This window comes from Streptosporangium sp. H16 (assembly GCF_051918855.1).
In the GTDB taxonomy this organism is placed as follows: Bacteria; Actinomycetota; Actinomycetes; order Streptosporangiales; family Streptosporangiaceae; genus Streptosporangium.
This window is the reverse complement of the sequence record NZ_JBPXMD010000019.1, coordinates 1-115343: the sequence shown is the minus strand read 5'-3', so window position 1 is coordinate 115343 and position 115343 is coordinate 1. Positions and strand designations below refer to the sequence as shown.

The window sequence follows — 115343 nt, the reverse complement described above, 5'->3', positions numbered from 1 at the left end:
GGCCAGCGCGGCCAGGCGCCGGGTCGGCTCCCCGACCGTGACGGCGACGGCGCTCTCCACGGCGGGGTGAGCACGCAGGGCGGTTTCGATCTCGCCGAGTTCGATGCGGTGCCCGCGGACCTTGACCTGGTGATCCACCCGGCCCAGGAACTCCAACGTGCCGTCAGGCCAGTACCGGCCCATGTCACCGGTGCGATACCAGCGCACCCCACCCACCTCGACGAACTTCGCCGCCGTCGTCTCGGCATCGCCCCGATACCCCTTCGCCACCCCCACGCCACCGATCCACAACTCCCCCGCCACCCAGTCCGGGCAGTCACGCCCCCGCCCGTCCACCACCCGGAAACACTGGTTCGCCAGCGGCCTCCCATAGGGCACCGACCGCCACGACGACGGCACCGACGCCGGCACCTCGAAGAAGTTCGACCAGATCGCCGCCTCCGTCGCACCCCCCAACGCCACCAGCCGGCACCCCGGCGCCGCCGCCCGCAACCGGCCCGGCAGATCCAGCCCCACCCAGTCACCCGACACCAACGCCAGCCGCAACCCACCCGGCAACCGCTCCGGCTCGGCCACCAGCAGCATGTCCAGCAACGCCGGAACCGTGTTCCACACCGTCACCCCGTGCGCCTCCATGAGCTTCAGCCAGTGGTGGGCCTCGCGCCGGGAGTCCTCCTCGACGAGGACCAGCGCGCCGCCCACACCGAGCAGGCCGAACAGGTCCCAGACCGACAGGTCGAAGTCCAGCGCCGACAACGCCAGCACCCGATCCGACTCCCCCACCCCGAACCGCCCGTTGACGTCCACCACCGTGTTCAACGCCGCCCGATGCGACACCTCCACACCCTTCGGCTCCCCCGTCGACCCCGACGTGAAGATCACATACGCCGACGAACCCGCCTCCACCACCACCGGCGCCTCCAACGGCACCCCACCCACCGCCACCCCCACACAAACCCGCTCGACACCACCCTCCGAACCGGCCTCCACACCGGCGGAAGAACCGGTGGACGAACCGCCATCCGAACCGAAAGACGAGTCGTCGCCGGTCAGCACCAGCCGCACCCCGGCCCGGCGACAGATCCGCTCCTTGCGGGTCTCCGGCTGGTCCACCCCCACCGGGACGTACACGCCCCCGGCGGCCAGCACGCCGAGCACGGCGACGGCCTGGTCCGGGCCCTTGGGCAGGGAGACGGCGACCGCGTCGCCCGGCGTGACGCCGTGCCCGCGCAACCACCCGGCCACCCCCAGCGCCCGCCCCGCCAGCTCCCCGTAGGAAAGCTCACCACCGTCCCACACCACCGCCGTACGACCCGGCTCCCGAGCCGCCCACCCGAAGAACCCCGAATGCAGCAACCCCTCCGGCACCGCACCCGCCGTCGCGTTCACCCCCGCACGCACCAGCGACTGGTCGGAGGGGGTGAGCGCGGGGAGCGGGCGGTCCCAGTCGCCCTCGGCGAGCCAGTCGAGCAGGCCGGCGAAGGCACCGGACATCGCGTCCAGCATCCCTGCGGGGAAGAGCTCGTCGACCGCGTCCCAGTTGAACAGCAGCCCTCCGTCCACCTCGACCACCTGGTGGTCCAGCCACACCTGCGGCGTCTGGGAGAGCATCCAGCCGAGCGCCCCGAGGCTCCGCTGGACGTCCTGGCCCACGAGGTCGCCCATCCCGGCGGCGCTGGTGAGCACCACCGGGGCCGTGACCTGCCCGCCGCGGCGGCCCCGGTTGAGGTCGCGCAGGACCTCGACGCCCGAGTAGGCCGAGTGGGCGACGTCGGCGATGAAGCGGCTCTGCAGGGCCGTGACCCGGTCCTGGAAGGTCTCCTCCCGCGTCAGGTCGACATCGAGGAGGATCAGGTTCGTGAAGTCGGCGACCATCAGGGGCACGTCGGGGTGGAGCGTCTGCCGGTCGAACAGCGGGAGGTTGAGCAGGAAGCGCGGCTGGGCGCTCCAGGCACCGATGACCTCGGCGAAGGCCGCCGCCAGCACCATGGGCAGGGTCACCCCGCGCGTGCGGGCGTGGTCGGCGAGCAGGTGGCGCCCCTCGGGCGGCAGCCAGTGGCCCCGGCGGACGACGCGAGGCCGCTCGACGCGCTCGGGCTCGACCGCGAGCGGGAGCTGGGGTCCCTCGGGCAGGTCGGCGAGCCGCTCCCGCCAGTAGATCCGGTCCTTCTCGCGCGCCTCGCGTCCGCGCAGCTCGTGCTCGGCGAGGTAGGTGGGGAAGCCGTACCGCAGGGGCGGCAGCGAATCGCCCCGCCCGGAGTAGAGCGCGGCCAGGTCCTCCAGGATGATCTGGATGCTGCGCACGTCGGCCACGAGCAGGTCGAAGTTGACGTGCAGCCGGTGGGCGCCCCCGGGCAACAGCGAGAGCCGGACGTCGAACACCTCACCGCGCTCGACCTCCAGGCGCCGGTGCGAGAAGGTCTCGCGCAGCTCGTCGAGACGTCCGCCGTCGTCCAGGCGCAGGTCGTGTACCACGAGGCCCGGCCAGGGGCTGCGGTCCAGGATCTGCTGGGTGCCGTCGTCGAGGAACCTGGCGCGCAGCAGCGCGTGCCGCTCGAACAGGGCGCGCACGGCGCCTTCGAGGGCCTCCGCGTCGACGCCCGCGCCGTCGAACTCGGCGTAGAAGTGGCAGCCGACGCCGCCGAGCACCTGCCGGTCCTGCCGGCCGATCCAGTAGGCGTGCTGGACGGGGGTGAGCGGGAAGGGCGCGCTCTCGTCCACCTCCGGCGCCCGAGGCCCGGCCGCCGTCGCGCCGGCCGTGTCCTGGCCCGCGGAGAGCAGCTCCCACCAGTCGTCGAGCGTGGGAGCCTCGAACAGGTCGGCGAACTTGACCTCCACACCGCCGCGCCGCCACTCGTTGGCCAGCTGCATGACCCGCATGGAGTCGAGGCCGTGGCGGATCAGGTCGTCCCCGCCGTTCAGCCGGGACGCGTCCAGGCCGAGCACGGTCGCGGTGGCCTGCCGGACCACCTCGTACGTCAGCGGCTCGGCGGGCTGCGCGCCTCTGCCGGCCGCGTCCACCGAGGAGTCCACCGAGGAGTCCACCGAGGATGAGAGTGAAGATGAGGCCGGGTCCGGCGACGGGGAGGCCGGACCCGGAGACAGGGAGTGGCTGTGGCGCACGTCGAGTTCGCCGCGGCGGTACCCCTTGAGGACCGCGAGCCGGTCGTCACCGAGCCGCCGGAGCTCGCCGGGGGCCACCAGCGCGACGACGTCGGCCACCAGCCCGTGCTCCCGGATCACGGCGGCGCGCATCCGCCGGACGAGCTCGGCCGGCCCGTTCTCCGGGAACTCCCCGGAGGTCTCGGCCAGCAGCAGCAAGCCGCCGTCGAAGGGCGTCTGGAACGCGCGGCACTCCTGCCCCGTGACCTCGGCCACGGTGCTCTCCAGCGGCTCGGGGCGGCGGATGCGACCGCGAATCGACATGTCCCACATAGCGATTCACGTTGTCACGGGCCATGAAATGCGGCAATTCACACAATCGCCTTCTGCCAGCGAAATGCTCGACGATGTAGCCGGACAGCGATTAAGTATGCCTTACCTAACTACCCATCGGGGCGGCCGTACTCCTGCGAAGACACGGCGCGGGCGCTTACCAATTGCCCGTCCGGACATTCAGGAAAATATTCAGGCACCTATTTCGAGGTGCCCGATCGGCTACTTGCCGCCCCCTGTGGCCCGACCTAGCGTCGGCAGGGTCCATGGGAGAGGAGACCGCAAGTGGCCAGCACACTGGAGGTTTCGCCGGACCGTGTGATAGCGGGGCCGGAGGAGGCCCGCGCGCTCGGAGACGAGTACGTCACGGCGGTGGGCAAAATCCTCAACAGCCACGTCCGCAACGAGGCCGTCGGGGCGGCCGTCTTCGACGAACCCTCCATCGCGCTCGCGCCCACTCCACGTGATAAGTGGCTGGCCTGCAGAATGGCGATGGAGGAATACGGCCACCATTTAAAATTCAACAAGCTCGCCGCCGAACTCGGCCTTGAGGACGCGAACGCCAGGGGCCCTCTCTCGATATTCGAGTACGAGGTGCGGAGCTGGACCGAATACGTGATGACCAAGGCGATCGTCGACCTCGCCGAGGTCGTGCTGATGGAGGACCTCTGCGACTGCTCCTACCTCCCCCTGCGTAAGCTCTGCCGGTCGTTGATGCCCGAGGAGCGCTTCCACGTGGGGTTCGGCGCGACGAGCGCGCGCCGGCTGGTGGCCGACCCCGCCCAGCGCGACGAGGTGCGGCGGGCCGGGCACGAGCTGCTCGCGATGACGATGCCGTTCTTCGGCCGCAGCGACTCGAAGAACAACGAGGTGTTTCGCCGCCTGGCCATCAAGCGGATGACCAACGACGAGTGCCGCGCGGAGTTCGTCCGGCGCACGCGGGAGCTCTTCGAGTCCGACCTCGGTCTCGACTACCCGGAAGTGGATGTGCGATGGTACGGCACTTCGAGCTGACCGAACCGCCCGAGGGGCTGGCCGCCGAGCTGGGGCCCGGCGGCGACCGGGTGGAGCGTCTCCTGCGCGGCATCTGCGCCGCCGGCCGGGCCCCAGCTCGGCGGCGCGCCCCGGGTTCCTCTCTCACCGTCGTGCGCGACCCGGCCGTCGCGGCCGCGGCGATGGACCGGGTCGACCCCGGCTGGCTGGAGGCGCTCGACCGGCGGCGCGGCGCGGCCCGCGAGCGGCTCGTGGCGGCCGGCCGCGAGAAGCAGCTGGACACGGCCGAGCATGTGGCCATGCTCGTCGCGACGCCCCGCCTCGACCCCGCCGACCAGACCGACCCCGACGCGCGCGCCGTGTCCGGCGCCCTGCTGTGGCTGATCGGCACGGTCGTCGCGGACGCGCTCGCGGACCCCGGCGGCGCCCCCGCCGCGAACGGCGACGGCCCCGGCCACGACGAAGACAAAGACGATCCGCTGTCCGGGCTCGCCGAGCTGCTGGCCTCCGGCTGGTGGCCCATCGGCCCCGTGAACGGCGCCTTCCTGATCTCCCCCTACGCGGCCGACGGAGGTGAACCGCATGCCCGATGACTCTTTCGGCACGCGCCAAGGAACCACCACGGCGCCTTCCGCGCCGGTGGCGCCCGGCGTCCCGGCTCAGAGAGCACGGATTCCCAGGACCGGCGGCGCCGGAGCGCTCCCGATCACCGGCGTGGGCCAGGCCCCCTCGCCCGGCATGGAGAACCCGGAGATCCCGGGGACGGGGAACGTCGCCGGCGAGCTCGCCCGCCTCGCCGGAGACCGCGGCTGGAACGCGGCGCCCGCCTTCTACGAGGGCGACCGCGTCTGGACCCACGGGGAGGTGCACGACCTGGCGGCGCGGGTCACGACGGTCCTGGTCGACCTGGGCGTGCGTCCGGGCGAGCGCATCATGATCGCGCTCGAGGACTGCGTCGCGTGGGTCGCGGCCTTCCTCGGCGCCGCCCGGCTCGGCGTCACGGCGGTGCCCGTCAACCCCGAGCTGACGGAGGCCGACCACGCCTTCGTCCTCACCGACTGCGACGCCAGGCTCGTGGTCGCCACCCGGGAGATCGCACCCCGCTTCGACGGCGTGCCGCACCTGACCGGCGAGCAGCTGCTCTGCCTGGCCGGCCGGGTCCCGCCGGGGCCCGTCGCCCAGGTCGGCGCCTCGGCCCCCCTCTACGCGCAGTACACCTCCGGCACGACCGGGCGGCCCAAGGGCGCGCTGCACCGCCACGGCGACCTCGCGCTCTACCATCGCGCGGCCGGCGAGGGTGTGGTCGGCATCCGCGGGGACGACGTGACCCTGTCGGTCTCGAAGATGTTCTTCGCCTACGGCCTGGGCAACACGCTGGTGTTCCCGCTGTTCTCCGGCTCGTCCGCCGTCCTGCTCGCGGACCGGCCGACCCCGGCGCTGATCGCCGAGGCGGTCGCCCGCCACGGCGTCACCGTGCTGTACGCGGTGCCCTCCGCCTACGCCAACCTCGTCGCCGAGTGCGAGCCGGCCGCCTTCTCCTCCGTGCGGGTCGCCGTGTCGGCGGGCGAGACGCTCAATGAGACCCTGGGCGCCCGCACCCGGGAACTGCTCGGGGCCCCCGTCCTCGACCAGCTGGGCTCGACCGAGGCCGGGCACGCCTTCTGCTCCAGCACCCTGGCCCGTGACGAGCCGGGCACGATCGGCCGTGCCCTGCCCGGCTACGAGCTGCGGGTGCGCGACGAGCGTGGGGAACCGGCCACCGAGGGAGAGCTCTGGGTGCGGGGCGAGTCGCTGCTCCTGGAGTACCTCAACCAGCCCGACCAGACGGCGCACGCCCTGGTGGACGGGTGGCTGCGCACCGGCGACCGCGTCGAGCGCCTGCCCGGCGGCGCCTACGTCCACCGCGGCCGCTGTGACGACCTGGAGATGGTCGGCGGCATCACGATGTCGCCGGTCGAGGTCGAGAAGGTCCTGTCGGAGCACCCGGCCGTGGCCGAGGTGGCCGTCGCCGTCATCGCCGACGAGCGCGGAGCGCGCAAGCTGCGGGCGTTCGTGGTGCCCGCCACCCCGGGCCAGGATCCGGCGCAGATCGAGAAGGAGCTGATCGAGCTGGCCCGCGGGCGGCTGGCACCGTTCAAGGTCCCGCGTAGCGTGAAGCTGTGCCAGGCCCTGCCGCGGACGCACACCGGCAAGCTGCGCCGCTTCGCCGTCCGCGACGGGGACTGGTGATCGCTGGTGCGCACGCTGCTCGTCGACAACTACGACTCCTACACCTACAACCTGTTCCAGCTGGTCGCGGAGACCTACGGCGTGGAACCGGTCGTGATGAGCAATGACGACGAGGCCTGGCACGACCTGCCCCTGCACCGGTTCGACGCGCTGATCATCTCCCCCGGTCCCGGCCGGCCCCAGGTGGAGCGGGACGTCGGCGTCTCCCTCGACCTCATCCGCGCCTCCGGCCTGCCCGTACTGGGCGTGTGCCTGGGACACCAGGCGCTGGGCTGGCTGTCCGGCGCCGACGTGGTGCCGGCGCCCGCGCCGATCCACGGGCACGTCGAGCGGATCCGGCACTGCGGGCGGGACCTCTTCCGTGGCCTGCCGCAGGACTTCCAGGCGGTCCGCTACCACTCGCTCTGCGTGGCCACCCCGCCACCCGACGAGCTGGAGATCACGGCGTGGACGGGCGACTCGGTCGTGATGGGCCTGCGGCACCGCACGATGCCGTGGTGGGGTGTGCAGTTCCATCCCGAGTCGATCTCCACCGAGCACGGCCCAGCGCTGCTGCGCAACTTCCGCGACCTCGCCCTGGCGGCGGGACCGGTGCCCGGTGCGGCGCCGCCCGTCGCGCACGTCCCCTCGTGGTCGCTGGAGACCGAGCGGATCGACGGCGCCGCCGACGCCGAGGCGGTGTTCACCGGCCTCTTCCGTTCCCAGCGGTACGCCTACTGGCTGGACAGCAGCCGCGCCGAGCCCGGCGGGGCGCGTTTCTCCTTCCTCGGCGACGCGGGCGGCCCGCACGGCGAGGTGCTCTCCTGCCGTCCCGGCGCGGGCAGCGTGCGGATCCAGGACGCCTCGGGTGCGGGCATGGCGATCCATGTCCCGATTTTCGACCTGCTCGGCGAGCGGGTGGCCGCCCGCGCGATGGAACCGGACCCGGCACTCCCGTTCGACCTGGACGGCGGCTACGTCGGCTACTTCGGCTACGAGCTCAAGCGCGACTGCGGGGCGCGGGCCGAGCACCTGTCGTCGATGCCCGACGCGGTCTGGATGTCGGCGACGCGGTTCGTCGCGATCGACCACGAGACGGGTCAGACGTGGGCGGTGGCGCTCACCGACGGCGGCTCCGACAGCCGCAAGCAGGCCAGGCGCTGGGTCGAGGAGACGGCCGCGGCGTGCCGGGGGATGGTCTTCGGGCGCGACGTCCCGGTGGCGGAGGTGGAGGGGGAGGAGTTCGATCCCGAGCCCTGGCTGGTACGGCCCCGCGAGCGCTACCTGGCCGACATCGAGGAGTGCCTGCGGCTGCTGCGCGCCGGGGAGAGTTACGAGATCTGCCTCACCAACACCGTCGAGATCCCCTTCCACGGGTCGGCCGAGGACCTCTACCTGCGCCAGCGGCGGCTGAACCCGGCGCCGTACGCGGCCTATCTGCGGCTGGAGGAGGATCACGTCCTGTGCTCCTCCCCCGAGCGCTTCCTCAAGGTCGGCAGGGACGGGGTCGCGGAGTCAAAGCCGATCAAGGGCACCGCGCCGCGCGATCCCGAGCCGCGCCACGACGACGAGCTGAGGAGGGAGCTCGCGTCGTCCGGCAAGACCCGCGCGGAGAACCTCATGATCGTCGATCTGCTCCGCAACGACCTCGGCCGGATCTGCGACGTCGGCACGATCGACGTGCCGCGCTTCATGGCCGTGGAGTCCTACGCCACCGTCCACCAGCTCGTCTCCACCGTCCGCGGGCACCTGCAGGACGGTGTGAGCGCCGTGCGGGCCGCGCGCAGCTGCTTTCCCGGCGGGTCGATGACCGGCGCGCCCAAGCTGCGCACGATGGAGATCATCGACAGGCTCGAAGGCCGCGCGCGCGGCGTCTACTCCGGCACGATCGGATTCTTCGGTCTCAGCGGCACCGCGGACCTCAACATCGTGATCCGGACCGCGGTCGCCAGGCCCGGCGGGCTGACGGTCGGCGCGGGCGGGGCGATCGTCCTCGGCTCCGACCCGGTCGAGGAGTACGAGGAGATGCTGCTCAAGGCCCGCGCCCCGCTGCGGGGCCTCGGCGGGCTGTCCGGCGCGCCCGCCCCCCGGCGTCTCGCCTGAGACGGCATCGAACCCGGCCGCCGGGCCGGGCCGGCGGCCCGGCCCGGTCCAACGGCGTCTAACGGCCGGGGTCGGGGAGCAGCCCCCGGTTGAGCGCCACCGCGGTGGCGAGCGTCCGGTTGGAGCAGTTGAGCTTGGCGAGGATGTTGGCGACGTGCCGCTTGGCCCCGTGCTCGGAGATGCCGAGGCGGCGGGCGATCTGCTTGTTGCTGAGCCCCTCCGCCATCAGGGCGAGGGCCTGCTGCTCGCGCGAACTCAGCGGCGAGTCGACGGGGTCGTTCTCCGGGCAGGGATCGTCGTCGGGGACGGGCGTCCCCTCGAGGTCCTCCTCGTCGCGGATGCGGGACAGGAGCCGCCGGGCCAGCGGGCCGGGCATCGGCATGAGGCCGCTGCCGAGGTCCGCCAGGGCACTCCTGAGCGAGGTGTGGGTCAGGTCCGTCTCCAGCAGCAGGCCGTCGACCGGCAGGGCCGCGGCCTCCGCGAGCGAGGCGTCGCACACGCCACGCAGGACCAGCAGGACGTGCGCGTCGTGCTCGGCCGCGACCGTGGCCAGCTTCTCGGTCGCGTGCGCCTTGCCGGACGGGGCGAGCAGCAGGACGTCCGGCCTCTCTGACTGCAGCAGCTCGAGGGCGCGGTCGAGGTCGCCCGCCTCGTACGTTCTCTCCACCGTGTCAACGGTCGCGAGCATGGTGCACAGCCCGCAGCGGAGCACCTCACTGCCCATGGCGACCAGAACGGCCCGGCCTAAAGGATCGAGTCGTTGTGAGCTCATGTTCATCCCGCCGTCGCGTCGGACAACCGCAGTTCCACTACTTCAAGAGGGCTCCAATACCCTGAAAAACGCGGCATCCACCTGTATTTCAAGAAAGTTCGTTATAAAGATCCACAGCCATCCTGACCAGAGGAATTTCCGGCCGGCCGCCGAGTGGATCCCTTCCCGGGCGCGGCGGGTCAGATGACTGGCGGTCGCCCGTGGTCAGCGTGCCCGCGCCTTCGGTGCCGCTCCCCGGAGGCCGTCTTCGTACCGGCTCCCCGCCGGCTCCTTGCGCCGGGTCGTTTGCCGCTTTCCTTCCGCCCGCAAATTACTCGGATCACCCGGATCACCCGGATCCCCTATTACCTGCCTACCCTGCTTTTCCCATATCTTCAACGTCGGAAATGTCCGGTTATATGCGTCTTCGCAGATCACGGGGCCATCTCGGCGCGTTATATTTCCAACTTAGGGTACCCTTGCCTAATCAGATTTCCTGGTCTACCGTCGGAACCGGACTCCGGAACCGCACAGCCCTGATGATCACCGTGACGCGAAGGCGGCGAACCACGTGAGGATCCTGACCCGGAGCGACCTGGCCAGAGTCGAAATCGTCCCCTCCGAGGTGGTCTCGGTCGTGGAGGAGTCGTATCGGGCCCTGGCCTCCGGGCTGTCGGTCAATCCGAGCAGGCTGACGGTCAAGCCACCCGACGGGCACTCGGTGGGCCACACCCTGGTGGGGCGCGACGGCACTCGCGAGGTCGTCGCCTTCGAGACCTCCTACCGGTTCTATCCGCGGCGCGAGCACCAGTACACGACCCTGTCGCTCTACGACGACGAGAGCGGGCTCCCCGTCGCGCTGATGGACTGCGCCAGGATCGGGACCATGCGGGCCCCGGCGGTGTCCGCGCTCATCGCCCGCGAGTGCGCCGCCCCCGGCAGCCGCAGCGCCCTGGTGATCGGTACGGGCGTCCAGGGGCGGCAGGCCCTGCCCTACCTGATGGCCACCATGCCCGGCCTGGAACGGCTCATGGTCTACGGCACCCACCCCGACGGGCTGCGCGCGGTGCGGGAGGCCGTGCCCGGCGAGGAGGTGGAGATCGTCGAGGACCTGCGGGCCGCGGCCGGCGAGGCCGACGTGGTGCTCGCCGCCGCCGGGCCCAAGACCCCCGCGGCGATCGAGGCCGGCTGGCTGCGGCCCGGGGCGCTGTGCGTGCTGGTCGGGTACGGGCTGGCCTCCTCGACCCTGCACCGGGCCGACCGGGTGCTCGCCACCAGCGCCGCCCGGATGGCGGTCACCGGCACCGACCTCGCCGACGCGCGCGGCAGGCTCCGCCCGGTGGACGTCGAGCTGCCCGAGGTGCTCGCCGGATCCGCCGGAGCACGGCTCGACGCCGGCGAGCGGATCTTCGCGTACAACAGCGGGCTCTCCGTCACCGACATCGCGCTCGGCCACCACCTCGCCCAGAAGGCCACGGCGCGCGAGCTGGGGCAGGTGATCGACCTGTGGCGTTGAGGACGCCGGCCTCTCGCGCACCCGAGATGTCGGCCGGCCGCGCACCCGTGTCACCCTGCCCCGGGCAGGGGTCCCCCGTGTCCGCCCCACGCCCTCCGGCCCGCCCCGCGCCGGGGTCACGCCATCTCGCGCTCCCTGCCGGTGACGACCTCGCTGGTGACCCGGCGGTCGACGACGTTCAGGGGGCCGAGGCCTGACAGGACCGTGAGGATCTCGTCCACCAGCCCGGGGGGAGCGGACCTCGCGCCGGTGAGGGCGACGGTGCCGGCCTCCCGCAGCAGGCTCGGGCAGAGGTCGGCGACGCCGGTGACGACCCGCGAAAGGACGCCGGAGTCACCGGCGAGCCCGATGACGTGACGGGCGTCGGGACAGCCGGGTCCCGCGGCGACCAGCAGGAGATCCCCGGCGGCGGCGACGGCGGCGACGGCGGCCGCCCGGTCGGAGGCGTGGTAGCAGAAGTCGTCGGGGTCGGGGCCGCGCAATCCGGGGAAGCGGGCGCGCAGGGCCGCGACGACGGGGCGGGCGTGCTCGACGGGGATGCCGGGCTGGATGAGGTAGGAGACCGCCATGGGGTCGGCGGGCCGCAGCCGCGCCACGTCGGCCACCGTCTCCACCAGAACGGTCGTCTGCGGGGCCTGGCCGAGGATGCCCGGGACGACGGCGTCGCCGGGCCTGCCGATCACGACGGTGAGGTCACCGCGCTCGGTGAACCGCGCCACCTCGGCGTGGGCGGCGGACACCAGGGGGCAGGTGGCGTCGACGACGGCCAGCCCCCTGGCCGCGGCCTCGGCCCGCAGGGCCCGCGGCACACCGTGGGCGGGGAGGACGACGACGGCGTGCTCGGGGAGCGTGTCGAGGCCGGTGACCGTACCGACGCCCGCGCGGGCCAGTTCCCCCGCGTGGTGGGGGACGTCGGCGACGGGACCGTAGGCGAACACGGGCCCGCCTCCGGCCCCGCCCCGGGTGACGCCCAGGGCGGCCTCCAGGGCGCCTCGGACTCCGGGGCAGAGCGGCCGGGTGCCGGCCAGCAGCGCGCGGCGGCTGCGCATGACGTCACTCCATCGCCGCACCTCCTGACAAGCCGCCTCCACCGCGGCGCGGTCATCGGGGTGGGCGGCTGCCGCGAGCCCGGTGACACGGCCGTGACGGTCGATACAGGAGACGGCGAACAGGTGGCCGTCGCCGGGGAAGGTGTCATCGGCCCGCCCGGTCGCCGGCGCGTACCGCGGGCCGTCCCGCCGGGTGCCCGAACGGGGCTCCGGGTCAGTGTCCGGAAGGATGTCCGGAAGGACGTCCGGAAGGACGTCCGGAAGGACGTCCCGCCGGGCGGCCGGGCGGGTCTCCGGACGGGCGGTCAGCGGCGCGTAGCGCACGCGCAGCCCCCTGCGGGTGAGTGCCGCCCCCAGGACCGGCGCGGCGGGACACTCGACGAATCCCCTGCCGGGGTGGTCGAAGACGGGAGCGACGACCACTTCCCCGCCGGCGACGCCCTGGCAGGCGAAACGCTCCCGGATCTTACTCCTGTTCATATTCTCGTCCCCGATCGTCAAGGAAACCGAGCCCACGGCGGCGGATTCGGAGCGGGTTTCCGAGACCCGCCAGATATCGTTTCCCTGCCCGCAAATGGATACACGACCCAGTGCGCGAAAATATCAAGGCAATCACCACCTGCGCCTTTTTTATGACAATACTTTATGGGTGATTAGGGCCGCCGATCCGGCGGATATCCCTTCGTCACCGCGGGCCGGGCCCGGCCCGCCAGACGGTTCCCTCAGATGGCCATGGCCCGCTGCAGCACCGCCCTGGCGAGGGCGTTGCGCTGGTAGGGGCGCAGCCTCGCCTTGAGCGTGGACAGGGCGGCGCGGGTCCGCCCGCTGCGAAGGTGGGGATAGTCGTCGAGGAAGGCGTGCCAGGTGAGCGCGGCCTGTTCCAGGTGCCCCTGGTCGAGGTGCAGCGCGGCCAGGGTCGCGGAGGTGAGCGCGCGGGCACGGCGCTCGGTGGCCGGCCGGTGCCGTATGGAGGCGGCCAGGGCGTCGGCGGCGGCGGGCCTGTCGTCCAGCGCGGTCAGCACCGCGGCGTGCTGGTGGGCGAGGGACGCCTGGTGGTAGGCGCCCACCGTGTCGGCGGGGGCGCCCGTCGTGGCGACGGCGCGGTCGAGGTGGTGCTCGGCCGCCCGCAGGTGGCGGAGGGCGGCGCGCCGGACGCCCTCCGCCGCCGCCGCGACGGCGGCCTGTCCGCGCAGGAAGGCGTGGGTGCCCGGCTCGATCGCCGCGGGGGCGCTGGTCAGGGCCGCCTCGGCCAGGTCGAGGGCCTGGCCGTGGTGCCCCAGGGTGTGGGCCTGCACCGACAGTGCCCGCAGGGTGACCGCGTACCCGGCCGCGTCGCCGTTCTCGGCGGCGAGTCTCAGCGCCGCCCGGTAGTAGCTCTGGGCGACCCCGTGGAGCTGCTCGTCGAAGCACATGAAGCCACACAGGTACGTCAGCTCGGTGGCGATCGACAGCATCCTGCGGCGCGTCCCGGCGCTCATCCGGGCCCGCAGCCACGGCACGACGTCCACCGCGAGGTATCCCGACAGCGCCCGCCGCGCCTGGCCACCGCCGAAGGCCGTGTCCGTCTGCGAGAACACCTGGGCCATCGCCTCCGCCGCCTCCACCTGCGGTGTTCCCACCTCCGGCGCCCGCCTGCGGCCCGAGCCCGCGGTGGCCGCCGCCGCGGCGGCGTCGGCCCAGCCGGGCACCGACAGCGCGGCCAGGCTGTAGACGCAGTCTTCCAGCATCCGCCGCCTGCCCAGGCACACCCCGGTGTGCAGCTCCACCAGCCGGGTCACGGGATCCTCGTCCCGCCAGTCCTCTCCCGCGGTCCTCGGGGCGTCGCGGGGGGGCCGGCCCGGGTCCGCCAGGCCGACCGCGGCGATCTCCAGCGGGCGTCCGAGACGGCGCGACAGCGCCTCGGCCACCAGATGCGGCACGGGCGGGCGCGGGCGCATGCCCGCCAGCCAGTGGGCGACCGCCGCCCGCCCGTAGCGCAGCGCCACTCCCGCCTCGGCGCCGAGCCCGTTGACCTCGTCGGCCAGCTGCTGCCCGGTCCACCGGGCCTCTGTCAGCAACGCCCGTAATCGGACGTTGGGTCGGTGTCCTGTGCCCATCCGTTTTCTCTCACCGGCCTCGTCGGCGATATTCCTCCCTCCCCTGATTTTTCAAATTTAAATTTCACCTACCAGCGATCCTCGCCGTTATCACGAAGGCGGCGATCGCGTCACGGACGTCGCCATGAAACACCTTCCGCAAATGAAACCGATCGCCCGGCGCCGAGGGGTTCCGGGATATCGCGGCGGCGGTCGTACTGGAAGTGGGGGAAGCGGACCGCTTTCTTCACGGCGCACGGCGGCACGCCCCCTTTCGCGGCCGCCCGGCACCAAGGAGAAACCAAGGAGAACCGGAAGAGAGGTGAAGTGCGGTGACGACAGCACCGGTGCTCGGCTCCCTCGCCGGCACCACGCGATCGGCGGGCCGGGTCCTGACCGCCGCACGGGAGCTGGTCGAGCCGGCCCACCGTGCCGCGGTGGACCGGCTGCCGCAGGAGATCCGCCACGTCGCCGGCTACCACGTGGGCTGGTGGGACGCCGACGGCCGCCCCTGCGACAGCGGCGGCAAGTCGGTCAGGCCCGCGCTGGTGCTCGCGTCGGCGTGGGCGGTCGGCGGCGAGAACCCGCGGGTCTCCGAAATGGCGATCCCCGCGGCGGTCGCGGTGGAGCTGGTCCACGACTTCTCGCTGCTGCACGACGACATCATGGACGGCGACCTCACCCGAAGGCACCGGCCGGCCGCGTGGACCGTCTTCGGGACCGGCGAGACCATCCTGGTCGGGGACGTACTGCTGGCCCTCTCCCTGGACCTGCTCGCCACCAGCCCCGGCCTGCGGGTGATGACCGGCTCGCTGCTGCGGCTGTGCTCGGGGCAGAGCGCCGACCTGGCTTTCGAGACGCGGACCGACGTCACCCTTTCCCAGTGCGTTCAGATGGCGATGGGCAAGACCGGGGCGCTGCTGGGCTGCGCCTGCGAGCTCGGCGCGCTGGCCGGCGGCGCGGATCACGCCCGCGCCCGGCTGTTCGGGCAGTTCGGGCGCCACCTCGGCCTGGCCTTCCAGCTGGCGGACGACCTCCTGGGGATCTGGGGAGATCCCGAGGTCACCGGCAAGCCCGTCTTCTCCGACCTGGCCAACCGCAAGAAGTCCCTGCCGGTGGTCGCCGCCCTCACCTCGGGCACCGCCGCGGGCGAGCGGCTGGCCTCGCTCTACCACCGCGACCGCGAACTGGACGAGCGCGACCTGGCCCGCGCCGCCGACCTGGTCGAGGCCGCCGGCGCCCGCGCCTGGGCCCGGCGGGAGGCCGAGGCCAACCTCGGTGCCGCGCTGGACCGCCTGCGCGAGGCCGCCCCCGCCCCCGGCCCGGCCGAGGACCTTCGCCTCCTGGCCCACATGATCACTCGGCGGGACCACTGACGCGCCCACCTCCCGGGCTCGGACCCGGGTTCTCCACGCTGGAGGTATTCGATGACGACACGGACCACAGGCGACCTGTCCGCGGGCCCGCCCTCACGGGCGGGCGAGCCCGGCGGCGAGGAGGCGCGAAAGGTGCTGCTGGCCTCCCCCCGGTCGCTGTGCGCGGGTGTCGAGCGGGCGATCGAGACCGTGGAACGTGTGCTGGCCGACCGCGGCGCCCCCGTCTACGTGCGCAAGCAGATCGTGCACAACGTCCACGTGGTCGACGACCTGCGGCGGCGCGGCGCGGTCTTCGTCGAGGAACTCGACGAGGTCCCGCCGGGGGCGACGGTGGTGTTCTCCGCCCACGGCGTCTCACCGGCCGTACGGGAGCAGGCCGCCGCCAGGGGGCTGCGGGTGATCGACGCGACCTGCCCGCTGGTCACCAAGGTGCACGCCGAGGCGCGCCGCTTCGCCGCCCGCGGCGACACCGTCGTGCTGATCGGGCACGCCGGGCACGAGGAGGTGGAGGGCACCATGGGCGAGGCGCCGGAGCGGACCGTGCTGGTCCAGACCCCCGCCGAGGCCGCCGCGCTGGAGGTCGAGGACCCCGGCCGGGTGTCCTACCTGACCCAGACCACCCTGGCCGTCGACGAGACCGACGAGGTGGTCGAGGCGCTACGCGCCCGCTTCCCCGCGCTGGCCGGACCGGGCAGCGACGACATCTGCTACGCCACGACGAACAGGCAGCGGGCGGTCTCCGAGGTCGCCGCCGGCGCCGACCTGGTACTCGTCATCGGCTCCGCCAACTCCTCGAACTCGGTGCGGCTGGTCGAGCTCGCCCGGCGCCGGGGCGTCGCGGCGCACCTGATCGACGACGTCGGCGACATCAGGCCCGAGTGGCTCCGCGACGCCCGTGCCGTCGGCGTGAGCGCGGGCGCCTCGGCCCCGCACCACCTGGTGGAGGAGGTCGTCGACTTCCTACGCGGGCTGGGGCCGATCCAGGTCGCCGAGCACCGCCACACCATCGAGACCGTCCGTTTCGCCGCTCCGAAGGAAGTGCGCACGTCATGAGCGCTGACACCGCCGCAACCGGCTTCCACGCCGCCACGGTCACCGTCCCCGACACCCCCGGGCCCCCGCGGGCCGGTGCCGCCCCCGGTGGCACGGCCGGTGGCGCGGCGGCCGTGGACGGTCTGCTGGAACGGATCGGGGATCCCGGTGACCTGCGGCGCCTGCCGTCCGCCAGGCTGCCCGCGCTGGCCGGTGAGATCCGCCGTTTCCTGGTGGACAAGGTCAGCGCGACGGGCGGCCACCTGGGCTCCAACCTGGGGGCGGTGGAGCTGAGCATCGCGCTGCACCGGGTCTTCGCCTCCCCCCAGGACACGATCGTGTTCGACACCGGCCACCAGGCCTACGTTCACAAGATCCTCACCGGCCGCCGGGACGACTTCGACGGGCTGCGCCAACCCGGGGGTCTGTCGGGGTACCCGAGCCGGGCCGAGTCGGTCCACGACGTCGTCGAGAACTCGCACGCCTCGACCGCCCTGTCCTACGCCGACGGGCTGGCGAAGTCCGTCCGGCTCAGCGGCCGCGCCGACCGGCACGTGGTGGCGGTGATCGGGGACGGCGCGCTGACCGGGGGGCTCGCGCTCGAGGCGGTCAACAACCTGGGCGCCGCGCCGGGACTGCCGGTCATCGTCGTGATCAACGACAACGGCCGCTCCTACGCCAGGACCGCCGGCGGGCTCGCCGCCCACCTCGCCGCCCTGCGCCGCTCCCGCCCCGGCCCCCCGGACCCGGAGTCGCGCGGCGACTGCGAGGAACCCCGCCGGACCCCCCGCGAGGCCGGGGAGACCCGGGAGACCGGGAACACCGCGGAGACCCGGGACGCCGGGGATGGCCAGGACGCCGCGGAGACCCGGGACGCCGGGGATGGCCAGGACGCCGGGGAGGGCCGGGACGCCCCGCGGCCGGCCGGGACCAACGTCTTCGAGGCCCTGGGACTCTCCTACCTCGGCCCCGTCGACGGCCACGACATCGACGCCCTGGAGGGAGCACTGCTGCGGGCCCGCGCCCTGGGCCGTCCCGTGGTGGTGCACGCGGTCACGGTCAAGGGGAAGGGGTACGGTCCCGCGGAGGACGACGAGGCCGACCGGATGCACGGCATCGGGGTGCTGGACCCGGCCACCGGCCGCCCGCCGGCCACGGCCGCCGCGACGCCGCCCTCGTGGACGTCGGTGTTCGCCAAGGAGATCACCGCGATAGGCGCCGAGCGACCGGCCGTGATCGCGATCACGGCGGCGATGCCCGGCCCGACCGGGCTGGCGGCGTTCGCGGCCAGGTTCCCCGACCGCTTCGTGGACGTCGGCATCGCCGAGCAGCACGCGGTCACCTGCGCCGCCGGGCTCGCCATGAACGGCATGCACCCCGTCGTGGCGATGTACGCGACCTTCTGCAACCGGGCCTTCGACCAGGCGCTGATGGACGTCGCCCTGCACCGGTTGCCCGTCACGCTGGTCCTGGACCGGGCGGGGATAACCGGCCCCGACGGGCCGAGCCACCACGGCATGTGGGACCTGGTGCTGCTCGGGATGATCCCGGGGCTGCGGATCGCCGCGCCCCGCGACGCGACCCGGTTGCGCGAGGCGCTCCACGAGGCCGTCGGCTTCGACGGCGGGCCGACCGCGATCCGCTATCCGAAGGCCAGTGTCGGCCCCGACATCGTGGCGCTGCGGCGGCTCGGCGGGGCGGGCGGGGTCGACGTGCTGGCGGAGAACGGCGACCGCGTGCTGCTCGTGGCCGTCGGCTCGCTGGCGGGCCCGTGCGTGGCGGCCGCCGCGCAGCTGCGCCACCACGGCGTCGGCGCCACGGTCGTGGACCCGCGGTGGGTGGACCCGGTCCATCCGGCGCTGGTGGAGCTGGCCGCCTCGCACGGCCTGGTGGTCACCGTCGAGGACGGCCTGCGCACCGGTGGCGTCGGCGCGGCGGTCGCCACCGCGTGCGCCGACGCCGACCTGGACACGCCGGTCCGCGCCCTCGGCCTGCCCAGGGAGTTCATCGGGCACGGCGACCGCGCCCACCTGCTGGCCGCCGCCGGCCTGGACCACGGCTCCATCACCGCCTCGGTGCTCCGCGCCGTCCACGCCCCCACCCGTCCCGCCACCGCCGGGCCGGGCGCGGTGGCCGGCGCGGCCTCCCGGCCGAAGTCACCGCCGAGGTCACAGGCCATGCCACAGGCCGTGCCACAGCCCACGTCACAGGCCACGTCGAAGCCGAAGTCCCAGCGGAGGTCACAGCCGATCGGAGGCCGCCGATGAGCGCTCCCGTACTCGTGGGCATGCCCGGCGTCGGCGCCCCCGCCGAGGCTCCGCCGGCGCCCGCCCCTGCGGAGCCCGCCGTCCTGGCGCCGCGCCGGGCCACCCGCCGCCTGCGGGTGGGCGACGTCGAGGTGGGCGGGGACGCCCCGGTGTCGGTGCAGTCGATGACCACCACCGTCACCGCCGACGTCGGCGCGACGCTCCAGCAGATCGCCGAGCTGACCGCCGCGGGCTGCCAGATCGTCCGCGTCGCCGTCCCCTCCCAGGACGACGCCGACGCGCTGCCGGCCATCGCCAGGCAGTCCACCATCCCGGTGGTCGCCGACATTCACTTCCAGCCCAGGTACGTCTTCAGCGCCATCGACGCGGGATGCGCCGCGGTGCGGGTCAACCCCGGAAACATCAGGGCGTTCGACGACAAGGTCCGTGAGATCGCCCGCGCCGCCTCCGGCGCGGGCATCCCGATCAGGATCGGGGTGAACGCCGGGTCGCTCGACGGGCGGCTGCTGGCCAAGTACGGCAGGGCCACCCCCGAGGCGCTCGTCGAGTCCGCCCTGTGGGAGTGCTCGCTGTTCGAGGAGCACGGTTTCGGCGACATCAAGATCTCCGTCAAGCACCACGACCCGCTCACGATGGTCGCCGCGTACCGGCTGCTGGCCGCTTCCTGCGACTACCCGCTGCACCTCGGCGTCACCGAGGCGGGTCCCGCGCTCCAGGGCACCGTCAAGTCCGCCGTCGCCTTCGGCGTCCTGCTCGCCGAGGGCATCGGGGACACCGTCCGCGTCTCCCTGTCGGCCCCTCCGGTGGAAGAGGTCAAGGCGGCGATCCAGATCCTGCAGTCCCTCGGCCTGCGGCCCCGGCGGCTGGAGATCGTCTCCTGCCCGTCCTGCGGCCGCGCCCAGGTCGACGTGTACCGGCTCACCGAACGGGTCGCCGCCGCCTTCGACGGCTTCCCCCTTCCCCTGCGGGTGGCCGTCATGGGCTGCGTGGTCAACGGCCCCGGCGAGGCCCGCGAGGCCGACCTCGGCGTGGCGAGCGGCAACGGCAAGGGCCAGATCTTCGTACGCGGCGCCGTCGTCGCCACCGTCCCCGAGTCGCAGATCGTGGAGGCGCTCCTGGAGGAGGCGACGCGCCTGGCCGAGGAGGCCGAACAGGACGAGACGGGCGACGGCCCTGAGCACACCACCCCCGGGAGGAACGGATGAGCACCACCGGCACGATGCCCACCGTCGACGCCGCCCCTCGCGCCCTGCTCGCCGAGACGGCCATGGATCCGATGGGCCAGGTCACCGCGTCGGTCTACGAGACCGCCCGGCTGGTGGCCTCGGCGCCGTGGCTGGCGGGCCACCGGCAGCGGATCGAGTTCCTCGTCCGGGGCCAGAACCCGGACGGAACCTGGGGAGGGCCCGGCGCGTACGTGCTGGTCCCCACCCTGAGCGCGGTGGAGGCCCTGCTCACCGTGATGGGCGCGGATCCGCCCGGCGAGCCGCCCGCCCGGCTCGACGGCGGCGTCGTGACCGCGACGCGGCGCGGCCTGGACGCGCTGTTCGCCCGGCTCGGCCCCGGGGCCGGGGAGAGCGCCCTGCCCGACACCATCGGCGCGGAGTTCCTCATTCCCTGGCTGGTCGGCGAGGTCAACCGGCATCTGGACGCGCTGGCGGAACATTCCCTCACCGGGCTGGACGCCTGGCGGGGATCGGGCCGCCTGGGCACGCCCGACGGGTGGAGCGCGGCGCCCCTCGACCTGCTGCGCCACGTCGCCGAGCGGGGCGAGGCGCTGCCCGCGAAGGTCTGGCACTCGCTGGAGGCGCTGGGACCGGCCGCCGTCCGCGCCCCGCAGGTGCGGGTCGTCGGCGGGGCCGTGGGGTGCTCACCGGCCGCCACCGCGGCCTGGCTGGGACCGAAGGACGACGGCGAGCCGGCCTCGGACCGGCGTTCCGCGATCCTCTACCTGCGCGCCGTGCAGGACAGGCACGGCGGCCCCGTCCCCGGCGTGACGCCGATCGACGTCTTCGAGCGGGCCTGGGTGCTCGCGGCGCTGGCCGAGGCCTTCCCCTCCCTGACGCCGCCGCCCGAGCTGGGCGACAGCCTGGAGGCCGTCCTCGGCGACCTCGGGGCGCCCGCGGGCGCGGGCCTGCCCCCCGACTCCGACGACACCGCCGGGGTGCTCCACGCCCTGAGGCTCATCGGCCGCCCGCGCTCCACCGAATGCCTGTGGACCTACGAGAGCGACACCTACTTCCGCTGCTTCGCGGGCGAGCGCACCCCCTCCACCAGCACCAACGCCCACATCCTGACGGCCTTCGGGGACCAGGCCGGCGACGGCGCCGCCCCACCGAAACAGGCCCGCCTCCGGCAGGCGATCACCAAGATCTCCCACTGGCTGTGCGGGGAGCAACGCCCCGACGGCAGCTGGCTCGACAAGTGGCACGCCTCCCCGTACTACGCCACCGTGTGCTGCGTCTCGGCGCTCGCGCGGCACGGCGACGCCATGTGCGCCCCGGCGCTGCGCGCGGCCGTGGGATGGGTGCTCGACACCCAGCGGCCCGACGGATCGTGGGGGCTGTGGTCCGGGACGTGCGAGGAGACGGCGTACGCCATGCAGACCCTGCTGAGGGCCTCGCGCCACGACGACGCGGTGAGCCGCGCGGTGCTGCGCGGCGACGCCTTCCTGGCCGGGCACGGCGACCACCGGGAGCACCCGCCCCTGTGGCACGACAAGGACCTCTACGCCCCCGTCGCGGTCGTGCGGGCAGAGGCACTGGCCGCGCGGGCCCTGGCCCGCACCCGCTTCCCCGGAGAGTGGCGATGAGCGCCGTGCCCGTTTCCCGGGAAGCCGTTTCCCGGGAAACGGCTTCCGGGAAAACGGCGGTGAGCCCCGCGGCGGCCCTTCGGGGAACGGCGGCGGGCCCCACCGGGATCGGCGGTCCCGGCGCCTCGCCGGCCGGTCCGGAGGTGGCACCGTGAGCCTGAACAAGTACCGTTTCGCCCTGCGCACCCGGTCGTTCCTGGACGCCCACGCCGCGGACCGCACCGGCATGGTCGAGCTCAGCCCGGCGCCGGACCGGCAGCTGCTGGTATGGAACCCGGAGGCGGTCGGGGAGATCTTCCGCTCCGAGCGGCGGATGGTCCTGGAGGGCAGCGACACGCTGGGACCGCTGGTCGGGAGGCACTCCATGCTGTTCGCCAACGGGCAGCGACACGCGGCGTACCGCAAGGTGGTCGGCACGGCGCTGCGCGGGCACCGGCTGGCCGCCTACCGCGGCGTCATCGCCGAGACGACCGACTCCGCCCTCGGCTCACTCGCCCCGGGCACGACGTTCTCCCTGCCCGAGTGGACCCGCGCGCTGACCCTCCGGATCATCGGCAGGATCGTCCTCGGCCACGCCGAGGACGAGACGCTCGGCCCGTTCACGAAGTGGGTGGAGTACACGCTCGGATCACGGGTCCGCACCCTGGCCTACCGGCACCTGCGCGGCCTCGGCCCCCTGCCCTCGCCGTGGCGGACCTTCCAGCGGGACAGGGCCGAGATCGTCGGCGACCTCCTGCGGGCCTCACGGTCCGGGGGATCCCGGCAGGGGCACGAGCCCTGCGGAAAGCCCGCGGAAAGGACCGGGGCAAGGACCGGCGAACCACCGGCGATCGCCGGCCTGCTGACCTCGGGGGAGGAACCCCTCGGCCCGATGGGCGACGAGGAACTCTCCGACCAGCTGATCTCCCTGCTGTTCGCGGGCCACGAGACGACCGCGTCCGCGATCGCCTGGACCCTGTTCTGGCTGCACCGCGACGAGCACGTCCGCCACGACGTGCTGGCGGAACTGGAGGCGACCACCAACGACGGCTCCACCACCGAGGCCGTACCCCTGCTGAACGCGGTGTGCCAGGAGGCGCTGCGGATCTCCCCTCCCGCCACGGTCGCCGGCAACCGGATGCTCACCTCGGACTGGCGGCTGCTCGACCGGTCCGAGCCCGCGGGCACCCGCCTCACGCCGTGCATCGCCCTCGCCCACCGCAGCCCCGAGATCTACCCGGATCCTGGGCGCTTCGACCCCGGGCGGTTCCTGGGCACCCCCCGGCACGCCCAGGAGTACCTTCCCTTCGGCGGCGGGACCCGCCGCTGCCTCGGCGCGAACCTGGCCATGCTGGAGATGCGGATGGTCGTCGCGGCGGTGCTGCGCCGGCACGACCTGCGCTGCCTCAATCCCGAAGCCGCCGTGCCGCACCTGCGCGGGCCCGCCATGGGACCGGGACCGCTCAGAATGGCGGTCGGCGGCTGCCCCATGCGGGCGGGACGGCCGCGCCCCGCCCCACCGGCCGGTGAGAGCGAGGTGCGGGCATGACCGGGACGACCACGCCGGTCCGGCCGATGACCCGGGGGCGGGCGGCGCTCCGCATCCACCGGCTCGAATATCCCTTCCCCGCCGTGTACGCCTGCCACGTGCTGTGGGGCGCCTGCTTCGCGATGACCTCCCCCGGGCAGCTGCTCGCCGTTCCTGTGCTGGTCACGCTGCTGGCCAACCTGCTCGGCATCATCTCGCAGAACCCGCTGAACGCGGCGCTGGACGTCCGCGCGGACACCAGCACACAGGGCAAGGGTGACATCGCCGACGCGACGCGACTGCTCGGCCCGCGCACCGCCTTCCGGTGGGCCGCCGCGGAGATGACCCTCGCGCTGGGGCTGTCGGCAGCGGTCTCGGTGTGGCTCGCCCGCCCCGCCGTGGTGATCGGCGTGGCGCTGGCGATCGTCCTGCACCTGCTCTACAACCTCGAACCCGTCCGGTTGAAGAGCAGGGGCTACGCCAACCCGGCCTACTTCGGCCTGACCTTCGCCCTGCTGCCCTGCGTGTCGACGTACTCGGCGATCCGCCCGGACATCCCTGTGCCGGTCTGGCTGGTGTTCGCCGGTCTGGCGGTATTGCTCTTCGGGCGCTCGCTGTGGTGGTCGATCCCCGACCGGACCGGGGACGCCGTCGCGGGCGACCGCCCGCCGGCCGTGCGGCACGGCGCCCGCGTCGCGCTGCTGGTGGCCTGCGCGGGTACGGCGACGGCGCTGGCACTGATCGGCTGGGGGCTGCTGTGGCTCTACGGACCCGCCTGGGCGCTGCTGGGCGTCGCCGCCTGCGGCGCCTTCCTCGTCGACAAGCTGGGCCTGCTGCGCGGCATCTCCGACGAGAACCTCCCCGACGAGACGTCGATGCGAAGGCGCAGCCTGTCGCTGGTCCTCGCGGCCGACCTGCTGCTGGTGGTGATCCCCGTCATCCTCGTCATCGCCCGGTGAGCACCTCCCTCACCCCTTGACCGCGCCCACGAGCCCGTTGACGAAGTAGCGCTGCAGAAGGAGGAAGAGCGCGATGACCGGGATGACGATGATCAGCGACGCGGCCATGACCTCGTTGTAGTGCGGCACGTCGCCCGACAGCAGGGTCTCCAGGCCGAGCGGCAGCGTGTAGAGGGAGGGGTCGTTGAGAGACACCCGCGTGAGGACGTACTCGTTCCAGGTCGGCACCGCGGTCAGCACGGCGACCGTGATGAGGGTGGGCCGGGCGAGCGGCAGGTAGACCGACCAGAAGATCCGGAACTCCCGCGCACCGTCCGCGCGGGCGGCCTCGCGCAGCTCCCGGGGGATCCCGCTGAAACCATTGGTGAGCAGCAGCACCGTCAGCGGGGCGGTGCCGTTGACGAACGGCAGGACCAGGCCCAGGTGCGAGCCCAGGATGCCGAGGTTCTTCTCCAGGATCACCACGGGGAGCAGCACCGTGATGCCCGGCACGAACAGCAGCGAGACGAAGAACCAGAAGAGCGCCTTCCTGCCGGGGAAGTCCAGCACCGCGAAGGCGTACGAGGCGAGGCTGTAGACCACCAGCACCCCGGCGACGGTCATCGCGGTGACCTGGAGGCTGTTGAGGAAGTAGTCGAAGAAGTGCAGGCGGCTCCACGTGGCCACCAGCGTGTCCAGGGTGGGGTCGGCCGGGATGAGGTTGCCGCCCCGCAGGATCTCCTCCCTGGTCTTGAACGCTCCCGACAGCATCCACAGGAACGGGTACAGGCTGATGAGCGCGTACGCCACCAGGGCGGTGCGGGCGACGGTCCGCACGATGCGCGATCCGATCATCGAATCCTCCTGAGCAGCCGCGCGTTGACCAGGGTCAGCAACAGGGCACCGGCGAAGAGCAGCCAGCCCAGCGCGCTGGCCATCCCCAGGGTCTGGGCGAGGCCCTTCATGAACGAGAGCCGGTAGACCTGCAGGCCGAGCACGTCGGTGTGCCCGCCGGGCCCGCCGTTCGTGACGATCAGGAAGATCTGGAAGCCGTGCAGCGCGTCCCGCACGCCGAGCAGCACGATGGCCGCGGTGAGGGGCGTCAGCAGCGGCCAGACGATCCGGCGCATCACCTGGCGAGGCGCGGCCCCGTCGATCTGGGCCGCCTCGATCACGTTGGGGTCGATGGCCTGCAGCCCGCTGAGGTAGAGCAGGGTGGCGACGGGAACGCTCGACCAGACCAGCACCAGGATCAGCGTGGGGAGCGCGGTGTCCGGGTTGCCGAGGAAGCCCTGCGGCTGCGACAGGCCGCCCAGACCGAGGGACCGCAGCAGGACGTTGACCGCCCCGTCGGGCTCCAGCACGTAGCGCCAGGCGTAGTAGACCGCGATGCCGGTGGTGACGTAGGGCAGGAAGTACACCGAGCGGAGCACCCCGCGCAGCCGCCGGACGGAGTTCAGCGCGACCGCGAGCGGGAGCGAGACGGCCACCGTGAGCGCCGGGACGGCCACCATGACCTGGAAGGTGTTCCAGGCCGCCCGGCGCAGCTCGGGGGCGAGCGCCGGGTCGGCGTACAGCAGGTCGAGGTAGTTCTGGAGGCCGACCCACTTCCACTCGGGGGTGAACCCGTTCCACTTGGCGAAGCTCAGCGCGAAGCCGGTGCCGATGGTGTAGACGCCCATCAGCAGGAACAGCGCCACCGCGGGCAGGACGAAGGCCCACCCGGTCAGCCACCGCCCCCAGCGGCTCCGGCCGCGGCTTCGGTCACGACGGGGCGACTCCGCGGGGAGCCGCCCGGCGCGATCCTCGGTGGTGAGGGTGCTCACTTGGTGGACTTCCACATGGAGCCCATGATCTTGTCCATCTCCGGCCCGGCCTGCTGCGGGGTGACCTCCTTGAGCGGCGTCAGCCTGACCATCAGGTTCCCGGGCTTGACCTGGTCGTAGTCGGAGGGGAAGAAGGTGGTGTCACCGGCCTCGTAGGTGGCCTCCGGGGCGCCGGTGAAGTACTTCTGCAGCGACGCGAGGTCGGGCCCGAGCAGGGTCTCCGCCTCTGTGCCGAGGTCGGTCGCCGGCAGGTCGAGCGAGGTCTTGGCGACGATGCCCGCGCCCTTGGGCGAGGTCACGAAGTCCAGCCACTTGACCGCCGCCTCCCGGTTCTTGCTGGTGGCGGTGACGCCGAGGGAGGTGAGCGCCAGCGGCGCCATCACGATCTCCTTGTTGAGCCCTTCCGAGGACGGCGGGATCGGGAAGGCGAGCACCTTGTCGGGGGTCATCCCGTTCTGCGCGAGGAACGCCAGGGTGAAGGTGCCGCCGATGTTGAAGGCGGACTTGCCCTGCGCGAAGGCGACGTCCGCCTCGTCGATGCCGAGCGACGTCGTCCCGGGCATCCAGTACGGGGTGAGCTCGCTGTACAGCTCGAGCGTCTTGATCCCGTCGGGCGAGCCGAAGCCCTGCGTGGTGTCCTTGGCGAACAGCGCGTGGAACCTCTCCTTGCCCAGGTAGGAGTGGGCCAGCGGCTGGTAGGCCCAGTTGAAGCCGGTCTGGGTGACCTTCAGGCCGAGGGAGAGGCCGCCCTGCTTGGGGTCCTCGTCCGTGGTCGCCTTGAGCGCGGCGAGGAAGTCCTCCCACGTCTTCGGCGGCGTGTCCGGGTCGAGCCCGGCGGCCTTCAGCTTCTCCTTGTTCGCGTAGACGATGCCGAACGCGCCGGCCGTGAACGGCACGCTGAACAGGGTGCCCGCCTTGATCTGCTTGAACGGCGAGTCGTTGGCCGCGAGGTCGATCCGCTTCTGCGTCATCAGCCCGGCCTCGCGGGTGGTCGGCAGCAGCCGCTGCCTCCAGGCGTCGGAGACGTCGGCGGCCAGGTCGACCAGGAGGCCCGAGGAGCCGACCTCCAGGTCCTCGCCGCCCGCGTGCAGCTCCAGCACGTCCGGCAGGTCGCCGGTCTGCGCGGAGCTCTGCACCTTGCTGACGAACACGTCGTCGGGAGTGATCGCCTCGATGGTGACGGCGATGCCCGTCTCGGTCTTGAACTGCTCGGCGGCCTTGGCCAGGGCGTCGGCGTGGGTCCGCTTGAACGTCCACATCTTCAGCGTCTGGCCGGCGGCCGCCTGCCCGCCGCCCTGGTCACCGCTTTGGCCACCGCTCTGCCCTCCGCCCGCGCAGGCGGCCGCGGTGAGACCCACCGCGAGCGCCAGACCGGCGGCGAGAACCCGCTTGCCTGCCTTCATGTCGCTTCCTTCCCCACTGCTGCGGTGCGTGCGGCACGGTCCGCACATGACGGTCCGGTGCTCCCGCGTCTGGCGGGCTCCGGCACCCGGCGGGCGCGGTCAGGTGATCGGTGTGGGCCGGTTGGCATCGGCATCGTCACTTCCTCGGGGGGTCGCGGAGGATGAGTCCGGGCTCTCGCCCGTGCCCCGGGGGGATCCGGATCACGGGGCGACATCCGCGCAAATCGTTAAGATTGGTTCCGAAACTTACACGCAACACAGCGCGTGTCAAGGGTCACGCCGGGGCGGAGGAGGGACGGCGGCACACGCGGCGGAGCGTTCAGGCCGACCGGCGGCGGACCAGCCTGGCCGGGATGACCGTCTCGGCGGAGGGCTGCGCGGTCCCGCCCCGCAGCCGTTCCAGCAGGCGACGGGCGCACGCCTGACCGATCTCCCTGGCCGGGTTGGCCATGGTGGTCAGTCCCGGCGAGACGAGGCTCGCCGCCTCGATGTCGTCGAACCCCATGACGGCCAGGTCCGCGGGAACGCGCAGCCCCCGCTCCTCGGCCGTGTCGAGCGCGCCGATGGCCATGATGTCGTTGGCGCACAGCACGGCGTCCGGAGGTTCGGGCAGGTCGAGCAGGCGGGCGGTGCCCGAGGACCCGCCCGCCCGGCTGAAGTGCGTGTGCGCCACGAGCCGGGGATCGGCGTCCGCGCCGGCGGCCAGCAGCGCGGAACGGTAGCCCGCGACGCGCTCGGCCGCGGGCCCCTCCGCGTGCGGGCCGCAGACGAAGCCGATCCTGCGGTAGCCGCGTTCCAGCAGGTAGCGGGTGGCCTCGGCGGCCCCGCCCTCGTCGTCGCTGTGCACGACGTCGACACCGGCCTGGACCAGGCGGCCCCCGAGCCGCACGACGGGGATGCCCGCCCCGATGACGGGCAGCAGGTCCTCGGCGTGCGTGTGGAAGACCGCGAAGGCGAGGCCGTCCACCTGCCGGGCGATCATCTGCTCGATGGCGGCGCGCTCCAGCTCCCGGTCGCCGTCGGTGTTGCTGATGATCTCGTCGTAGCCCGCCGGTCCCAGCACGTCCTGGAGCCCGCGCGCCAGCGCCGGGTAGAAGGGGTTGGTGATGTCCGGGATGATCAGCCCGATCGTCTGGCTCCTGCTCGTGCGTAGCCCGCGGGCGAGGACGTTGGGCCGGTACCCTAGCTGGTCGATCGCGGCCAGCACGCGCCGCCGCGTCTCGTCGGCCACCGGGCGGCGCCCGTTCAGCGCGTGCGACACCGTGGTCGCACTCACCCCCGCGAGCTGCGCCACCCTGGTGATGCTGGGACGGTCACCGCGGACCGGCCCGCGAACGTCCAGGCCCGCGGCGCCGGCCTCCCCGCCTCCGGCCCCAGCGCGCCCCTCCGCCCCCTGACCTTCCCGTGCTTCCCGTGCTTCCCGCGCCTGCCGTGCCTGCCGCGCTCCCTGCGCGGGCTCATCCGCCGGGGGCCGCGCCGCCCCGGCGGGCGGGACCTTCCGCGGGCCGCCACGCGCGAGGTCCCGCGGCTCCTGGCCTGGCAGGTCACGGTCGAGCGGATCACGGTCCGGCAGGTCACGGAGCGGGTCACGGCCGGACGGATCGCGGGAGAGGAGGTCGAGTGCCGCGTCCAGCTCGCGGCGCCCGAGGTCCGCGGCGTCCTCGAAGGCGGCACCGGCGGCGATCCTGAGCAGGGTGGACTCCCAGACCTCGCGGACGGCGGCCAGGACGAGCGCGGCCACGACCCCGGCCCCGAGGCCTCCTCCCGCGCCGGGGCCTCCCGCGCCGAGGCCGTCCGCTCCCGCGCCGGACTCGATCGCCTCGCGCAGCGCGTGCTCCTGTCCCGCGAACATCTCCCGGGAGTACGACCGCAGCGCCGGGCTGTCCCGGTAGATCCGCGCGTGGACGGCGACCGTCCCGGCATCGGCCGCGTCGGCCGCGTCGCCTGCGTCGCCTGTGCCCCTCCCCGCGTCGGGCGAGGTCCGGGCCATGACGCGGCGGATCGCGTCGACGGGCCGCTCCCCCGCCGCGCGCTCCCGCAGCGCCAGCTCGGGAGCGGGCCACCCGAGCGGATCCGCCTCGAAGAAGATCTGCTCCTTGACCGGGAAGTGGTTGAAGACCGTCTTGGTCGAGACGTCGGCCATCGCCGCTATCTCGGCCACCGTCACGGCCTCGAAGCCGCGCTCGGCGAACAGGCGGCGTGCCGTGCCCGCGATGGCACGCCGCGTCTCCCCTTTCCTCCGCTCACGCCGCGTGGGGGGTCGCTCCTCGGAGGGTGCCGGGACCATGGGCAGATCTTACATCGACACACTCCTTACACCCACTATAAGTTTCTCAGGGCGGCTCGATGCCGCCGTCGGGCCGGCGCACCCGGGCCGACCAGCGCTCGTGGAGGTGCTCCAGCGGCGGGTACTTCGCCGCCAGCGCCTCGTCCAGGTCGATCCCCCAGCCGGGCGCGTCGTTCGGGTAGAGGTATCCGTCGACGGGACCGATCGTGCCGGGGAAGACCTCGTGGACGGCCTCGGGATACAGGTGCCCCTCCTGGATCTGGAAGGCGGGGGTGGTCACGTCGAGCGCCACGTTGGCGGCGGCGCCCACCGGCGAGACGTCCGCGGGCGAGTGCCAGGCGGTGCCCACGCCGGTCAGCTCGCAGAGCGCGACCAGCTTGCGCGCGGGGGTGAGCCCGCCCACCGACGAGACGTGCAGCCGCAGCAGGTCGACGCCGCCCTCGCGGACGATCCTGGCCGCGTCGGCGACGGAGCTGAGCTGCTCGCCCGCCGCGATGGGCATCGGGGCGGCCTCGCGGACCTCGGGCAGGCGGTCGTAGAACTCCGGCGCTATCGGATCCTCCAGGAAGAAGAGCCGGTACGGTTCGAGCGCCCGCGCGAGAGCGATCGCCTGCTTGGGAGTGAGCCGGGAGTGCACGTCGTGCATCAGGCCCGGCTCCTCCCCCAGCTCCCGGCGGGCGCGCTCGAACAGCTTCGGGGTGTCGCGCAGGTAGCGCTGCACGTCCCACCCGTCGGGGTACGGGGAGCCGGGGTAGCCGCCCGGCGAGCCCGGCGAGCCGTAGTGGCCGAGCCCGGGCGCGCCCGTCTGGAGCCGCACGTGGCGGTACCCGGACGCCAGGATCGCCTGGGCCTCCTCGATCGTCTCCTCCACGGTGGCCGCGCCCGCGTGCAGGTAGGTGTCGGCCGCGGCGCGCACCCGGCCGCCGAGGAGCTCGTACACAGGCATGCCCGCGCGCTTGCCCGCGATGTCCCAGAGCGCCTGGTCCACCCCCGACAGGGCGCTGTTCAGGACCGGGCCGCCCCTCCAGTAGGAGGAGAAGTGCACCATCCTGGTGATGTCCTCGATGTCGGCGGGGTGGCGGCCGATCAGAAGGGGGCCGACGTGGTGCTCCACCGCGGCGGCCACGGCGTGGAAGCGCTGGGTGAAGGTCGCGCAGCCCAGGCCGTACAGGCCGGGGTCGCTGGTGTCGACCCGGACCACCACGAGGGGCATGCCCTCGGGGGCGGTGACGATCGGCCGGACCCCCGTGACGCGGAGGGCGTCCCTGGCGGGCCAGGGTGCCTGGGTCTCTGGCATGGGAAGGGATGTCACGCGGCCTCCGCGGCGTCCGGTACGGGAAGGGTGGTCACGCGGTCTCCGCCGCGTCCGGCACCGGGAAGGGGTACCGGACGGTGAGGCCGAGCAGGCGCCTGGCCTCCCCCAGGTCGACGGGGACGGCCCTGCCCGGCAGCGGGACCCGCCGCTCGACTCCGGGGTGGAAGCGGTCGAGCAGTTCCTCGGTGGGCTGCGGGGCCAGCGTGTCCTCGGCCGTCACGAAGATCGCGCGGTAGCCCTCGATCGGCCGAGTGAGCGCCTGCCAGGTGGCGAGGGCGGCGTCCCTGCCGTCGAGGTAGGTCCACAGCTCGGCGGCGCCGGAGCCGGGGTCCTCCGCGTACTCCCGCGCACGCTTGTCGAGCTTGTCGCCCGGCCCGCCGAGCAGGGGGAAGCGCAGCGCGACGACCGTCATGCCGTAGCGGCGCGCCATCATCGCCGCGGTCGCCTCGTCGGCCTGCTTCGACAGCCCGTACGGGTCCTCGACCTGCAGGGGCAGCGCCTCGTCGATCGGGAGGTAGGCCGGGTGCAGCGGGCGCGAGGCCCAGGGGAAGCCGAGCACGGAGTAACTGCTCGCGATGGCGGCCCGCCGCACCCCCGCCTGGCCCGCCTCCTCCAGGACCACGAAGGTCGCCCGGGTGTTGCCGCAGAAGACCTCCTCGGGCGTGCCGAGGACCGGGGCCGGGATCGCGGCGAAGTGCGCGACGGCGTCCACGCCGTCGAGCGCGTCGCGCACCGTCGCCGGGTCTCCCACGTCCCCGACGACCACCCGTCCCGCCACCGGCCCGCCCGGTTCGCGGAGGTCGAGGGCGGTGACGGCCACGCCCCGGCGCGCGAGCAGGTCGAGCATGAGCCGCCCCAGCCTGCCCGCGGCCCCTGTCACCAGGACCCGCCCGGGAACCTCACTCATGCGTCACCACCTGCGGTCGGGAAGGACGCACTGGTGTCGCAAATCGATTTGTACATATGGAGTCAGCTTGCTACCCCGCCATTGCCGTGTCAATAGCGGTGCGCCCCGGGCGCGTCCGAAGCACGCCCGGGGCGACGTCACCCGCTCCTGGTGTCCGCCGGTCACGACGTCCACCCGGTGCAACAGCCGGGCTCCAACCTGCCCGCCGTCGCCCGGCAAGCTGAAAACCGGATCGACCAACGGACCGTCCCGAGAGATCGAGGCTGACCCGCGGCGCGTTCTGCGAACGGACGCCGCCCGGCGCATGCCGGAACCGTCCACGCGAGGCTTATGGGCAGGGAGGACTGTAGGGCACGCCGGGAACATACGTCCGCCATTCCTCCGGGGTGATCCAGCTTCCGCTGGTCGCGCAGATCCTGGAGGCGATCCTGTCCTTGTTCGTGTCCCAGAGCCGCACGGTGTTGTCCTCCGCCGCGGTCGCGATGGAGTCGTCAGCTGGGTTGAAGGCGACACTTCGGATGGCCGCGGTGTGTCCCTGGAGGGTGGCGAGAAGCACGGGGTTGCGCGGATCCGTCGTCCGGTACAGCCGGACCAGCCGGTCATCACCGACAGTGGCCAGCGTGGTACCGGTACGGTCGAAGGCCAGACGAGAGACATTCCCGTTGGCGTCGTTCAGCGAGGACGACAGCGTGAGCCGGACACCACCGGAGACGTCCCAGAGCCGGACCGTCCCGTTGAAGGACGCGGTGGCGAGCACCTCGCCGCCGCGAGCGAAGGCGATGCTGTTTATCTGTGTCTTTCCCGTCCTGACGTACGCGACGTCCCGAGGGTGCGCCGGGTCCCGCACGTCCCATACGCGGATCGCCCCATCATCGGTCCCCGCGACCAGGGTTCGCCCTGCGGGGTCGAACGCCAGGCAGAGCGGCGTCGAACGCTCGTCGCCGCGCGCCAGCGACCAAGCGGACATCACGGCCTGCCGGCGCCCTTGGCCGTCAAGCGACCACAGTTCGATCCGGGGATCATCGACGACCGCCTCTCCGGTGTTGCGCTGCGGCCCTATGGTCACCGCGAGCAGGCGCGCGTCGCCGCGAAGCGCCATCCCCGAGGTGGACTCTCCCACCCAGCCGCGGCTTCCCTTGACGAGGGGAACCTCGGCGGGCACGAGACGCCGGTCGAGGCGGTAGGGCGTTCCGTCCTGCATCTGGTCGGAGGTGAACAGCGTTCTTCCGTCCGGGCCGAAGGTGAGCGTCGCCCAGGGGTTGGTCGACTGCCCCTCACCCTCTGATGCTTTCCGCAACGCGGTTCCTCCGGGGACGTTCCATACCCGCACGGCGTCTATGCCCGAGGACGCCAGAAGTTTCCCGTCCGGGGAGAAGGAGACGGCGTTCACCATGTTCGTGTGGACTCCGATGGACCACGCGTCGAGTGGCCAGATCCTGACGATCCCATCGTTCCCCCCGGTGGCGATCGAGTTCCCCACGGGGGCGAAGTCAACGGCCAGGACATTGCCGACATGGGACAGGGAGAAGACGACCCGCTTCGTGGCCACGTCCCAGATTCTGACCATGTTGTCGGACAGATTGGCGGCTCCGAGAAGGGATCCGTCCGCGTTGAAGGAGAGGCTCACGGCGAGGTTGGTGTCCTGGGCGAGTTCCAGATTCGCGATCTTCTGCGCCCTCTCGGTGTTCTTGATGTCGAAGACGCTGAGCTGCTGGGGAAAGCCCGAGATCGCCAGCCGGCGGCTGTCTCTAGAGAAGGCCGCGGCGTGAGCGGCGTAGGAGTCCGGGACTATGACTGTCAACTCCGGCTTCCGAGGGTCGGCCACGTCCCACAGTCCCGCGTACGAGATGATCGGCGCCTCCAGCAGGGTCCGCCCATTGGGTGCGAAAGCGAGCAGATCGGCGGCACCTCCCAGATTCCCTTTCAGGACGGCCACCGGGCGCCCCTTGAAGATGTCGGTCCACAAGATGGTGGGGCCTTCGGTGCCGGAGGTCGCGAGCACCCTTCCGTCGGGTCTGACGGCGGCCGTCCATGCCCGCGCCGTCAGCGTCAGCGGGCCGATCAGGCGGGGATCGCCGGGATTCTTGACGTCCCAGAGCTGCCAGGGGGCCTCTCCCATGGATCCCACGAGCATCATCGCCCCGTCGGGCGACCAGAGGACCTGGCCGGGCCCCCCCTTCGGGAGCCGCGCCCCCGGCAGCACGGCGACCTGCCGTCGCAAAGACACGTCCCACAGGCGGACGGTGTCATCGGCCCCGACGCTTGCGAGAATCTGGGCATCCGGCCGGAAGGCCACGTTCCTCACCGGTCCGTCGTGACCGAGCAGTCGTGTCGCGGCCGGAGTTCCGGAAACGGACAGCAGGCTGTTGCCCGCCTCCTCGGTGGGAGAGATGCGGTAAGCGACGAGACTGAGTCCCATGGCCAGGGACGGGTCGAGGCTGCGCAGCGCGTCCGCACGGGCGGCGACCTGCCGGGAGAGGGCGAAGACGCGGTCCCTGTCCGCGTCCGAGCGTGCCTTGACGGCGACCCCCCCGCCGGTCACCGCCAAGACCAGCAGGGCCACGAGCGAGACGATCGCCTGACGGCGGAGCTTGGCGCGGCGCCTTTCCGCCTCCTTCTCAAGCGAATGGGCGCGAACACCGGCCCGCAGGAACTCCGACGCGAGCGGGCCCAATTCCTCCGTGCGGGTCTCTGCCCACGCCATGGCCTCGTTCAGGCGCGGGCCGCGGTCAAGGAAGCTCGTGTGTCTTCCGTTCGCGTCCCATGTCAAGGCGGCGTCCTCGATGCGCTGGCGCACCAGGACACCGCTCCGGTCCTCGTCGATCCAGGACCGTAACCTCGGCCAGTGCCGGATCAGCGCCTCATGGGTGAGCTCGGCGAAGCCCCCGTCGACGGAAACGAGCCGGGCGTCGACGAACTTGCCGAGGAGGTCGCCCGCCTCGGCCCGCTGTTCCTGTTCCAGGTGCGCTTGCAGGTCGGTGAGCGGTACGCGGCGCCTGGTGTCCTCCAGGCCGTCCTCCAGACGCACCATGCGAACGAACATGCGCCGGGCGAGCGGCTCGGCCGTCGAGGGGAAGCCGTCGAGGGTGACATCAGCAGTCTGGGACAGGGATTTCGCAATGCCTCCCGTGGCGCGGTATCCCGCCAGGGTGAGGACACCGTTCTGCCTGCGCTGCCAGGTCTGCAGAAGGGCGTGCGACAAGAGGGGGAGAACACCTCCAGGTCCCCTGGCCGCTATCTCGCTGTCACTGCCGCACTCCTCCAGCAGCAGATTGGCCAGGCCCGTCTCCAAGGTCAGCCCGGCCAGTTCAGCCGGTTTCTCGATGACATCTCGGAGCTCCGCCGCGGTCATGGGAGGAACCACATCGGCGTGCCGGAGAGCAGGCAGCAGTTCCGGGTGATCGGCGCAGTGACCGAAGAAGTCGGATCGCAGACCCATCACCACCGTCACAGTCCGGGACTCGCACACGCTTCCCAGCGCCCTGATGAAGAGGAGCCGCTGGGCGATGTCATCGCACTCGGTGAATATTTGCTCGAACTGGTCGACCACCAGCACCACGCGAGATGGTGCGGCCCCTGGATCCGCCGCTCCCTCTCCGGGCCGATCCAGGTCTTCACGGAGCGAGGCCGCGTGCTCCAGCCGGGCGCGCAAGACATCGCCGGCGATTCCCATGGCGGCGGACATCTTCCGTACGAGCTGCTCGAAGGGGTCGTTTCCAGGAGTCATGTAAACGCACGACCAACGCTCTCCGTCCGACGGCCCCGGCTTTGAGGACAGAGCCGGGATCAACCCGGCGCGCAGGAGGGATGATTTACCCGACCCGGAAGGCCCGGTCACCAGCCATGGCCGACCAGGGAACGTATGTTCCCTTATCCGTTGGGCCAGTGAGAATGTCAGCTGCTCGCGCCCGAAGAAGTACGCCGTGTCATCAGGCCCGAAGGAGGACAAGCCCTGGTACGGGCTGTGCTGGCCGTCGTCGATCGCAGGAGGGGCTTCAGGGGGCGGCGGAAAGGCGTAGGAGGCGTTGTCCACGAGTGGTTCCCGGTCCAGCTCGTCGGCCGCCTGGCGACGAGCCGGAGGGAGCCTCCGCTGTTTCAGGACCCGGTTGAGAACACGATAGACATCGTCCAGGGTGAGCAGGCGGGGTGCGAGGGGGTCGCCCTCCGTCATGATCCGGATGAGTTCCCCGGAGAAAGCGGTGTGCCGTTCATCCCGCGGCGCCCAGGCGAGCTCGTCCCGGCTCGTGGAGGTCAGCAGGTACGAGCCTATCCACCTGGTGTTGTCGAACGCGTCGTCGGCCGCGCTCCCGGATATCCCCTGCGCGCGGCCGGCGAAACAGCAGTCGAGAACGACCACGACGGTCCGGGCATGGCTCCGGGTGAGAACCTCGCGGACCACGGAGTAGGGAAGGGCCTGATAGCCCGCGACTCTGTCCGTCAGGTCCACGGTGGCGGCCGTCGCCAGGTGCAGCTCGCCGTCGATGCTCACCAGTCCGTGACCGACGTAGTAGAAGACGAGGGCTTTGGACGCCTCCCGCGCGCTTCGCTCGAGAGCTTCGGCGATCTGCTGTGGCGCGTCGGCGTCCACCATTGTTTCCAGGTTCGCGGGATCGAGTCCCGCGCGCTCCACCAGGCACGCCCCCAGATCGGTCACCGTTCTTCCGACCGAGGGAATCGGGCTGAGTCGTGATTCCCTCCTGTAGGCCCCGGAGCCCACGATCAATACTTTGACCCCTTCACCGGAGAGCAGCCGCCTAGCGCCTGGAGCCGCCACGAGGGGGCTCTCCTTCCAGGCTCTCGGCGAGTTGCCTCGTCAGTTCACTGACTCCTTCGGCGGTCAGTGCCTTCACACCCTTACTTGTTACTTCAAGCTGATTTTTTCCTTTCGTGATTTTGACGGAAATCTCGCCAGGACGTGACCGCAGCCAGGCGATCACCACACCGGACAACGCGGCCACCGCTCCACCCGAACCGAGAGCCAACTGAAGGCCCTCCGCCATCGGACCGAGACCTCCCGGTGGTGGGGGCCGCTCGATCACACGCATTCGCCCACGGATCTCCACCTCCTCGGCGAGCCATGCGTAGAGCTCACGAAGCCGATCGGCACCGGCGTCCGTGGTCACGACGATATCCATGGGCCCTCACCTGGTAATCGGGGTATCGCTTTCATGACGAAGTAAGCATTGCAAAGGAGGGCAGCCATAAGGTCTCAATTTCACAACCCTGACGTCCGATATAAGCCATATGAGAACTATTTCCGATTAATCATGGTTTAGCGGACAGCAGCAACCGTTACCTAAACGCGGTGAATCGACAACGTCGGTCGGCTTGCATCAGGAACGAGGGAGGCCGGGGACGACGGATCGCGGCGTCGCCAGCACACCGACAGGGAGCGGCAATGTGTCCGGGACCCGCTCGAGGCCCGGATCACGAGGCCGCGGATTCGCCCGCACCGCGAGTAGATCCTGGACATGGAGCTTGTTCTCGTCTCGTTTACGCTGGTAGAAGGATTGCGAGAGGCCGTCGGCGCGGATGCCGGACAGCGCTGCCATGGCGAAGACCTGGCGCAGCGGCCGTTTGAAGCGCTTGGGGCGACGGTTGTTGCCAGTGACCCGGCCCGAATCGCGCGGCACGGACGCCAGTCCGGCGTAGGAGGCCGGCCGGCCCACGTGGGCGAAGGCGGCCCGTACGTCGCCGCCGGTGGCGACGACGAACTGGGCGCCGAGCAGCGAGCCCATTCCGGGCAGACTCTCGATGATGTGCGCCTGCGGATGGGTGTGGAATCGGCTGGTGATCAGCTTGTCGGTGTTCTTGATCTCCCGATCCAGTTCCAACAGCTGGCGGGCCAGCTTCTTGACCAGGAGCGCGCTGGTGGCCTCGCCGGGCAGTGCGACGCTCTGCTGCGCGGTGGTGGCCATGGCATCGATGCCCTTGCGCCACGCGCCCTGCCGGTGGAGGAAGCCGGTCTCGACCACCAGCTCGTCGGTGGCCGTCAGCTCGGCCAGGTCGCCGCGCATGCGCGCGGTGTCGGCGATGATCCGAGCGTCCTTTGCGTCGGTCTTGCCCTCGCCGCGGAAGATCCCGGCCATGCCGTTGACCACCCGGCCCGGCACGTAGACCATGTGCCGGCTGTTGGCCAGCAAGATGGCCAGCGGCAACGCGGCGGTCGGGCTGACCAGGTCCACCGCCCACCCCACCTGACCGCCGGTCTTGGCCACGCTCGCCGCAGCACGCTCGATCAGCTCTTCGATCTGCCGCTGGCCGTCGCCCACCTTCACCGACCGCAGCTTCTTTCCCAAGGCCTCGATCGCCGCCACGTGACGGCTGGTCTTGCCCGCGTCGATACCGATCCACACGCTCGTCGCCGTCACCCGGCCCGCTTTCCCGTTCTCGCAGCTCAACCCCGTGGACGCCCCTGCCTGCAGGTCCCTGAACAGCGACAATTCGCATCAGATCTCAATCAGCGTCCAGGGCGACGAGGCGGCCATTCCTTTCAAGCCACAACCGCGGCAACACACCATCAGCCGCGCCCCGCCGCCCCGGGCATCCAGAGCGACTCACTCCAGACAAATCGACCTTAGGGAGAACACCATAAGAGTCTCCGATAAGACCTTTAAATGTTAGGAAACTTTCCTAAAGATATTGACGGACCGTTGTCGCGATGTGTTGGATGGGCGGTCATCGAGGCCACCGGCCGAGACCTCTCGCCACCCCCTTGGCCTGTCAGGCCAGCGAGGAGCTCCACATGCTCAGACGCATCCGAACGACGGCAGCCGCGATCCTGGGTGCTACGGCTCTCGCCGTCGCCACTCTCTCCGCCCCCGCGGCCGGCGCCGCACCGCCGCCGAACCTCCCGGCCGCGCGGGCGCAGGCCGCCCCGGCGACCTTCACCCACCCCGGAGTCCTCGTCAGCAAGCCACAGCTCGACTTCATCCGGGCGAAGGTCAACGCCGGCGCCCAGCCGTGGAAGGGTGCCTTCGACCAGATGATGGGGCATTCCCTGGCGTCGCTGTCGCGGACCCCCAAGCCGCGCGCGATCGTGGAGTGCGGCTCCTACTCCAACCCCAACAACGGCTGCACCGACGAGCGCCAGGACGCGCTCGCCGCGTACACCATGGCGCTGGCCTGGTACATCACGCAGGACAGCAGGTACGCCCAGAAGGCCATCCAGATCATGGACGCCTGGTCCGCGGTGATCAGGGACCACACCAACAGCAACGCCCCGCTGCAGACCGGATGGGCCGGATCCTCGTGGCCCAGGGCCGCCGAGATCATCCGCTACACCTACACCGGCTGGTCCGCCGCCTCCGTCAGCCGCTTCTCCACCATGCTGCGCACCGTCTACCTGCCGAAGATCATCAACGGTTCCAACAGCAACGGCAACTGGGAACTGAGCATGATGGAGGCCGCGCTCGGCATCTCCGTCTTCCTCGAGGACCGGGTGAGCTACGACAAGGCCGTGGCCAAGTTCCGCGGGCGGGTGCCGGCCTTCATCTACATCTCGTCCGACGGCGCGCTCCCCAAAGCGCCTCCGGGGAGCGGCATCGACACCCGCGCCGAGATCATCAACTACTGGCAGGGCCAGTCCACCTTCATGGACGGCCTCACCCAGGAGACCTGCCGCGACTTCACCCACACCGGGTACGGGCTGTCGGCCATCTCGCACTTCGCCGAGACCACCAGGATCCAGGGGCAGGACCTCTACCCGGAGATCAGCGAGCGGCTGCGCCACGCGCTGGGCATGCAGGCGAAGTACCAGCTCGGCGCCGCCGTGCCGTCCTCGCTGTGCGGAGGCACCCTCCACCTCGGGCTGGGCCCGATCACCGAGGTCGGCTTCAACGCCCTGAACACCCGGATGGGCATCGCGATGACGAACACCCAGCGTCTCACCGAGCAGCAGCGCCCGGCCGGGACGAACGTCCTCTTCGTCGCCTGGGAGACCCTGACCCACGCCGCCAACCCCAGCTGACACCGATCCCCCGAGGAGCCGGCCCGGTTTCGACCGGGCCGGCCCCTCCCGCGCGTGAGAGCTCGCGTCAGGCGTACCCCCCGCCCCCCGGGAAGATGCTCCCGGGGGGCCGGGGAACCGGCCGCTCCGGTCAGTCCGTGAGCCGCACCCGGATGCCGTGGGCGTCGGCCCGCTGGACACCGCCGGCGTCCACGTTGGAGATCCGGATCAGGCCCTCGACCGTGCCCTTCTTGCCGTTGCCGGTCAGCCTGAGGATCAGCATTCCCGGGTCGCTCCCGTGGGAGGAGTGCGGGTCGCCGGAGAGCGGGTTCGGCCCTCGCGTCGAGGCGAAGGCCCACTTGTGGTCGGGAGAGACCGCGAAGAGGTCGACCGTCGGGTCCGCGCTGAACGGCGAGACGAGGTCGACGGTGTCGACGTGGGCGCCGCTCGCCCCGTCGAAGACCTCGGCGACGTTGGCGTCACGGTCACCGGCCCACACGTACCCTTCCCCGGCGGACGCGAGGACGCCGTGGGCGTCGCGCTCGGGCGAGTCGTCGTTGAAGAGCAACTGGACCGCCGGGGTGTTGGGCGGGTTCGCGGGCGAGTAGCCGCTCATCGGCAGCCGGAAGACGCTGAACTGGTCGAGGTTGCTGTGCGTGCCCCCGCCCCCGTTGCCGAAGACGGTGCCCTTCGCCTCGATGAACCCGCACCCGTTCGCCGGGATCCTGGTCGCGTCGTACTCCCCCACGATCGACATCGGCGTCGTGTGCCAGTCGACCACGAGCATCCCGCCGCCCCGCAGGCTGACGAAGACCGGGCCGTTGTCCGAGGCGATGAACGGGCAGATCGGCGCGTTGTCCGGCCGGAGCGCGGGTGACTGGCACGGCGCGCCGTTCGGGGTGGCGCAACCGGCCAGGTCGATCGTCGCGGCCGGCTGCTGGACGAAGGTGTTCGAGGCGTAGTCGGTGCTGACGCGCTCCAGCTTCTTGCCGTTCTGGTTGGCGATGATCAGATACCTGTCGTCCTCGGTGGGCCAGAGGGCGTGAGCCTGCCGTACGCCCCCCGCCCCCGCCTCGGTGAGGAGGCAGGTGAGCGGCTGCCGGGTGCGGGCGTCGAAGACGACCACGTGGCCGCTGGCGACGAAGGCGAGCGCGGCGTGGGTGTCGGCCTTGTTGAAAACGATCATGTGCGGGCGTACGGGCACGCTGCCGGTCCTCGCCAGGCAGAGCGACGAGGTCGCGCCGCCCAGGTCTATGACGTGGACGGGCTGCGTGGCCGACAGCTGTTTGGTGACGTCCCGTCCGGAGTAGACGCTGACGGTGCCGCCGTGCGCGAGCCCGTTGGTATTGGACTGGTCGACCAGCCACACCTCGTACGACTTCTCGGCCGCCACGTGAGCCGGCGCCCCCGCACCCAGAACGAACAGCGCCAGTACCGCGACGATCACGGCCCGCCACTTCCCCATGAGCCCTCCAGAACCGCTCCGGCCGGAGTATCTCCCCGTATCCCTGTGGAGTCGGCTGTTTTCTACTTTTAGCCTTGCGTCTCCATAAGTCCAGAAATTATGTGATTTGTAAGGAAAGCACGTCAAGGCTCCCTCGTTGCGAGGAGGAAGCGTCTTTCGAGAGGTGGTCAAACCTCCGCGAGAGAAAAAAGAAAACATAAAACCGCTTCGATATACAAAGCCACGCGAGGTCCCGGCGATGGTAGCCACCGCCGGGGACCGCGCGGTGCCGCGGGGCGCGGCGGGGTGACGCCGATCGGTGACACGGAGCGTCGCGGCACGGTACGCGCGGCGGAGATCGAGGACCTTCCCACGTCCGAACGCCCGGGAACGGTCCCGAACGTTCCCGGGCGTTCCCGGGCGCCGTGATCGCTATATTGGCGAGATGAACGCGCTGGTCCGACGCCCGCTGGGCCAGACCGCCCTGTCCGTGACACCGCTCGGCCTGGGACTGGCGGCCCTCGGCCGTCCCGCCTACATCACGCTCGGCCGTGCCGAGGACCTCGGCGACGACCGGGACGTCGCCGCGATGCGGTCGCGCACCTGGGCCGTGCTCGACGCGGCGTGGGCGGCCGGCGTGCGCTACCTCGACACGGCGCGCTCGTACGGGCGGGCGGAGGAGTTCCTCGCCGGGTGGCTGCGCGAGCGCGGGATCGCCCCGGGGGCCGTCACGGTCGGCTCGAAGTGGGGATACGCCTACGTCGGTGACTGGCGGCTGGACGCCGAGCGGCACGAGGTGAAGGAGCTCACCGCCGACCGGTTCCGCGTCCAGCTGGAGCAGACACGCGCGCTGCTCGGCGAGCATCTGTCGCTCTACCAGATCCACTCGGCGACGGTCGAGAGCGGCGTGCTCGACGACGAGGACGTGCTCGACGGGCTGCGCGCGTTGCGGGCGGAGGGGGTCGCGGTCGGGCTGTCGACGAGCGGGCCGCGCCAGGCGGACACCATCGGGCGGGCGATCGAAGCCGGGCTGTTCGACACGGTGCAGTCGACGTGGAACCTGCTGGAGCGCTCGGCCGGTGAGGCGCTCGGGCGAGCGCACGAGGCGGGGATGGGCGTGATCGTCAAGGAGGGGGTGGCGAACGGCCGGTTGACCGTTCGCGCGGCCCCCGCCGCGCTCGCGGCCGCCGCGCGCGAGCGGGACACCACGCCGGACGCGCTCGCCCTCGCGGCCGTACTGGCCAGGCCGTGGGCGGGAGTGGTGCTGAGCGGCGCGGTCTCGGCCGGGCAGCTGCGCGACAACCTCGCCGCGGCCGGGATCGGCTGGGACGCGGAGCTTGACGAGCGGCTCGCCGGGCTGGCGGAGGAGCCCGAAGACTATTGGGCGAAGCGCGGCGCGCTGCCCTGGAGCTGACCGCGCCGGGCCGGGGCCACACCGCGCCAGGCCGAGGGCCACGCTGCCCGGGACCGCACGCCCGGGACCGGATCGCACCGGGCCCGGATCGCACCGGGCCGGAATCACGCCGGGCCGGAATCACGCCGAACCCAGGGCCGTGCCAGGCACAGGAGCACGCCGGGCCCGGAATCCCCCTTCTCAGGGAGGTGCGCGCAGCGGGGTGCGACCGAGATCGCCGATCAGCTCGGGAAGAGAGTCGAAGACGTGGCCGGCCCCGGCCTCGCGAAGCTCCTCGGGCGAGAAGCCTCCGGTGCGGACCCCGATACCGGGGATGCCCGCCCTGCGGGCGGCGAGGAAGTCCCAGGTGGAGTCTCCCACCGCGACACCCGACGCGCCCTCGACCTTGGCGAGTGCCACCTGGAGCAGGTCGGGCGCGGGCTTGGTCGCCTCGACGTCCTCCGACGTGGTCCACGCCCGGCAGCGTGACCGGCCGTCGATGAGGTCGAGGAAGTGCTCGACGTGCTGGGGTTTGCCCGACGAGGCCAGCACGACGGTGAACCCGCGCCCGCCGAGCTCGTCCAGGAGTTCGGTGGCTCCCTCGAAAGGCCGTATGTCGTCGAGGAACACGTCGAACTCCTCCACCCACGCGTCGCGCAGCGCGTCGCCGTGCCGCCGCTCGACGTCGTCACCGGCGAGGGCGGCCACCAGCTGGTCCCCGCCCATGCCGATGTGCCGGTGGATGCGCCACACCGGCAGCCACACGTCGTAGCGCCCGAACGCCCTGAACCAGGCGAGCGCGTGCTGGTAGTTGGTGTCGACCAGGGTGCCGTCGATATCGAGGATGGCGGTGTCGGCCATGTGGGGGATGTGCCCCCGCCCGTACGGCGCCATTCGGAGCGGTGTTCCCGGGATTGGGGAAAGAACCTGCCTGCCGCGCTTTGCGAAGAAAGCGGCGCGGGTGTCTTCCGCGGCCCGGACAGCGTCGCCCTCAGCGCCGCGACCATCCACCCCGGTGACTCACCGCCTCTCAATCACCAAGGTCAGAAATGTTATGAACAATGAGATGGCAGATTCTCCATCCTGCACCGGTGTCCGGCCCTCGGCGGGCCTTTCCGCGCCGCACGGGATGGTCTTCGAAGCGTGCTCGGGGAGCGGGACGGGGCTCGGCGGGGGCGGACCCGCCCCCGCCTCCGGTTGCGTACGCCGCTCCGATCGCTAGAATTCTCGGTCATGACGTACTCGTTCTTCTTCAACCTGCGTTAAGCCCCCGTCGGCGAAGCGAGGCACACCCCCGTCGTCGACGACGCGGGGCGGCGTAGCGCCGTCCCGGGCTGACGTGGGAGAAGAACGATCACTATGCGCATTCGCGCGAGTTTTCTCACCGCACCGCGTCCCAGCGCCCTCGCCGTCTCGTGACGGCGGCGCGCCTGGTGGCGCGGTGCGTTCACGGGCTGGAGTCGACGGTCGCGGCCGAGATCCTCCAGCTCGGACTCGGAACGGTCACTCATCTGGGGCATCGCGAGGTCCACTTCCGCACCTTCGGGTCGGAGCCGGGAGTGCTCGGGCTGAGCACGGCGGACGACGTGTTCCTGCTCGCCGCGCAACGGCCCGACATCGGCACGACCAAGCGTGATCTCACCGTGCTCGCCCAGCTCGCCGAGACCGCCGACCTCGGCACGCTGATGCGGCTGCGGGAGGAGCAGGGAGGTTCCGGCGCGGTCACCGGGGTCGAGGTGTCGGCGTCGTTCCTGGGCCGGCGCACCTTCAACCGGTACGACGCCGAGGACGCCGTCGGTCAGGTCCTGGCGCGGCGGCTGGGGATCGGCTACCACTCGCGGCGGGCGGGCGCCGGTCCCCCACCCGCGCACAGCGGGTGGCGGCTGACCCTCGACGGCACGCGGGCCACCCTCATGCTGAGGATCACCGACCGGCCCCTGCACCGGCGCGCCTACAAACAGCGCTCCATCCCGGGGACCCTGCATCCTCCGCTGGCCGCCGCGATGGCACGGATGGCCGACATCCACCCCGGACACACGGTCCTCGACCCCTGCTGCGGCGCCGGAACCCTGCTGATCGAGGCCGGGCTCCACCAGCCGCGGGCCCGCTTCCACGGCTTCGACCTGGCTTCGGAGTCGTTGCGGGCGGCGAAGGAGAACGCGGCGGGGCTGCCGATCTCCATCGACCGGGCCGATGCCGGTCACCTGCCGCTACCGGGCGGCGGCATCGACCGCGTCCTGTGCAATCCCCCCTGGAACGGTCAGGTCGCCGCGCGGGGCCGGCTCTCCGGCTCCTCCTCGCACTGGTGGGCGGAGCTGAGCCGTGTCCTGGCGCCCGGCGGCATGGCCGTGGTCCTGCTTCCCGACGCCGGGGACATCGCGGCCGGGATCCGGCGACGGTTCGTCCCGCTGCGCGTCCAGCGCGTCCGGATCTCCGGCGCGCAGCCCTTCCTCGTCCAGTTCGCGGCGCCCGGCGAGCGAAGGGGGTCGTAATGCCGTGGACTCCGTCCGGCGGAAGGGCGCCGGACGGAGTCCTACCGGGTCCTGAGCTGGTCGAGGGTGTGGCCGGTGGCCCGCTTGAACAGGTATTCGGCCCGTTCGTAGGAGAGCCTGCGGCGGCCGGTCTCCGGGCACAGGTCGGCGGGTTTCGGAGGCCGGCCGGGACCGGGCCTGCGGTCGGACAGGAAAAGAGGGCCCCGGCGACGGCCCGCGACGAGCCGCGGGAGGATCTCGGCGGTACCGGAGCGCCAGTGGACCCAGCCGGATCCGGTGGCCACCTTCCCGCGCCGCCCGGACAGGTCGAGATCCTCGACGTTGAGCGAGAGCACCGGGCCCGCTCCGGCCGCGCTCTCGTGGAGCAGCAGCCACAGGGCGCGCTCGCGCGGGGCGATGTCCTGACGCTCCCAGAGCGCCTCGACCCGCGACCGGTCCATGGGATGGGTGCGTCCCCGGGGCTCGGGCCTGCGCCCGAGTCCCGCGGCCAGGTCACGGTGCGCTCCACCGCCCGGACCGCCGGCCGCCGAGCCCCGATCGCCTGCCGGCGGACCCTGGCCGGCTGCCCAGGCGCAGAAGGAGCGGACGGCCCCGCGGTGGCGGTTCCACGTGGCGGGGGCCGCGTCTCCCCACGCGGCGCCGAAGACCTCCGTCACCCGCGCGGCGCTCACGTCCGGCAGCGGGATGTCGTCGCCGAGGTCGCGGCGCAGCCGGTTCATGGTCTGGCGGTAGGAGCGGACGGTCGCGGCGTCCAGGTCGTCACGGGCGAGGAAGGCGGTCGCGGCCTCGGCCAGGGTGACGACCGCCCCCGGCGTGGCCCTTCCCGGAATGGCCCTCCCCGGGATGGCCCCTTCCGGGGTGACCGCCCCCGGCCCTGCCGGATCGCATCCGGCCGACTCAGGCCCTGCCGTTCCCGATCCGGCCGCTCCCGATCCGGCCGCTCCCGACTCGGCCGCTCTCCGCGCGGCGATGTCGGCGCAGGCCGCGGCGCGTCCCGTGAGGACGGCGCGTTCCGGCCCGTTGAGGGTGAGGGCGGCGGCCCGTTCGAACTCCCGCCGGGCCTCCTCGTGGCGGCCGAGCCTGGCCAGCAGATCACCGCGCACGCTGGGCAGGCGGTGGTAGCCCTTGAACACCGGCTCGCCGACCAGCGTGTCGACGAGCGCCAGACCCGCTTCCGGGCCGTCGGCCATGGCAAGCGCTACCGCGCGGTTGAGCTGCACGACGGGAGTGGGCAGCACCCGGGCGAGCGCCTCGTAGAGGGCGTTGATCTGTGTCCAGTCGGTCTCCTCCGCCGTACGGGCCCGCGCGTGGCAGGCGGCGATGGCGGCCTGCAGCACGTACGGGCCGAGAGGCGCGGCGCACTGCCTGGCGCGCAGCAGGGCCGTGAACCCCCGGCGGATGAGCAGCTGGTCCCAGCGCCCGCGGTTCTGCTCGTGCAGCGCGACGGGCTCCCCCGACGCCCCCGTCCTGGCGGCCGCTCGTGACGCCTGGAGCTCCATCAGCGCGACCAGGCCGTGCACCTCGGCCTCGCCGGGCGCGAGTCTCGCCAGCAGGCGGCCCAGGCGCAGCGCCTCCTGGCAGAGGTCCTGACGCATCCAGTCGTCGCCGGCACTCGCCGCGTACCCCTCGTTGAACACCAGGTAGACGACCCCGAGGACCGACGACAGGCGCGCCGCCCGGTCCGGACCCTCCGGGACCTCGAAGGGGAGCCGGAGGGTGGCGATGGTGCGCTTGGCCCGGACGACGCGCTGCGCGACGGTCGACTCGGGGACGAGGAACGCGCGCGCGATCTCCTCGGTGCGCAGGCCGCCGAGCAGCCGCAGCGTCAGCGCCACCCGGGACTCGGCGGGCAGCGCCGGGTGGCACGAGACGAACATCAGGCGCAGGACGTCGTCGCCCATCTCGTCGTCGAGGGCCGCGTCGATGTCGGCCTCGGCGGTTCCCGCGGTCCCCGCGGCGTCCCGCCGGGTGGCGAGGTCGTGGGCGAGCTGCTCGTGCCTGAGGCCGAGCCGCTCCTCGCGGCGCAGGTGGTCGATGGCGCGGCGCTTGGCGACGGCCATGAGCCAGGCGCCCGGGTTGTCCGGGACGCCCGCCCCCGGCCACTGTTCGAGGGCGGCCAGGAGCGCGTCCTGCGCGAGCTCCTCGGCCAGCCCCACGTCGCCCAGCATCCGGACGAGCCCGGCGACGATCCTCGCCGACTCCATCTTCCAGACCGCGTCGACCGCGCGGTGGGCGTCCCCGGACATCACGTGCCCGATCAGAGCACCCTCCGGACCGGTTACGCAAGCGTCCGGTCAGTTCTCCGGGCCGAAGACCTGCTGGATGTCCCCCTCGCCGTCACCGACGATCCTCCAGAAGCGCCGGGCCAGCTCGACGGCCTCCTCCTTCGAGCGCGCCTCGACGAGCGCGAAGCTGACGATCGCCTCCTTCGCCTCGGTGAACGGCCCGTCGGTGACGGTGATCTCACCGCCGGAGGACGAGATGTGGGTGCCGGCCGGGTCCAGGCCTCCGGTCGCCAGCAGCACTCCCGCCCTGGTCATCTCCTCGACGAAGGCGGCCATCTCGGCCTGCATCGCCTCGCTCGGGGGTGCCATGTCGTCGCTGCCCTTGGTCGTCATCAGGAACCGCATCGTCATATCTCCTTCAGGTGTCCGGGTGACCGATCCTCGCCGGTCCTCGGCCACGCGTCGAACGGAGCGACCGGAAATCGACACACACCGCCCTACCTGGGCGGCGACCTGATGTGACAGGGAATGTCATGTGACAGGGAATGCGTGCCCGATCCAGATCATCGCAGCTCAGAGGCGTCATGGAGGCGAGAGGTCGATTCCCGCCCCTTCCGTTCGACGCGTCAGCGAGGCCGGGCGAACCGGCGGACCGAGAACGGCGACGGCCCCCGTCGCGCCGAGAGGAAACGACATGACCGCCATCCAGCCCGGCAACCCCACCGTCCCCGCCAACGGCGCCGTCAACGGCCCCGCCGGTGACCCCGTCACCCCCGCGACGCGCGTCCTGCTCGCCTGCTCCGTCGCCGCCGCGCCCCTCTTCGCCGTCGTGTCGCTGGCGCAGGCCTTCACCCGCGAGGGCTTCGACTTGACGCGCCACCCCCTGAGCATGCTCGCCACCGGCGACCTCGGCTGGCTCCAGATCGCCAACTTCCTGCTCAGCGGCGCCCTGACGGTCGCCGGGGCGGCCGGCCTGCGCCGCGTCATGCGCGGCACGCCCGGCGGTACGTGGGCGCCCCGGCTGATCCTGGTCAACGGTGTCGCGACGGTCGCCGCCGGCGTCTTCGTGATGGACCCGGGCGACGGATTCCCCGCGGGCACCCCCCTGGGCCAGACGGGCACGTTGAGCTGGCACGCCCTCATGCACCTGGTCGCCGGGTCCATCGCGTTCACCGCCCTCATCGCCGCCTGCTTCGTCCTGGGCCGCCACTTCTCCCGCACCGGTCGTCCCGGTTTCGCCGCGGCCTCGCGGCTCAGCGGCCTGATCTTCGCCCTCGGCGACGGCTGGGCGATGTCGGGCGGGCGGGCCGGTTCCCTGACCCTGGCCGTCGGCGCGATCACCGCGATGGTGTGGATCGCCGTGGTGGCGGCGGACAGGCGGGCCGCGCTTCGCTAGCCGGCCGCGTCCGGAAGGCCGCGCATCACGCGGACCGCCAGAGCCGCCACGAACGCGAACAGCACCGCCGACGCGAGCAGCAGCCGCACGCTGAGGCCCTCCGGATCGGGCCACGCGGTGAGCACCAGGGCCGCCACGGCGGTCACGACGCACGCCGCGACCCAGCCCCACCGCCCGAGCGCGGCGAACCGGCGCGCGAACACCAGGCATCCCACCGTCATCCCGCCGACCGCCAGCATAGGCCCGAGACCGTGCAGGGCACCGTGCCAGCTGATCTCGGGTGCCCCGGCCGGCGCGCCCGGCGGGTACCCGGCGCCCGCGTCGGTGACGAAGACCCCGCCCACGATCAGCCCGGCGCCGAGAAGACCGACCAGCAGCGGGCCCCAGGTGCCGCTGCGGCCGGGACGCAGCGCCCGCCACATGCCGGCGGCGCAGGCCACGTACAGCACGCCGGTCACGGTGAAGTTGGCGATCTGGATCCACCCCCGGTCCCCGAGACTCAGCAGGCTGATCGGGTGGTGGCCCAGGTCGTACCCCTCGCGGGTGAACGCCTGGATCAGCACCACCGCGACGAACAGCGGGCCTGCGACGACGCCGCACGCCAGCAGCTTGTACTTCACGGTTCTGTCTCCTCGCCGGGCACCCCTGCGGTGCCACTCGGCGGAGACGTCGGAGCCACCGGTCCCGTTCCGGACATCCACCCCTCATCCCATCGCGAGAAGCGGCAGTCCGCCATACGCGCACAGCCGGATCCGCTCGGCGGCGATCGCCGGAGCATTCGTGGAGCCGCATCTCGTCCGTGTGGCCCCCTTTCCCGGCGAAGTCCTCCTCACGGAGGCCGGGTCCCCGGCGGGGCTTTCGGCCCGGGGACAGCGCATTCGTTCCAGCGAAATCCCGCTCTGCGAGAATGCTTTTCGAATGCCTGGAACGTTGTACGTTTCCGTTCCAATACCCCGCCATCTCCGCCGCGAGAAAACCGGGTCGCGAAGCGGGCCCGCGAAGAGCGGTCCTCGAAGGAGGGCGGGCGCCGGGAGGAGGCGGGCATGGAGAGCGGAACGCGGAGATGAGAGGCGAGCGTGCCCGTGCCGCGGCGACAGGATCCCGCCCGAATCGCCGCCTTTTCCGCGCCGCGGAGGGCGTCGGAGGGCATCGGAGGCCCACCACTCTTCAACACGTGAAATGGCAGTCGCATACGGGTTTCACGATGACCGTAGATGCGTAGTTGATTTGCCCCGAACATCACGTCTGTGATCGACTACCTCCCATCCCATTCGATGCGAATGCCTCATGAACGGACCCCACCCCCATGAGTACCTCTCGCGAATCCGACTGGCAGCCGGTGGAACTCGACGCCGACCGGCCGCATTCGGCGCGCATCTGGAACTACTGGCTGGGCGGGAAGGACAACTACCCCGCCGACCGCGAGGCCGGGGACATGGTCGAAGGGCTCATACCCGGCATCGTCGACTCGGCCCGCGCCGACCGGGCGTTCCTCGGCCGCTGCATCAAGCACCTCGTCGGCGACGCCGGGATCCGCCAGTTCCTCGACATCGGCACGGGCCTGCCCACCGCCGACAACACGCACGAGGTGACGCAGCGGATCGCCCCGGAGTCCCGGGTCGTCTACGTCGACAACGACCCGCTGGTCCTGATCCACGCCCGCGCCCTGCTCGTCAGCAGCCCCGAAGGCGCCACCACCTACCTCGACGCCGATCTGCGCGACCCCCATCACATCCTGCGGGCGGCGGCGGAGACCCTCGACTTCACCAGGCCCGTCGCGCTGATGCTGCTGGGGATCCTGCACCACATCACCGATGACGACGAGGCCAGGAAAGTCGTGCGGGACCTGGTCGACGCCGTCGCGCCGGGCAGCTACCTGGTGATCGCGCACGCCACCGCCGAGGTGCACGGCGACGCCATGCACGAGGCGATGCGGCGGTTCATGGAGCGGGGCGGCACCCCGATCGTGGCCCGCGACCGTGACCACCTCGCCTCGTTCTTCGACGGCCTGGAACTCCTGGAGCCCGGCGTGGTCTCCTGCTCGAGGTGGCGCCCGGAACACTCCCCGTGGGGCGAGCCCGCGGAGGTGTCCCAGTTCTGCGGCGTCGCCCGCAAATCCTGACGTCCCCTCTTCCGGGGCCGCCTTCCGTCCGCTCGCCGAGGCGCCGCCCGACCCGCCCAGGCCCCCGGACCCCGTCCGGACCTGCCGGATGATCCCGGGACCGGGGGCCGGGAGAGTTTCCCCCTCGCGACGGCCACGATGACGCCGGCGCGGCCACGGTCGCCGACCGGTCCGGCTGTCCGCGGGGCGCGGATCGCCGCCCTGCCGCCCCCTGCCGCCCCCTGCCGTCCTCAGCCGCCCCCGGCCAGGTGCCGGTGTTCCCCGGTTCCGGCACCTGACCGGCGACGAGGTCACCCGACGCGACCAGCGCGCCGAGTTCGTTCGGGGTTTATCCAGGGCGCTCCGGTGCAGTCTCATAGTCGTCCGTCGCTGTCCCTCAGCGACTGAACACCTAAAACAGGGATATAACAGCACAAAGCATGATTTATCACTGTTAACCCTGGGTCGAAGATCACTGATCCAGCCAGGCTGTCGCGAAGATCGACATGGGAGGCCGTCTCCATGAACCCCGCTCAGGATCCCGTCGCACCACCCCCCGGCGCCGCGCTGCTCGTCGTCATGGGAGTGACCGGTTCCGGCAAGACCACCGTGGGAGCCGCCCTCAGCCAGCGGTTGCGGGTGCCGTTCGCCGACGCCGACGACTTCCACAGCGAGGCCAACATCGCCAAGATGTCGGACGGGATCCCCCTCGACGACGACGACCGGCTGCCCTGGCTGCGCGCGATCGGCGCCTGGCTCGCCGGCCACGCCGCCACCGGCGGCGTGGCGAGCTGCTCGGCGCTCAAACGGGGCTACCGTGACATCCTGCGCGAGGCCGCACCGACGGTGACCTTCGTCCATCTCCACGGCGACATGGACGCCGTACGCCGGAGAGTGGCCGGCCGCCCGGGGCACTTCATGCCCGCCTCGCTGGTCGAGTCGCAGTTCAAGACCCTGGAGCCTCTGGAGCCCGACGAGCGGGGGATCGTCCTCGACTTCGCCATGTCCGTCGACGAGCTCGTGGACGCCTACCTCACCACGACGGCCCGGACGCGGCCGGACCCGTCCCCCGCCGGCCCCGCCGCTCCGGCTACGCCCGAGAACCGGGACCGGGGCGCGGGTGAGGACGCCGGCGAGGCCGGGAGCACGAGGTGAGCCCCCTCCTGACCGCGCTCGCCGAGCCCGCCGCCACCTCTCCCGGCAGGCTCATCCCGGCCGCGCTCGTCGGCATCGCGCTGATCGTCGTACTGATCACGTACTTCAAGCTGCACCCCTTCCTGAGCCTGACCCTCGGCTCGCTGGCGGTCGGAGCCGTCGCGGGCCTGGCGATGACCGACACCATCGCCGCCTTCACCGACGGGTTCGGCAGCACCGCGGCCGGTGTCGGCACGCTCATCGCGCTCGGCGCGATGTTCGGCAAGCTGCTCGCCGACTCCGGCGGGGCCGACGAGATCGTGGACACGATCGTCGGCCGGTCCAGCCCCCGCTCCCTGCCCTGGGCGATGGCCGCGGTGGGCGCGCTCATCGGCCTGCCGATGTTCTTCGAGATCGGCCTCGTCCTGCTGATGCCGGTCATCTTCCTGGTCTCGCGCCGCTCCGGCGTCTCCCTGATCCGGGTGGGCATCCCCGCGCTCGCGGGGCTCTCCGTGATGCACGGGCTCGTCCCTCCCCACCCCGGTCCGCTGGTCGCCATCGACGCGCTCAAGGCCGATCTCGGCATCACGCTGGGCCTGGGCGTGCTCGTCGCCATACCGACGGTCGCCATCGCCGGACCGCTGTTCTCCAAGTACGCGGCCCGCTGGGTGGACGTACCGGCACCGGAGCTCTACGAGACCCGGCCCCCGGCGGAGGACACCAGGCGGCCGTCGTTCGGCGTCACCCTCGCCACCGTGCTGCTGCCGGTCGTGCTGATGATGGGCAAGGCCCTCGCCGACATCCTTCTCGCCGAGGGCAACGTCCTGCGCACCGTGCTCGACTTCCTCGGTACGCCGCTGGTGGCGCTGCTCATCGCCGTCATCGTGGCGATGTTCACCCTGGGCCTCGGCGCCGGCATGGACAGGAAGGCGATCGCCGGGTCCCTGGAGCAGTCGCTGCCGCCGATCGCGGGCATCCTGCTGATCGTGGCCGCCGGCGGCGGTTTCAAGCAGACGCTGATCGACACCGGGATCGGCGACCTCATCGCCACGTGGGTGGAGAACAGCGGCCTGTCGGTGCTGCTGCTCGCCTGGCTGGTCGCCGTGCTCATCCGGCTGGCCACCGGCTCGGCGACCGTCGCGACCGTCACGGCCTCGGGGATCCTGGCCCCGCTCGTCGCCAACCTCGGCGTCGGGGAGACCTCGCTGCTCGTGCTCGCCATCGGCGCGGGCTCGCTGTTCTTCTCCCACGTCAACGACGCGGGCTTCTGGCTGGTCAAGGAGTACTTCGGACTCACCGTGGGCCAGAACATCAAGACCTGGTCGGTGATGGAGACGATCATCTCGGTGACCGGCCTGGTGTTCGTCCTGATCCTGAGCCTGTTCTTGTAGTTCTCGCGGCCGGTCCTCGCCGCCTTCGCACGACACGGTGCCGGTCAGTCCTGGCGATCACCCGACACCGTGTCGCGCAGACATCGGACGGCGGAGTGGACCGGCTCCAGCGGCTCCTCGACGCAGAGCCCGACATCGCCGGGGTCGCGTCCCTCGCGAATGTCCCCGGCGATGTCCTCCAGGGAGCGCGCCAGCGCCCGTACGGCCGCCTCGGACGGCGGCGGCGCGCCGCGCTCGGTGCGCGCGACGGTGGCGGCGACCGCGTCGGCCACCTGCTCCAGCGCGGCCATCGCCGGCATCCAGGTGGTGACGCGCCGGCTGATCACGGGGGGTTCGGCCAGTGCCCGCTGGAAGACCGTCCGCAGGTCGCCCAGGGTGTCGTACACCCCCCGGCGCAGCCGCGCCCTGCCGGTGTGCTCGGTGTCGAACGCGTGCCGCAGGTAGTTCGCGGTGGCCGCCACCGCGTCGGCGAGCCGCGGGCCGACCGGCGCCTCCCAGCTCGCCGGCCACGGCAGGTATCCCAGCACCAGGACGATCACGCATCCGATCAGCGTGTCCACCAGCCGGATCCTGCCCAGGTCGGGGCCCCCGTGGGTCAGCAGGTCCACCAGGAGCAGGACCAGCGACGCCTGGAAGGTCGACATCAGCCCCCAGTTGCGTTGCATGCCGTAGGGCATGAGCGCCGCGCACACGGCGATGGGGATCAGGAGCTGCGGGCCGTACGGCACCAGGACGAGCACCAGGGTGCCGATCAGCGCGCCCACGACGGTCCCGAGCGCGCGTTGCACGGCACGCGCGAACACCGACCCGAAGTCGGGCTTGAGCACCAGCGCGACGGTCAGCATCATCCAGTAGGACCGTTCGAACCAGCCGGACGCGCTGAAAGCGGCGGCGACGCCCATGCAGAGTCCGAGCCGGACCGTGTAGACGCGGACGAGGTGGCCCCGCCACATCTGCTCAGCGACGGCGAGGATCCGGGAACGGTAGCCGACCGGTTCGTAGGGCAGCTGGTCCGCCGCGACGTCGCCGCCGGACGCCAGCTCGGCGGCCCCCCGCACGGCGAAGTGAAGAGCACGCGCGGCGGGCGAGCCGGGCTCGCAGGGCGACATCCGGGGCGCGGGCCCACCGGCGAGTGACCCGGCGACGGCCCTGACGGCGGGCACGGTCCCGGCGGGCGGCTCGCGTCCCTCGTAGCGCAGCGAGAGCAGCGCGTTGCGGATCAGTGAGGCCTGGTTCAGCAGGGCCACCAGACGGGTGCGGCCGGGATCCAGCCCCGCCGCCGGGGAGCGGGCGCCGAGCACGACGTCGTAGCCGCGCTTGAGAGCGGTGTCGAACGCCGCCAGCGCGGGGGCGTCGCGATCGGAGAACAGCCGGTCGAGGGCCTGGTAGACCTCGATCACGGCGGCCCGCTCCGGTGCCCGGGGGTGGAACGGCCAGTCGGCGACCCCCAGCACGATCACCCACAGCACGCCCAGCAGGAACGCGAGCGCGTTCGCCTCCGACGCCCCCGGCAGTCCTATGCCGGTGGCGATCCCCGTCATCACCAGCAGCTGCAGCCCGGCGGCCGAGCCGGTGGCCCCGCCCGTGCTGATGAACGCGGACACCAGTGAGACGGCCACCACGACCGGCACGATCCACCAGCCGTGGCCGCGGACCGTGGACCCGACGAGGTACCCCAGCGCCCCGGCGACACCGGCCGCGCCCATCAGGATGATCCTGGCCCGGTACGGGCCGCCCCGGTCGGCCATGCCGGCGTTCATCGCGCCCAGGGCCGGCAGCAGGCCGACCGTGACGTCACCGGTGGCGAACCCCAGCAGGAGCGGGACGGTCACCGCCACGGCCATGCGCAGCATCGGCCACCACCGGAGCGGCGCGGGCACGGGCCTGACCGTCTCGACCAGCCAGCCGGGGGCGGCGTCGGTCAGCCGGTCGGCGGCCCGCCGGAAGAGCGGGGGCATCCCTCGCCGCTCAGGGGATGATGGCGTCGACGTATCCCCCGTCGACGCGCAGGGCACCGCCCGTGGTGGCGGAGGCCTGCGGTGAGCTGAGGTAGACGACCATGTTGGCGATCTCCTCCGGCTCGATCAGCCGTTGCAGGAGCGACTGCGGGCGGTGCGCCCGCATGAAGGCGCGCTGGGCCTCCTCCCAGGGCAGGTCCCGGTCGACGAGCCCGTAGACGAAGTCCTTCACGCCGCCGGTGTGGGTGGGTCCGGCGATGACGGAGTTGACGGTGACGCCGCTGCCCGCGGCCTTCTTGGCGAAGCCGCGCGAGACGGCCAGCAGGGCGGTCTTGGACATGCCGTACTGGATCATCTCGATGGGGGTGACGATCGCGGAGTCGCTGGCGATGTACTGGACGCGGCCCCAGGAGCGCGCCGTCATCCCCGGCAGGTAGGCGCGGGTGAGGCGGACCGCCGCCAGGACGTTCACCTCGAAGTAGCGGCGCCACTCGTCGTCGGTGATCTCCAGGGCGTCCTTCGACTCGAAGATCCCGAGGTTGTTGACCAGGATGTCGACGTCCGGCAGGAGGTCCACGGCGCGTTCCGCGCCCTCCTCGGTGGCGAGGTCGGCGGCGAGCGGGACGACCCGCGCGCCGGGGACCTCGGCGCGCAGCGCGTCGGCGGCGGCGTCGACCTTGTCGGGTTTGCGGCCGTTGACGGCGACCGTCGCGCCCGCCCGCGCGAGGCCGGTGGCGATGGCCGCCCCGATACCCTGGGTGGATCCGGTGACCAGTGCCGTCTTGCCGGTGAGATCGATATGCATGCGTCACGTCCTTGGAACCCGGCGTGCGGCCGCCCGCCGATGTGGGCGGGCGCCGCACGACCTGGCGATATGTCGTCCAGCCGATCCGGTGTTCGTTCCCGTGTCCGCCGGGACGGAACGTGCTGACGTGATCGTTTTCGCGAAACAGCTACGAACAACACTGAAACTTGATAAAGGTAAGCCGACCGGAGTGTGGGCAGTCATGGCCATCGGATCGGCGTTCGCGATAAAAATCGGGGAAGAAAAGATTAACCCGACACCGATCTGACGGCCGGTCTCAGCTTATCTAGACGAGAGCTTCTTGCTCATCGGAAATTGCGAAACTAGCCGTTGTCGACTGACATCGGATCAAGAAGATCGGATATTTTGGGGAACAAGCGAACCGCCCTGCTCCGATATAGCCTGTAACCGTAGGACTCGTTTGGGTGATCGGTTTTTATCCAGGGATGTTTTTCCAAGGTGCACAGAAATCGAGAACCGGATTCGATGGTCTGATCAGCATCTCGCAACATGATGCCGAGTATCATGCGTTCTAGATTCCATTGCGCGCGATAGATGGGCTCCTCCGTTTCCGAAGAGGAAAAACTGTCAGCGGCGGCGAAAGCGTCCCACCCCTTTGAATGCAACCAGAATCGTTCCCGATTGTTAATGGAGCGTAGGAGTGCGTGAGCGAACTCCACCCCGAAGACCCGTCGAAGTGCCTGACTTCTATGCGCCTGGGCACCCAAGGCATCGCTGCATTCCAGTAATCGGTCGGCGAATCGAGCTGCCGTACTAGGTGTGGCTTGAGTACGTGGACTTCGGCTGTAGTTGAAAGTTAACTGGTCAAGGATCCGCCATTGCGCAAGCAATCGCGCTTCATTGGCGACGTTCGCGCCTTCCGTCACTTCTAGCATCGCCTCGAGGAGCCGATTGGCGGCCAAGGTGTAACCATGGTTGCGCAGAGTTATGGCGGCATCGGCGGTAAGAAAAAGAGACACAGGGTGAGTGGCACCCACCAGGTATCTTACCCGACGGTAAATCCAGTAACAGTACATGGCTCCGCGTTCTCGCGCCATCAAGGCAACATTCATGAGTGTTTGTGCCTCAATCCCGGGAAAGGGGCTCTGAGGAAAGCGCGAGAAGCTCCAAAGAGCTAAGTGCGCTAGATCTCTAGCGTTTCCGTCTTTGCGAGCGTACGACTGCTCAACGTTCTTTGAGAGCTGCGCGACCCAGTCTTCATCGGGAGGTCTTCCTCTCCTTCGTTGCTCTAGAGGAACCAGATCAACAAGTGATGAAGGCAATGCCCATGGAACTACTAGGTGCGATGCCGCCACACTCAAATCCGGATTCTGATTGAGAAGGTGGAGTCGGCTGTTGATGCTGCGCCTCATACGGTGTTGACGCACTCGACTCGTGGCCGGCGTCGGTACGGTGTCGCCGCGACGGGCAATGGGACGTTCTTCCATGATCGACTTGAGGGTCTCGACGGCCTGCCTGCCGTCATCGGCGTATCGGTGATCGGAGAGATCGATCTCCGCGGCGACGAGAGGAAGCAAAGGACCCTCAGTCTTGGGCAGAGGGGGCAGCGTTTTTGCAGCTCGTCCTGCGGTCTTCAAGATCTGATCGACCTTCTTGGCGATATTGGATACTTGTCGAACTCCCACGCCATGCTGTGCGGCGATCTCGGCCTTGCTGGTTGACAGAGGTTTGAAGCCGAAGGCGGCAGCCCATATGGAGGCGTCCCTCGGCGTCACGCGACCGTCTGTGATGGCTTTCAGGAGCTCGTTGATGAGCATCAGCCGATCATGTGTGATGGGTGTCGACAGGTCCGATTCGTCATGGTTTGTCATGATTGCAGCCTGACCCCAGATTCCGGGCGGCAAAGTTCCGCCACGTGTAACGATAACTGCCCGGACTTTCCCCGCGCGAGACCTTGAACTTCCATAGAGCCATCTGTCCGGCTCTGGAGGTGAGCAGTAAACGGGTATCCGATCAGACCGTAACCATCTGACGGACTTCCTCGATATCGGGCGACCTTCCTTCATTTTAATATCGAAGGCTTGAACAAGTAGCCCGCCGCGTCGAAGCTAAATCCCTGCACCGTTTTCGTCGAAATGACCGTTAAGCAATCTTATTATTCGAAGCCGCTCGACGACCTGTCGAAATTCCCGAAGGCGGAAAACTTCAAGACGTGGTCAAAACGATTGAAAAAAGTGTTCGCTCTTCACTGTACAGCTGATGCCGTTCGACGACCAAGATGGCGGGGATGAAATGCAGATAATCATACATGCAGCGTGGCAGCGTGTAGCGTTCGGCGCTATTTTTGTAATACCGCTTATCCTCATCATCTTGTTGATGATCCCCGTGTTCCTGTGCCTGCCTTTCAGCGAAAGGGCGCGACAGTTTATTTTAAATGTGCTGGACAAGGGATTGGTTTTCGTCAAGCATCTCGCGCTGGGAGAGGAAGGCGTCGAAGGCTCCCGGAAAAGTATGCTCAAGATTTCGCCGACAAAACAAAGCCCAAACCGGACGGGACGTTCATCTTCGATGAGCATGAAGGATGCCGCCCAATAAGTCGCGCACCATGTTCACCCGTGTGCGGATGAGCTCATTAACGTGGCAATCGGACATGTAACACGGAAGCAAGCCCTGTGCGCGTCAGGCCTACCCATGGAAAAGGTCGGCCTACCGAAGGGATGAAGTTCGCTTTCGGAAGGAACGGCTCGCCCAAAAACGCTGATTCACATAAGTGAGCTGATGCTGGGAAAGCCGCGGCCGACCAGCCCAAGGCGATCCCGGGGAACTGGGGGTCCCGTCGAGCCCGCCCCTGACGAAGAGGCCGAGCGACGAAGATCACATCAACCGCGGGTTCTTCTCGAACATCGTGCTGAACGTCGACTTCGGGGAGGACGGAACGGCCGAGTGGAAGAAGGACAGGGGCACCGACTTCTGCAAATACTATTTCCGTGATAAATATCCCAACGCCAAGGAGCCCACCTGGTATCCCCCGTCCGCCGGTGTGCAGTGTGACGAATTCCCGGTCGCCGCAAGCTACGAAGGGGCCGCCGGACGCGACGGGAAGGGCCACGGAAATTACTCCGTGCGCGCGGTCAGCGCGGCGCACAACGGCCTGCACGGCAGCATGATGGGAATTTCTACGCCGACTGCCGAATCAACACGGGAGACTCTTTCTGTGTGCTCGTCAGACCGTAGTCCGATAAGGTCCAGCGGAGGGAGGGACCTGCCGCCCCTCTCTCCGCCTATCCGAAGGAATACGTTGTGCTGGACGAATTTCCTCCGGAACGTCAATGGGATCTACTGCGCGAACACGGGCTGCACGAGATGTTCAGCGGCCAGTGGATCGAGACGGACGATCTCGATGACGCGGTGAGACGTATGGGTCTCGACCCGGACTTGGGAATCTCCTGCGATTTCGCCACGGCCATGGAATCGCACGACCCCTACTCCGGGGAAGTGGTGATATGGCTCGGCGAACATGCGCCCGGCTGGGCACACATGCTCACCTTGAGCGGTCCCATGCCGCCCAGGGACGTCATCGACGCGCTGAGCGCGGGACACCGGCGAGTTTTCGACGTCTTCTTCGTCTGGGAGACGGGAAATCTTCACAACCTGTACAACTATGACGGCGTCTGCATCGGCGACGTATCGCCGCCCTATCCCGGCGGAACCGGCGAGGTGGAGGAATTCACCCTCTATTCGCGCGGGCTGGAACTCGATGACGGAATGCGCACCCGCGATGTCTTCGAGCGGATCCTGTGCATGGTGGGACGGATCACCGGCCGATTCATCGACCGGAACTGGTTCTCCTCGACAGGAACGTTGTACCGGTTGAGTGGCGGCAGCGCTTCTGGCACGGGGTAGAGGGGCGGTCGCGGATCAAGCGACCGCCCCTCTTTCACCTGTACGTCAGATCTGACGCCGCTGATCGCGGCCCAGCGGATCATGGCCTCGGCGATGGCGGGCCTGTGCTCGTAGTCGCGGGCAAGGCGGCGATGGCTGGTGAGCCGGGCCAGGGATCGTTCGACGACCCAGCGTCGTTCGATCACGGCGAATCCGATATGGCCTGGTGCCTTGCGGACGAGGTGCAGCACGGTGCGCAGGATCCGCTGCGCCCAGCCGACCAGGGTCCCGGCGAAGCCGGCAGATCATCCCGGCTACGTAGTCAGCGTCTGAGGCGACGAATCGGCGACGGCGCGATAGAACAGCATCCGAATCCCTTGGTTGCGACGGTGATGGTTGTGGTGATCAGCCCGTCACCAGGGATTCCTTGCTTCTCCAGACGAACGTCGAGCTTGCGATCATGCTGTGATCAGCGGACCGCCGTCACGAGGACGAAAATGCCTCACTGATTTTCCCTGATAATGCCCTCATGTCGCTGTTAGGCACTACGGCGTACCGGAGCGAAACCGGCCTCCCCCCGCTCGTGGCCCGCGCGGTCGCGGCGGCCGAGCGGCACGGCTTCGCGTTCTCCTGCCTCCCCGAGCAGGGCCGCCTGCTGCGGGCCCTCGCGGGCGGCGCCACCCGCCGGATCGCCGAGACGGGAACGGGGTACGGGGTGGGCCTGGCCTGGCTCGCTACCGGTGCGCGGCCGGGAGTCGAGATGATCAGCGTCGAGCGGGACGGGCACCGGGCGGGAATCGCCGCCGAGATCTTCGTCGGCACCCCGGGGATCCGCGTCCTGCACGCCGACTGGACCGAAGTGTACGCGCACGGACCCTACGACCTCCTGGTGTTGGACGGGGGCGGTCAGGGCAAGAACGGCGAGGCCGCCGCCGACCCCGAGCGGCTGCTCACCCCCGGTGGCGTGCTGGTCGTCGACGACTTCACGCCGTCGGCCACCTGGCCGCCCGAGCATCTCGGGCGGCCCGACTCCGCCCGTGTCCATTGGCTGGAGCATCCGGCGCTTCGCGCCGTCGACATCCCGCTGTCCAGCGACCTCAGCACCGTCGTCGGGGTCCGCCGACCCCTCTGACCAGCCGCGCGGACCGGTCCGGGCTCACCTGTCGTCACCGTCCCAGGCGAAGGCGTGGAACGGCGGGTCGAGGGGGGCGTCGATCAGGCGGTTGGCGAAGGTGGAGATCGTGTACGCGCCGATCCCGAGGACGACCTCGAGAGCGTTCCGCGCGCTGTGGCCCGCGTCGAGGAACGCCCGCGTCTCCTCGTCGCCGACCGCGCCGCGATGGTCCATGACGGCGAGGGTGAAGGACCGCAGCGCCTCCGACCGGGCGTCCGGGAGGGGCGTGCCGGCCCGGAGCGCCTCGACGAGCTCGGAGGGGGCCTCCAGCCGGGCCAGCGTGGCGGTGTGCATCGCCACGCAGACATGGCAGCCGTTGCGGGTGGCGACCGTCATGACGACGATCTCGCGGTCGACCGGGTCCAGGGTGCTCTGCTCGAAGGCGGCGCTCGCCGCCAGGAACCCCTTGAGCAACTGCGGGGAGGTGGCCATCCGGCCGACCGCCGTGGGGACGTGGCCGAACTTCCGCCGCACACCCTCGATGGTGGGGCGGGCGTCGGGCGGAGCGCTCTCGGCGGTGTGCGTGACGAAGACGGCAGGGGACATGGGGGCCTTCTCTCTTGTTCTCCGGGTCCTCGGAACGTGGGCTGCGCGATCGCACCTCAGGGCGATACCGTCAATGAGGTTGTCTATATAGTAAAGACGGTTGACGACTTTGGCAACGCCGGGCCCGGAAGGCCGCTCAGGTGCCGAGGAAGACCAGGTCGACGTCCTCCCGGGGCACGGGCGTGCCGGCGTCGTCGACGAACGTGACGCGCACGGGACGCCCGGTGGACCGGCTGCGGCTCCACATCGAGGGGCCCTCCTCGTGGGGCCGGTTGACGTCGCCCCACTGCTGGAGCGAGGCGAGCACCGTCACCAGCTCCTCGCCGGCCGGGGTCAGGTGGTAGCTGTGACGAGCCCTGGCTCCCGGCTCCCGATAGGGGCGGCGCTCCATGACACCCGCCTCGACCAGCGCGTTCAGCCGGTTGGTGAGCAGGTCGGAGGCGATGCCCAGGGAGTCGCGGAAGTCGGCGAACCGGGTCAGACCGGCGAGGGCGTCCCGGACGATCAGCAGTGTCCACCGCTCACCAAGCACCTGCAAACTCCGGGCGACGGAGCAACGCGGTTCGGGTACGCGGCCTGTCTTCGTGGGCATGATTCCAGTCTATGCGAGGTTGGGTTTTCCAATCCAGGGTGCTAGATTGGATATACCAACTCAGGTGCCGAAGAATCCCCGGCGGTCCCGTGGCGTGGAAACCGTCTCGCGGCGTCTCCGCCCGTTCATCCACGGTAAGGAACATCATGCAGATCAACGGCTCTGTGGCCCTCGTCACCGGCGGCAATCGCGGACTCGGCGAGCGGTTCGTCCAGGCACTGCTCGAACGCGGCGCGTCGAAGGTCTACGCCGCCGCGCGCAATCCCGACACGATCACCACGCCCGGCGTGGTGCCCATCGCCCTGGACGTCACCGACCCGGCGGCCGTACGCGCGGCGGCCGACCTGGCACCGGACGTCACCCTGCTGATCAACAACGCCGGAAGTTCCACCAAGGCGGGGCTCCTCGACGGGGAGCTCGACGCCTTCCGGCTCGAGATGGAGACCCACTACTTCGGCGCGCTCGCCATGAGCCGGGCCTTCGCCCCCGTCCTCGCCCGCAACGGCGGCGGGGCCGTCCTCAACGTCCTGTCCGTGCTGTCCTGGGTCGCGCTCCCCAGCAGCGCGGCCTACTCCGCGGCCAAGTCGGCGGCCTGGTCCCTGACCAACGCGCTGCGCCTGCAGCTCGCCGAGCAGAAGACCCTGGTCACCGCCCTGCACGTCGGATACATGGAGACCGCCATGGCCGCGCACGTCGACGGGCCCAAGAGCGACCCCTCGGCCGTCGCCCGCGCCGCCCTCGACGGCGTGGAGGCCGGGCGGTACGAGGTCCTCGCCGATGAGACCAGCGCGCGTGTCAAGGCCGCGCTCTCCGGCGACCTCACCGCGCTCTACCCGAAGCTGGCCGGGACCCGCTGAACGGCACCGGCTCCCCGGCCGGCCGTCGAACGTCCGGACGGCGGGGAGACCGTCCTCGTGAACGTGGTGACGACACCGGCCCGGCAAGCCCGGCCGCGGCGCTCAGCCGCCGCGGGCGGCGGTGACGAAGTCCCTGATGAGACCGGGGTCCTTCACCCCGGGCGCGACCTCCACCCCGCTCGACACGTCGACCCCCCAGGGCCGGGCGGCGGCGATCGCCCGGGACACGTTCGACGGGTCCAGCCCACCGGCCAGCATCCAGCGGCCCTCCGGGCGCCCGCGCACGGCCGCCCAGTCCCACGGCTCCCCCGAGCCCGGCCTGGGCGCGTCGACGATGAGCAGGTCCTCGTCGAGGGCGCCGCAGCGCAGGTCGGTACTCGCGGCCCCGGCGCGGACCAGCGTGACCCCGAGGTCCTTCAGCGCGGTGAAGTCCTCGTGCGGATGGTCGCCGTGCAGCTGGACGGCACGCAGTCCCGCCTCCAGCGTGGCCGCCCTGACCTCCTCGGACGGCTCACCGGCGAACACCCCCACGGTCAGCACGTGCGGGGGGATCGCCGAGGCCAGCTCCCTCGCCCGCGCGGGGGTGACCCGCCGCGAGCTCCTGGTGAGGACGAACCCGACGGCGTCGGCTCCCGCCTCGACAGCGGCCGTCACATGTCCGGGCTCGCGCAGCCCGCAGATCTTCACGTACACCCTGTGTACGGTAGCCCGTTCCCCGTACCCGGAACGCCGGGAGCGCGGCGGAGCGCGTCAGAGGGCGTTCAGGAACCTCGCGGCGATCGGCGCCGCGACCTTGCCCCCGGCGCCGCCGTGCCGGACGAACACCGCGAAGGCCAGGGAACCCCGGTAGCCGATGAACCAGGCGTGGTCCCCGCCGCCCTCGACCTCGGCGGTGCCGGTCTTGCCCGCGGTGTCCGGCGGGAGCCCGGCCTGGGAGGCCGTTCCCTGGGTGACCACGGCGCCCATCATCGTCCGCAGGCTCGCGGCCACCCCCTCGTCCAGCGGCACCGGGGCCGGCGAGTCCGCGGGAATCTCCTCGGTCATGACGGCGGGTTTCCAGACGCCGCTCGCGACCGCGGCGGCGACCTCGGCCATGCACAGCGGGCTGGCCTGCACCGAGTTCTGGCCGATGGCGTCGGATCCCAGCTGGTCCGGGCTTCCGTACGGCTGGATCCGGCAGGAGCTCAGCCCCGGCTTCTCCCGGAAGCCGAACCGGTCGGCTGCCTCGGCGCGCAGCCGGTCGTCGCGCAGCCGCTCGTACGTCTGCTGGGCGAAGGTGGTGTTGCAGGAGAGCGCGAAGGCCGTGGTGAAGGGCACGTTGCCGTGGTCGACGCCGTCGGAGTCGCTGAAGCTCCTGCCGTTCGGGATGGTGTAGCCGGCCGGGCAGGCGACCTGCGACTCCGGGGTCAGGCCGCTGCGGAGCAGCGCGGCGGCGGTCACGACCTTGAACGTCGAGCCGGGCGGGTAGAGGCTGTTGAACGCCTCCTTGCCGCCCAGCGTGTCCGCCACCGCGCGCACCTGGCCCGTCTGGACGTCCAGGGCCACGATCGCGGCGGGCTGGCCGACCCCGTCCAAAGCGCGGGCCGCGGCGGCCTGGACGGGCCGGGAGATCGTGGTCCTCGTCCCCGAGGCCTGCCGGGGCGGGGAGGCCAGCAGCACCCGGCCGGAGGGCTCCTCCTCCAGCCGCAGCTCGACCACCATGTCACTCAGCCCGCTGAAGTAGTGGCCCGCCCTGCTGTCGCGGGGGAACGGGACCCCCTCGCGGGTCAGCGTGGCCGGGCTCCGGACCTCGGTCTCCTTCAGCCGCAGCCTCCCGCCGTCCTTGAGCGAGCGGTGCATCGTCTCGGGGGTCCAGCGCACCTTCCACACCCCGAACCGCAACTCCAGGCGCAGGACGGAGTCGAACGGCCACTCGCCCAGCCCGGTGACCTGCCGTACCCCCCTGAAGGACATCTCGGCCGCCTCCTCGCCGCGGTGGCGCAGCTCGCCGGGGGTGAGCGACAGCGACGAGACCCGCAGGTCGGCGTCGAACCCGCGGTGCCGGACGCCGAAGTCGGCCGGGGGGTCGACGACCATGCCCGTCATCCCGATGAAGTCGCCGTTCTGCCAGGCGGTCAGGTAGCTCGTCGCGGTCGCCTCGGGACCGCCCTGCGAGGTCGGCGTGACCGGGGTCAGCGTGACCAGGTTCGGTGGCGGCGAGACGGGCACCGGGCTGGGCGGCTCCCCCGCCTCCCGCACGGTCGTGCCGACGTCCGGTTCACCGGACTCGTCGGAGTCGCCGGCCGGCGTGGGGCGCGGCGAGGGCGAGGCCACCACCGCCCCCGGGGCGGCCACCACCCCGTACACGCCGAAGACGAGGATCGCGGTCGCGGAGAAGACCAGCGCGAGGAGCCGTCGATCACGCATAACCGTTTACTCCCCCGGGTTTGCAGAGTTGCATACCAGAGAAAAGATCGTAAAGGCGACGAGAAGCGTTGAACCAGGTTTTTCCGTACTTCGGTATGACACCGTAGTCCTCGGCGGGCCCCGCGGGGCGGGGCCCGCCGAGGGCCGTCCCCGGGGAGGCGGCCCCTCCCCCGACTCCTCCGACGCGTCTTCCTAGCGGAGACCGTCGAAGAGGTCGTCCTCGCGGTCGGCCGCGGCGGGAACGCGGTTGATGTGGCGGACGAAGGTCTCGTGCGCGAACACCCGGTGCTGGGCCTCGGCGGGCATGCGCAGGAAGAAGATGCCGTCTCCCTGGCTCGCGTGCGCCTCCAGCGCCTTGAGCTTGCGCTCCACCTGGGCGGACACGTCGACCACGGCGGTGATCTGCTCCTCGGGGACGCCGAAGTCGTCGGGGAACTCGAAGCCCTCCGGGGCGTCACCGGTCGAGCGGAGATACTCGAACAGCTCGGCCATCCGCTCGCGGGGCACGGCCGTGTAGTAGAGCTTGCCGGGAATGCCGCTCGCCTCGGCCGCGGCCACCGCGATCCGGTGGGCCTGGATGTGGTCGGGGTGGCCGTAGCCGCCGTTCTCGTCGTAGGTCACGACGACCTGCGGGCGGTAGCGCTCCATCAGCGCGACGAGCCGGCCGACGGCCTGCTCGAAGGGGACGTTGGCGAAGGAGTCTGGCGCCTCGTTGGCGGCCCAGCCGACCATGCCCGAGTCGCGGTAGCCGAGCAGCTCCACGTGGGAGATCCCCAGGTGGGTCGCCGACTCGCGGAGCTCCTCCAGCCGCAGCGCTCTCACCGCCGCCTCGTCGTGGCCGGGCTCCCCCGGTTTGACCCCGCCGGGACCGTCGCCCTGCTCGCCGTTCGTGCAGGTGACCAGGACGGTCCGGACGCCCTCGTCCGCGTACCTGGCGAGGATCCCGCCGGTGCTGATCACCTCGTCGTCGGGATGGGCGTGAACGGCCATCAACGTCAGTTCTTCATCCATAGATTTCCACCCGTTTTCGAAAAGTCCTGCGGACCGGCCCACTCTACGGTGGCCGCCGGAGCGCCGAGAGCGGCAGGTGGGTCACCGGAACGGGCGGGACGTCCTCGCAGGGAAGGCCGGGTCTCCGCCGGGCGCCGGGGGGGTCAGCCCGCGTACCGGGTGCCGTCGTCCTCCAGGAGGACGGGTGCGCCGCTCGCGGCGGACAGGTTGGCCGAGACCCCGACCATCACGCTCGCGACACCCGCGCGGTGCCCCGCCTGGCGGCCCAGGGGGTCCTCGCCCGCACCGCGGAAGACGTCGTCCAGCATGAGGGCGTCGCCGCCGCCGTGGCCGCCCGCGCCGGAGGAGATGGCGATCTCCTCGGGCTCGCTCCAGTGCCGGTGCAGGACGAGCCGCTCGGAGGCGCCGGGGGCGTGCGCCTTGTCGGCGGCGGTGGGGTCGATCGCGGCCCGCGGCGGGGTCCAGGCGCGTTCGACGACCTCCAGCTCCAGCCGTCCGGCGGTGCCGTTCATGGCCACCCGGTAACCCTCGAAGGGGCCGTGGGCGTTGAGGGAGTAGGTGAGCATCGCCCCGCGGGAGTACCCGACGAGGACGGCCATGTTGTCCTCGATGGTCACGCCGTCGTCGAACACGTCCTGGTCGCGGAGGTAGCCGTCCTCGTGCTCGGCGTCCAGGTAGAGGCGCTTGAGCCGGGGGTCGGCGGAGATGTCGAGGAGGTAGGGGTCGGTGCCGAGTCCCGGCGCGCCGTGGGCGCGTCCCGGCCGGTCGCGCAGGCCGCGGGCGCAGGCGTTGTCGGCTCCGTAGAACCGCAGCGCCGACCGGGCGTAGACGGAGCGGGCGGTGTCGGCCAGCCACCAGTTGACCAGGTCGAAGTGGTGGGTGGACTTGTGCACCAGCAGGCCGCCGGAGTTGGCCCTGTCGCGGTGCCAGCGGCGGAAGTAGTCGGCTCCGTGGATGGTGTCCAGCACCCACTCGAAGTGCACGGAGGTGACGTCGCCGATCGCTCCGTCGGCGAGCAGCCGGCGGACGGCGCTGTTGCGCGGCGAGTAGCGGTAGTTGAAGGTGACGACGAGCCGGCCGGTGCTCCGCTCGGCGGCCTCGGTGATGGCCGCGCAGTCCTCGGCGGTGGTGCACAGCGGCTTCTCCACGATGACGTCCTTGCCCGCCTCCAGCGCGGCGACGACGTAACGGGCGTGGGTGGCGTCGACGGTGGCGACCACGACGGCGTCCGCGAGCTGGAGCATCTTGTCGAACTCGTGCGGCGCGAAGCACGGGACGTCGCGTCCGATCCGGTCGAGGTAGTAGCCGATCCGGGTGCGGTTGACGTCGCAGAGGGCGACGATCTCGCCGGTGTCGCCCCACTCGCCGAGCAGCGCGTCGATGTACAGCTGCACCCGGTGGCCGAGCCCGACGAAGGCGTATCGCATCAAGCACTCCATGAGAAGGACGGTGAAGGGTGGAGACAGGTGTGCCGTACGGCTCGGCGCGAGCCGTACGGCACGTCGGCGGATCCCGGCTGCCGCCGGCTACTTGGTGATGGCGGCGTTGGCCTCGGTGAGGAAGGCCCTCGCCGCGTCGTCCGCGGAGGCCTTGCCGAACAGCACCGAGTCGGTGGCGCGCTTGAGGATGTCCTCCATCTCCATGGCGCCCTTCGGCGGGATCGAGATCGGGCTCAGCTCGCTCCTGATCGAGTCGATGAAGGCCAGCACCTTCTGGTCGGTCGGGGTGAGCTTGTCCTTGATGGCCGCGACGACCTTGGCGTTGGTCGGCAGGCCCCGGTCGCTGAGCAGGATGCCACCGGCCTCGGGGTCGTTGACCAGGAAGTCGACGAACTTCTGGGCGGCGTCGGCCTTCTCGGTCTTGGACGAGATCGTGTAGTACATCGCCGGCTGCAGGAACATCCCGGCGGTGGTCGCGCCCTCGGCCTTCGGCATCCGCAGCAGGTCGAGCTCCTGGCCGGAGCCCTTGCTCAGCGCGGTGAGCTGGTTGCTCCACCAGCTGCCGAACGCGCTGGCGTTCGTGGCGAGCAGGGCCTGGTCGACCTTGGTCCCGGTCTCCAGCATCAGGGCGGCGTCCGGGCCGGCCTTGGTGGAGATGATCTTCTGCAGGAGGGCCCACCAGTCCTTGATGACCTGCTCCGACAGGCCGATCTTGCCGTCCTTGTAGAACTGCTCCCCGCGCTGGGCGGCGAACAGCTGCAGGAAGGCGGGGTTCTCGTTGTACTCGGTGCCCCAGACCTTGCCGTCGCCCTTCTCGGTCACCCTCTGGGAGAGCGCGATGTAGTCGTCCCAGGTCCAGGTCGTGTCGTCCGGGACCCTCTCCCCGGCCTTCTCCACCGCCGCCTTGTTGACGATCATCGGGAAGGTGTTGACGCCGGTGGGGATGGCGTACTGCTTGCCGTCGACCTGGCCGGCCTTGAGCACCTCCTGGTCGAGGTCGGCGGTGTTGACCTTGCCGTTGAGGTCGGCGAGGGTGGCGCGGCCCGCGTACTCGGCGAGACCGCGGATCTCGATGGACATGACGTCCGGCGCGTCGCCGGCCGCGGTCTTGGTGGCCAGCTTCTCGTAGTAGCTGTCCCAATCGGAGAAGTCACCTTCGATATCGATCGTCGGGTTCTTCTTCTCGAACGCGGCGATGGCCGACTCCGTCAGCTTCTGCCGGGCATCGCTGCCCCAGTACGAGAAGACGACCTTCGTCTTCCCGTCCGACTCGCCGCCGCTGTCGTCGCTGCCACACGCTGTGGCCGAGACGGCGAGCAGGGTGATGGCGGTGGCCGCCAGGATTCGCTTCATCGAGATACCTCCGGGGGGATGGGGGTGGGAGGGGTTATTTGAGACCGGTGGTCGCCATGCCGCGAACAAGATACTTCTGGCCCGCGAGGAAGAACCCGAAGATCGGGCCAAGAGAGATGATCGACATCGCGAACAGCGGTCCCCAGGAGGATTCGCCGCTGGAGTCCATGAACTGCCGCAGCGCGACGGGGACGGTGAGATTGTCGGAGTTGGTCAGGTAGAGGTTCTGGGTGAAGAAGTCGTTCCACGTCCAGATGAAGGTGAAGATCGCGGTGGTCGCCAGCGCCGGAACGCACAGCGGCATGATCACCCGGATGAACGTGCGCCAGTAGCCCGCGCCGTCGATCGCCGCCGCCTCGTCCAGCTCCCGGGGAAGGGTGCGGATGAACTGCACCATTAGGAAGATGAAGAACGCGTCGGTCGCGAGGAACTTCGGCGCGACGATCGGCCAGATCGTGTTGATCCAGTCGATCTTGGCGAACACGATGTACTGCGGGACGACCGTGACGTGGTGCGGCAGCATGATCGAGCCGAGCATGATCGCGAACCACATCTTCTTCAGCGGGAACTCCAGCCGGGCGAAGGCGTAGGCCGCGAGCGAGCAGGCGACCAGGTTGCCGACCACCGCCAGCGCGGTGAGGATCGCCGAGTTCCACAGGTAGTAGCCGAAGGAGTGCTTGAGGGCGTCCCAGCCCTCGGTGTAGTTCGCCGCCGTCACCGCGGTCGGCATCAGCCCCGGCTCCCGGAAGATCAGCTCCTCGGGTTTGAACGAGCTGGAGACCATCCAGAGCAGCGGGTAGAGCATGAACAGCCCGGCGCCGATGAGCAGCAGGTGCCTGAGCAGGCGCGGGGCGGGCCGGAAAAGGACCGGCACGCGCTTACTTGTCGTCGCCATAGAAAACCCAGAATCGAGACATGAGGAAGTTGACACCGGTCAGCGCGGCGATGATGAGCAGCAGCACCCAGGCCATTCCGGCCGCGTAACCCATTTCGTAGTTCTTGAAGCCCTTGATGTAGAGGTAGAGCGTGTAGAAGAGCGTCGAGTCGACCGGTCCGCCGTTGCCACCGCTGACGATGAAGGACTGAGTGAAGGACTGGAACGACTTGATCACCTCCAGCACCAGGTTGAAGAAGATGATCGGGGTGAGCAGCGGCAGGGTGATCGAGCGGAAGTTGCGCCACCTGCCGGCGCCGTCGACCGAGGCCGCCTCGTACAGGCTCTGCGGGATCTGGCGGAGCCCGGCCAGGAAGATGACCATCGGGGCGCCGAACGTCCAGATGTGCAGGACGATCAGCGTCCACAGCGCGGTGTCGGGGCTGGTCACCCAGCCCTGGCCCTCGTAGCCGAACAGGCCCAGGAACGAGTTGACGATGCCGTCGGTCCCGAAGATCTTCCGCCAGAGGATCGAGATCGCCACACTGCCTCCGAGCAGCGACGGCAGGTAGAAGATCGAACGGTAGAACGGCAGGCCGCGCAGGCCCTTGTCCAGCACGAGCGCCAGCGCCAGGGCGAAGGCCAGCTGCAGCGGGACGGACACCAGCACGTAGGTGGTCGTCACCTGCAGCGACGCCATGAACCGCTCGTCCTGAGTGAACATCTCCACGTAGTTGTCGAACCCGACCCACTTGGCCTCGGTCAGCAGGCTGTAGTCGGTGAACGACAGGTAGAGCGAGGCGATCATCGGGCCGAGCGTGATCGCGAACAGGCCGATGAACCAAGGGGCCAGGAACAGGTAGGCCGCCCGCGCCTGCGATCGGCTGCGGTGGCTCTTGAGACGCCCGGGGTGGGGGGCGCCCGCCTTTTCCGGGGGCGCGACCGGCACCTCGGCCGTCCCCGCCGTTGCGGGACTCAGCGTCATCACTGGCCCTTCGGGGAGTTGGTGAATGGGATGCGCTTTTCCTATAGCTTCACAAACTAAGACGTCAACCCTTTGCAGTGAGCTAGCTCACGAATCGTAACCTTCGGTTTTATTGTTATCGCAGCTCAGAAGGGATATCCCTCGCCAGAGGCCGAACGGAAAAAACTCGCTCGAACACGAGTTAGTACAACCGATTGCAGCAGCGGACCGTGATCCGCCCCCGGCGTGACGAGCAAGAAGTGCCTGGTGGCCGCCCTCCAGGCGAGGTGCTCGCGCCGGGTGCGTCGCCCCCGCGAGCGCGGCAGGCTCCAAGAGGCGCAGTGAATTCCCAGGGGCGCGGTGGACCCTAGGAGGCGCAGCGGACACCAAGGGCGCGGTGGGTCCCGGAAGGCGCGGTGAACCCCAAAGGGCGCGGTGGACCCTAAGTGGACCCCAAAGGCGCGGTGAACTCCAAAGGGCGAGATGGACCCTAGGAGGCGCGGTGGCCCTTGGGAGGCGCGGTGGACTCCCGGACCACCAGATGGGTCTCCAGGACGGTCGCGGCGCTCATCGACTGGATGAGCAGGTCCACCGCCATCCGGCCGGCGTCGCTCGCGGGCATCGCGACCGTGGTGAGCTTGGGACGGTGCAGCCGTCCGGTGATGCTGTCGTCGAAGCCGATCACGCTGACGTCGCCCGGCACGTCGACGCCGAGGACCTCCAGTCCCTCGATGAGGCCGATGGCGACGAGGTCGTTGTAGGCGAGCACCCCGGTCACCCCCGCCTCGGCGATCATGGGTGCGGCGGCGATCCCGCCCTCCTCGGTGGGAGAGTTGGGGCCGATGACGATCGTGTCGAGACCGGGGATCTCCGAGACGGCCTTGCGGATCTCGCCGCTGGTCCACGAGCCGGCGGGGCCCGCCACCAGGGCGACGCGCCGGTGACCGAGGCTCACGAGGTGCTCCATGGCGGCGCGGGCGCCGTTCGCGACGTCCATCACGACCGTGGTCAGCCCGCGGATACGCCGGTTGACCAGCACGAACGAGACCTGCTCCGAGAGCTTCTCAAGGGCCTTGTTGGACAGTCGCGGGCTGCACAGCACGATGCCGTCGACCTGCTTGGAGAATGCCAGTACGAGATTCTCCTCCTCGACGGGGTCCTCTCCGGTGTCGGCCACGAACAGGTGGTAGTCCTGGCGGCGGGCGGCGGCCTGCGCGGCCTTGATCAGCGGAGGGAAGAACGGGTTGGCCAGATCGGCCACGATCAGCCCGATGTTGTTGGTGCGGCCCGTCTTGAGCGAGCGGGCCGCCCGGTTGGGCCGGTAGTCGAGCTGTTCGGCCGCCGCCAGCACCCGGGTCCGGGTCTCGGCGTTCACCAGATGGGGTGCCGAGAAGGTCCGGGAAACCGTCGACACATGGACGCCTGACGCCTGGGCGACGTCCCGGATGGTCACTGACATGCCGCACACCTTAACGCAATCGTTTGCAGATGGGTCAACCATCCTGAGACCGGTTGCCGGTGATTGACCCCGCTCACTTGACGTATTGTCCCGCCTGACGCGATTGTTTACTGCAACTGATTGCAGTCTTCAAAAGGAGTCCACACGGTGAGCAGAGTGCTCGTCACCGGCAGCGCAGGCCGGCTCGGCCGCAGCGTGGTCGCCTCGCTCGCGGCGGCCGGACATGAGGTGATCGGCGTGGACAGCGCGCCGGGAACCCCTCGAGAGGCCGCCTCGACCCTTCCGGCGGATCTCACCGATCTGGGTGAGGCCCACGCGGTGATCGCGCGGTTCCGGCCGGAGGCGGTGGTCCATCTGGCGGCCATCGCGGTGCCGTTCAGCCGTACCGAGCCCACCACGTTCCGTGTCAACACCCAGCTCGCCTTCAACGTCTGCGCGGCCGCGGTCGCCCTCGGCGTGGAGAAGCTCATCGTGGCGAGCAGTCCCACGGTGATCGGATACGGCGCGCCCGGCGGCTGGACCCCCGCCTACCTGCCCCTTGACGAGAACCACCCGACGGAGCCCTGGAACGCCTACAACCTGTCGAAGGTCGTGGCCGAGCAGACCATGCGGACGTTCGCCCGGACCAGCGAGACCACCCGGATGGCCGCGTTCCGCCCATGCTTCGTCGTCGCGCCCGAGGAGTGGGAGGGCGCGCCCACCCAGTCCGGGCACACGATCACCGAGCGGCTGGACCGGCCCGAGATAGGCGGGGTCTCCCTGTTCAACTACCTCGACGCCCGCGACGCCGGCGACTTCGTCGACACGCTGCTCACCAGGCTCCCCCTGCTGGAGACGAACGGCGAGGTCTTCTTCGCGGGCGCCGCCGACGCCCTGGCGCGCGAGCCGCTCGCCGATCTGCTGCCGACCGTCATGCCGGAGACGAAGGCGTTCGCCGCCCACCTGACCGGCACCTCCCCCGCCTTCTCCTCCGCCAAGGCGGAGCGGCTGCTCGGCTGGACCGCCAAGCGCAGCTGGCGCACCGAACTCACCTGAAAGAGAGTCCGACCATGAATCTCGAAGGTGTCCTTTTCTTCCCCGTGACCCCCTTCGGCCCGGACGGCGAGCTCGCGCCCGGCGTGCTGGCCGACCACGTCCGGCGGGGACTCGAGCACCGGCCGGGCGGCGTGTTCGCCGCCTGCGGGACCGGTGAGTTCACCGCGCTGTCGGAGGCCGAGCACGCCGAGGTCGTCCGGGTGGCGGTGGAGACGACGGCCGGGGCCGCCCCGGTGTTCGCCGGGGCGGGCGGGCCGATCGGCGCGGCGCTCGCCCAGGCGCGGGCCGCCCGCGAAGCGGGTGCCGACGGGCTGCTGCTCATGCCGCCCTATCTCGTCCAGGGACCCGGTTTCCCCGAGTACGTACGGGCGATCGCCGCCGAGCTCCCGGTGATCATTTACCAGCGCGGGCCGATCGCGCTCGAACCGGAGGCGGCGGTCGAGCTGGCCGCGATCCCCGGTGTCATCGGGCTGAAGGACGGCCTCGGCGACATCGACCGGATGCAGCGGATCGTGCTGGCCGTCCGGGAGACGCACCCGGACTTCCTGTTCTTCAACGGGCTGCCGACCGCCGAGCTGACCCAGCCCGCCTACCGGGCCCTGGGCGTCGGCCTGTACTCCAGCGCGGTGTTCTGCTTCGCGCCCGAGATCGCCAACGCCTACCTGAACGGCGACGAACGGCTGATCACCGAGTTCTACGCGCCGCTGGTGCGGCTGCGCTCCAAGGTGCCGGGCTACGCGGTGTCGCTGGTCAAGGCGGGGGTACGGCTGCGCGGGCTGGACGTCGGCGCGGTCCGGCCGCCGCTGGTCCCGGTGGCGCCCGAGCACGAGGCCGAGCTCGAGGCGCTGATCAAGTCCGGACTCGCCCTGGTAGCGCCATGATCAAGGATTTGACGGTCACGCTGCGGTCGGTGCCCCTGGCCCGGCCCTGGGGCGCGGACGTGCCCTTCAACCACGCGCTGCTCGTCACGATCACGCTGGACGACGGGCGGCGCGGCACCGGGCTGGCGTGGACGCCGCAGATCGGGGCCCAGGCGGTCAAGGCCCTGCTGGAGCACGACATCCGCGACGCGGTGATCGGCCTGCCGCCGCATCCGGAGCTCGTGTGGGACCGGCTGTCGGCCCGTCTCGGCGAGGCGGGGCGGTCCGGGATCGTGCCGATCGCCCTGGCCGGGGTGGACCTCGCGCTGTGGGATCTGCGCTGCGGCGAGCGCCCGCTGGTCGAGGTCCTCGGCGCGCGGCGCGAGAGCGTCCCCGTCTACGGCAGCGGGATCAATCGCCACTACCCGCTGGAGGAACTCCGCGCGCAGGCCGAACGGTGGGTCGCCGCCGGATACACCGCGGTCAAGATCAAGGTCGGCCGCCCCTCGCTCGCCGAGGACGTCGAGCGGGTGGCGGCGGTCCGCGAGGTGATCGGCCCCGACCGGCTGCTGATGATCGACGCCAACCAGCGCTGGGACCTGCACCGGGCCCGGACCGCGCTGCGGGCCCTGGAGAGGTACGACCTGTTCTGGATCGAGGAGCCGCTGCCCGCCGACGACCTGGCCGCCCAGGTGGAGCTGCGGCGGAGCGTCGCCACCCCGATCGCGGTCGGCGAGAACGTCGCCACCGTCCACGGGTTCCGCGACCTGCTGACCGGGGGCGCCTGCGACGTCGTCCAGCCGAACCTGGTCCGGGTCGGCGGGATCACGCCGTTCCTGCGGATCGCCGAGCTCGCCCGCGCCTTCAGCGTCCCGGTCTATCCGCATCTGCTCACCGAGCTGTCGGGCCAGCTCGCCCTCGCGCTGCACCATCCCTCGATGGTGGAGAGGGTGGAGGACGCCACGCTCACCGATCTCGGGCTGCTCGCCCCGCCCTTTCCCGTGGAGATCACCGGACCGGAGCTGCGGGCGACCGGGGCACCGACGAGGTGGGCGCCGTGAAGCCGGTTCGAGTGGTGGTCGCCGGAATCCACGGCCACGGCCGCAACCATGTGGAGAACGTACGGCGGCTGGCCGCAGCCGGCCGGGCCGAGCTCGCCGGCGTCTGCGACACCCGGCCGGCGTCCGGCCTCGACGTGCCGTGGTCGACGGACCTGCCGTTGCTGATCGCCGAGACCGGGGCGGAGGTCGCGGTGATCGCGACACCGATCCACACCCACGCGCCGCTGACGGTCGCCGCCCTGCGGGCCGGGGCGCACGTGCTGCTGGAGAAACCCCCCGCGCCGTCGGTGGAGGAGTTCGAGCGGATCTCCGCCGCCGTGGCCGAGACGGGGCTGGCCTGCCAGGTCGGCTTCCAGTCGCTCGGCTCGGCCGCCGTCCCCGCGGCGGCCGGGCTGCTGGGCGAGCCGATCCGCGCCATCGGCGTCGCCGGAACCTGGACGCGCCCGTTCACCTACTACACGCGCGCCCCCTGGGCGGGGCACCGGCGGCTGGACGGCGTGGACGTCATGGACGGCGCGCTGACCAATCCGTTCGCGCACGCGGTGGCCACCGCGCTGGCCGTCGCCGGGGCCGACGCGGTCTCCTCGGTCGAGGGGATCGAGCTGGAGCTGTACCGGGCCAACGCGATCTCCTCCGACGACACCTCCAGCGCCCGGCTGCGCCTCGCCGACGGAACCGTCATCGCGGTCACCGTGAGCCTCTGCGGCGACCGCCGGACCGAGCCCTACCTGCATCTGCACGGCGAGACACGCTCCGCCCTGCTCTTCTACACCCTCGACGAGATCGAGGTGGACGGCGTCCGCACCGGCTTCGACCGGGTCGACCTCCTCGGCAATCTCCTGGCGCACATCAGGGAGGGCAAGGAACTGCTGGTGCCGCTGGAGCGGACCGGCGGCTTCACCCGGCTGCTCGACGAGATCCGGCGCGCGCCCGACCCGCTGCCCGTCGACGGCTCCCGCACGGAGCCGTCCCGGCTGGTGCTGCCGGGCATCGACGGCCTGGCCGTGCGCGCGGCGGCCGAGCTGAAGACCCTGTCGGAGCTCGGTTTCCCCGGCAGCCTCGCCTCCCGGCCGAGCACCTGGCCCGAACCGTCGCTGCGCGTCGGTTCGCGGGAGGTCGCGACCTACACCCGGCGGGGCGACCTCAAGCCGACGGACGCGCCGCGGCCCCACCTGCATCCGGTCCGGACCCTCGGCGGGACGCTCGTGACCGAGACCCAGCCCGCGGACCACGTGCACCACTTCGGGGCGAGCGTGGCGATCTCGGATGTCAACGGGGTCAACTTCTGGGGCGGCTCCACCTACGTACCCGGTACCGGTCCAAGGATCCTCCCCAACCACGGGCGGCAGCGACGGCGCTCGCTGCGCCCCGTGGACGGCGGCTTCGCCGAGCACCTCGACTGGGTCGGACCGGACGGCGCCGTCCTGGCCACCGAGGAGCGGACCCTCACCGCCCGCGCCCTGCCCGGCGCCTGGGCGCTGGACGTCGCCTTCACCCTGCACAACCGGACCGGCGAGCCGCTGTCGATCCAGAGCTCGGCCTGCAAGGGCCGGACCGGCGCCGGCTACGGCGGGTTCTTCTGGCGCGCGCCCAAGGACTCCCCCGGGCTGGACGTCTTCGCCGACGGCGCCTCCGGCGAGCGGGCGGTGCACGGCGGCCTCTCGCCCTGGCTCGCGCTCATCTCCGACGGCTGGAGCCTGCTGTTCGTGCAGACCCTCGGGCTCGACCCGTGGTTCGTCCGCGTCGCCGAGTACCCGGGCGTCGGACCGGCCCTGGCCTGGGACGCGCCGCTGACCGTCCCCGACCGGCTGGACCGCGCGATCACCGTCGTGGTCGCCGACGGGCGGCTCACCACCGAACGGGCCGCCGCCCTCGCCGCGGAGCTCGTCGTCTCCTGAGAACCTCCACCGCGGGGTGCCTCGACGGGGCGGCGCCCCGCGGCCGGAAAGGTCTCGCGCGAAGAGCTCCTCAACGGCTGCGTGAGCCGCTTCCCGCCTGATCTCCCCTGGTGGGGGTACGCGTGTTCCTGACTCTTCGATCGGAGGGGTCATCGCCGTGTGCTATAAATAATGAAGGTTCATTATTTAATGGGAGGGATCATGGCGGGACGGCCGCGCACGATCAGCGAGGAGCGCATCATGGTCGCGCTCGCCGCGGCGGTCGGGCGGGTGGGACCGGGCCGGTTGACGCTGGCCGACGTCGCCCGGGAGGCCGGGGTGTCGACGGGCGTGCTCGTCGGGCGGTACGGCAGCAAGCGCGACCTGCTGCTCGGATTCGTCCGGTGGGGCCTGGCGGAGAAGACGTTCGTCCAGCCGATGCGGGCCGCGTTCGAGTCCGCCGCCGATCCGGTGGAGGGGCTGATCCGCGCGGTGGTGCGCAGCGCCGGACCCGACACCGAACCGGAGGAGTTCGCCAACCACCTGGCGTTCCTTCACCTGGAGCTGGCCGACCCCGAGTTCCGCGAGCTGCTGGGCGAGCACGACGCGGCGGTCCGCGCCGAGCTCGCCGCCTGGCTGCGGTCGGCGGTGGCGAGCGGGCACGTGGCCACGGGCACCGACGTGGACGCGCTCGCCGCCGCCGTCGACTCCATCCGCAACGGCACCCAGCTCACCTGGGCGATGACCAGGTCGGAGCCGCTGGCCGAGGCGCTCCGCCGGGACCTGAGCACGCTGCTCGACCCCTACCGGCGCGACAAGGAGGACCGGTGACAGAAGAACCGGTGAAGAACAGACCGCTGACCGGACAGGTCGCCCTCGTGAGCGGAGCCACCCGTGGCGGAGGCCGGGGAACGGCCGTCCAGCTCGGCGCGGCCGGCGCGACCGTCTACGTCACGGGCCGCAGCACGGCGGCGGCGAGATCGCCGATGAACCGTCCCGAGACCATCGAGGAGACCGCCGACCTGGTGACCGCCGCCGGCGGCCACGGCATCGCCGTCCCCACCGACCATCTGGACGTCGCCCAGGTCCGCGAGCTGGTGGCGCGGATCGACCGCGAGCAGGACGGCAGGCTCGACATCCTGGTCAACAACGTCTGGGGCGGTGACCCGATGACGGTGTGGGACAAGCCATTATGGGAGCAGCCTCTCGAGGACGGCCTGCTGCTGCAGCGGCAGGCGGTGCACACGCACATCATCACCAGCTGGCACGCGCTGCCGCTGATGGTGGCCCGCCGCCGCGGTCTGGTCGTGGAGGTCACCGACGGCACCGCCGACCAGGACTACCGGGGCACCTTCTTCTACGACCTGGCCAAGGCGGGTGTCATCCGGGCGGCCCTGGCGCAGGCGGGTGACCTGCGGCCGCACGGCGTCACCGCCCTCGCGCTCACGCCCGGCTTCCTCCGGTCGGAGGCGATGCTCGACCATTTCGGCGTCATCGAGACCACCTGGCGCGACGGCATCGCGAAAGATCCCTACTTCGCGATGTCGGAGACACCCGCCTACCTCGGCCGCGCGGTGGCCGCGCTCGCCGCCGACCCGGAGGTGAGCCGCTGGAGCGGGCATTCGCTGTCGACCTGGCTGCTGGCCAAGGAATACGGCTTCACCGACGTCGACGGCTCCCGGCCGGACTGGGGCGGCTACTTCGGTGCGACCCAGCGCCAGAGCGGCGCCGTCGCCCCGGAGGACTACCGGTGACACCCGGATCGCGCCGGTCGCCGCTGAGGGGGTGCTCGCGTCCGTCGTTCTCGCGGCCGTGGCCGCGCCGGCCGCGCTCGCGGTGAGCCCGCGCCGCCGCGAGGCCGAACGCGGGAGCCCGCCGCGCGGGAGCCGCGGTGACGACCGCGCCGGTCGCGCCGGCTCACCGCGAGCGCTGTTCGGGCGCTGTTCGGGCGCTATTCGGGCGGAGGGTAGAGGTCGAACCCGTACAGGCCCTGGTCGCCGCCCGCGGCCAGGGCGAAGCCGCTGGGGAACCAGGCCAGGCAGTTGAGGCCCGCCTCGACCCGGGCTCCGGCGGCGGACGACTCGCCGTACCTGTCCCACACCCGGATGGTGCCGTCGTCGGAGCAGGTGGCGAGCAGGTTGCTGTCCGGGGAGATCGCCACGCCGCGGATCCTTCCCTCGCCGCCGGACAGCCTCGCCCGTTCCGTGCCGCCCGCCGACCAGACACGGGCGCCGCCGTCGTCGAAGCAGGCGGCCAGCCAGGTGCCGTCGGGGGCGATCGTCACCCCCCGGGCCGGTCCCGGGCAGCCCTTGAGCGAGGCCCGCGCCTTCCCGTCGGCTCCCCACAGACCGGCCGTCCCGTTGGCGGAGAAGATGGCGAACCATCTGCCGTTCGGCGCCACGGTGATCTCGCCGATGTCCTCCACCCTGTTCCTCAGGGTGGCGTACCTGCGGCCGTCCGGTTTCCAGAGCTGGATCTTCCCGTAGATGGACAGCGTCGCGAGCCAGCCGCCGTCCGGGGAGATGAGGAGGTGGGCCGTCGCCCTGACGTTCGCGACCAGGACGGCGCGCTCGGTGCCGTCGGCCCACCACACGCGGGCGGTGCCGTCTTCGGAGCAGGTGGCCAGCCAGGTGCTGTCGGGAGCGATCACCACCTCGCGCACCGGCCCGGTGTGACCGGCCAGCACCGCCCTCCTGCTGCCGCCCGCGCCCCACAGCCGTACGGTCCGGTCGGCCGACCAGGTGGCCAGCCAGGTGCTGTCGGGGGCGATCACCACTCCGCGCAGGCGTCCCGCGTGCCCCGTCGGGATGGCCCGCCTGCGGCCACCGGCGCCGCGTATCCGGACGACGTGGTCGGCCGACCATACGGCCAGCCACGTCTTGTCCGGCGAGACCGCGCCGTGGTGGCTGTTCTCCAGGGGAACGGTGAGGGTCGCCCCTTCTATCCTGTCCTCGTTCCAGAGTTTCACCGACCCGTCACCGGAGTGCGTGGCGATCCAGCTCCCCTCGGGGGAGATCGTCACCTGGCGCACCGTCCCGGTCCGGCCCCTGCGGCTCTGCCGCGCGGTGCGCTCCGACTGCCAGATCCGGATCGTCCCCTCGTCGGAGCAGGCGGCCAGCCAGCTGCCGTCCGGCGCGATCACCACCTGACGAACCGCCCCCGCATGACCCGTCAGAGCGGCCCGCTCAGCACCGTCGGCCTCCCACAACCGCACACTCCGATCACCGGAGAGCACAGCCAGCCAGCTGCCGTCCGGCGCGATCACCACCTGACGAACCGCCCCCGCATGACCCGTCAGAGCGGCCCGCTGCCTGCCGTCGGCCTCCCACAACCGCACACTCCGATCACCGGAGAGCACAGCCAGCCAGCTGCCGTCCGGCGCGATCACCACCTGACGAACCGCCCCCGCATGACCCGTCAGGACGGCCCGCTGCCTGCCGTCGGCCTCCCACAGCCGCACCGGGCCGGTGGACGCCCAGGTGGCCAGCCACGAACCGTCGGGAGAGATCCGCATGCCCGATCCCGCCCCGGTGTGTCCCGTCAGGACGGCCCGCTCGACGCCGTCGACTCCCCACAGGCGCACGCTCCCGTCTCCGGAGAGGGTCGCCAGCCATGAACCGTCAGGTGAGACGGCTATTTCGGAGACCTTGCCGATCGGCCTGTTCCGGCCGGAGACCTTCTCGTCCTCCTGGCTCCAGCCGCGCATCCTCAGGACGTCTTTCAGGCGTCGCGGCTTGGTTCTCACCCGGACCCGGCTCCTGAGGACCAGCCGTCTCTTCCCGCCGGGACTCCAGAGAGCGACCCCTCCCCTCGCGGAGCGGGTCGCCAGCCACGAACCGTCCGGCGCGGCCACCAGCCCGGCGAGCTTTCCCGTCCCGCTTCGCAGGGTGGCCCGCCTGCTCCCGTCGGGATTCCAGAGGCGGCCCTTCCCGCTCGCGGAGAGGGTCGCCAGCCACGACCCGTCGGACGCCGCCACCATCGCGGCGAGCTTTCCCACCCCGGTGCGCAGGACGGCCCGCTCGGCGCCGCCAATCCCCCATATCTGCACCCTCCTGCTCCCGGAGCGGGTCACCAGCCACGAACCGTCCGGCGCGACGACGACCTCGTGCACCGGCCTGCCGTGGGTGGCCAGCGTCGTCCGGGTGGTGCCGTCGACCTTCCAGATCTGCGCGCCGCCGTCGCGGGCGTGCACGACGAACCGCGACCCGTCCGGTGTGATCGACACCTGGTTGAGCCGTCTCGTCGCCGAGGTCAGGGTCCGCAGGAGGCAGGTGGCGCCGTCGTCGGGCAGCGGCCAGCGGGCTCTCAGGAAGGTGGTCTTGTTCTCCTGGCTGTAACGCTCGACCGACGCCCGCATCGGCGGGAACGCGTAGAGGCGGGCCAGCAGGTTCGCCGTGGAGACGGCGTCCGACTCGAAGGGGGTCAGCAGGTGGGCGCTGCGGTCGATCAACCGGCGGACCCCGGCGACGGAGCGGGAGGTCGACAGGGCCAGGTCCGCCTCCGCCGCGGCCACCCCGAACGCGCGTACCCGGGCGACGAACCACCGCACGTCGTGCAGGAGCGACTCCAGCTCCCGGTATCTCCTCGCCTCGGAGAGGTGGAACAGCAGGTGGTCCCAGAGGTAGGGCACGGTCTGGGGCAGCCTCCACCATTCGGCGTCCGCCGTGAGGTCGTCGTCGGGTATCAGGTTCCTGGCCTCGTCGAGGAGGTCGCGATTGGCGGCCTCGACGTGCTCCTTTCCCAGGCCGCCCTCCGAGCGGACGGCGGAACGGACGACGTCGTGGATCGTGATCGACGGCGTCGTTCCCCTCGCGTGACGTCTGCTGACCAGCGAGAGGTCCTGGAGCCTTCCGCAGAGCCGCTCCGCCTGCTTGGACGTGAGTCCCGCGGTGCCCCGCCAGAGAAGCTCGACGACGGTGACCGGTATCTCGGCGTCCTCGGGGAAGACGCCGAGTTCCAGGAAACGGGCGCGGTCGAACGCGCCGAGGGCCTCGAGGCTGTGCTCGACGGTGGCGAGCACCGCGGTCTCCCTCTGGGAGGCGACGGTGACGTCCAGGACGGCGGGTACGGTCCGGCCCAGCCGCTCGGCCGCCCGGCGTGCGGCGACGTCGGCGTTCGTTCCCGCGCCGTGCTCGTCGCGCAGCCGCGCGTTGACGAGGAACAGCAGCAGCGGCCATCTCCCCGTCAGGCCGACCAGGTCGCTGACGACCCCGGGATTCATCGGCGGCAGCCCCCGGCTCAGCACCTGGACGGCCACCCGCGGCGCCATCTCGTCGACGATCATCGCGATCGCCTTCGGGGGCAGTGCCCGGGGCAGCCGGGTCGTCACCAGCACCCGGGACCGCGCGGCCGCGGCCAGGAACGGGCGCAGTTGCCTGAGGCTCCACACGTCGTCGACCACCAGCAGCACGCGGCCCCGCTCCGCCAGGGCCTCGGCCATCCGGTGACCGGCCTGCTCGGGGCTGGAGAACTCCGGCCGGACGCCCAGCACGGCCTCCGTGACGTCGTTGGCGAGCGCCGCGATGTCGGCACCGGCGCGGTCACGGCCCACGGTGACCCATATGACGCCGCCGCCGAACCGTTTACGCACCTCGTCGCTGTGACACGCCTCCACGGCCAGAGAGGTCTTGCCGAACCCGCCCGCCCCGGCGAGACCGGTGGTCAGCCCGACCGTGCCCGAGCCCCTCATGGTCAGGGTGGAGACCACCTCGTCCAGCTCGGTTCTCCTGACCCAGCCCGGCTGCCTGTCCGGCACCAGGAAGAGCCCGCCGCGCGTGCGTGACTCCCTCAGTTTCGGCGTCAGCCATGTCAGCAGGACGACGAGGGAGGCGGTTAATCCGAAAATCACGACCCATTCGATCCGGTGCTCGACGACCGTGTCCGGAAGATATTCTTCGACCATTCGCACCGGAAGTCCGACCAGGATTCCCAAAACCACCAGAATCGCCGTGGCGACATCGGTGATTCTTTTTGTGCGACGAGTCACCGCCCACCCCTACAGTGCCGACCCCTGCCCCGACGGGCGCCGGGAACCCTGGACGCACGATATCTGTTCCCCATTGCCGTTGAGTTGAATCACCGAGGTTTCGGCAATTAAAGCGCATACGAAAAGCCGTGTTGCACACTTTGAGCTGCTATGTCCACGACGTCGCGCCCGCCATTCCGGCTCCCATTCAAGGGAGATCCTTTTTCGTGACACCGCGGTCGCCCTTGGTGACCTCTTTCGAATCATCCGAGGAGGGGACGCCAGGAAAGGTGCCGGAACGACGAAACCGCCCCCGCACCCACCGGGGCCGGAGACGGCGGGGGACGCCGCCGGGCCACGGGGGCGCGGGAACGGTTCGGGCCTGACGGGTCCAACGGGCCAGACCTCTGCCATCGGACCTGGCCGGACCTGGCCGGACCTGGCCGGACCTGACTGGACCTCACGGATCCGGCCATGTCCGGTTATGGCCAGCCAGATCGGATCGCGGATCAGCGCTGCAGGTCGACGCAGGAGTAGAAGGCGTTGGCGGTGTCGGCGATGTTCCAGACGGCGAGGACCTTCAGACGGCCGGTCCTGCCACCCAGGTTCACGTTGTGCGAGACGGTGGCGCCGGGCTGCCTGCCGCCGTCGTTGAACACCGCGATCCGGGTGTTGCCGATGAAGTACTCCCACGTGCTGGTGGCGTGGCGGGCGGTCAGCACCCAGTTGAAGGTGACCGAGTTGCCCACGCTCGTCGCTGGCCAGCCCTTGCTCTCGTTGCTGAGCTGCGAGAACCGGGCGACGTTTCCGTGGCAGTTCTTCAGGCCCTTGGGACCTTCCACACTCTGGGGCTCGTAGATGATGTCGCCGCAGCCGGTGACCCGGCCCTGGGCGCACATGGCCTGACGGCTCGGCGGCGACGAGATGTAGCCGTGCGCGTTGGCCGGTGACGCGATGAACACGGTCGAGGCGACGGCGATGATCGCCATCGCGAGGAAGGTGACCGTTCTGCGCATGTCCTGCTCCTTCGCTGGGGGTGACTCGAATATAAAAGAAAGTTTCCTAACAGTAAATATTCGAGTCAGGAAAGATTCGGTGGCCTGTCAGGCGCGACGACCCCTTCGGCCGGGCCCCGGGAGCGGCGGTTCTCACGGTTGGCCGCCCGGTCGCTCTTTTCGGGGATGACGGCCCTGATGTGGCGCCGGCCAGATAGCCGCGGTTGTCGCCGGAGGAACGGGAGGGAGCAGGCCTGTCGGCGGCCGCCGCGGCAGGACGGGTACGCGGGCGGCCGGACCTTGATACGAGCCAGGACGGCGCGAAACCGCGCGCTGTCCCCGTTTGCCCCACGGTCCTTGCCCCACGGTCAGGACGAAGGACAGCAGACGACATCGCCGGTCGACCGGCAGGTGGACCTGCCGGTCACCACCCCGAGAAAGGCCGGGCTGCCCACGGGCAGCGGCCCCGGCGATCATCGTCTGCGAAGGAGGTGCGCCCGAGCTCGGCGCAGACCGTGTGGACGGCGCCGACTCGGGCGGCCGGCAGGTGGGTGTGCTCGCGCGGCGGGAAGGTCTCCCCCGGCCGTTTCGTGAACCTGGAACGGATCACCATCGGGACCCGGTGGACGTCTCCCGAAGGGGCGCCCCCTACGGAACTCTCGCGACCATGCCGAAGACGCCGGGTTTCGCGAGGTCGGGGATGGGGTCGAAGTCGTCCTCGGGGCGCCAGCCCTGGACGGGGACGATGCCCGGAGCCAGGAGCTCCAGGCCCTCGAGCCACGCGGCCATGTCCGCGCGGGTGCGACCGACGACGGCTCCCTGACGGGTGCGGCCGTACAGCTCCTGGCCCTTCTTCGCCAGGTCTCCGGTCAGCTCGCCGGGGTGGCCGTGGGAAATGGCCACGTAGCTGCCGGACACCAGCGGGCGACGGATCTCGGCGACGATGCCGGCCACCTCCTCGTCATCGGGGATGAAGTGCAGGACGGCCAGCAGTAACACTCCCACCGGCTGGGTGAAGTCCAGGTAGTCGTGGACCGTGGGGTGCCGCAACAGGGCGGCCGGGTCGCGGATGTCGGCCGGGACGACCACCGTGCCGGGGTTGTCGGCGAGCAGCGCGCGGGCATGGACGAGCACCACGGGATCGTTGTCGACGTAGACCACCCGTGAGCTCGGCGCCGCGCGCTGGGCCACCTGATGAACGTTCTCCTGCGTCGGCAACCCGGCGCCGATGTCGAGGAACTGGCGGACGCCCGCGTCGACGAGGGTGCGCACGGCCCGGCTCAGGAAGGCACGGTTGGCCCTGGCGTTCTCGCGCGCGTTCGGCACGGACTGGAGCACCATATCGGCGGCTTCGCGATCCGAGGCGAAGTGGTCCTTGCCGCCCAGCAGGTAGTCGTATATGCGTGCCGCGCTCGGCACGGTCAAGTCCACGCCCGGTATATCCATGGACGAAAGGTTAATGAATCAAGCTCCTTCATCGGCGTTTTTCGCGCAAAGGCCGGACATCGGCCCCCGGCCGGCCGAGCGAGGTCTGCGCGCTCGCCAGGAGTCAGCCGTTCCGGCATGCACGACCTCGGCCGAACGTAGAGGCGCTCGATCAACGATCTTCCGCACCGGCCCGCCTGGTGACGCCGCGACGCAGGGCCCCGGCAAGCCACGAGGCCGGCCCCTGCCTCCGAGGCTCGATCATGTGGCTGAAGCTCCTCACCCCAGCCACATGATCGAACCTCTGGACAGGCTTTAGACCGCTTCCGCGCGGACACGCAGGGCGGCCTGGACCATGTTCCTGAGGCTGGCCTCCGTCTCCGGGTAGCCGCGGGTCTTCAGGCCGCGTACGCAGGGCGGTTTCGATGTAGGCCGCGCGGTCGGCCCGCCGCAACGGCAGCAGCTCGCACAGCGCGGGCTCGTCGACCTGGATGGTCCTGATACCCGCCGCCTCCAGGTCGCGGGTCTCGTCGCGCAGGGCCAGCGCCACCTGCCTGGTGGTCTTGCCCGGCGGCTGGTCGTCGCGGACGAAGGACCAGTCCAGCATGGTCACCGGGCCGGTCAGCATGCCCTTGACCGGCTTCCTCGTCCGCGAGTGTGCGTAGGAGGCCCAGCGCACCGTCATCGGCTCGGGATGGGAGACGTCGCCGAACAGGATCGGCGGGCGGACGTAGCGGCTGCCGTACGACTGCACCCAGCCATGCTTGGTGGCGGCGTAGCCCTCCAAGCATCTCCACGAAGTACTGGACCATGTCGTTGCGCTCGGGCTCGCCGTGCACCAGCACGTCCAGGCCGATGTCCTCCTGCAGCGCGATGACGCGGTCGATCTCGGCCTCCATCCTGCGCTCGTACCCGGCCTTGTCGATGTCGCCCGAGCGCATGGCGGCGCGTGCCCGGCGCACCTCGCCGGTCTGCGGGAAGGAGCCGATGGTGGTCGTGGCCAGCACCGGCTCGTCCAGCTACACCTCGGCCACCCCCGCCGCGGCCATCCGTTCCAGCAGCTCGGCGTAGGTCTCCAGCAGGCCGTCCAGCAGCCGCAGCGGTGCGAAGCCGGGTTCGGTGGACTTGGCCAGCAGCAGGAACGACCGCGGCCCGACCAGCACCGGCCGGGTCTCGACGCCCAGCCGCCGCGCCTCGGCGTGCTCACCCAGCGGCTTGCTCCAGTCGAGCCGGAACCGGGTGCCGGGACCAAGCTCCGGAACCAGGTAGTGCTAGAACATGCACAGAGGCCCTATTAAACCGGAGGTGCTCGTGCCGAAGCCGACCACGCTGCCAGAGGGAACGGACCTGGTCCCCGTCGTGTCCTACGCTCGCATCTCGGCCGACCTGCGCGGCGACGAACACGGGGTGCAGGACCAGCACCGGGTGAACCGCCAGACGGCCACACGTCACGGCTGGACCGTGGTGCACGAGTTCACCGACAACGACAAGTCAGCCGCCAAGGCCGACGTCTACCGCGACGACTTCGAAGCGATGCTCAAGGTTCTCAAGGGCGGGAAGCTGCCGGACGGCAGAGAGGTCCGGGGCGTCGTCATCATCGCGGAGGATCGGCTGGCCCGTCGTCCCGGCGACTACGAACGGTTCGTCGAAGCGATCACCTACCGGGACGGGCGGGTCTTCGCCGACGCCAAGCAGTCCAAGGACCTCTACAGCGAGGACGTGGAGAGCATGGGCCTGTTCGGCGCGGTCATCTCCAAGATGGAGGTCCGCAAGATGCAACGCCGGATGCGCAGCTCCCATCAGGCGCGGGCACTCCAGGGCAAGGTGGTCGGCGGTCCTCGTCCGTTCGGCTGGAAGGACGACCGGATCACGGTGGAAGAGCCGGAAGCGGCCTTGCTGCGGCAGGCCGCCCGTGACTTCGCCGGGGGCACGTCGCTCTACGCCATCGTCATGGACTGGAGGCGGCGGGGGGTCAAGACCCCTCGGGGCAACGACTGGCAGATGCGCACGCTCAGCTCGGCACTGGCCAAACCGCGCATGTGCGGCTACCGGGAGCTGCGCGGCGAACTGGTCCGCGACGCGAGCGGCGCCCCGATTCTCGGGGAGTGGCAACCGATCCTCACTCCTGAGGAGTGGCTGGCCGTGCGGGACATCCTCGACAGCCGCAAGGGGCACAGCGTCAAGCGAGGCGGCGTCGTGGGCGCTCCTCTCCCTCTGGACTACCGGGAGCACCGCTACCTGCTGACCGGTGTGCTGCGCTGCGGTCGTCCCGTCGCGGGCGGGGGCGTGTGCAACGTACCGCTGAGGACCAAGAAGACGAAAGACCGCAAGCGACACATCTACTTCTGTCCCGGCCAGGACGTGGGCGGCTGCGGCGGAGTCTCACGGCGCGGGGACCTGGTCGACTTCGCCATCTCGGAACTCGTGCTCGGTCAGATGGAACTCGCCCAGTACACGGACGTGGATGACACTCCCCTGTGGACCAGGGAAGAAGAGCTCACCGAGGTAGAGGAGCAACTGGAGGAACTGACCCGGCAGTGGCGGGCGCGGAACATCTCCAACAACCTCTACTTCCGCAACGCCGCTGACCTGGAAGGCGACATCGCCCGACTGCGGGCGGAGAAGAACAAGATCACGGGACGGGCGGAACGCCAGCGGGCGAGCATGGTCACCGACATCAAGGAGATCCGGCGGCGCTGGTACCTCCCGGAAGCGGAGGGCGGGCTACCGCTGTCGCGGAAGCGGGCGCATGTCCGGGAGATGCTTCACGCGGTGATCGTGCATCCGGCGGGCAAGGGGCGAGCCACCTTCAACCCCGATCTCCTTGAACCGGTGTGGATGGAGTAAGACGTCCTGGGACGTCCTCGCCCCCAAGGGAGCTGAACACCTGACCGACAGGTGACAGCTCCCTTACTTGTTGCCCTTGACGATCAGATGCAGCCGTACGCAGCCGGACGTCACTGGACGCAGTCGGACGCCACCGGACGACAGGGGACGACTCGGAAGACGTCCCGGCGGAAATTCCCGCACGCATAATTTCCCGTCCGCCGTGGCAAAATGACCATAGATAATTTCCCCCGTCTTTCGGGAAGCAGCGAGAGACCAGACGCGACACATCCGAGCGCAGTACGCCACCGGGCGCCACGAAGACGAGAGCCGTTCCGCTGGGGGACCCGGCCAGCGGTAGGCCAGCACTACAGGCGGCGCTCACTGGTTCACCGTCGCGCGACCTCGACACTCCATCGATCTCGCTGACGAGTGCCGTTCCTCCGCAGTCATGTCATTTCCGCATGCCTGCCGATGGCACCTGCCTTTTCCCGAAATGGCGTGGGAACTCCGCAGAGAGAAAGGAGTCCTTTGGTACCTCCCGAACTGGTGCCGCACGCCGCGCTTGTACGGGAGTGGTCCAAGCGCAAGATCGCCGAGTCGCCTCGGTGGTCATCCGAGAAATGGCGACGTATCGCCGCCATCCACGGCATCGAGCTGGCCGACGGGCCGACCCGTGCCGAACCCCCGTCCCTCGAAGCCGGGAGGGGTGCCGCGTGAACCCGGCCCCCTCCTTCGCCCCTGACATCCTGGCCGCGATGCAACGTGCGGCCATGCCCGACTTCGCCCGGTGGCAACGCATGGTCTACGCCACCGGGGGCTGTGCCCAACCGGTCCGCCTACACGGTGAACGCCTGACCTTCGACGGCACAACCGGTGAAATCCTCGACGTCTACCGGACGACCGACGAACCGACCGGCTTCCTGCTCACCGCCTGCGGCAACCGTCGCGCGTCCCGGTGTCCGGCCTGCTCGGCGGTCTACAAGGACGACACCTACCACCTCATCATCTCCGGCCTGCGCGGCGGCAAGGGCGTCCCCGAAGACGTGGGCGGCCACCCCCGGGTGTTCGCCACCTTCACCGCTCCGTCCTTCGGCGCGGTCCACGCTCACCACACGGGCAAGGACGGCAAGACCCTGCCCTGCCGTCCCCGGCGCGACTCCCCTACCTGCCCCCATGGCCGCTATGAAGGCTGCGGCAGGCGTCACGAGCGCGATGACCCGCAAGTAGGGCAACCGCTCTGCGTGGACTGTTACGACTACCAGGGCGCGGTCTTGTGGAACGCTCATGCGGGAGAGCTGTGGCGCCGCTTCACCCAGGCACTCCCCGCTGTCCTGGCTCGGCAGCTCGGCGTGCCTCGTGCTCACCTACGTGAGGTGCTGCGGCTGTCGTACGCCAAGGTCGCCGAGTACCAGGCGCGCGGCCTGGTCCACTTCCACGCGGTGATCCGCCTCGACGGCCCGGACGGTCCGGCCTCCCCTCCGCCGGACTGGGCAACCGTTCCGCTGCTGGACACCGCGATCCGGCAAGCCGCCGCACAGGTCGTCGTCCCGGCCTCCAAGCAGTCGCCGGACGCTCCTCCGCCGGTCCTGCTGCGCTGGGGTGATCAGCTCGACGTGCGACCGGTCTACCTCTCCACCGATCTGGACGGCGTGAGTGACCAGCGGGTGGCGTCGTACGTGGCCAAGTACGCGACCAAGGGAGCGGAGTCCGCGGGGACGGTGGACCGACGCATCCGTGACGCTCGGGACATCCCCCGACTGGACGTGACCGAACACGCCCGACGCATGATCCTGACCTGCTTCACCCTGAACCGCCTGCCGCAATACCGGCTGCTCCCGCTGCGGCATTGGTCGCACATGCTGGGGTACCGGGGCCACTTCTCCACCAAGAGCCGCTACTACTCCACGACCCTCGGCGAGCTACGCCGGACCCGTGCCGACTACCGGGCCGCGCAAGCTCGGATGCTCCTCGGTCTGCCCGACCCTGCCGAAGAGACCACGCTCACCCTGTCGGAGTGGCGCTACGCCGGAAGCGGCCACCGACACGGCGAACCCTTCTGGGCGGAACTGGCTCGGCAACGCATCGCCACTGCCCGCAAGATCGCCAAAGAACGTGCTCATCCTGAAATGGAGTGATCTCATAAGGATGCGTTCCAGTCGTCTGGAAGCCGTCTTCGCTCTTCTGTACCGGATCCGGGGAAGTGATCTAGGCTTGACCGCATGACTGACTACCTTCAGGTTTCAACCACAGTGGACAGCCGTGATGCGGCGATGAATCTTCTCAGATCTGCCGTCCGTGCGAAACTGGCAGCATCGGGCCAAGTCTTCGGGCCTGCGCAGTCTGTTTTCTGGCATGAGGGAAAAATGGGCGAAGGGGAAGAGTGGCAGATCTTCCTGAGGACGACTGTAGAGCGCTACCCGGACTTGGAGGCACATTTGCTATCCGAGCATCCGTGGAACAATCCTGAGGTGACCTTCACATCGATTGACGGTGGGTCGGCTCCTTACTTGGAATGGCTGAGCAAGACGACGGCATAGCCATGCGGTCGAAAAGTTCGGCGACAGATGGCAGTGATCTGTGATCCTCAAGGCACTCAAGAACGGCGCTGACACGCTGGCGTGGACGAATTGACGCGACATCCATGGAGAGGCTCAGCGACTGACCCAGAGCGGCGGATGCGCGTTCGATCTCCCCGGCATCTAGATACGCTTCCGAAAGCCAAGTCGTATAGAGGGACTTGTCTCGGGCGTGGGTGTCTTCGTACTTCGAGAGAGCATCCTCAAGAACGGCGATGGCCTTAACAGGTTGATTCAGCGCGACCCAGCACCGCCCCGTCATGATCTGAAGTTCGAGCCGGTCAACCCAGAGCGCCCAATCTGGATTCGGCTCGCCACTGCTCTCCTCAAGTGCCCTACCGGCTTCTTCGAGGGCTCTTTCGACCTCGACCTGGTATCTCTGCCCTTCAGACGCATACGCCCATGCCGCTCGCTCCAGCAGGAGTGCCCTGACCGCAGGGGGAGTCCCTCGCTCCGCTACCCGGCACGAAGCATCCGCTTCCTGAATCCCCGGAGAGCCATAACTCACTTTCTGATAAGCGAGGAACGCTAGCGAGTTGGCAAGAAGGGCGGTGTCTCCGGCATCGGTAGCGGCCGACAGGCTTTTCTTGAAAAGCTGCCTCGCTCTCTTGGCCCATCCTGCGTCGAAGGCAGCCCATCCTGCCTGCTGCGCTTGCTCGCTGACCACGCTTAGCAGCGCTCTTCCCGTCTTCTCCGTATAACTGGCCTCGTTGACGAGTGTGCTCGTTCTCTCAAGCTCGGCAGCATAGAGAGGATAGGTTTCGGCGCCACCTAGATAGTCGTCGATTCGACGTAGCCGCGCAATGCGCTTGCGAAGCGAAACGACAAGCTCGTCATTGACGCGTCGCCCCTGAGGAAGACTCTCAAACGGTACGGGAATAGCGGCAATGCTCACAGTCGCCACGGACGCACCGAGAAATTCTCTGCGTAGCACATCATCCTCCGGCTCAGTGCGTGACATGCTTTCCGCGCCGAACAGTGCGTTCTCGTCCAGGTCGAAAGCGCGGCAGTAAAGCAGCCGGTATGGATCCCTCGGCTTATGCCTGCCCGCTTCCCAGTCTTTGATCATGCGAGTGACGGAATCCCGTCCCGGCATACGGCTACGCGTGCGTTCATCAGCCAGATCGGTCAACGCTCGGGCCATTTCCCGCTGAGTCCACAGCCGGTTACGTCGTTCGGCGCGTAGCCGTCGTGCCCAAGCTGGAACGTCACGCATCGCGTTACCTCTGGAGATAGGGGTCTGCGTCTCTCCCTCAGTCTCCCCTATTCCCCTTCCGCTGAGCCTCTTACTCCTCTTCTCTCCCCTGGTCTCCCCTGTCCCGCCCTATCTCCGCGTGCTGGTGGGGCGCTGTCATGGGAGGACCGCGAAAAAGCGGAACCCGCAGGCGCGGTCACGCCGTACGGGTTCCTTGATCGCACACTGGAGGTGCGACCCATGGACAACTGTAGAGCCGTCCCCCCTGTCGTTGACGAGGCGACGGTGGAGAGCCACGACAAGGCGCTGGCGGTGGTTCAGCGGCTTCTCATCGAGCGGGGAATCCGTGCTCACCGTCATCACACGATCAGCCTGGGGCTGTTCGCCAACAGTGAGGCCGCCTGGCCCGACCAGCCTCCGCTCCGGTCGTGGATGGAGCGACACCCGCCGGAACTGACCGTGAAGGGTCCGCAGGGCTGGCGCGTGGCCACGGTGACCATGGGGCCGCGCTCGGGCTGCTACCTGGTGTCCATCCGTAACAGCGCCGACCTTCAGACCGTCAGGCAGGAACAGCCGGAAAAGGTGGTTGACCTGATCCTGGCCGCTCGGGGGACTTGACCGTGCACGGCTGGGTCATCCTGGGCGATGCGGCTACGAAGCGTGTCAACGGCCAAGAGATCATCATCACTGCCGGTAGGTCAGGCAACCTCGGGGCGGCTATCAGGGCTTGGGAGGACAACGAACGTCACCGGATGGCGCACGAACTGGGAAACCTCGGTCGCCTGGTCAACGATGCGTTGGACCGGCTACGGCAGGCTAGGGACATTTGACGGCAGCGGGATAGGTCCCTCTTGCTGTTGGTGACCATGTCATCCGGTGGCAACCCGACCCGAAGCACAGGGCCGCCAGGCCCGCGCATCGGAAGCGGGGCGGCAGAGGTGTTACTCCCACTATTCGAGCGTCCCTGATGAACACGAGCGGAGCGGCCGGCGCAATCCGAAGGACCCCGAAGGGGCCGCGTAGCGGTTGGGCCGGTGGTCGGAGCGGGCGGCAGTGCGTTCACGGTCGGCGCGATGTTCAGTACGGCGGGCGGGCTGGTGCGGCGGGCGGCGGGGTCCGGCCGTCCGCGCCGGGCGGGCGCGGGACGGGACCGGCCTCCAGGCCGCATGCCCGATCCCGATGTCCGCCCGGCACGGACGGGCGTGCCGCGCCGTACGGCGGCGCGGAGCACTGACGCTTCAATAATGCAGATAAACCTGCGCTCTCTTCGTCCAACCTCGGGAAAGGGAAGCCTCACAGCAGCGTGACCATCCGCTTTTCAGGCGGACCAATCACGCTGGTGGGGTAGCGAAGACCGTGGTCAGAGGGTGGTGGACGGTAGCCGAAGTGAGTCCATGCGTGGGGACGTTGCTATTAGCGCTGCTGTCACCTCAGCCATGGTCACCGGTGGCAAGCCCCGACGAAGGAGGGGCTTGGCGTCGATCGCCCCAGCAGCCAACCCCCTTAGCTGGTCTCAGCTTTGGCCTGAGAGCGGGGTCTATTCCCCAGTTGACACAAGGTCGACTCAGACAAGGTGTCCGTCCTGTGGGGAGCTCAGAGTGACATTGGAGCCAGTCATGATGTGTTTCAACAGCCATCGTTCGTGTGCTGTATGAAAGAGATCAGGTATCTGTCTTCCTCTACACATTGGGGCCGATATGGACGGCGGCATCGTAGCGATCCTCACTGGAATCGTTGGAGTAGCGGGCACACTCGGAGGCGCGCTTGTCGGCAGACGAGGTGCGGTCAAGGTGGCTTCGGCGACGAGCGATTCCAACCACGAGTTGGCGCGCCAGGCAGCCCGCCGCCAAGCTTATGTTGCGCTCGGCACGGCCGCGTTTCGGTTCGGTCGTAAGGTGGTTGACATCCAGCAGATCATGGACAAGCGCTGGGCCGGATCGCGTCCTACTCATGTAGCTGTGCCGACTGAGGAGTATGCCGCGCTGGATGCCTGCCTGGACGAGGTGGCACATACTGCCATAAACGTTCAGCTACATGGACCGGTCGAGCTTTTCGATATGGCTTGGGATGTCTACACTGCTTGTCAACATGTTGAGAGGGCTCTCGCGAAATACGGAGTGGTCAGCAAATCTAGTCTGGAAGAGGTTAAAGGGGCGCTGGAGACCGCCATGAATGAGGCGTCCCGGGCGCGTGGAATCTTCTTGAGCAACGGGCGCGCTCATCTGGAGGGAAAATCGGTGCCACTTCAAGCCAAGCCGACCCACGAACCACAAAACGCGATAGGGACCAAGGCTAAAGCGCTTCCACGAAGCCGCAGCGCTCACGAGTAGTATCCGGCGCAGGTCCGGGTCACAGGCATCAGCCATAGTTCATTCGATGGCAAGCCGACCCGGAGCGCAGGGCCGCCAGGGCCCGAGCACCGGAAGCGGCGCGACAGAATGACCGTCTGCTTGTAGGCGGAGCAGCACTCCATTAAGGATGGGGGGAATGCACCGCCAAAGTGCGACTAGAAGGTAATATGTGGATACCAAGACAAAGGAGATGCCTGCCCCCTGATCCCGGCCCAGGATGCACTCTGACGCTATAGAACTCGCATTCTCCTGGCATCAAAGTGCGAAATATGCGTTACTCTGGAGAGTATAATTTATCGCTGAGCGCTAGATTATGACGCAGGACAATTTGCCCTTTCTTTTTATCCGTGATGGATTTCAGCTTTATCCACGTATCGCCTTCGTATGCAACCTTAAGATCTATGCCACAATTGACATCTAATAAAAAATTCAGTATTCGCGACTTCGAAGGGCCATTGGGCCATTCAACTTGCAGGTTGACGCCATCCTGAAGGCGACCGTCCCAAATATCGACCCATGCGGGAATCGGGTTACCGGACGTACGAAAAATGTTCAAACGCCTCAGAATACCACTGCACATCCATGAACTCTTAGAGTGATCTGCAGCAAAGAACTGAGCTGCTGAACGCTCGGCTTGAGTCCAAGAGTTCGGTGACGCATTCCATATGTGATATGCATCATCCAAAACTCTAAGAAACTTATCTAGTAGGTCTCGCCAATCACTCCTCTTCATCGCATAATCGATGACTCGGACATACGCCGCCCCCTCCTCTCCTTTGCGGTGCAGAAGGAGGCGATCCCCCCGGCCACAGATAGAGGCCCGGAGGCCCTCTATCCCCATGACGTTGTCATCCTCCGGCCCTTCAGCGTATGGCAGAAGCGAAGGTATCAGCGCTGAAAGTTGCTGACGTCGAACATCAAGCACGATCGAATCAATTCGCGGATGAACGCTGGAGATGAGCATCAAATTACCCGTCTTTTCGTCGTCATCCGATGGACTACCATAATCCCCTATGATATAGGCCGCCCCATTTAAGGCCAGAAGGATTTCCGTCTCCAACAATGCCTGCTGGCTCGTAGCTGCCGGGATTGTGGCAACGCTAGCGCCAAGCTCGCGAAGAGCTTGCAGCGATGCGCTGTACCGCTCCCCCGTATATAGCGCACGTTTTTCTGCAGCTCGCGTGAGATTTTTATCCTGACTCATCAACGAATCTCCAGACCAGCGCAGCGGTCGAGAATATCGCGGCTCCACCGGTGGAGTAGGCAAATTAGGGCCCTGCCGTCACTGCTCCTGCTCTTGAATAGCGGCAGAATGACCAGAGCGGGAGCAACAAGAATCACGACCAGCAACAAAGGCACATGGGCAGCAACCACAAGGATGACACGAGCCCATACAGAGTTCAGAAGAGTGGTTGCCGTACCAGGAGGCAACAAAAGGGGCTGGGAAGCCATTTGACTCCGATCAAAACTACCCGGCCCTAGTCGTAATCGATGAGATGGCAGATCTTCCCGCTAACTGAGACTCGGTGTTTGTCCGCCCGCCAGAAGAATGACCGGGTTTTCTAGCGCAGACTGCCGACCGATGACGCCATTCCGGATGCTAGCACAACGATACGCAGAGACAGTCGATATTCTGATCACCCCACACCCCGTCGATCCACCGCGTAGCGGCAGAAGGCAGACGACGAAGCGACAAGTACGGCCTCTTGTGTCCGTTCCACGGTCATGTGTTGCCCTGCGGTCAGCCGGAGTTTGATGGAAGAAGTTGATCTGCGGGACCTTCCTGGCAGTTCGTGCGTGGGCGGTGCTGGCCGCGACCGGCCGAAGAGCCGCAGCGCGGCCAACGACCGCCCACGCGCGCAGGCCGCCGCAGGCGGACTGCCTTGACCAAGTAATGAAAATCCTCGCGGGTCGACCCGCTAACGCGATCTCGATCATGTAGCTCAAGGACCTATCTGGCCCGTTGCCCAGACGTTCTGGCAGCTCAGAGCATCGATCGCTCAATGAGCCGCTACGCCGAGCGCTCTCCGGCGAATAGTTGCCTTTGCGACTGAACTAGTGGTAGTTGGTGTCGAACCACTTGGTCATCTCCAGCGGCGCCGCCCCCTCGGCACCGCGGGCCATCGCGAAGTACGGGTCCGCGGCCCCGGAAAACCGCTCGGGCACCGCGCCCACCATGACGGTGGTGTCCAACACGTGGTCATACAGGGAAAAGGTGTTGGACGGCACCGCGTCCAGCCCCGCCCCCGACAGCTACCGCGCAACGAGCATATGCCAGAGGCGGCCTCCCCCAGCAGCCCCCGGCCGGCTGGAGGGAACCTGCCCGTTCCACGGACGCGGGCTCTCCTCCCCCATGAACCATGGAGTGACTTCGCAAGGATGCGGTCCAGTCATCCGGAAGTCGCGTTCACTCTTCTGCACCGGATCCGGAGAGGTGATCCAGGCTCGGCCGCATGACCGGCCACTTTCGGCGTCTTGCCGCCATTCTCGGGTTCTGACATTTTGTTCGTCGTGTCCACCGATCTACCGGCCGAAACACCGAGCGCATTCCAGGAACCGCCGCGACCTCCGGGACCCTTCCCGCCCTTTCCTTCGGCTCCCGTCCAGTCGCGCCGAGCGGCCGGTCGCGTGTCCCGGACCGGCGGCTACATCCTTGCCTCGGTCGTCCACCTTTTGGCACCGGCCTTCCTGGTCACCGGCGCATACCTGGTCACTCGTCTGACGATAACCGGCATCCTGTTTGGCCTTGTGGCCCTGGACCTCGCCTGGCTGCTGCGTCCCCGCCCTGCCCCCTTCCCTGCCTCGGCCATACCCCTCACCCGTTCAGATGCTCCCCATCTGTACGCCCTCGTTGACCGCATCGGCGAGGAGCTGCGGGCCCCCCGAGCAGACCTGATCGCCATCAGCGGTGCGGTCAACGCCTCATTCCGTACCTATGGCTGGCGACGCAGCCGTTTGGTGGAGCTCGGCTACCCACTCTGGCTGATCCTCACCCCGCAGGAACGCGTCGCCCTCCTGGCCCACGAAATGGCCCATTCCAGGAACGGCGACGCCAGACATGGCCTCGTCGTCGGCAGTGCCCTGTACTCGCTCCACGAGCTCCGCATCGTCACCGGCTTCGGGTGGCAACCCGGTGACGGCGTGTCCGCTCTCATCACCGAGTGCCTCCTCGCGATCCTGGGCGTTCCCGTCCGCGTCTTGATCTTCCTGCTGGAATTCTTGCTGAACCGCTCTTCTCAACACGCCGAATACCGTGCTGACGAGATGCAGGCCCAGGTGGCCGGTTCCGCGGCCGCCGCTTCGCTTCTGGACGTCTTGATCACCCGGACGCGCTCGGTCGGCAGCTTCCTCGCGTCCAGCGCGGTGGCCGTCGAAACCGGGAACCTGTGGGCGGCTCTCCGATCCCATGTGGACGCCGTTGCCGAAACCGAGCTCGAACGACACCGCGAGTTTGCCCGCGTCGAGAAGACAGGGGTCGACACGACCCATCCGCCGACGTACCTGCGCATGCAACGCGTGCTGGCACTGCCATACCTGGCGCCCAGGGTGTCCGCCGCAAGCTCGGAGCAGATCGAAGGAGAACTCGACAAGGCGGCTGGACGCGTGGCGCGGCGTTTGAGGGAGGATGCCCAGTCCGCCCACTATCGGTAAGCCTGACGGATAGGAATCCGCCAACCGTCATCACGCGATCCCGAAGGCGGTGTTCGGCTTCACCTTCACAGCCCCGACAGCTCCCGCCACACCCGCTCGCGCAGACCGGCGGCCGTCTCCCCCAGACCGGCGGCATCGACCCGCCCGGCCCAGTAATCCTCCGTCGCCCGCTTCAACTCGCGACGGCCCCCGATACGGGGATAGCCCAAAACGGTCGTGGTGACCTGACTCACTCGGCGGCAGGACCGCGGGGCAGTGGTCGGTGGAAGCGCTGGTGTCCAGCACGGCGATCGAATCAAGGAAAGTGGCCAGGACCGGCCGGGTTGTGAGGCCGAGCTCTCCGGTCAGGACGATCGCCGACGTGGCGTCTCCGACGGGAACCAGCCGTATCAAGAGCCGCATGTCCCTGGTGCACCTCCCGCTCTGCTCAGGCCGCCTACGTGGCAGACCTGGTGGAACGGGGCCGTAATACGGTTCGGCAGCCGGCTGGTCATGTCCTGGGGTTCGGCCCGGGCAAGAAGAGTTCGCAATCGTTTCGTCACCCAGCGGATCACCGGAACAGGCCGTCCAGGTTTACAGTGCGTCCAGTCAAGGGGGAGCGATGAAGTTCGGGATACTAGGTCCGCTGATGGTGTGGCGAGAGGGTGAGCAGCTCGATCTCGGCACGCCCAAGGCGCGGGTGCTGTTGGCGGTTCTGCTGTGCCGAGCGGGTAATCCTGTTTCGGAAGATCAGCTGGCTGTGGCGCTGTGGGGGAACACCCCTCCGAAGAGCGCCACCAAGAACATGCAGACCTACGTCCACCGGCTCCGGCGGCACCTGGGCGACCCGGCTCGCGTCGTGCGGCACGGCTCCGGCTATCTGGTGCCGGCGGTCCGGGACGAGCTGGATGCGGCGAGGTTCGAGAACCTGGCCGGCTCAGGGCAGGCGGTGGAGGCTGCCGGTGAACCGGAGGAAGCGACCCACCGCCTGCACGAGGCGCTGAGTCTCTGGCGCGGGCCCGCGTTCGTCGGCATGACCGATGTCCCGATGCTGGCCGCGGAGGCCGCGCGGCTGGACGAGGTCCGCCTGTCGGTCCTGCAGTCGCGGATCGCCGTGGATCTGAGGCTGGGACGCCACGCCGGGCTGTTGGGCGAGCTGACCGCGCTCACCAACGAGTACCCGCTGCGGGAGCGGCTGCGCGCGCAGCTGATGCTGGCGCTGTACCGCTGTGGCCGGCGGGCGGACGCGCTCGCCGAATACACGCGTGCCCGCAAGACCCTGATCGAGGAGACCGGTCTGGACCCGGCCGAAGAGCTGCACGACATGCATCAGAGAATCCTCACTCAGGACCCCTCACTCGACCTCGTTCCTCGCGTCACGGCGACGATCACGGGCTCCCCTGTGGGGCCGGGCCCGTACAGGCCGGCCCACCGTGACACTGCTGCGCGCCTGTCGGATGAACCGGGCAGCGAGCCGAGCGAGCACATGCGTGCCCTGTCCGCCGACCGTCCCGTCCCTGCCACGGCCCCGACGCCTGAACCTCAAGCGGCCCCCACCCCCGCCGAGTTGCCGCCGGACATCGCGGATTTCACGGGCAGGGACGGCGAGGTGGCAGAACTCACCGAGGTCCTCACCAAGCCGCGGCCGGGCACCGTCGCCATGGCCAGCATCGCGGGTCTGGGGGGCCTGGGCAAGACCACGCTCGCCGTGCACGTCGCGCACCGGATCGCGGATCGCTTTCCCGACGGCCAGCTCTACGCGGACCTGCGCGGTGCCTCCGCCGACCCTGCCCGCCCGGAGGACGTGCTCAGCCGGTTCCTGTTCGCACTGGGCATCAGCGCCACCGGCATACCCGAATCCCTGGAAGAACGCGTGGCGTTCTACCGGAGCTGCCTGGCCGGACGCAGAATTCTCATCCTGCTCGACAACGTCGCCGGAGAGGAGCAGGTGCGGCCGCTCCTGCCCGGGGCCCCCGGCACGGCCGTGCTCCTCACCGGACGTGTCCGGCTGGTCGGTCTCGAGGGCACGAGCCTGCTGGAACTCGACGTCCTGCCGTCGGCCCAGGCCATGGACCTGCTGAGAAGGATCGTCGGCGACGAACGCGTCCAGGACGACCCGGACGCGGCTCTGGAGATCACCCGGCTGTGCGGCCGGGTCCCGCTGGCGGTCCGCATCTCGGCGGCCAGGCTCCTCGGCAGAAGGCAGTGGAGTCTGTCCCACCTCGCCGGCGTCCTCGGGGAGGAACGGCACCGGCTGGACGAACTTGTGGCGGGCGACCTCGACATCCGCGCGGGATTCGAGATGAGTTACCGGACGCTTCCCGCGGGTGCGCAGCGGGCCTTCCGGTTAGCTGGACTGCTCGACGCGCCCGATTTCGCCCCCTGGGCGGTGGCGGCCCTCCTGGACGTGCCGGTACGGCAGGCGGAGCACGAGATAGAAACCCTGATCGACGCTCATCTGCTGAACCTCACCGGGACGGACGAGACGGGCAGGCTCAGGTATCGGTTCCACGACCTGATCCGGTTGTACGCGCGTGAGCGGGCGCAGCGCGAGGATTCCGAATCCGAGCGCCAGGCCGCGCTCGAACGGGCCCTGGGTGCGTGGCTGGCGCTGGCGGAGGTCGCGGCGGAGCACGTCCAGGGCCCCTGCTACGCACTCATGCACGGCTGTGCGCCGCGCTGGCGGCTGCCTGCGGCGGTTTCCGGCCCGCTGCTGGCCGACCCGATGGCCTGGTTCGGCGCGGAGCACGCCGCGCTGATGGCGGGGGTCGCCCAGGCGTGCGAGGCGCGCCTGACCCAACTCGCATGGGACCTCGCGGGATCCACCGAGACGTACCTCAACGTGCGCGGCCTGTATGACGGCTGGCAGCGCATGCACGAGCAGGCGCTCGCCCTCTGCCGTGAGACCGGCGACAAGCGCGGCGAGGCCGTGCTGATGCGCGGCCTCCTGGAGGTCACCACCTGGAACTCACCGGCGGGCCCCGGACCGGCGATGACACGGATGCGGGCCGGCGCTTCGCAGCTCCTCGACCTGTTCACCATGCTGGACGATCCGGCCGGAATGTCCGACGCCTTGGCGACCCTGGCCTGGAGCATGACGGCCGACGGGAACGGTGGTGCACAAGCGCTCGCCCTGGCGGAGCGCGCTCTGCGGACGGCCGCCGACGCGGACTACCTCGGCGGCCAGGCGCGGGCCTATCACGTGATGGCGATCATCCATGGCGAGGACGACCCTCAAGGGGCGCTCACGGTCCTGGAGCAGGCGACGAAGGTCGCCGAGGCGCTCGGCAACGCTCACTACACCACGACGATCACCCAGTTCCTCGGCGCGGCGAAATCGTTCTGCGGTGACATCACGGGCGGCCAGGAACTGCTGGAGAGCTCCTTGGAGATGGCACGGCGGTTGCACTACCGCTATCTGGAGACGTTCTCGCTGCTCTACCTCTCGAAGCTGTTCGCCGCGGTCGGGGACGAGCGGGCCAGGGCGACCGCCGAACTGACGCTGGCCCACAGCGAGGACGGCAACTTCGGCCATTATCTCGCCGACGCGCTCAGCGTTCTCGGGCAGTTGGACCTGGCCGAAGGAGATCTGCCCGCCGCCATCGCCACCCTCGAACGCTCGGTCCGGGTGTGGCGAACCCGCGGCTCGATCCCCTACCTGGCGCGGACGCTCCGCGCCCTCGGCGACGCCCACGACGCCGCCGGCGACCACCGCACGGCCAGGGCCGTCTGGGAGGAGGCCCGTGAGCTGTTCCGCGGGATCTCGCACGAGAATGGCGTGAGAACGCTGGACTCCCGGCTCGGGTGAAGGGCAGCCGGGCCTCGGCGACCCGTCGCCGTGGATGACCGCCATCAGACGGTCGGCGGTCATCCTCGAAGGTCACCGGCGCGGTGCCGGGTCGGCCCAGGTCCTCTTCCCGGCGTTCGAATCGCTCGTAACAGGTCTGCCAGGGCGCACCGGTCCGCAGACGCTACAAGATTCCATCGATCACCTGCCGATGATCGCGCCCACTTCCTCTGGCGCATGAGACGGTCGCGCCGGCCCGCCACATCAACTATCTGCTGCGCCTGGCGGATGCACCGGAGCATCTGGCAAGCCTCCAGGTCGTGACCGGCGCGACCGCCGAAGGCGGGCTGCTCGACAAGGAGCCTCCAAGGTCCGCAGCGTCATCAGGTGAGGACGCTGTACCCGTTCAGCCAAGCAAAGCCGGGTAACCAGGCGTATTCCGCGCATATTCCACGGTGCTACCGACGCGTGCAACGATCACTCCAGTGAACCCCGGCCAGAGGATCGCTCGCGTCAGAGAGATTCGAGCATGACGAATCCTTACTAGAGGCCATATTTCACCTCCTAATACCAGGCGCTTCGGAGGGCTGATCTCTGTCCGAGAGAAGGAGGAACGATGAACCCGCTCAAAACGGTCACCGTCGGCGTCGCTGCCACGGTGGCGAGCGTCATCCTCGCGCAACCAGCCTTGGCGGCGAGCTTTCAACGGGATGTCGGAGACGGGATCGTCCGCTACGCCGACCCCACCAATGAGTTGTGCGTCCGGGCGGATGACACCACAGGGACCGCCTGGGTGGAGGTGACCCTGACCCGCCCGGGTGTGATCGGAAGGCCCATTGTCATCAGAGATGACAACATCCGGCACCCGGGCGCCACCTGTGAGGTACTCACCGCCTTCGAAGACGTCACCTACCGGGCCGATTACGAGAGCTACTGGAGCGGGCGAGGCACCGTCCTGCGCGGGACGTTCCAATTCGGTACTTGACACTCAGACAGGGTGTCAACGGCCAAGTGCGTGTCGCCGCTGGTGGCCAGAAAAAAGTCCCCACCTCTTCGTAGTTGACTACTTCTTGGTGAGTCGTCCTGGGCCTCGGGTTCGGGCTTGTCGCATCCGGAAGGACTCGCCTTCGGTGACCACGACGATGCTGTGGTGCAAGAGCCGATCCAGCAGGCTGACCGCGGTGGTGTGCTCGGGCAGAAAACGCCCCCATTGGTCGAAGGGCCAGTGCGAGCCGATCCCGAGCGCGCGGCGCTCATAGGCGGCGGCGACCTGGACGCGTGCCTCTGCGCCCGCGAACCCTGAGGCCGAGCCACGTCCACCAGGGGAATCGGCGTGGCCACGGAAGGAAGCCAGGCCCGAGTGCCGGGGCATTTCGGCCAGATCTACAGCGCTTCGTCCGCCGCACGCTGCGAGAAACCCCCGCAAACGCTTCACCATTTTCCGAACCACGTTGCGCATATGGGAGACGAGGCTAGAGTGGCCGAGTTCTCCAGAAAAGGATCATCATGCTCAGCATTGTCCGGCGTTCTGCCCTTGCAGGCGCGCTCGCGATGAGCCTCGCCGTGGCCACCGTCGGCTTCGCACCTCCCTCGGCCGCGGCGACACCGCCGTATGGACTCCTCAAGCTGGTCTTCAGGTGTGCCCACGTGGGGGGCGTGTCGGTCACGGTCGTGGGTCCGGGCGTCGCGGGCAGCGCGCGCGACGACAACGGCACGTACTACTTCCGGGGCCGGCCCGGCGCCTACCGGGTGAAGCGCCTCGCGAACGGACGGATCGCACCGCGATCCAGGCTCATCCAGATCCCGAAGTTCTCGACCCGCACCGTCAATGTCTGCTCCCTCAAGTGGCCCGGGCGCCCGTGACCCTGGGCCGCCTTTCTTGCGTCGGGCCCATGTTGCGGGGCAGGATCTGGTCGGACTGGGCGTAGGCGGCGTCCCAGGTGGCGGGGACGTACTCATCCATGATGCAGAGCATGTGCGCGGTCACCTGCCAGACGTGCAGGTACGCCTCCGACTCGGCGGGCCGGACCGGCACCTTCCACTCGATCATCTTGCGCATGGCGAAGGTGGGCAGGGTGTGCCAGGTGACGAGTATGTCCTCCTGGTTGATCGGGATGTCGCCGCCCCAGTGGGGGGACTACTGCAGCAGGTGCCGCACCGCGGCGTGCACCAGCCGGGTCTTGACGCACTCGACGATGCACGAGCCGGCGGGGCGGTAGCCGTCGAGGGCCCCGACCGCGAAGCCGAAGATGCTCGTCTTGGCGACGCGGTCCTCCATGTCGGCGCCGCCCTTGGAGTAGTAAAGGTGGTCTGCGGTCACGTATCCGCGATCCCCGCATCACTGCCAGGCGGTACGGCGGATGTGGACGACGGTAAGCCGACCGGATGGCCGGTAGATGGTGTTGAACTCTTCGGGGCCCTGGCGCGACACGCGCCGGGGCCCTTGTGCGCGTCAGGGAAAGGAATGTATGGGTCAACGTCGCTCGGCTGCCGGTGGAGACACGATCGCTCACGGCAGGATCGCGCACACGGCCGGATCCACGCCCGGATTCAGGGCCGAAGACCGGTTCGAGGATCGGTTCGACGATGAGGACCAGGGGCGACGCCGTTCAGTTAGGTGTGGAGGCTGTCGGTCAAGGGGTGCCAGTAGGCAAAGCAGCGGAGCTGCCGTAGAAGAGGGGTGTCACTCCAAGACATCCTCACTACGGGAGCTCCGCTGTTGGAACAGACTGCCATAACGCGGACGGTCAAGGTAGCGGCCGGGGTGTTCGCGCCCGGTCATATCGGCGAGTTGACCCAGATCGTGCCGTTCGAGATGGTCGATGACGTGCTGGCGGTCACCAAGACCACCGAGCGGCGGGTCCGGCTGGTGCCGGCGCGGGTCACGGTGTACTTGCCGCTGGCCGGGGCGTTGTTCGCCGAGCTGGGCTACCGGCAGGTCTTTGACCGGTTGTGCGCCGGCTTGGCGGCCCTTGCACCGCACACGCCGAGCGGCAGCGCGTTACGCTGAGCCTCTCCCCAGTCGATGACCAGCATCTCACCCGGCGTCCAGATCGCCGGGCGCCGCCCGCGACGGTGATCACGCCGCCAGGCCTTCTTCACTGAGGCGACCAGACGCCGGAAGTTACGCGCCGATCCGGTACACCCGGCGGCCTGGGCCAGCGGCAGCAGCCGCTTGGCCGAGATCTTCCCCGCGGTGGCCTTCACCTTCTCGGCCACCAACTCGGCGACCGCGTCGAAGTTGTGCTCACGGGATTTACGGCAGGTCGGCTTGTTGTTGGTCAGGGACCGCTCGATGATGCGTCTGACGGTCTTGTGGGTGGTGCCGCATATCTGCGCGGCGCCGCGATAGGTGCCTACCTCGCGGTAGGCGGCGATGATGTCCATGACTTCCCCCGGAGACTTCGTGGCCGAACAGACCCCCTGAGCGGTGATCTCGTGACTGGCTGACACCGTCACGATCACCGCCCAGGGCACATACCTCCCGACGACACGCGAGCGAGAAGCGGGGACCTGAACCGGCCATCAGTGGTGACCACGAACTGGCCACCTGTGGGGACTTTTACATGGCCACGGACACAGGGCCCTTTACATCATCAATTGGTTCTCATCTCGATCCACCAAGAGGCGACATCTCGCATGTCCCCTCCGATCGCAAAGGGTTTTCCATAAACAAATGCCTGAGGGTCGCCCTCGTGGCAACGGTCGCCGCAGGATCCTTGTTCGCCGGAGCGCTGCCTGCACAGGCCGCCAACCGCGACAACTGCCGCGGACAGGTCTCCGGCATCTCCACGAGCGGCTCTGCCGTTGTCGCCACGTACGTTGTCATATGCAACCGGGTCCAGAACCGCATCATCGTCTCGGCAGACGTCAACCGCCACAACATCCCGATGAAAACCGTGCGCCAGACGAAGACCTGTAACAACACCACCAGGTGTAGCGTCCATCCATGGATTTCCAATCCTAAAGGCAGGCAGTTGTTCTCCGGAGATGTGCTGAGCGGGGGCCTGAGCCTGGACGCGCTCATGACCTGCATATCCTCGGACGAGTTTCACTGACCGGCCCACTCGTTGACCTTGCGCCGAGGGCCGCGACGCGTTGCGCCGCCCGAAGGCCGGTAAGTCGGGGTGACGGATCCTGCGTCGCCGGCCGGTCGCCGCGCGACTGCTGGTCGTGGTGTTCTTCTCCGTGCCGATAGAGGTGGCGCCCCACCGTACGTGCGCGGGACGCCGGGCTCCGACGCGTCGGCGCCCGGCCTGCTGTGGGGCGCGCTGGGTGTGGGCGCGTTCATCGGCGCCTCGCCGGTCAACCAGTTGCGCGACCTGCCGCAGCGGCACGTGCTGATCGCGATCATCGGGCTGTGGGCGATGTGCCCGATCGCCCTCGCCCACGTCGGCGACCTCACCTCGGCGGTGATCGTGTTCGGGCTGGGCGGTCTGGTGGGGGCGCCGTTCACGCCCGTCGCCTACAGCTTCCTGCAGTCGCGTGTCGAGCCGGAGGAGCAGCAGCAGGTCGTCACGCTCTGGACGACCGGCTCGACGCCGGCTGCGGGCGTGCCGCTGATCGAGCCGGCCGAGAGCACCAGAGGGCTGCGGCCCTCCGGTGCTCTGACCATGCTGCTGCTCCCGATCGCGGCTCTCACCGTACTCAGAGAAGGTCAGGCTGAGGAGTGAGCGTCGAGCCGGGTGAAGGTGGAGCCGGCCGGCTGCGCGGGCGCCGAGCACGTGGCCCCCGCACATCCGCATCTCGGTGCTGCCCCGATAACGACGCCAGTCGAAACACCGAGAACGGACACAACGCCTACGATCCTCTTCCGCTGCCGGTCATTAAAATTACTTTCCTTCCAGGCACTTTTCGATTTTTGCGCCGACCGAAACTCTATACGACCTCGGTATATTCAGAGAATATGACCGGCATACGGGCGCTGGATTCCGCCGGGTCCTGCGCACCAGGTGATGACGGCGCGGACATGGCCGGGATCGCGCCTGGATCAACGAGTGGAATCCAATCTCGACTGAACCCGCACCTGGTCCTACGACAGGCTCAAGCAGGCCTGCCGCGAGCCGGTGACCTGGAAGGTGACCGGCCATGCCTTTCCGAACCCGCGATCATCGCGTCTCCCTCGCCGCCGCCTCCTCCCACCGGCGCTCGGCGGTCCACGGGCGAGGGCCCTACAGCGGTCCCACGGAAGGCATGTACGGCGAGGGCGTGGAGCGGGCGGCGGCGCCGGCCGGTGACGGCGCCGGGCAGAAGCGGTCTCGCCCGGGCAGTGCCCCGGTGGCCAGGAAGGAGTTCATCGCCTCGTCGGCGCAACTGCCCAGCCCGACGACGCCGTGGCCACCCTGGTCAACCGTGATCAGGGCGGCCCGCCGTCCGAGCGCGGCGCGCAGGCCGCGCGCGCCCGCCAAAGAGGTGGAGGGATCGCGGGTGTTCTGCAGGATCAGCACGTTGCGCGGCCCGTGACCGGTCACCGTCACCGGCGGCTCCACCGGCCGGCTGTGCCAGGCCGCGCACGGCCACAGGTTCGAGGGCATGCCCGCCGTCACCGGCCACGCCCGCCGGTCGGCCGCGACCTGCCGGGCGTGCAGCGCCACGCTGCGCGGCCAGGCCGCGTCATCGCAGATCACCGCGTAGAGCGCGGCGACATGGTTGTCCGCCGGTATCTCCGCCCTCCCCGCGCCCCCGCCACCGCCGGCCCCGCCGACCAGCCCCGGCCGGTCCAGCCGCGTCAAGACGGCGGGATCCAGGGCGGATCCTGAGACGGCGGCCGCGACCTCCTGCCACAACTCGGCTATGGAGGGGAAGTGGCCGTCGAAGTAAAGCCCCATGCGGGTGATCTCGCGCAGGGCGTTGCCGTCGAGGACGAAGCCGCCCGGGTCCGGCAGGGGCCGCCGGTCGAGGGCCGCGGTCAGCCGATCGTAGGTGCGCCTGACCTCGTCCGGCGTCGCGCCGAGGTGGTAGACGGCGTCCCGCTCGGCCGCGAAGGCGAGCAGGTCGGGCAGCCGCACCGCGACCGCCTCGCTCCAGCCCCGCAACATGTCCCGCCACACCGTGCCCGGATCGACGGCGCTGTCCAGCACGATCCGATCGTCGCGTCCGGGGAACAGCGAGAGGTAGACCGCTCCTAGATAGGTGCCGTAGGAGAGGCCGAAGTAGGACAGTTTCGGCTCGCCGAGCGCGGCTCGGATGCGGTCCATGTCCCGGGCTGTGTTGGCCGTGGTGACGAACGGAAGCAGATCGCCGGAATGCTCGGCGCACGCGGCCGCGGTGTCCCGTGCGAAGGCGAGGTTACGCTCGATGCCGCCATCGGGCGCCGGGTAGGGCAGCAGCAGCGTGAACTGCTTCACAAGATCGAGACCACAGGTGACCGGAGTACTGTGGCCGACCCCTCGCGGATCGAAGCCGATCAGGTCGTACCGATCCAGGACCTCGGGCGGCAGGACGACGGCCAGCCGGCTGGGCAGGTCCAGGCCGCTGTCGCCCGGGCCGCCCGGGTTGGACAGCAGGATCCCGCGGCGCGACCCGGGTCGCGCCGTGCCGATCCGGGAGATCGCGATCTCGATGTTCCGCCCGCGCGGGGCGCGGTAGTCCAGCGGCACCCGCAACGTCGCGCACCGCTGGCGCGGGTCGCGCGTGATGCCGCCGGGCGCCGCCGGCGGGCACTCGCCCCAGATCGGGGCCGTTCCCCCGGCTTCGGCCACCGCCGGCTCCGGCGCGCCTGTCCGGGCCTCGGCCTGCGGGGGCGCGCCTGCCGTCATGGTGGCCACCGTCACCGCGGCGATGAACGCTGTCAGACTTGATCGCGGGCTTAATCGCATTGATACTCCTTGTCGACAGGAACAGATGCTTTCTCGATGCCTGTGAAATCGGCACGGCCGGATACGCGAGACCCTTCGCTTGATCACACGGAAACAGGGGCCGTGGTTCGCGGTGGGAGTCGAGCGGGCCGACGCGGGCGGAGTCGCCGCCCTCCACCGTTGCGGCCCCGAACTCCTGCGGCTACGACGAGCCGTCACCCGGGTGGATCGATCGGTCAGGCGCCCGCGCCTTTCACGAGCCGGTTCCCTGTCCGGCGACCGGAACGGGCGGCCGCCATCCGGCTGCCGTCGCTTCGCGTGCCCCGTACCGAGATCGAGATCACCGCGGGGTTGGTGCGGGATTTCCGGAGCAGCCGATGCGGCGGCTCGGACGCCGTCTGAGCGGCCGCTATGCCGGTGTCGTGCGTCCGGCGACGTGACCCCGCGGCCGGGGCGAGGTCATGACGAGGCCGGTGCCGCCGCGCCGGAGGTCAGAGCCGCCTGCACGATGCGGATCGCCTCGCCCGTGTCGATGCCGACGCTGGCGATCACGGCCGCGTAGTCGGCGGCGGCCCGGCGGGCCCGCTCCCGGCCCTCCTCGCCGGCGGCCGCCACGAACGAGCCCGCCCGCCCGCGCGTCTCGATCAGCCCCGCCTCCTCCAGCTCCCGGTAGGCCCGGCCGACCGTGTTGACGGCCAGAGCGAGGTCGGCCGCGAGGTGGCGGATGGTCGGCAGCCGGGTCCCCACGGCCAGCGTGCGGTCCTGGATCTGCCGGGCGAGCTGGGAGCGCAGCTGCTCGAACGGCGGCACCGGCGAGGCCGCGTCGATGACGATCATCAAATGCTCATGGCTCGCCGGGCCACCGTCGTGCTCGACGGCGTCTTGAAACGGAGCGCGACGAACGCGCCCAGGATCAGGTAGACGACCGCGGCGGCACTCCACCAGCCGGGCGCGGTGCCGAACAGCAGCACCATGGGCAGCGACCACTGCACGCTGGGCGTGGTGAGTTCGCGGGCGTCCTCCACGCGCATGATGACGTCGGCGGTCAGCGACTCCTCGTCCTGCGCCACGACCGGGAACCTGAGCAGGTGGCGCAGCTGTATGGCGGTGATGGCCGTCACGCCGAGCAGGCCGATCAGCACGACGACGGCCAGCTGCCGCACGGTGGGGTCGGGAACGGCCAGGGCGCTGCCGGCCAGCGCCATCGCGCCGGCGAACGTGGCGACCGCGAAGACGGCGTACGGCCGGCCGAGCACGACCCGCCAGCCGGGCTGGATCGGATGGGCGGCCCTGCGCGACAGCGTCGCGCCCGCCCGCTGGTCGACGCCTCGCACCCACCGGTCGAGCAACGACTGTGCCAGCAGCATCCCGGCCACCAGTGCGGTCAGGGCCAGCAGCGGCAGCGGGCGATACGGCTGGCCGTCGAAGACGGAACGGGCGGCGAGCGCGCTCGCGATGATCAGCACGGCCAGGATGACGTAGGCGGCAAGGCGGGCGCGTTCCCGGACCTCCAGCCGGCTGGCCAGCAGCGGGGTCGGGCGGGCGTCGGCCATGCCGTGCCGGGCCAGCCACTCGCCCGCCAGTCGCAGATCGGCCGCACGCACCGGCAGGCCGGCGTCCGGTGACGGTTCACGGGTCATGACACCTCCTTTGTAGCAAGCTTTGTAGCAATATAGTGCGTCATGGGTTGCGACAAAGTCAACGCCCCGCGGGCTCTCACCGTCCCGGTGGCGCGAGCCCCGGCTCAGCGGCGCCCGCCGTCGCGGACCATGTCGCCCTCGATCACCTGGGAGACCGGATAACGCCCACCTTTGATCACCAATAAGGTGTGGACATGACGACGAAGGCGTACGCGGCGCTCCTTCGGGGCATCAACGTGAGCGGCCACAAGAAGGTCCCGATGGCCGAGTTGCGAGCGCTGCTCACCGAGCTCGGCCACGGCGACGTACGCACTTACCTGCAGAGCGGCAATGCCGTCTTCACCAGTGCTCCGGGCGACGAGGACGCGCTCGCAGCGCAGCTGGAGCAGGCCATCGAGGAGCGCTTCGGCTTCGGCGTCGATGTCCTGGTGCGTGATCACGCGTATCTGAAGGCGGTGGCCGACACCTGCCCGTTCCCCGCGGCTTCGCTCGAGGGCAGGCAACTGCACGTCACGTACTTCTCCGAGCCGGTCACCGCGTCGCGCTTGGCATCCCTCGACGCGGCGAGCCACCTCCCCGAAGAGTTCCGGCTCGGCGACCGTGCGCTCTACCTCTACACTCCGGACGGCCTGGGCCGCTCCAAGCTCGCGGAAGCCCTGGCGAAATTCGCGCCTGCCGATGGTGTCATCGCCACCACCCGCAACTGGAACACCGTCACCAAGCTGATAGAGCTGACTCAGGCCCATCCTGCCTGACTGTCGCCGCGAACGGCGGGCCGTCGTCATCGACGCCCGCTGCGACCTCACCGCCGAAGGCCGGCGCGGAGGCCGCACCGTCGGCGTTCGGCGACCAGGAGGATCGCGACATGGTGAACCGGGTCCCGGGAGACGTCGAGCGTGGCTCGACAGGTGACCACGTGGAGTTTCCCAATTGAGGAGCTCGTGGTGACGCCTACGACAGATCGTCGAGGAAGCGGGAGTGAAAGTTTCAGGCCATCCGGCCGCCGGGAGACACGGCTACCGGGGCCGAATGTCCACCTCCACCAAGGCGTACGCGGTCAGGAAGGAGCCGAAGACCATCAGGGGCTCTTGACGGCTTTCGGCGACCTTTCCACACTGAGTCCTTCGGAACGGTTCTCTCGACTCGGCGATGGTACGCGGCGGAGGATCACCGTCTTCGACGTCTGGTGGTGTGCGTCCTGCTGACCGGACGCGGCGTCGTGCACGCGGACGCTCCGCGCCTTCTCGCATCGTCGGTCCGGTTATGGAGGCTCAAGCATGAGCTCGCGCGCCTTCCCCCCTTCCCGCACCCGCGGACGTCTCAGTGACCTGCGACGCGCGCTGCTGGTCACGGCGGCCGGAATTCTCGGTCTGGTCTCCGCGCAGACGATGCCGCTGCCGGCCGATGCGGCCGCGTCCACGCTGGCCTCGGCGGCTCAGCAGAGCGGGCGCTACTTCGGCACCGCGATCAGTTCCGGCAAGCTCGGCGACTCGGCGTACACCACGATCGCCAACCGCGAGTTCGACATGGTGACGGCCGAGAACGAGATGAAGATCGACGCCACCGAGCCCCAGAGGGGCCAGTTCAACTTCTCCAGCGGCGATCGGGTCTACGACTGGGCGGTGCAGAACGGCAAGCGGGTGCGCGGGCACACCCTGCTCTGGCACCCCGGCCAGCCGGCCTGGATGCAGTCGCTGTCGGGCGGCAGCCTGCGTCAGGCGATGATCGACCACATCAACGGCGTGATGAACCACTACAAGGGCAAGATCTACGCCTGGGACGTGGTCAACGAGGCCTTCGCCGACGGCAACTCCGGCGGCCGGCGCGACTCCAACTTCCAGCGCACCGGCGACGACTGGATCGAGGTCGCCTTCCGCACCGCGCGTGCCGCCGACCCGGCCGCCAAGCTCTGCTACAACGACTACAACATCGACAACTGGAGCTGGGCCAAGACCCAGGGCGTCTACAACATGGTCCGCGACTTCAAACAGCGCGGCGTGCCGATCGACTGCGTCGGCCTGCAGTCGCACTTCAACAGCGGCAGCCCCTACAACAGCAACTTCCGCACCACGATCTCCAGTTTCGCCGCCCTCGGCGTGGATGTGCAGATCACCGAGCTGGACATCCAGGGTGCCTCCGCCACCACCTACGCCAACGTGGTCAACGACTGCCTGGCGGTGCCACGTTGCACCGGCATCACCGTGTGGGGCGTGCGCGACCAGGACTCCTGGCGCTCGGGCGACACCCCGCTGCTGTTCAGCGGCAGCACCAAGAAGCCGGCCTACACCGCCGTGCTGAACGCCCTCAACGCCGCCGACCCCAACCCGGACCCCACCCCGACTCCCACGCCAACGGTGACCCCCACCCCGGACCCCACCCCGACTCCGGGTCCGGGCGCGTGTTCGGCGACGATCGCGACGATCAACAGCTGGCCGGGCGGCTTCCAGTCGACGGTGACCGTCCGCGCGGGCAGCTCGCCGGTCAACGGGTGGACGGTGAGGTGGACCTGGCCCGGCGGGCAGACCATCAGCAGCCTGTGGAGCGGTCGGCACACCGTGTCCGGCTCCAGCGTGAGCGTCCGCAACGCCGCGTACAACGGCTCCGTCGCGGCGGGTCAGTCGACCACCTTCGGCTTCACCGCCAACGGCACCGCGGTTGTCCCGTCGATCACCTGTAACGGAGGCGAAACGACGGGATGAACCCCGGCTTCTCCTGGCGTGACACCTGATCGACCAGCGGTCGGTGCTCGACCTCTTCGATCACACGCCGGCATCGGGGACACCGATGGTGTTAACGCTAACGGATCAAGGGCGCGCTCGGATGAAGCACTCCCGCACGCATGCGATCGGCACCCCCTCGAAATGCCAGACGGATAATGAAACGATTCAATCAAATCATGAGGAACGGTGTATTTTGGGTACTTGATGTAGTTATGGGATGTATGCGACATAAGTAAGTTCATCGGGCCGTCTTCATCCGTAAGTCATGATCATCGACGTCATCCCTCAGGTGATCACCGTAAGCGGCGAACCGATTGATAACAGGCTAGAGTGGGGCAACGTCACGTCCCATATCGACGGCCGCGTCAATACAGGCACGTCTTCAAGGAGCACCAATGGTCGATTCCGTTGACCGATTAAATGCGCAGTCAGCCGACGCCAATGCGCCCGGCGCGCGAATCGACCCGACGATCCCTCACCCAGCACGCATATACGACTACCTCTTGGGGGGCAAAGACCATTTCGCCGCCGACCGCGAGGCGGCGGAACAACTCGCCGCACTTTCACCTGGCACGCGGGAAGGGGTGCGCGCCCATCGGGCCTTTCTCGGCCGAGCCGTACGTCATCTCGCCGAGGACGCCGAAATCACCCAGTTCCTGGACATCGGCACCGGTATCCCCACCCAGGGGAACACCCACGAGATCGCTCAACAGATCAATCCAGCAGCTCGCGTGGCGTATGTGGACAACGATCCCATCGTCCTGGTTCACGGGCGCGCCCTGCTGGCGAGCAGCGAAGAGGGCATGACCACGGTGATCGAGGCCGATCTACGGGATCCGGATCGGATCCTGTCGCATCCGGAGGTCACCAAAGTCATTGACTTCACCCGGCCGGTGGCGCTCATCATGGCCGGTGTCCTGCACTTCATCACCGATGAGGAAAAACCCTACGAGTTGGTCGAGCGATACAAATCGGCCGTCCCCTCGGGCAGCCGGCTGCTGTTGTCGCACATCACGCTCGACTTCGCGCCGCAGGTGCCCAAAGAGAGATTCACCAAGCCCTATGACAAGGGCTCTGCGCCGATGGTTCCACGAAGTCACGCGCAGGTGACGAAATTCTTCCAGGGCTGGACGATGGTGCCCCCCGGACTCGTCGAAGTGGTCACCTGGCGGCCGAACGAGGACGAATACCAAGAATCGATTCCCGGCGGCGGCCACGCTTGGGCCTACGGTGGCGTGGCCGTGAAGCCGTGAGATTTCGCGGGCGGCCATGTCGAATGGCCGCCCGCGCATCGACCCGCGTCGCCATCTGCCGGCGGTCGTCCCGGACGTCTTCTCCCGCAGGGTCGCCGGTTGGGCCGTGGCCGGGCACACGCGCACCGAACCGGTCACCGACACGGACCGTGGTGCCCGGCGCACAGGCCTGACGACACGGACCGTGATGCCCGGCGCACAGGCCTTATGGCCGGGGTGCCGTAGCAACCCCGGCCATCAGGCCGTCATGGATGGTGCGGTGTCAGGACTGGCCGGCGAAGGTCCACCTCTGGTTGTTGCCGCCGTGGCAGGAGTAGATCTGGGTCAGGGTGCCGTTGGCGGTGCCGTTGCCGGCGGCGTCCAGGCACAGTCCGGACTGCACGCCGGTGATGGTGCCGTTGGTGTTCAGGCGCCACTTCTGGTTGTTGCCGCCGTGGCAGGCGTAGATCTGGGCCTTGACGCCGTTGGCGGTGCCGGCGGCGTCCAGGCACTTGTTGCCGTAGACCCGCAGCTCCTGCGCGGCGGTGTAGGTCCACTGCTGGTTGGGGTTGGTGTGGCAGTCCCACAGGGTCACCTGGGTGCCGTCGGTGGTGCTGGAGTTGGGCACGTCCACGCAGCGGCCGGAACCGACGCCCCTGATCTGCCCGGTACCGCCACCCGAGGTGGGGGTCACCGTTGGCGTGGGAGTCGGGGTGGGCGTGGGGTTGGGGTCGGCGGCGTTGAGGGCGTTCAGGACCGAGGT

The 115343-nt window shown here is 69.8% G+C and carries 92 protein-coding genes and 2 pseudogenes (1 of these 94 running past the window's edge); 46 read left to right on the top strand and 48 right to left on the bottom strand.

The annotated features are described in order from the left end of the window. On the bottom strand, positions 1-3426 hold the beginning of the coding sequence (locus ACTOQ2_RS28395) for an amino acid adenylation domain-containing protein (protein ID WP_440103631.1). It extends 3636 nt beyond the left edge of the window; the window shows 3426 of its 7062 coding nt (coding positions 1-3426); its start codon is at positions 3424-3426; the stop codon falls past the left edge of the window. 294 nt (positions 3427-3720) lie between these two features. Between ACTOQ2_RS28395 and ACTOQ2_RS28390 the strand changes: the two genes are divergently transcribed. The 4 genes from ACTOQ2_RS28390 to pabB are packed head-to-tail and all read left to right on the top strand — an operon-like array spanning position 3721 to position 8739. Continuing rightward, complete coding sequence (locus ACTOQ2_RS28390; RefSeq protein WP_440103629.1) at positions 3721-4449, top strand: Phenylacetic acid catabolic protein; 729 nt, start codon at positions 3721-3723, stop codon at positions 4447-4449. Next, the gene (locus ACTOQ2_RS28385; RefSeq protein ID WP_440103627.1) at positions 4428-5021 is read left to right on the top strand and encodes a hypothetical protein; all 594 of its coding nucleotides are present in this window, start codon (positions 4428-4430) and stop codon (positions 5019-5021) included. The genes ACTOQ2_RS28390 and ACTOQ2_RS28385 overlap by 22 nt, the downstream gene beginning before the upstream one ends. Then, the gene (locus ACTOQ2_RS28380; protein WP_440103626.1) at positions 5011-6657 is read left to right on the top strand and encodes an AMP-binding protein; all 1647 of its coding nucleotides are present in this window, start codon (positions 5011-5013) and stop codon (positions 6655-6657) included. The genes ACTOQ2_RS28385 and ACTOQ2_RS28380 overlap by 11 nt, the downstream gene beginning before the upstream one ends. A gap of 6 nt (positions 6658-6663) precedes the next feature. Beyond that, positions 6664-8739, top strand: coding sequence for an aminodeoxychorismate synthase component I (gene pabB, locus ACTOQ2_RS28375; RefSeq protein ID WP_440103625.1), 2076 nt, complete (start codon positions 6664-6666; stop codon positions 8737-8739). 58 nt (positions 8740-8797) lie between these two features. Here pabB and ACTOQ2_RS28370 read toward each other — a convergent pair whose 3' ends face one another. Then, positions 8798-9511 (bottom strand): response regulator transcription factor, encoded by a 714-nt coding sequence (locus ACTOQ2_RS28370; RefSeq protein ID WP_440103623.1) that lies wholly within the window; start codon positions 9509-9511, stop codon positions 8798-8800. 550 nt (positions 9512-10061) lie between these two features. Between ACTOQ2_RS28370 and ACTOQ2_RS28365 the strand changes: the two genes are divergently transcribed. Next, a complete protein-coding gene (locus ACTOQ2_RS28365) occupies positions 10062-11006 on the top strand; it encodes an ornithine cyclodeaminase family protein (protein WP_440103622.1) in 945 nt (314 codons plus the stop codon). Between the two features lie 116 nt (positions 11007-11122). On the opposite strand, the gene ACTOQ2_RS28360 is transcribed toward ACTOQ2_RS28365, so the two are convergent. Both ACTOQ2_RS28360 and ACTOQ2_RS28355 read right to left on the bottom strand, forming a co-directional pair. Next, positions 11123-12535 (bottom strand): 4-hydroxy-3-methylbut-2-enyl diphosphate reductase, encoded by a 1413-nt coding sequence (locus ACTOQ2_RS28360; protein WP_440103620.1) that lies wholly within the window; start codon positions 12533-12535, stop codon positions 11123-11125. A 242-nt stretch (positions 12536-12777) separates the two neighbouring features. Beyond that, positions 12778-14112: a tetratricopeptide repeat protein gene (locus ACTOQ2_RS28355; protein WP_440103618.1), complete on the bottom strand. Its 1335-nt coding sequence runs from the start codon at positions 14110-14112 to the stop codon at positions 12778-12780. A gap of 350 nt (positions 14113-14462) precedes the next feature. Between ACTOQ2_RS28355 and ACTOQ2_RS28350 the strand changes: the two genes are divergently transcribed. The 7 genes from ACTOQ2_RS28350 (at position 14463) to ACTOQ2_RS28320 (ending at position 24083) form a co-directional block, all read left to right on the top strand. Then, positions 14463-15506 (top strand): polyprenyl synthetase family protein, encoded by a 1044-nt coding sequence (locus tag ACTOQ2_RS28350; protein ID WP_440103616.1) that lies wholly within the window; start codon positions 14463-14465, stop codon positions 15504-15506. 51 nt (positions 15507-15557) lie between these two features. Continuing rightward, positions 15558-16559, top strand: a complete 1002-nt coding sequence (gene ispH / locus ACTOQ2_RS28345; protein ID WP_440103614.1) for a 4-hydroxy-3-methylbut-2-enyl diphosphate reductase — start codon at positions 15558-15560, stop codon at positions 16557-16559. After that, on the top strand, positions 16556-18805 hold the full coding sequence (locus ACTOQ2_RS28340) for a 1-deoxy-D-xylulose-5-phosphate synthase (RefSeq protein ID WP_440103613.1): 2250 nt from the start codon (positions 16556-16558) through the stop codon (positions 18803-18805). Before ispH ends, ACTOQ2_RS28340 begins: the two co-directional genes overlap by 4 nt. 20 nt (positions 18806-18825) lie before the next feature. Beyond that, on the top strand, positions 18826-20010 hold the full coding sequence (ispG, locus tag ACTOQ2_RS28335) for a flavodoxin-dependent (E)-4-hydroxy-3-methylbut-2-enyl-diphosphate synthase (protein WP_440103733.1): 1185 nt from the start codon (positions 18826-18828) through the stop codon (positions 20008-20010). Further along, entirely contained in the window at positions 20007-21617 is a 1611-nt protein-coding gene (locus ACTOQ2_RS28330; RefSeq protein WP_440103611.1) for a prenyltransferase/squalene oxidase repeat-containing protein, read from the top strand. The genes ispG and ACTOQ2_RS28330 overlap by 4 nt, the downstream gene beginning before the upstream one ends. Before the next feature lie 151 nt (positions 21618-21768). Next, positions 21769-23145 (top strand): cytochrome P450, encoded by a 1377-nt coding sequence (locus tag ACTOQ2_RS28325; RefSeq protein WP_440103609.1) that lies wholly within the window; start codon positions 21769-21771, stop codon positions 23143-23145. Further along, complete coding sequence (locus ACTOQ2_RS28320) at positions 23142-24083, top strand: UbiA prenyltransferase family protein (protein ID WP_440103607.1); 942 nt, start codon at positions 23142-23144, stop codon at positions 24081-24083. Before ACTOQ2_RS28325 ends, ACTOQ2_RS28320 begins: the two co-directional genes overlap by 4 nt. 9 nt (positions 24084-24092) lie before the next feature. Here the strand turns inward: ACTOQ2_RS28320 and ACTOQ2_RS28315 are convergent, their stop codons facing one another. The 9 genes from ACTOQ2_RS28315 to ACTOQ2_RS28275 all read right to left on the bottom strand — a co-directional run bounded on the left by ACTOQ2_RS28315 (position 24093) and on the right by ACTOQ2_RS28275 (position 38171). Beyond that, positions 24093-24917 (bottom strand): carbohydrate ABC transporter permease, encoded by an 825-nt coding sequence (locus tag ACTOQ2_RS28315; RefSeq protein ID WP_440103605.1) that lies wholly within the window; start codon positions 24915-24917, stop codon positions 24093-24095. After that, a complete protein-coding gene (locus ACTOQ2_RS28310) occupies positions 24914-25888 on the bottom strand; it encodes a carbohydrate ABC transporter permease (protein WP_440103603.1) in 975 nt (324 codons plus the stop codon). Before ACTOQ2_RS28310 ends, ACTOQ2_RS28315 begins: the two co-directional genes overlap by 4 nt. Next, positions 25885-27291, bottom strand: a complete 1407-nt coding sequence (locus ACTOQ2_RS28305) for an ABC transporter substrate-binding protein (protein ID WP_440103601.1) — start codon at positions 27289-27291, stop codon at positions 25885-25887. Before ACTOQ2_RS28305 ends, ACTOQ2_RS28310 begins: the two co-directional genes overlap by 4 nt. A 319-nt stretch (positions 27292-27610) precedes the next feature. Next, on the bottom strand, positions 27611-29578 hold the full coding sequence (locus ACTOQ2_RS28300; RefSeq protein ID WP_440103600.1) for a substrate-binding domain-containing protein: 1968 nt from the start codon (positions 29576-29578) through the stop codon (positions 27611-27613). Positions 29579-29624: 46 nt separating this feature from the next. Next, complete coding sequence (locus ACTOQ2_RS28295; protein ID WP_440103598.1) at positions 29625-30875, bottom strand: enolase C-terminal domain-like protein; 1251 nt, start codon at positions 30873-30875, stop codon at positions 29625-29627. Between the two features lie 49 nt (positions 30876-30924). After that, positions 30925-31800: an NAD-dependent epimerase/dehydratase family protein gene (locus ACTOQ2_RS28290; RefSeq protein WP_440103596.1), complete on the bottom strand. Its 876-nt coding sequence runs from the start codon at positions 31798-31800 to the stop codon at positions 30925-30927. Positions 31801-32128: 328 nt separating this feature from the next. Further along, positions 32129-36517: a caspase, EACC1-associated type gene (locus ACTOQ2_RS28285; RefSeq protein ID WP_440103731.1), complete on the bottom strand. Its 4389-nt coding sequence runs from the start codon at positions 36515-36517 to the stop codon at positions 32129-32131. A 37-nt stretch (positions 36518-36554) separates the two neighbouring features. After that, positions 36555-36935, bottom strand: a complete 381-nt coding sequence (locus ACTOQ2_RS28280; RefSeq protein WP_440103594.1) for an effector-associated constant component EACC1 — start codon at positions 36933-36935, stop codon at positions 36555-36557. A 198-nt stretch (positions 36936-37133) separates the two neighbouring features. Next, entirely contained in the window at positions 37134-38171 is a 1038-nt protein-coding gene (locus tag ACTOQ2_RS28275; RefSeq protein ID WP_440103592.1) for an IS110 family transposase, read from the bottom strand. 374 nt (positions 38172-38545) lie between these two features. Between ACTOQ2_RS28275 and ACTOQ2_RS28270 the strand changes: the two genes are divergently transcribed. Beyond that, positions 38546-39769, top strand: a complete 1224-nt coding sequence (locus tag ACTOQ2_RS28270; RefSeq protein ID WP_440103591.1) for an alginate lyase family protein — start codon at positions 38546-38548, stop codon at positions 39767-39769. A 130-nt stretch (positions 39770-39899) separates the two neighbouring features. Here the strand turns inward: ACTOQ2_RS28270 and ACTOQ2_RS28265 are convergent, their stop codons facing one another. Further along, entirely contained in the window at positions 39900-41213 is a 1314-nt protein-coding gene (locus tag ACTOQ2_RS28265) for a hypothetical protein (protein ID WP_440103589.1), read from the bottom strand. A 424-nt stretch (positions 41214-41637) separates the two neighbouring features. Between ACTOQ2_RS28265 and ACTOQ2_RS28260 the strand changes: the two genes are divergently transcribed. Then, a complete protein-coding gene (locus ACTOQ2_RS28260) occupies positions 41638-42606 on the top strand; it encodes an aldo/keto reductase (protein WP_440103587.1) in 969 nt (322 codons plus the stop codon). Positions 42607-42786: 180 nt separating this feature from the next. On the opposite strand, the gene ACTOQ2_RS28255 is transcribed toward ACTOQ2_RS28260, so the two are convergent. Then, positions 42787-43446, bottom strand: coding sequence for an HAD family hydrolase (locus tag ACTOQ2_RS28255; RefSeq protein WP_440073636.1), 660 nt, complete (start codon positions 43444-43446; stop codon positions 42787-42789). A gap of 554 nt (positions 43447-44000) precedes the next feature. On the opposite strand from ACTOQ2_RS28255, the gene ACTOQ2_RS28250 reads away from it, so the two are divergent. Then, positions 44001-45077, top strand: a complete 1077-nt coding sequence (locus ACTOQ2_RS28250; RefSeq protein WP_440103585.1) for a TRM11 family SAM-dependent methyltransferase — start codon at positions 44001-44003, stop codon at positions 45075-45077. A 41-nt stretch (positions 45078-45118) separates the two neighbouring features. Here the strand turns inward: ACTOQ2_RS28250 and ACTOQ2_RS28245 are convergent, their stop codons facing one another. Together ACTOQ2_RS28245 and ACTOQ2_RS28240 are read right to left on the bottom strand one after the other, a co-directional pair. Beyond that, positions 45119-47323, bottom strand: a complete 2205-nt coding sequence (locus ACTOQ2_RS28245; protein ID WP_440103729.1) for a sigma-70 family RNA polymerase sigma factor — start codon at positions 47321-47323, stop codon at positions 45119-45121. A 48-nt stretch (positions 47324-47371) separates the two neighbouring features. Next, entirely contained in the window at positions 47372-47713 is a 342-nt protein-coding gene (locus ACTOQ2_RS28240; RefSeq protein WP_440103584.1) for a YciI family protein, read from the bottom strand. Between the two features lie 283 nt (positions 47714-47996). On the opposite strand from ACTOQ2_RS28240, the gene ACTOQ2_RS28235 reads away from it, so the two are divergent. Then, entirely contained in the window at positions 47997-48698 is a 702-nt protein-coding gene (locus tag ACTOQ2_RS28235; RefSeq protein WP_440103583.1) for a DUF998 domain-containing protein, read from the top strand. Here ACTOQ2_RS28235 and ACTOQ2_RS28230 read toward each other — a convergent pair. Continuing rightward, positions 48695-49318 (bottom strand): DUF998 domain-containing protein, encoded by a 624-nt coding sequence (locus ACTOQ2_RS28230; RefSeq protein WP_440103581.1) that lies wholly within the window; start codon positions 49316-49318, stop codon positions 48695-48697. The genes ACTOQ2_RS28235 and ACTOQ2_RS28230 overlap by 4 nt on opposite strands. Before the next feature lie 686 nt (positions 49319-50004). Here ACTOQ2_RS28230 and ACTOQ2_RS28225 point away from each other — a divergent pair. From ACTOQ2_RS28225 to ACTOQ2_RS28215, 3 genes are all read left to right on the top strand, one after another. Beyond that, positions 50005-50820 carry an SAM-dependent methyltransferase gene (locus ACTOQ2_RS28225; protein ID WP_440103579.1) on the top strand — a complete coding sequence of 272 codons (816 nt, stop codon included), beginning with the start codon at positions 50005-50007 and terminating at the stop codon, positions 50818-50820. Positions 50821-51321: 501 nt separating this feature from the next. Beyond that, positions 51322-51954, top strand: a complete 633-nt coding sequence (locus tag ACTOQ2_RS28220) for a gluconokinase (protein ID WP_440103577.1) — start codon at positions 51322-51324, stop codon at positions 51952-51954. Then, complete coding sequence (locus ACTOQ2_RS28215) at positions 51951-53324, top strand: GntP family permease (RefSeq protein WP_440103575.1); 1374 nt, start codon at positions 51951-51953, stop codon at positions 53322-53324. The genes ACTOQ2_RS28220 and ACTOQ2_RS28215 overlap by 4 nt, the downstream gene beginning before the upstream one ends. Before the next feature lie 44 nt (positions 53325-53368). On the opposite strand, the gene ACTOQ2_RS28210 is transcribed toward ACTOQ2_RS28215, so the two are convergent. Then, positions 53369-55282: an FUSC family protein gene (locus tag ACTOQ2_RS28210; protein ID WP_440103574.1), complete on the bottom strand. Its 1914-nt coding sequence runs from the start codon at positions 55280-55282 to the stop codon at positions 53369-53371. Positions 55283-55292: 10 nt separating this feature from the next. Beyond that, positions 55293-56087 carry an SDR family NAD(P)-dependent oxidoreductase gene (locus ACTOQ2_RS28205; RefSeq protein ID WP_440103572.1) on the bottom strand — a complete coding sequence of 265 codons (795 nt, stop codon included), beginning with the start codon at positions 56085-56087 and terminating at the stop codon, positions 55293-55295. Between the two features lie 127 nt (positions 56088-56214). Here ACTOQ2_RS28205 and ACTOQ2_RS28200 point away from each other — a divergent pair, with 127 nt between their 5' ends. Further along, positions 56215-56355: a hypothetical protein gene (locus tag ACTOQ2_RS28200; protein WP_440103571.1), complete on the top strand. Its 141-nt coding sequence runs from the start codon at positions 56215-56217 to the stop codon at positions 56353-56355. Between the two features lie 55 nt (positions 56356-56410). On the opposite strand, the gene ACTOQ2_RS28195 is transcribed toward ACTOQ2_RS28200, so the two are convergent. After that, positions 56411-57865 (bottom strand): hypothetical protein, encoded by a 1455-nt coding sequence (locus tag ACTOQ2_RS28195; RefSeq protein WP_440103569.1) that lies wholly within the window; start codon positions 57863-57865, stop codon positions 56411-56413. A 442-nt stretch (positions 57866-58307) separates the two neighbouring features. Here ACTOQ2_RS28195 and ACTOQ2_RS28190 point away from each other — a divergent pair, with 442 nt between their 5' ends. From ACTOQ2_RS28190 to ACTOQ2_RS28180, 3 genes are all read left to right on the top strand, one after another. Next, complete coding sequence (locus ACTOQ2_RS28190) at positions 58308-58643, top strand: hypothetical protein (protein WP_440103568.1); 336 nt, start codon at positions 58308-58310, stop codon at positions 58641-58643. A gap of 705 nt (positions 58644-59348) precedes the next feature. Next, positions 59349-59951: a hypothetical protein gene (locus tag ACTOQ2_RS28185; RefSeq protein ID WP_440103567.1), complete on the top strand. Its 603-nt coding sequence runs from the start codon at positions 59349-59351 to the stop codon at positions 59949-59951. A gap of 508 nt (positions 59952-60459) precedes the next feature. Further along, positions 60460-61062 (top strand): O-methyltransferase, encoded by a 603-nt coding sequence (locus tag ACTOQ2_RS28180; RefSeq protein ID WP_440103566.1) that lies wholly within the window; start codon positions 60460-60462, stop codon positions 61060-61062. 24 nt (positions 61063-61086) lie between these two features. Here the strand turns inward: ACTOQ2_RS28180 and ACTOQ2_RS28175 are convergent, their stop codons facing one another. Together ACTOQ2_RS28175 and ACTOQ2_RS28170 are read right to left on the bottom strand one after the other, a co-directional pair. Next, on the bottom strand, positions 61087-61650 hold the full coding sequence (locus ACTOQ2_RS28175) for a carboxymuconolactone decarboxylase family protein (RefSeq protein ID WP_440103564.1): 564 nt from the start codon (positions 61648-61650) through the stop codon (positions 61087-61089). A 136-nt stretch (positions 61651-61786) separates the two neighbouring features. Next, positions 61787-62182, bottom strand: a complete 396-nt coding sequence (locus ACTOQ2_RS28170) for a winged helix-turn-helix transcriptional regulator (RefSeq protein WP_440073853.1) — start codon at positions 62180-62182, stop codon at positions 61787-61789. Between the two features lie 206 nt (positions 62183-62388). Between ACTOQ2_RS28170 and ACTOQ2_RS28165 the strand changes: the two genes are divergently transcribed. Beyond that, positions 62389-63099: an SDR family oxidoreductase gene (locus ACTOQ2_RS28165; protein ID WP_440103562.1), complete on the top strand. Its 711-nt coding sequence runs from the start codon at positions 62389-62391 to the stop codon at positions 63097-63099. A 102-nt stretch (positions 63100-63201) separates the two neighbouring features. On the opposite strand, the gene ACTOQ2_RS28160 is transcribed toward ACTOQ2_RS28165, so the two are convergent. The 8 genes from ACTOQ2_RS28160 to ACTOQ2_RS28125 all read right to left on the bottom strand — a co-directional run bounded on the left by ACTOQ2_RS28160 (position 63202) and on the right by ACTOQ2_RS28125 (position 72605). Further along, complete coding sequence (locus tag ACTOQ2_RS28160; protein WP_440073850.1) at positions 63202-63792, bottom strand: phosphoribosylanthranilate isomerase; 591 nt, start codon at positions 63790-63792, stop codon at positions 63202-63204. Between the two features lie 57 nt (positions 63793-63849). After that, positions 63850-65505: a penicillin-binding transpeptidase domain-containing protein gene (locus ACTOQ2_RS28155; protein ID WP_440103560.1), complete on the bottom strand. Its 1656-nt coding sequence runs from the start codon at positions 65503-65505 to the stop codon at positions 63850-63852. A 192-nt stretch (positions 65506-65697) separates the two neighbouring features. Beyond that, positions 65698-66516: a PIG-L family deacetylase gene (locus tag ACTOQ2_RS28150; protein WP_440073846.1), complete on the bottom strand. Its 819-nt coding sequence runs from the start codon at positions 66514-66516 to the stop codon at positions 65698-65700. Positions 66517-66659: 143 nt separating this feature from the next. Next, positions 66660-67943, bottom strand: coding sequence for a Gfo/Idh/MocA family oxidoreductase (locus ACTOQ2_RS28145; RefSeq protein WP_440103559.1), 1284 nt, complete (start codon positions 67941-67943; stop codon positions 66660-66662). 99 nt (positions 67944-68042) lie between these two features. Continuing rightward, positions 68043-69308 (bottom strand): ABC transporter substrate-binding protein, encoded by a 1266-nt coding sequence (locus ACTOQ2_RS28140; RefSeq protein WP_440103557.1) that lies wholly within the window; start codon positions 69306-69308, stop codon positions 68043-68045. A gap of 34 nt (positions 69309-69342) precedes the next feature. Beyond that, entirely contained in the window at positions 69343-70203 is an 861-nt protein-coding gene (locus tag ACTOQ2_RS28135; protein WP_440103555.1) for a carbohydrate ABC transporter permease, read from the bottom strand. After that, the gene (locus ACTOQ2_RS28130; protein WP_440103554.1) at positions 70187-71167 is read right to left on the bottom strand and encodes a carbohydrate ABC transporter permease; all 981 of its coding nucleotides are present in this window, start codon (positions 71165-71167) and stop codon (positions 70187-70189) included. The genes ACTOQ2_RS28135 and ACTOQ2_RS28130 overlap by 17 nt, the downstream gene beginning before the upstream one ends. 469 nt (positions 71168-71636) lie before the next feature. Then, complete coding sequence (locus ACTOQ2_RS28125; protein WP_440103552.1) at positions 71637-72605, bottom strand: LacI family DNA-binding transcriptional regulator; 969 nt, start codon at positions 72603-72605, stop codon at positions 71637-71639. 147 nt (positions 72606-72752) lie between these two features. On the opposite strand from ACTOQ2_RS28125, the gene ACTOQ2_RS28120 reads away from it, so the two are divergent. From ACTOQ2_RS28120 to ACTOQ2_RS28095, 6 genes are all read left to right on the top strand, one after another. Next, positions 72753-73640, top strand: coding sequence for an NAD-dependent epimerase/dehydratase family protein (locus ACTOQ2_RS28120; protein ID WP_440103551.1), 888 nt, complete (start codon positions 72753-72755; stop codon positions 73638-73640). Between the two features lie 14 nt (positions 73641-73654). Beyond that, the gene (locus ACTOQ2_RS28115; protein ID WP_440103549.1) at positions 73655-74521 is read left to right on the top strand and encodes a 5-dehydro-4-deoxyglucarate dehydratase; all 867 of its coding nucleotides are present in this window, start codon (positions 73655-73657) and stop codon (positions 74519-74521) included. Further along, positions 74518-75561 (top strand): mandelate racemase/muconate lactonizing enzyme family protein, encoded by a 1044-nt coding sequence (locus ACTOQ2_RS28110; RefSeq protein WP_440103547.1) that lies wholly within the window; start codon positions 74518-74520, stop codon positions 75559-75561. The genes ACTOQ2_RS28115 and ACTOQ2_RS28110 overlap by 4 nt, the downstream gene beginning before the upstream one ends. Then, on the top strand, positions 75558-77459 hold the full coding sequence (locus ACTOQ2_RS28105; RefSeq protein WP_440103545.1) for a DUF6807 family protein: 1902 nt from the start codon (positions 75558-75560) through the stop codon (positions 77457-77459). The genes ACTOQ2_RS28110 and ACTOQ2_RS28105 overlap by 4 nt, the downstream gene beginning before the upstream one ends. Positions 77460-77660: 201 nt before the next feature. After that, positions 77661-78269: a TetR/AcrR family transcriptional regulator gene (locus tag ACTOQ2_RS28100; protein ID WP_440103544.1), complete on the top strand. Its 609-nt coding sequence runs from the start codon at positions 77661-77663 to the stop codon at positions 78267-78269. After that, the gene (locus ACTOQ2_RS28095) at positions 78266-79192 is read left to right on the top strand and encodes an SDR family oxidoreductase (RefSeq protein WP_440103543.1); all 927 of its coding nucleotides are present in this window, start codon (positions 78266-78268) and stop codon (positions 79190-79192) included. The genes ACTOQ2_RS28100 and ACTOQ2_RS28095 overlap by 4 nt, the downstream gene beginning before the upstream one ends. A gap of 197 nt (positions 79193-79389) precedes the next feature. Here ACTOQ2_RS28095 and ACTOQ2_RS28090 read toward each other — a convergent pair whose 3' ends face one another. From ACTOQ2_RS28090 to ACTOQ2_RS28070, 5 genes and pseudogenes are all read right to left on the bottom strand, one after another. Then, complete coding sequence (locus tag ACTOQ2_RS28090) at positions 79390-83286, bottom strand: NB-ARC domain-containing protein (protein ID WP_440103542.1); 3897 nt, start codon at positions 83284-83286, stop codon at positions 79390-79392. Positions 83287-83912: 626 nt separating this feature from the next. Next, a complete protein-coding gene (locus ACTOQ2_RS28085; protein ID WP_362690702.1) occupies positions 83913-84419 on the bottom strand; it encodes a lytic polysaccharide monooxygenase auxiliary activity family 9 protein in 507 nt (168 codons plus the stop codon). A 627-nt stretch (positions 84420-85046) separates the two neighbouring features. After that, positions 85047-85844: an SAM-dependent methyltransferase gene (locus tag ACTOQ2_RS28080; protein WP_440103540.1), complete on the bottom strand. Its 798-nt coding sequence runs from the start codon at positions 85842-85844 to the stop codon at positions 85047-85049. A gap of 391 nt (positions 85845-86235) precedes the next feature. Then, a pseudogene (locus tag ACTOQ2_RS28075) lies at positions 86236-86827 on the bottom strand (5-methyltetrahydropteroyltriglutamate--homocysteine S-methyltransferase); the annotation flags it as partial. 15 nt (positions 86828-86842) lie between these two features. Then, a complete protein-coding gene (locus ACTOQ2_RS28070; protein WP_440103727.1) occupies positions 86843-87034 on the bottom strand; it encodes a hypothetical protein in 192 nt (63 codons plus the stop codon). Positions 87035-87128: 94 nt separating this feature from the next. Between ACTOQ2_RS28070 and ACTOQ2_RS28065 the strand changes: the two genes are divergently transcribed. The 4 genes from ACTOQ2_RS28065 to cutA all read left to right on the top strand — a co-directional run bounded on the left by ACTOQ2_RS28065 (position 87129) and on the right by cutA (position 91189). Beyond that, entirely contained in the window at positions 87129-88670 is a 1542-nt protein-coding gene (locus tag ACTOQ2_RS28065; RefSeq protein WP_440103538.1) for a recombinase family protein, read from the top strand. 510 nt (positions 88671-89180) lie between these two features. Beyond that, positions 89181-89369, top strand: a complete 189-nt coding sequence (locus tag ACTOQ2_RS28060) for a hypothetical protein (protein ID WP_440103536.1) — start codon at positions 89181-89183, stop codon at positions 89367-89369. Further along, positions 89366-90787 carry a replication initiator gene (locus ACTOQ2_RS28055; protein WP_440103535.1) on the top strand — a complete coding sequence of 474 codons (1422 nt, stop codon included), beginning with the start codon at positions 89366-89368 and terminating at the stop codon, positions 90785-90787. Before ACTOQ2_RS28060 ends, ACTOQ2_RS28055 begins: the two co-directional genes overlap by 4 nt. Before the next feature lie 84 nt (positions 90788-90871). Beyond that, positions 90872-91189, top strand: coding sequence for a divalent-cation tolerance protein CutA (cutA, locus tag ACTOQ2_RS28050; protein ID WP_440103533.1), 318 nt, complete (start codon positions 90872-90874; stop codon positions 91187-91189). Here cutA and ACTOQ2_RS28045 read toward each other — a convergent pair. Then, a complete protein-coding gene (locus ACTOQ2_RS28045; RefSeq protein WP_440103531.1) occupies positions 91128-92297 on the bottom strand; it encodes a hypothetical protein in 1170 nt (389 codons plus the stop codon). The two genes, cutA and ACTOQ2_RS28045, sit on opposite strands and share 62 nt — an antisense overlap. Positions 92298-92663: 366 nt before the next feature. Here ACTOQ2_RS28045 and ACTOQ2_RS28040 point away from each other — a divergent pair, with 366 nt between their 5' ends. After that, on the top strand, positions 92664-93041 hold the full coding sequence (locus ACTOQ2_RS28040; protein WP_440103530.1) for a hypothetical protein: 378 nt from the start codon (positions 92664-92666) through the stop codon (positions 93039-93041). Positions 93042-94120: 1079 nt separating this feature from the next. Next, a complete protein-coding gene (locus ACTOQ2_RS28035) occupies positions 94121-94753 on the top strand; it encodes a hypothetical protein (RefSeq protein ID WP_440103529.1) in 633 nt (210 codons plus the stop codon). Positions 94754-95048: 295 nt separating this feature from the next. On the opposite strand, the gene ACTOQ2_RS28030 is transcribed toward ACTOQ2_RS28035, so the two are convergent. Further along, positions 95049-95978 (bottom strand): hypothetical protein, encoded by a 930-nt coding sequence (locus ACTOQ2_RS28030; RefSeq protein WP_440103528.1) that lies wholly within the window; start codon positions 95976-95978, stop codon positions 95049-95051. A gap of 854 nt (positions 95979-96832) precedes the next feature. Beyond that, a pseudogene (locus tag ACTOQ2_RS28025) lies at positions 96833-97027 on the bottom strand (hypothetical protein); the annotation flags it as partial. A gap of 375 nt (positions 97028-97402) precedes the next feature. Here ACTOQ2_RS28025 and ACTOQ2_RS28020 point away from each other — a divergent pair. Further along, positions 97403-98425 carry a M48 family metallopeptidase gene (locus tag ACTOQ2_RS28020; protein ID WP_440103527.1) on the top strand — a complete coding sequence of 341 codons (1023 nt, stop codon included), beginning with the start codon at positions 97403-97405 and terminating at the stop codon, positions 98423-98425. Between the two features lie 65 nt (positions 98426-98490). Here the strand turns inward: ACTOQ2_RS28020 and ACTOQ2_RS28015 are convergent, their stop codons facing one another. Next, complete coding sequence (locus ACTOQ2_RS28015) at positions 98491-98658, bottom strand: hypothetical protein (RefSeq protein ID WP_440073803.1); 168 nt, start codon at positions 98656-98658, stop codon at positions 98491-98493. A 368-nt stretch (positions 98659-99026) separates the two neighbouring features. Here ACTOQ2_RS28015 and ACTOQ2_RS28010 point away from each other — a divergent pair, with 368 nt between their 5' ends. Together ACTOQ2_RS28010 and ACTOQ2_RS28005 are read left to right on the top strand one after the other, a co-directional pair. Further along, a complete protein-coding gene (locus ACTOQ2_RS28010; protein ID WP_440103525.1) occupies positions 99027-102212 on the top strand; it encodes an AfsR/SARP family transcriptional regulator in 3186 nt (1061 codons plus the stop codon). Positions 102213-102807: 595 nt separating this feature from the next. Beyond that, positions 102808-103176 carry a hypothetical protein gene (locus ACTOQ2_RS28005; RefSeq protein WP_440073801.1) on the top strand — a complete coding sequence of 123 codons (369 nt, stop codon included), beginning with the start codon at positions 102808-102810 and terminating at the stop codon, positions 103174-103176. A 78-nt stretch (positions 103177-103254) separates the two neighbouring features. On the opposite strand, the gene ACTOQ2_RS28000 is transcribed toward ACTOQ2_RS28005, so the two are convergent. After that, positions 103255-103650 carry an ATP-binding protein gene (locus ACTOQ2_RS28000; RefSeq protein ID WP_440103523.1) on the bottom strand — a complete coding sequence of 132 codons (396 nt, stop codon included), beginning with the start codon at positions 103648-103650 and terminating at the stop codon, positions 103255-103257. A 47-nt stretch (positions 103651-103697) separates the two neighbouring features. Between ACTOQ2_RS28000 and ACTOQ2_RS27995 the strand changes: the two genes are divergently transcribed. After that, positions 103698-104054: a hypothetical protein gene (locus ACTOQ2_RS27995; RefSeq protein WP_440103521.1), complete on the top strand. Its 357-nt coding sequence runs from the start codon at positions 103698-103700 to the stop codon at positions 104052-104054. On the opposite strand, the gene ACTOQ2_RS27990 is transcribed toward ACTOQ2_RS27995, so the two are convergent. Beyond that, positions 104032-104301, bottom strand: a complete 270-nt coding sequence (locus ACTOQ2_RS27990; protein WP_440103725.1) for an oxygenase MpaB family protein — start codon at positions 104299-104301, stop codon at positions 104032-104034. The genes ACTOQ2_RS27995 and ACTOQ2_RS27990 overlap by 23 nt on opposite strands. Before the next feature lie 27 nt (positions 104302-104328). Continuing rightward, positions 104329-104511 (bottom strand): hypothetical protein, encoded by a 183-nt coding sequence (locus ACTOQ2_RS27985; protein WP_440103519.1) that lies wholly within the window; start codon positions 104509-104511, stop codon positions 104329-104331. 399 nt (positions 104512-104910) lie between these two features. On the opposite strand from ACTOQ2_RS27985, the gene ACTOQ2_RS27980 reads away from it, so the two are divergent. After that, on the top strand, positions 104911-105201 hold the full coding sequence (locus ACTOQ2_RS27980; RefSeq protein WP_440103517.1) for a transposase domain-containing protein: 291 nt from the start codon (positions 104911-104913) through the stop codon (positions 105199-105201). Here the strand turns inward: ACTOQ2_RS27980 and ACTOQ2_RS27975 are convergent. Further along, positions 105120-105578: a hypothetical protein gene (locus ACTOQ2_RS27975; RefSeq protein ID WP_440103515.1), complete on the bottom strand. Its 459-nt coding sequence runs from the start codon at positions 105576-105578 to the stop codon at positions 105120-105122. The two genes, ACTOQ2_RS27980 and ACTOQ2_RS27975, sit on opposite strands and share 82 nt — an antisense overlap. A gap of 308 nt (positions 105579-105886) precedes the next feature. Between ACTOQ2_RS27975 and ACTOQ2_RS27970 the strand changes: the two genes are divergently transcribed. Both ACTOQ2_RS27970 and ACTOQ2_RS27965 read left to right on the top strand, forming a co-directional pair. Beyond that, on the top strand, positions 105887-106249 hold the full coding sequence (locus tag ACTOQ2_RS27970; protein WP_440103513.1) for a hypothetical protein: 363 nt from the start codon (positions 105887-105889) through the stop codon (positions 106247-106249). A gap of 159 nt (positions 106250-106408) precedes the next feature. Continuing rightward, positions 106409-106864: a hypothetical protein gene (locus ACTOQ2_RS27965; RefSeq protein WP_440103512.1), complete on the top strand. Its 456-nt coding sequence runs from the start codon at positions 106409-106411 to the stop codon at positions 106862-106864. Between the two features lie 498 nt (positions 106865-107362). Here the strand turns inward: ACTOQ2_RS27965 and ACTOQ2_RS27960 are convergent, their stop codons facing one another. The 3 genes from ACTOQ2_RS27960 to ACTOQ2_RS27950 form a co-directional block, all read right to left on the bottom strand. Continuing rightward, positions 107363-109009, bottom strand: coding sequence for an alpha/beta hydrolase (locus ACTOQ2_RS27960; protein WP_440103511.1), 1647 nt, complete (start codon positions 109007-109009; stop codon positions 107363-107365). A gap of 438 nt (positions 109010-109447) precedes the next feature. Then, on the bottom strand, positions 109448-109825 hold the full coding sequence (locus tag ACTOQ2_RS27955; protein WP_440103509.1) for a GntR family transcriptional regulator: 378 nt from the start codon (positions 109823-109825) through the stop codon (positions 109448-109450). Continuing rightward, positions 109825-110628, bottom strand: a complete 804-nt coding sequence (locus ACTOQ2_RS27950) for a hypothetical protein (protein WP_440103508.1) — start codon at positions 110626-110628, stop codon at positions 109825-109827. The genes ACTOQ2_RS27955 and ACTOQ2_RS27950 overlap by 1 nt, the downstream gene beginning before the upstream one ends. A gap of 194 nt (positions 110629-110822) precedes the next feature. On the opposite strand from ACTOQ2_RS27950, the gene ACTOQ2_RS27945 reads away from it, so the two are divergent. The 3 genes from ACTOQ2_RS27945 (at position 110823) to ACTOQ2_RS27935 (ending at position 114601) form a co-directional block, all read left to right on the top strand. Beyond that, positions 110823-111383, top strand: a complete 561-nt coding sequence (locus ACTOQ2_RS27945) for a DUF1697 domain-containing protein (protein ID WP_440103506.1) — start codon at positions 110823-110825, stop codon at positions 111381-111383. A 522-nt stretch (positions 111384-111905) separates the two neighbouring features. Continuing rightward, positions 111906-113327 carry an endo-1,4-beta-xylanase gene (locus ACTOQ2_RS27940; RefSeq protein ID WP_440103505.1) on the top strand — a complete coding sequence of 474 codons (1422 nt, stop codon included), beginning with the start codon at positions 111906-111908 and terminating at the stop codon, positions 113325-113327. Between the two features lie 416 nt (positions 113328-113743). Next, positions 113744-114601, top strand: coding sequence for an SAM-dependent methyltransferase (locus ACTOQ2_RS27935; protein ID WP_440103504.1), 858 nt, complete (start codon positions 113744-113746; stop codon positions 114599-114601). Between the two features lie 262 nt (positions 114602-114863). Here ACTOQ2_RS27935 and ACTOQ2_RS27930 read toward each other — a convergent pair. After that, a partial coding sequence (locus ACTOQ2_RS27930; protein ID WP_440103502.1) for an RICIN domain-containing protein occupies positions 114864-115343 on the bottom strand: 480 nt, incomplete at its 5' end.

Coding starts and splice junctions, on each gene's coding strand:
- ACTOQ2_RS28270 (WP_440103591.1), top strand. CDS start 38,546: ATGCTCAGACGCATCCGAACGACGGCAGCCGCGATCCTGGGTGCTACG.
- ACTOQ2_RS28155 (WP_440103560.1), bottom strand. CDS start 65,505: ATGCGTGATCGACGGCTCCTCGCGCTGGTCTTCTCCGCGACCGCGATC.
- ACTOQ2_RS28130 (WP_440103554.1), bottom strand. CDS start 71,167: ATGACGCTGAGTCCCGCAACGGCGGGGACGGCCGAGGTGCCGGTCGCG.
- ACTOQ2_RS28010 (WP_440103525.1), top strand. CDS start 99,027: ATGAAGTTCGGGATACTAGGTCCGCTGATGGTGTGGCGAGAGGGTGAG.
- ACTOQ2_RS27945 (WP_440103506.1), top strand. CDS start 110,823: ATGACGACGAAGGCGTACGCGGCGCTCCTTCGGGGCATCAACGTGAGC.
- cutA (WP_440103533.1), top strand. CDS start 90,872: ATGACTGACTACCTTCAGGTTTCAACCACAGTGGACAGCCGTGATGCG.
- ACTOQ2_RS28245 (WP_440103729.1), bottom strand. CDS start 47,323: ATGTCCGGGGACGCCCACCGCGCGGTCGACGCGGTCTGGAAGATGGAG.
- ACTOQ2_RS28260 (WP_440103587.1), top strand. CDS start 41,638: ATGAACGCGCTGGTCCGACGCCCGCTGGGCCAGACCGCCCTGTCCGTG.
- ACTOQ2_RS28195 (WP_440103569.1), bottom strand. CDS start 57,865: ATGCTCATCAACGAGCTCCTGAAAGCCATCACAGACGGTCGCGTGACG.
- ACTOQ2_RS28300 (WP_440103600.1), bottom strand. CDS start 29,578: ATGGTCCCGGCACCCTCCGAGGAGCGACCCCCCACGCGGCGTGAGCGG.
- ACTOQ2_RS27995 (WP_440103521.1), top strand. CDS start 103,698: ATGCTCAGCATTGTCCGGCGTTCTGCCCTTGCAGGCGCGCTCGCGATG.
- ACTOQ2_RS28295 (WP_440103598.1), bottom strand. CDS start 30,875: ATGCCAGAGACCCAGGCACCCTGGCCCGCCAGGGACGCCCTCCGCGTC.
- ACTOQ2_RS28240 (WP_440103584.1), bottom strand. CDS start 47,713: ATGACGATGCGGTTCCTGATGACGACCAAGGGCAGCGACGACATGGCA.
- ACTOQ2_RS28210 (WP_440103574.1), bottom strand. CDS start 55,282: ATGCCCCCGCTCTTCCGGCGGGCCGCCGACCGGCTGACCGACGCCGCC.
- ACTOQ2_RS28265 (WP_440103589.1), bottom strand. CDS start 41,213: ATGGGGAAGTGGCGGGCCGTGATCGTCGCGGTACTGGCGCTGTTCGTT.
- ACTOQ2_RS28165 (WP_440103562.1), top strand. CDS start 62,389: ATGCAGATCAACGGCTCTGTGGCCCTCGTCACCGGCGGCAATCGCGGA.
- ACTOQ2_RS28180 (WP_440103566.1), top strand. CDS start 60,460: ATGTCGCTGTTAGGCACTACGGCGTACCGGAGCGAAACCGGCCTCCCC.
- ACTOQ2_RS28145 (WP_440103559.1), bottom strand. CDS start 67,943: ATGCGATACGCCTTCGTCGGGCTCGGCCACCGGGTGCAGCTGTACATC.
- ACTOQ2_RS28220 (WP_440103577.1), top strand. CDS start 51,322: ATGAACCCCGCTCAGGATCCCGTCGCACCACCCCCCGGCGCCGCGCTG.
- ACTOQ2_RS28030 (WP_440103528.1), bottom strand. CDS start 95,978: ATGAGTCAGGATAAAAATCTCACGCGAGCTGCAGAAAAACGTGCGCTA.
- ACTOQ2_RS28380 (WP_440103626.1), top strand. CDS start 5,011: ATGCCCGATGACTCTTTCGGCACGCGCCAAGGAACCACCACGGCGCCT.
- ACTOQ2_RS27955 (WP_440103509.1), bottom strand. CDS start 109,825: ATGATCGTCATCGACGCGGCCTCGCCGGTGCCGCCGTTCGAGCAGCTG.
- ACTOQ2_RS27950 (WP_440103508.1), bottom strand. CDS start 110,628: ATGACCCGTGAACCGTCACCGGACGCCGGCCTGCCGGTGCGTGCGGCC.
- ACTOQ2_RS27975 (WP_440103515.1), bottom strand. CDS start 105,578: ATGGACATCATCGCCGCCTACCGCGAGGTAGGCACCTATCGCGGCGCC.
- ACTOQ2_RS28225 (WP_440103579.1), top strand. CDS start 50,005: ATGAGTACCTCTCGCGAATCCGACTGGCAGCCGGTGGAACTCGACGCC.
- ispH (WP_440103614.1), top strand. CDS start 15,558: ATGACGACACGGACCACAGGCGACCTGTCCGCGGGCCCGCCCTCACGG.
- ACTOQ2_RS28045 (WP_440103531.1), bottom strand. CDS start 92,297: ATGATCAAAGACTGGGAAGCGGGCAGGCATAAGCCGAGGGATCCATAC.
- ACTOQ2_RS28040 (WP_440103530.1), top strand. CDS start 92,664: ATGGACAACTGTAGAGCCGTCCCCCCTGTCGTTGACGAGGCGACGGTG.
- ACTOQ2_RS27935 (WP_440103504.1), top strand. CDS start 113,744: ATGGTCGATTCCGTTGACCGATTAAATGCGCAGTCAGCCGACGCCAAT.
- ACTOQ2_RS28135 (WP_440103555.1), bottom strand. CDS start 70,203: ATGGCGACGACAAGTAAGCGCGTGCCGGTCCTTTTCCGGCCCGCCCCG.
- ACTOQ2_RS28370 (WP_440103623.1), bottom strand. CDS start 9,511: ATGAGCTCACAACGACTCGATCCTTTAGGCCGGGCCGTTCTGGTCGCC.
- ACTOQ2_RS28100 (WP_440103544.1), top strand. CDS start 77,661: ATGGCGGGACGGCCGCGCACGATCAGCGAGGAGCGCATCATGGTCGCG.
- ACTOQ2_RS28235 (WP_440103583.1), top strand. CDS start 47,997: ATGACCGCCATCCAGCCCGGCAACCCCACCGTCCCCGCCAACGGCGCC.
- ACTOQ2_RS28080 (WP_440103540.1), bottom strand. CDS start 85,844: ATGGATATACCGGGCGTGGACTTGACCGTGCCGAGCGCGGCACGCATA.
- ACTOQ2_RS28035 (WP_440103529.1), top strand. CDS start 94,121: ATGGACGGCGGCATCGTAGCGATCCTCACTGGAATCGTTGGAGTAGCG.
- ACTOQ2_RS28110 (WP_440103547.1), top strand. CDS start 74,518: ATGATCAAGGATTTGACGGTCACGCTGCGGTCGGTGCCCCTGGCCCGG.
- ACTOQ2_RS27960 (WP_440103511.1), bottom strand. CDS start 109,009: ATGCGATTAAGCCCGCGATCAAGTCTGACAGCGTTCATCGCCGCGGTG.
- ACTOQ2_RS28305 (WP_440103601.1), bottom strand. CDS start 27,291: ATGAAGGCAGGCAAGCGGGTTCTCGCCGCCGGTCTGGCGCTCGCGGTG.
- ACTOQ2_RS28175 (WP_440103564.1), bottom strand. CDS start 61,650: ATGTCCCCTGCCGTCTTCGTCACGCACACCGCCGAGAGCGCTCCGCCC.
- ACTOQ2_RS28255 (WP_440073636.1), bottom strand. CDS start 43,446: ATGGCCGACACCGCCATCCTCGATATCGACGGCACCCTGGTCGACACC.
- ACTOQ2_RS28115 (WP_440103549.1), top strand. CDS start 73,655: ATGAATCTCGAAGGTGTCCTTTTCTTCCCCGTGACCCCCTTCGGCCCG.
- ACTOQ2_RS28150 (WP_440073846.1), bottom strand. CDS start 66,516: ATGGATGAAGAACTGACGTTGATGGCCGTTCACGCCCATCCCGACGAC.
- ACTOQ2_RS28290 (WP_440103596.1), bottom strand. CDS start 31,800: ATGAGTGAGGTTCCCGGGCGGGTCCTGGTGACAGGGGCCGCGGGCAGG.
- ACTOQ2_RS27940 (WP_440103505.1), top strand. CDS start 111,906: ATGAGCTCGCGCGCCTTCCCCCCTTCCCGCACCCGCGGACGTCTCAGT.
- ACTOQ2_RS28385 (WP_440103627.1), top strand. CDS start 4,428: ATGGTACGGCACTTCGAGCTGACCGAACCGCCCGAGGGGCTGGCCGCC.
- ACTOQ2_RS28360 (WP_440103620.1), bottom strand. CDS start 12,535: ATGAACAGGAGTAAGATCCGGGAGCGTTTCGCCTGCCAGGGCGTCGCC.
- ispG (WP_440103733.1), top strand. CDS start 18,826: ATGCCCGGCGTCGGCGCCCCCGCCGAGGCTCCGCCGGCGCCCGCCCCT.
- ACTOQ2_RS28140 (WP_440103557.1), bottom strand. CDS start 69,308: ATGAAGCGAATCCTGGCGGCCACCGCCATCACCCTGCTCGCCGTCTCG.
- ACTOQ2_RS28340 (WP_440103613.1), top strand. CDS start 16,556: ATGAGCGCTGACACCGCCGCAACCGGCTTCCACGCCGCCACGGTCACC.
- ACTOQ2_RS28280 (WP_440103594.1), bottom strand. CDS start 36,935: ATGGATATCGTCGTGACCACGGACGCCGGTGCCGATCGGCTTCGTGAG.
- ACTOQ2_RS28085 (WP_362690702.1), bottom strand. CDS start 84,419: ATGCGCAGAACGGTCACCTTCCTCGCGATGGCGATCATCGCCGTCGCC.
- ACTOQ2_RS28320 (WP_440103607.1), top strand. CDS start 23,142: ATGACCGGGACGACCACGCCGGTCCGGCCGATGACCCGGGGGCGGGCG.
- ACTOQ2_RS28000 (WP_440103523.1), bottom strand. CDS start 103,650: ATGCGCAACGTGGTTCGGAAAATGGTGAAGCGTTTGCGGGGGTTTCTC.
- ACTOQ2_RS28190 (WP_440103568.1), top strand. CDS start 58,308: ATGCCGTTCGACGACCAAGATGGCGGGGATGAAATGCAGATAATCATA.
- ACTOQ2_RS28315 (WP_440103605.1), bottom strand. CDS start 24,917: ATGATCGGATCGCGCATCGTGCGGACCGTCGCCCGCACCGCCCTGGTG.
- ACTOQ2_RS28205 (WP_440103572.1), bottom strand. CDS start 56,087: ATGCATATCGATCTCACCGGCAAGACGGCACTGGTCACCGGATCCACC.
- ACTOQ2_RS28330 (WP_440103611.1), top strand. CDS start 20,007: ATGAGCACCACCGGCACGATGCCCACCGTCGACGCCGCCCCTCGCGCC.
- ACTOQ2_RS28005 (WP_440073801.1), top strand. CDS start 102,808: ATGAACCCGCTCAAAACGGTCACCGTCGGCGTCGCTGCCACGGTGGCG.
- ACTOQ2_RS28125 (WP_440103552.1), bottom strand. CDS start 72,605: ATGTCAGTGACCATCCGGGACGTCGCCCAGGCGTCAGGCGTCCATGTG.